The 115343-nt window shown below is 64.6% G+C and carries 97 protein-coding genes, 1 tRNA gene and 7 pseudogenes; 69 read left to right on the top strand and 36 right to left on the bottom strand.

The annotated features are described in order from the left end of the window. Positions 1-270: 270 nt before the first annotated feature. From Y900_RS27900 to Y900_RS27890, 3 genes are all read left to right on the top strand, one after another. Positions 271-1077, top strand: a complete 807-nt coding sequence (locus tag Y900_RS27900; protein WP_157838296.1) for a sensor domain-containing protein — start codon at positions 271-273, stop codon at positions 1075-1077. Between the two features lie 179 nt (positions 1078-1256). Next, positions 1257-2681: a neutral zinc metallopeptidase gene (locus Y900_RS27895; RefSeq protein ID WP_237752756.1), complete on the top strand. Its 1425-nt coding sequence runs from the start codon at positions 1257-1259 to the stop codon at positions 2679-2681. Further along, entirely contained in the window at positions 2678-3424 is a 747-nt protein-coding gene (locus Y900_RS27890; protein WP_081845402.1) for a sensor domain-containing protein, read from the top strand. The genes Y900_RS27895 and Y900_RS27890 overlap by 4 nt, the downstream gene beginning before the upstream one ends. A gap of 873 nt (positions 3425-4297) precedes the next feature. On the opposite strand, the gene Y900_RS33275 is transcribed toward Y900_RS27890, so the two are convergent. From Y900_RS33275 to Y900_RS27875, 3 genes are all read right to left on the bottom strand, one after another. Beyond that, positions 4298-4639 carry a hypothetical protein gene (locus Y900_RS33275; RefSeq protein WP_237752755.1) on the bottom strand — a complete coding sequence of 114 codons (342 nt, stop codon included), beginning with the start codon at positions 4637-4639 and terminating at the stop codon, positions 4298-4300. A 248-nt stretch (positions 4640-4887) separates the two neighbouring features. Beyond that, a complete protein-coding gene (locus Y900_RS27880; protein ID WP_036348610.1) occupies positions 4888-5859 on the bottom strand; it encodes a ParA family protein in 972 nt (323 codons plus the stop codon). 1470 nt (positions 5860-7329) lie between these two features. Next, positions 7330-7911, bottom strand: coding sequence for a hypothetical protein (locus Y900_RS27875; protein ID WP_036348608.1), 582 nt, complete (start codon positions 7909-7911; stop codon positions 7330-7332). A gap of 374 nt (positions 7912-8285) precedes the next feature. Here Y900_RS27875 and Y900_RS33270 point away from each other — a divergent pair, with 374 nt between their 5' ends. After that, positions 8286-8426 carry a hypothetical protein gene (locus Y900_RS33270; RefSeq protein WP_237752754.1) on the top strand — a complete coding sequence of 47 codons (141 nt, stop codon included), beginning with the start codon at positions 8286-8288 and terminating at the stop codon, positions 8424-8426. A 9-nt stretch (positions 8427-8435) separates the two neighbouring features. Here Y900_RS33270 and Y900_RS27865 read toward each other — a convergent pair whose 3' ends face one another. Beyond that, positions 8436-9908, bottom strand: a complete 1473-nt coding sequence (locus tag Y900_RS27865) for a hypothetical protein (RefSeq protein WP_237752753.1) — start codon at positions 9906-9908, stop codon at positions 8436-8438. Between the two features lie 1164 nt (positions 9909-11072). Between Y900_RS27865 and Y900_RS30595 the strand changes: the two genes are divergently transcribed. The 6 genes from Y900_RS30595 to Y900_RS27835 all read left to right on the top strand — a co-directional run bounded on the left by Y900_RS30595 (position 11073) and on the right by Y900_RS27835 (position 16255). Further along, positions 11073-11942: a DUF2637 domain-containing protein gene (locus Y900_RS30595; protein WP_051660522.1), complete on the top strand. Its 870-nt coding sequence runs from the start codon at positions 11073-11075 to the stop codon at positions 11940-11942. A gap of 79 nt (positions 11943-12021) precedes the next feature. Next, positions 12022-13554 carry a DUF4226 domain-containing protein gene (locus Y900_RS27855; protein ID WP_237752752.1) on the top strand — a complete coding sequence of 511 codons (1533 nt, stop codon included), beginning with the start codon at positions 12022-12024 and terminating at the stop codon, positions 13552-13554. Positions 13555-13567: 13 nt separating this feature from the next. Beyond that, entirely contained in the window at positions 13568-13873 is a 306-nt protein-coding gene (locus Y900_RS27850; protein WP_036348596.1) for a YbaB/EbfC family nucleoid-associated protein, read from the top strand. Positions 13874-13941: 68 nt separating this feature from the next. Next, positions 13942-14247 carry a type VII secretion target gene (locus Y900_RS27845; protein ID WP_036348593.1) on the top strand — a complete coding sequence of 102 codons (306 nt, stop codon included), beginning with the start codon at positions 13942-13944 and terminating at the stop codon, positions 14245-14247. Positions 14248-14261: 14 nt separating this feature from the next. After that, positions 14262-15893 carry a PPE domain-containing protein gene (locus Y900_RS30590; protein WP_081845401.1) on the top strand — a complete coding sequence of 544 codons (1632 nt, stop codon included), beginning with the start codon at positions 14262-14264 and terminating at the stop codon, positions 15891-15893. Further along, positions 15890-16255, top strand: coding sequence for a YbaB/EbfC family nucleoid-associated protein (locus Y900_RS27835; RefSeq protein ID WP_036348590.1), 366 nt, complete (start codon positions 15890-15892; stop codon positions 16253-16255). The genes Y900_RS30590 and Y900_RS27835 overlap by 4 nt, the downstream gene beginning before the upstream one ends. Before the next feature lie 165 nt (positions 16256-16420). Here Y900_RS27835 and Y900_RS27830 read toward each other — a convergent pair whose 3' ends face one another. Both Y900_RS27830 and Y900_RS27825 read right to left on the bottom strand, forming a co-directional pair. After that, positions 16421-16732 (bottom strand): hypothetical protein, encoded by a 312-nt coding sequence (locus tag Y900_RS27830; RefSeq protein ID WP_036348587.1) that lies wholly within the window; start codon positions 16730-16732, stop codon positions 16421-16423. Positions 16733-16801: 69 nt separating this feature from the next. After that, complete coding sequence (locus Y900_RS27825) at positions 16802-17251, bottom strand: WhiB family transcriptional regulator (protein ID WP_051660520.1); 450 nt, start codon at positions 17249-17251, stop codon at positions 16802-16804. Between the two features lie 395 nt (positions 17252-17646). Here Y900_RS27825 and Y900_RS27820 point away from each other — a divergent pair, with 395 nt between their 5' ends. Both Y900_RS27820 and Y900_RS27815 read left to right on the top strand, forming a co-directional pair. After that, positions 17647-18258, top strand: coding sequence for a helix-turn-helix domain-containing protein (locus Y900_RS27820; protein ID WP_036348584.1), 612 nt, complete (start codon positions 17647-17649; stop codon positions 18256-18258). A gap of 25 nt (positions 18259-18283) precedes the next feature. After that, positions 18284-18748, top strand: coding sequence for a hypothetical protein (locus tag Y900_RS27815; protein WP_036348581.1), 465 nt, complete (start codon positions 18284-18286; stop codon positions 18746-18748). Positions 18749-18752: 4 nt separating this feature from the next. Here the strand turns inward: Y900_RS27815 and Y900_RS30585 are convergent, their stop codons facing one another. Next, positions 18753-20099 carry a WXG100 family type VII secretion target gene (locus Y900_RS30585; protein ID WP_237752751.1) on the bottom strand — a complete coding sequence of 449 codons (1347 nt, stop codon included), beginning with the start codon at positions 20097-20099 and terminating at the stop codon, positions 18753-18755. Between the two features lie 332 nt (positions 20100-20431). Between Y900_RS30585 and Y900_RS27805 the strand changes: the two genes are divergently transcribed. From Y900_RS27805 to Y900_RS32825, 5 genes are all read left to right on the top strand, one after another. Then, on the top strand, positions 20432-21004 hold the full coding sequence (locus Y900_RS27805; protein WP_036348579.1) for a hypothetical protein: 573 nt from the start codon (positions 20432-20434) through the stop codon (positions 21002-21004). Positions 21005-21090: 86 nt separating this feature from the next. After that, positions 21091-21360, top strand: coding sequence for a hypothetical protein (locus Y900_RS27800; RefSeq protein ID WP_036348576.1), 270 nt, complete (start codon positions 21091-21093; stop codon positions 21358-21360). 195 nt (positions 21361-21555) lie between these two features. Next, a complete protein-coding gene (locus Y900_RS27795) occupies positions 21556-22008 on the top strand; it encodes a hypothetical protein (RefSeq protein ID WP_131536341.1) in 453 nt (150 codons plus the stop codon). A gap of 80 nt (positions 22009-22088) precedes the next feature. After that, a complete protein-coding gene (locus tag Y900_RS33265; protein WP_237752750.1) occupies positions 22089-24452 on the top strand; it encodes a hypothetical protein in 2364 nt (787 codons plus the stop codon). Positions 24453-24520: 68 nt separating this feature from the next. Beyond that, on the top strand, positions 24521-25576 hold the full coding sequence (locus tag Y900_RS32825) for a lysozyme family protein (RefSeq protein WP_192827620.1): 1056 nt from the start codon (positions 24521-24523) through the stop codon (positions 25574-25576). A 227-nt stretch (positions 25577-25803) separates the two neighbouring features. Here Y900_RS32825 and Y900_RS27775 read toward each other — a convergent pair whose 3' ends face one another. Next, the gene (locus tag Y900_RS27775; protein ID WP_131536339.1) at positions 25804-26433 is read right to left on the bottom strand and encodes a hypothetical protein; all 630 of its coding nucleotides are present in this window, start codon (positions 26431-26433) and stop codon (positions 25804-25806) included. Between the two features lie 80 nt (positions 26434-26513). Between Y900_RS27775 and Y900_RS27770 the strand changes: the two genes are divergently transcribed. The 9 genes and pseudogenes from Y900_RS27770 to Y900_RS31320 all read left to right on the top strand — a co-directional run bounded on the left by Y900_RS27770 (position 26514) and on the right by Y900_RS31320 (position 37648). Then, positions 26514-26930, top strand: coding sequence for a hypothetical protein (locus Y900_RS27770; RefSeq protein ID WP_131536337.1), 417 nt, complete (start codon positions 26514-26516; stop codon positions 26928-26930). A gap of 194 nt (positions 26931-27124) precedes the next feature. Further along, positions 27125-27802, top strand: coding sequence for a PIN domain-containing protein (locus tag Y900_RS33820; protein ID WP_202807794.1), 678 nt, complete (start codon positions 27125-27127; stop codon positions 27800-27802). Between the two features lie 72 nt (positions 27803-27874). Further along, positions 27875-29014: pseudogene (locus tag Y900_RS27755) on the top strand (IS3 family transposase). Positions 29015-29219: 205 nt separating this feature from the next. Beyond that, positions 29220-31178, top strand: a complete 1959-nt coding sequence (locus tag Y900_RS27750) for a hypothetical protein (protein WP_036348557.1) — start codon at positions 29220-29222, stop codon at positions 31176-31178. 84 nt (positions 31179-31262) lie between these two features. Continuing rightward, positions 31263-31400 carry a hypothetical protein gene (locus Y900_RS32575; protein WP_157838295.1) on the top strand — a complete coding sequence of 46 codons (138 nt, stop codon included), beginning with the start codon at positions 31263-31265 and terminating at the stop codon, positions 31398-31400. A 747-nt stretch (positions 31401-32147) separates the two neighbouring features. Further along, entirely contained in the window at positions 32148-35000 is a 2853-nt protein-coding gene (locus tag Y900_RS27735) for a P-loop NTPase family protein (protein ID WP_131536335.1), read from the top strand. A gap of 146 nt (positions 35001-35146) precedes the next feature. After that, entirely contained in the window at positions 35147-35290 is a 144-nt protein-coding gene (locus tag Y900_RS32570; RefSeq protein WP_157838294.1) for a hypothetical protein, read from the top strand. 121 nt (positions 35291-35411) lie between these two features. Then, complete coding sequence (locus Y900_RS27730) at positions 35412-36788, top strand: Mu transposase domain-containing protein (RefSeq protein ID WP_036348549.1); 1377 nt, start codon at positions 35412-35414, stop codon at positions 36786-36788. After that, positions 36785-37648, top strand: a complete 864-nt coding sequence (locus Y900_RS31320; RefSeq protein WP_081845399.1) for an ATP-binding protein — start codon at positions 36785-36787, stop codon at positions 37646-37648. The genes Y900_RS27730 and Y900_RS31320 overlap by 4 nt, the downstream gene beginning before the upstream one ends. 1546 nt (positions 37649-39194) lie before the next feature. Here Y900_RS31320 and Y900_RS27715 read toward each other — a convergent pair. Both Y900_RS27715 and Y900_RS27710 read right to left on the bottom strand, forming a co-directional pair. Beyond that, positions 39195-39509 carry a helix-turn-helix domain-containing protein gene (locus Y900_RS27715; RefSeq protein ID WP_011777793.1) on the bottom strand — a complete coding sequence of 105 codons (315 nt, stop codon included), beginning with the start codon at positions 39507-39509 and terminating at the stop codon, positions 39195-39197. Continuing rightward, complete coding sequence (locus Y900_RS27710) at positions 39506-40573, bottom strand: tyrosine-type recombinase/integrase (RefSeq protein WP_036348541.1); 1068 nt, start codon at positions 40571-40573, stop codon at positions 39506-39508. The genes Y900_RS27715 and Y900_RS27710 overlap by 4 nt, the downstream gene beginning before the upstream one ends. Positions 40574-40712: 139 nt before the next feature. Here Y900_RS27710 and Y900_RS31315 point away from each other — a divergent pair. Further along, a pseudogene (locus Y900_RS31315) lies at positions 40713-40886 on the top strand (ATP-binding protein); the annotation flags it as partial. Between the two features lie 49 nt (positions 40887-40935). Beyond that, the gene (locus Y900_RS27705) at positions 40936-42714 is read left to right on the top strand and encodes a hypothetical protein (protein WP_036348539.1); all 1779 of its coding nucleotides are present in this window, start codon (positions 40936-40938) and stop codon (positions 42712-42714) included. A gap of 24 nt (positions 42715-42738) precedes the next feature. Here Y900_RS27705 and Y900_RS27700 read toward each other — a convergent pair whose 3' ends face one another. Then, complete coding sequence (locus tag Y900_RS27700) at positions 42739-43434, bottom strand: hypothetical protein (RefSeq protein ID WP_036348537.1); 696 nt, start codon at positions 43432-43434, stop codon at positions 42739-42741. Between the two features lie 397 nt (positions 43435-43831). Here Y900_RS27700 and Y900_RS30575 point away from each other — a divergent pair, with 397 nt between their 5' ends. Next, entirely contained in the window at positions 43832-44470 is a 639-nt protein-coding gene (locus Y900_RS30575) for a DUF6308 family protein (RefSeq protein WP_051660518.1), read from the top strand. 175 nt (positions 44471-44645) lie between these two features. Continuing rightward, positions 44646-45662: a hypothetical protein gene (locus tag Y900_RS27690; RefSeq protein ID WP_131536333.1), complete on the top strand. Its 1017-nt coding sequence runs from the start codon at positions 44646-44648 to the stop codon at positions 45660-45662. A 408-nt stretch (positions 45663-46070) separates the two neighbouring features. Here the strand turns inward: Y900_RS27690 and Y900_RS27685 are convergent, their stop codons facing one another. The 3 genes from Y900_RS27685 to Y900_RS32820 all read right to left on the bottom strand — a co-directional run bounded on the left by Y900_RS27685 (position 46071) and on the right by Y900_RS32820 (position 49034). Continuing rightward, positions 46071-47459 (bottom strand): SMODS domain-containing nucleotidyltransferase, encoded by a 1389-nt coding sequence (locus tag Y900_RS27685; protein WP_051660517.1) that lies wholly within the window; start codon positions 47457-47459, stop codon positions 46071-46073. A gap of 3 nt (positions 47460-47462) precedes the next feature. Further along, positions 47463-48608, bottom strand: a complete 1146-nt coding sequence (locus Y900_RS27680) for an SAVED domain-containing protein (RefSeq protein ID WP_036348533.1) — start codon at positions 48606-48608, stop codon at positions 47463-47465. 264 nt (positions 48609-48872) lie between these two features. After that, positions 48873-49034: a hypothetical protein gene (locus tag Y900_RS32820; RefSeq protein WP_192827619.1), complete on the bottom strand. Its 162-nt coding sequence runs from the start codon at positions 49032-49034 to the stop codon at positions 48873-48875. 374 nt (positions 49035-49408) lie between these two features. Between Y900_RS32820 and Y900_RS27675 the strand changes: the two genes are divergently transcribed. From Y900_RS27675 to Y900_RS33255, 4 genes are all read left to right on the top strand, one after another. Then, entirely contained in the window at positions 49409-49939 is a 531-nt protein-coding gene (locus Y900_RS27675; RefSeq protein WP_036348531.1) for a sigma-70 family RNA polymerase sigma factor, read from the top strand. Continuing rightward, on the top strand, positions 49936-50610 hold the full coding sequence (locus Y900_RS27670) for a hypothetical protein (protein WP_036348528.1): 675 nt from the start codon (positions 49936-49938) through the stop codon (positions 50608-50610). Before Y900_RS27675 ends, Y900_RS27670 begins: the two co-directional genes overlap by 4 nt. Beyond that, positions 50600-51613, top strand: a complete 1014-nt coding sequence (locus tag Y900_RS33815) for an ImmA/IrrE family metallo-endopeptidase (protein ID WP_081845397.1) — start codon at positions 50600-50602, stop codon at positions 51611-51613. Before Y900_RS27670 ends, Y900_RS33815 begins: the two co-directional genes overlap by 11 nt. Positions 51614-51799: 186 nt before the next feature. After that, the gene (locus Y900_RS33255) at positions 51800-53722 is read left to right on the top strand and encodes a serine/threonine-protein kinase (RefSeq protein ID WP_051660515.1); all 1923 of its coding nucleotides are present in this window, start codon (positions 51800-51802) and stop codon (positions 53720-53722) included. A 785-nt stretch (positions 53723-54507) separates the two neighbouring features. On the opposite strand, the gene Y900_RS27660 is transcribed toward Y900_RS33255, so the two are convergent. Continuing rightward, positions 54508-55320, bottom strand: a complete 813-nt coding sequence (locus Y900_RS27660; RefSeq protein ID WP_036349018.1) for a MerR family transcriptional regulator — start codon at positions 55318-55320, stop codon at positions 54508-54510. 207 nt (positions 55321-55527) lie between these two features. Here Y900_RS27660 and Y900_RS27655 point away from each other — a divergent pair, with 207 nt between their 5' ends. From Y900_RS27655 to Y900_RS27640, 4 genes are all read left to right on the top strand, one after another. Then, positions 55528-56532 carry a serine/threonine protein phosphatase gene (locus tag Y900_RS27655; protein ID WP_036348526.1) on the top strand — a complete coding sequence of 335 codons (1005 nt, stop codon included), beginning with the start codon at positions 55528-55530 and terminating at the stop codon, positions 56530-56532. Positions 56533-56759: 227 nt separating this feature from the next. After that, complete coding sequence (mraY, locus tag Y900_RS27650) at positions 56760-57842, top strand: phospho-N-acetylmuramoyl-pentapeptide-transferase (protein ID WP_036348524.1); 1083 nt, start codon at positions 56760-56762, stop codon at positions 57840-57842. A gap of 144 nt (positions 57843-57986) precedes the next feature. After that, entirely contained in the window at positions 57987-58424 is a 438-nt protein-coding gene (locus Y900_RS31305) for an MFS transporter (RefSeq protein WP_237752748.1), read from the top strand. 17 nt (positions 58425-58441) lie between these two features. Continuing rightward, positions 58442-59667, top strand: a protein-coding gene (locus Y900_RS27640; protein WP_192827621.1) for an IS3 family transposase whose coding sequence is annotated in 2 segments (ribosomal slippage) — positions 58442-58673 and positions 58673-59667 — 1227 coding nt in all. Because the reading frame shifts where the segments join, the coding sequence is not laid out codon by codon here. Here the strand turns inward: Y900_RS27640 and Y900_RS31300 are convergent. Next, on the bottom strand, positions 59643-59927 hold the full coding sequence (locus Y900_RS31300) for a GrpB family protein (protein ID WP_081845396.1): 285 nt from the start codon (positions 59925-59927) through the stop codon (positions 59643-59645). The two genes, Y900_RS27640 and Y900_RS31300, sit on opposite strands and share 25 nt — an antisense overlap. A gap of 75 nt (positions 59928-60002) precedes the next feature. After that, positions 60003-60722: a type II toxin-antitoxin system VapC family toxin gene (locus Y900_RS31295; RefSeq protein ID WP_081845395.1), complete on the bottom strand. Its 720-nt coding sequence runs from the start codon at positions 60720-60722 to the stop codon at positions 60003-60005. Between the two features lie 219 nt (positions 60723-60941). Here Y900_RS31295 and Y900_RS27625 point away from each other — a divergent pair, with 219 nt between their 5' ends. The 3 genes from Y900_RS27625 (at position 60942) to Y900_RS32880 (ending at position 63189) form a co-directional block, all read left to right on the top strand. Next, a complete protein-coding gene (locus Y900_RS27625; protein ID WP_036348516.1) occupies positions 60942-61919 on the top strand; it encodes a prenyltransferase/squalene oxidase repeat-containing protein in 978 nt (325 codons plus the stop codon). A gap of 317 nt (positions 61920-62236) precedes the next feature. Beyond that, on the top strand, positions 62237-62638 hold the full coding sequence (locus Y900_RS27620) for a type II toxin-antitoxin system VapC family toxin (RefSeq protein WP_036348513.1): 402 nt from the start codon (positions 62237-62239) through the stop codon (positions 62636-62638). 305 nt (positions 62639-62943) lie between these two features. Further along, the gene (locus tag Y900_RS32880) at positions 62944-63189 is read left to right on the top strand and encodes a hypothetical protein (protein ID WP_202807793.1); all 246 of its coding nucleotides are present in this window, start codon (positions 62944-62946) and stop codon (positions 63187-63189) included. On the opposite strand, the pseudogene Y900_RS27610 reads toward Y900_RS32880, so the two are convergent. Together Y900_RS27610 and Y900_RS27605 are read right to left on the bottom strand one after the other, a co-directional pair. Beyond that, a pseudogene (locus Y900_RS27610) lies at positions 63186-64188 on the bottom strand (IS481 family transposase). The gene Y900_RS32880 and the pseudogene Y900_RS27610 sit on opposite strands and share 4 nt — an antisense overlap. A gap of 3 nt (positions 64189-64191) precedes the next feature. Continuing rightward, the gene (locus tag Y900_RS27605) at positions 64192-65694 is read right to left on the bottom strand and encodes a malate:quinone oxidoreductase (RefSeq protein ID WP_036348510.1); all 1503 of its coding nucleotides are present in this window, start codon (positions 65692-65694) and stop codon (positions 64192-64194) included. A 108-nt stretch (positions 65695-65802) separates the two neighbouring features. On the opposite strand from Y900_RS27605, the gene Y900_RS27600 reads away from it, so the two are divergent. Further along, positions 65803-66723, top strand: a complete 921-nt coding sequence (locus Y900_RS27600; protein ID WP_036348507.1) for a LysR family transcriptional regulator — start codon at positions 65803-65805, stop codon at positions 66721-66723. Positions 66724-66746: 23 nt separating this feature from the next. Here the strand turns inward: Y900_RS27600 and Y900_RS30560 are convergent, their stop codons facing one another. Together Y900_RS30560 and Y900_RS27590 are read right to left on the bottom strand one after the other, a co-directional pair. Then, on the bottom strand, positions 66747-67262 hold the full coding sequence (locus Y900_RS30560; RefSeq protein WP_157838293.1) for a GNAT family N-acetyltransferase: 516 nt from the start codon (positions 67260-67262) through the stop codon (positions 66747-66749). A gap of 265 nt (positions 67263-67527) precedes the next feature. Next, on the bottom strand, positions 67528-68391 hold the full coding sequence (locus Y900_RS27590) for a hypothetical protein (RefSeq protein ID WP_051660512.1): 864 nt from the start codon (positions 68389-68391) through the stop codon (positions 67528-67530). Positions 68392-68645: 254 nt separating this feature from the next. Between Y900_RS27590 and Y900_RS27585 the strand changes: the two genes are divergently transcribed. From Y900_RS27585 to Y900_RS27530, 12 genes and pseudogenes are all read left to right on the top strand, one after another. Next, on the top strand, positions 68646-69125 hold the full coding sequence (locus tag Y900_RS27585) for a hypothetical protein (RefSeq protein ID WP_036348504.1): 480 nt from the start codon (positions 68646-68648) through the stop codon (positions 69123-69125). Positions 69126-69193: 68 nt separating this feature from the next. Beyond that, positions 69194-70222 carry a C40 family peptidase gene (locus tag Y900_RS30555; protein WP_237752747.1) on the top strand — a complete coding sequence of 343 codons (1029 nt, stop codon included), beginning with the start codon at positions 69194-69196 and terminating at the stop codon, positions 70220-70222. Positions 70223-70461: 239 nt separating this feature from the next. Continuing rightward, positions 70462-72009 (top strand): type VII secretion protein EccB, encoded by a 1548-nt coding sequence (gene eccB, locus Y900_RS27575; RefSeq protein ID WP_036348501.1) that lies wholly within the window; start codon positions 70462-70464, stop codon positions 72007-72009. Beyond that, positions 72006-76214 (top strand): type VII secretion protein EccC, encoded by a 4209-nt coding sequence (locus Y900_RS27570; protein ID WP_036348498.1) that lies wholly within the window; start codon positions 72006-72008, stop codon positions 76212-76214. Before eccB ends, Y900_RS27570 begins: the two co-directional genes overlap by 4 nt. 79 nt (positions 76215-76293) lie before the next feature. Continuing rightward, positions 76294-76590 carry a PE family protein gene (locus Y900_RS27565; RefSeq protein ID WP_036348490.1) on the top strand — a complete coding sequence of 99 codons (297 nt, stop codon included), beginning with the start codon at positions 76294-76296 and terminating at the stop codon, positions 76588-76590. 19 nt (positions 76591-76609) lie between these two features. Beyond that, positions 76610-77794 carry a PPE family protein gene (locus Y900_RS33530; RefSeq protein WP_051660511.1) on the top strand — a complete coding sequence of 395 codons (1185 nt, stop codon included), beginning with the start codon at positions 76610-76612 and terminating at the stop codon, positions 77792-77794. 148 nt (positions 77795-77942) lie between these two features. Beyond that, positions 77943-78236, top strand: a complete 294-nt coding sequence (locus tag Y900_RS27555) for a WXG100 family type VII secretion target (RefSeq protein WP_036348487.1) — start codon at positions 77943-77945, stop codon at positions 78234-78236. A gap of 51 nt (positions 78237-78287) precedes the next feature. Continuing rightward, positions 78288-78575, top strand: a complete 288-nt coding sequence (locus tag Y900_RS27550) for a WXG100 family type VII secretion target (RefSeq protein WP_036348485.1) — start codon at positions 78288-78290, stop codon at positions 78573-78575. Between the two features lie 275 nt (positions 78576-78850). Beyond that, positions 78851-79714 (top strand): ESX secretion-associated protein EspG, encoded by an 864-nt coding sequence (locus Y900_RS27545; protein WP_157838292.1) that lies wholly within the window; start codon positions 78851-78853, stop codon positions 79712-79714. 115 nt (positions 79715-79829) lie between these two features. Continuing rightward, positions 79830-81353, top strand: a complete 1524-nt coding sequence (locus Y900_RS27540) for a MinD/ParA family ATP-binding protein (RefSeq protein WP_036348481.1) — start codon at positions 79830-79832, stop codon at positions 81351-81353. Beyond that, positions 81350-82942, top strand: coding sequence for a type VII secretion integral membrane protein EccD (gene eccD, locus Y900_RS27535; protein WP_036348479.1), 1593 nt, complete (start codon positions 81350-81352; stop codon positions 82940-82942). Before Y900_RS27540 ends, eccD begins: the two co-directional genes overlap by 4 nt. A gap of 50 nt (positions 82943-82992) precedes the next feature. Then, positions 82993-83313, top strand: a pseudogene (locus Y900_RS27530) (peptidase S8); the annotation flags it as partial. Between the two features lie 16 nt (positions 83314-83329). Here Y900_RS27530 and Y900_RS27525 read toward each other — a convergent pair. Further along, on the bottom strand, positions 83330-84130 hold the full coding sequence (locus Y900_RS27525; protein WP_081845393.1) for an IS3 family transposase: 801 nt from the start codon (positions 84128-84130) through the stop codon (positions 83330-83332). Positions 84131-84135: 5 nt separating this feature from the next. On the opposite strand from Y900_RS27525, the gene Y900_RS27520 reads away from it, so the two are divergent. Beyond that, positions 84136-85371: an IS256 family transposase gene (locus Y900_RS27520; protein ID WP_036341372.1), complete on the top strand. Its 1236-nt coding sequence runs from the start codon at positions 84136-84138 to the stop codon at positions 85369-85371. Between the two features lie 212 nt (positions 85372-85583). Here Y900_RS27520 and Y900_RS31920 read toward each other — a convergent pair. Beyond that, positions 85584-85993 (bottom strand): annotated as a pseudogene (locus Y900_RS31920) (transposase); the annotation flags it as partial. Positions 85994-86088: 95 nt separating this feature from the next. On the opposite strand from Y900_RS31920, the pseudogene mycP reads away from it, so the two are divergent. The 4 genes and pseudogenes from mycP to Y900_RS27490 all read left to right on the top strand — a co-directional run. Then, positions 86089-87453 (top strand): annotated as a pseudogene (gene mycP / locus Y900_RS27505) (type VII secretion-associated serine protease mycosin); the annotation flags it as partial. Continuing rightward, the gene (gene eccE, locus Y900_RS27500) at positions 87450-89045 is read left to right on the top strand and encodes a type VII secretion protein EccE (RefSeq protein WP_036348475.1); all 1596 of its coding nucleotides are present in this window, start codon (positions 87450-87452) and stop codon (positions 89043-89045) included. The pseudogene mycP and the gene eccE, both read left to right, overlap by 4 nt. 46 nt (positions 89046-89091) lie before the next feature. After that, a complete protein-coding gene (gene eccA / locus Y900_RS27495) occupies positions 89092-90933 on the top strand; it encodes a type VII secretion AAA-ATPase EccA (protein ID WP_036348473.1) in 1842 nt (613 codons plus the stop codon). A 126-nt stretch (positions 90934-91059) separates the two neighbouring features. Then, positions 91060-92016, top strand: a complete 957-nt coding sequence (locus Y900_RS27490) for a hypothetical protein (RefSeq protein ID WP_081845389.1) — start codon at positions 91060-91062, stop codon at positions 92014-92016. Positions 92017-92345: 329 nt separating this feature from the next. Here Y900_RS27490 and Y900_RS27485 read toward each other — a convergent pair whose 3' ends face one another. From Y900_RS27485 to Y900_RS32565, 6 genes are read right to left on the bottom strand one after another with little or no spacing between them, the layout of a single operon-like run. Further along, a complete protein-coding gene (locus tag Y900_RS27485; protein ID WP_051660510.1) occupies positions 92346-92630 on the bottom strand; it encodes a hypothetical protein in 285 nt (94 codons plus the stop codon). Continuing rightward, positions 92627-94696: a hypothetical protein gene (locus Y900_RS27480; RefSeq protein ID WP_036348467.1), complete on the bottom strand. Its 2070-nt coding sequence runs from the start codon at positions 94694-94696 to the stop codon at positions 92627-92629. Before Y900_RS27480 ends, Y900_RS27485 begins: the two co-directional genes overlap by 4 nt. After that, the gene (locus Y900_RS27475; protein ID WP_036348465.1) at positions 94696-97581 is read right to left on the bottom strand and encodes an ATP-binding protein; all 2886 of its coding nucleotides are present in this window, start codon (positions 97579-97581) and stop codon (positions 94696-94698) included. The genes Y900_RS27480 and Y900_RS27475 overlap by 1 nt, the downstream gene beginning before the upstream one ends. Positions 97582-97583: 2 nt before the next feature. Beyond that, positions 97584-97880, bottom strand: a complete 297-nt coding sequence (locus Y900_RS27470; RefSeq protein WP_036348463.1) for a hypothetical protein — start codon at positions 97878-97880, stop codon at positions 97584-97586. Positions 97881-97904: 24 nt separating this feature from the next. Then, positions 97905-98888, bottom strand: a complete 984-nt coding sequence (locus tag Y900_RS27465) for a conjugal transfer protein (RefSeq protein ID WP_157838291.1) — start codon at positions 98886-98888, stop codon at positions 97905-97907. 17 nt (positions 98889-98905) lie between these two features. Then, positions 98906-100222 carry a discoidin domain-containing protein gene (locus tag Y900_RS32565; RefSeq protein ID WP_157838290.1) on the bottom strand — a complete coding sequence of 439 codons (1317 nt, stop codon included), beginning with the start codon at positions 100220-100222 and terminating at the stop codon, positions 98906-98908. A gap of 252 nt (positions 100223-100474) precedes the next feature. On the opposite strand from Y900_RS32565, the gene Y900_RS30545 reads away from it, so the two are divergent. The 6 genes from Y900_RS30545 to Y900_RS27430 all read left to right on the top strand — a co-directional run bounded on the left by Y900_RS30545 (position 100475) and on the right by Y900_RS27430 (position 104735). Continuing rightward, positions 100475-100909, top strand: a complete 435-nt coding sequence (locus tag Y900_RS30545; RefSeq protein WP_051660508.1) for a helix-turn-helix domain-containing protein — start codon at positions 100475-100477, stop codon at positions 100907-100909. Then, positions 100893-101567: a hypothetical protein gene (locus Y900_RS27450; RefSeq protein WP_051660507.1), complete on the top strand. Its 675-nt coding sequence runs from the start codon at positions 100893-100895 to the stop codon at positions 101565-101567. Before Y900_RS30545 ends, Y900_RS27450 begins: the two co-directional genes overlap by 17 nt. Further along, entirely contained in the window at positions 101564-102991 is a 1428-nt protein-coding gene (locus tag Y900_RS27445) for a type IV secretory system conjugative DNA transfer family protein (RefSeq protein ID WP_036348459.1), read from the top strand. The genes Y900_RS27450 and Y900_RS27445 overlap by 4 nt, the downstream gene beginning before the upstream one ends. Further along, positions 102988-103746, top strand: a complete 759-nt coding sequence (locus Y900_RS27440) for a hypothetical protein (protein WP_036348457.1) — start codon at positions 102988-102990, stop codon at positions 103744-103746. Before Y900_RS27445 ends, Y900_RS27440 begins: the two co-directional genes overlap by 4 nt. A gap of 193 nt (positions 103747-103939) precedes the next feature. Continuing rightward, on the top strand, positions 103940-104341 hold the full coding sequence (locus Y900_RS27435; RefSeq protein WP_036348455.1) for a hypothetical protein: 402 nt from the start codon (positions 103940-103942) through the stop codon (positions 104339-104341). A gap of 106 nt (positions 104342-104447) precedes the next feature. Beyond that, positions 104448-104735, top strand: a complete 288-nt coding sequence (locus tag Y900_RS27430; protein WP_051660506.1) for a cupin domain-containing protein — start codon at positions 104448-104450, stop codon at positions 104733-104735. A gap of 368 nt (positions 104736-105103) precedes the next feature. Here Y900_RS27430 and Y900_RS27425 read toward each other — a convergent pair whose 3' ends face one another. After that, positions 105104-105442: a DUF3024 domain-containing protein gene (locus Y900_RS27425; protein ID WP_036348453.1), complete on the bottom strand. Its 339-nt coding sequence runs from the start codon at positions 105440-105442 to the stop codon at positions 105104-105106. A 6-nt stretch (positions 105443-105448) separates the two neighbouring features. Beyond that, on the bottom strand, positions 105449-106027 hold the full coding sequence (locus tag Y900_RS27420; RefSeq protein WP_036348452.1) for a hypothetical protein: 579 nt from the start codon (positions 106025-106027) through the stop codon (positions 105449-105451). Between the two features lie 139 nt (positions 106028-106166). Here Y900_RS27420 and Y900_RS32240 point away from each other — a divergent pair, with 139 nt between their 5' ends. Next, the gene (locus Y900_RS32240; protein ID WP_131536331.1) at positions 106167-106352 is read left to right on the top strand and encodes a hypothetical protein; all 186 of its coding nucleotides are present in this window, start codon (positions 106167-106169) and stop codon (positions 106350-106352) included. 285 nt (positions 106353-106637) lie between these two features. Here the strand turns inward: Y900_RS32240 and Y900_RS27410 are convergent, their stop codons facing one another. Then, positions 106638-107009 (bottom strand): ArsR/SmtB family transcription factor, encoded by a 372-nt coding sequence (locus Y900_RS27410; RefSeq protein WP_192827618.1) that lies wholly within the window; start codon positions 107007-107009, stop codon positions 106638-106640. A gap of 119 nt (positions 107010-107128) precedes the next feature. Between Y900_RS27410 and Y900_RS27405 the strand changes: the two genes are divergently transcribed. Further along, the gene (locus tag Y900_RS27405; protein WP_036348449.1) at positions 107129-107398 is read left to right on the top strand and encodes an SHOCT domain-containing protein; all 270 of its coding nucleotides are present in this window, start codon (positions 107129-107131) and stop codon (positions 107396-107398) included. A 5-nt stretch (positions 107399-107403) separates the two neighbouring features. After that, the gene (locus tag Y900_RS27400) at positions 107404-108186 is read left to right on the top strand and encodes a sulfocyanin-like copper-binding protein (protein WP_036348447.1); all 783 of its coding nucleotides are present in this window, start codon (positions 107404-107406) and stop codon (positions 108184-108186) included. Positions 108187-108998: 812 nt separating this feature from the next. On the opposite strand, the pseudogene istB reads toward Y900_RS27400, so the two are convergent. From istB to Y900_RS27380, 4 genes and pseudogenes are all read right to left on the bottom strand, one after another. After that, positions 108999-109683, bottom strand: a pseudogene (istB, locus tag Y900_RS27395) (IS21-like element helper ATPase IstB); the annotation flags it as partial. Positions 109684-110100: 417 nt separating this feature from the next. Beyond that, a tRNA-Cys gene (locus Y900_RS27390) sits at positions 110101-110171 on the bottom strand. A 366-nt stretch (positions 110172-110537) separates the two neighbouring features. Next, positions 110538-112274 carry an aminotransferase class V-fold PLP-dependent enzyme gene (locus tag Y900_RS27385; protein WP_036348444.1) on the bottom strand — a complete coding sequence of 579 codons (1737 nt, stop codon included), beginning with the start codon at positions 112272-112274 and terminating at the stop codon, positions 110538-110540. A 451-nt stretch (positions 112275-112725) separates the two neighbouring features. Next, complete coding sequence (locus Y900_RS27380; protein WP_081845426.1) at positions 112726-114762, bottom strand: heavy metal translocating P-type ATPase; 2037 nt, start codon at positions 114760-114762, stop codon at positions 112726-112728. 93 nt (positions 114763-114855) lie between these two features. On the opposite strand from Y900_RS27380, the gene Y900_RS27375 reads away from it, so the two are divergent. Beyond that, complete coding sequence (locus tag Y900_RS27375) at positions 114856-115218, top strand: ArsR/SmtB family transcription factor (protein WP_036348441.1); 363 nt, start codon at positions 114856-114858, stop codon at positions 115216-115218. The last annotated feature ends 125 nt before the right edge of the window (positions 115219-115343 follow it).

Genomic DNA, 115343 nt, shown 5'->3' with positions numbered 1-115343 from the left:
GCCACGCCACCGAAACTCGCCACTGCATCAGAAACAAGTATTGCATGCCGAGACGCGTGTGGACCTGCTGCAGGCGGAACTCACCAGGTGAGAATCTCGACGTCATAGGGCGCCACGCCCCACCGATTTGTCGGTGTCTTCCCAAGTCCGATGGCTATCCCGCGGCGGCGACCGCAGCCACGGCAAACGTCCATTAGCGGTCCGTAACGCCTGTACTGCTTTAACTTCAGGTATTGCACTCGGGTGGTTTGGACGCTTATGCTGCCCACCATGTCGCTTCATCTGAAACTAAAGCACTATCAGCGGCGTGGCGCGGGTACTCGCCGCGGGGGCCCTCGGGCGTTGACCGTGGTCGCGCTTACCGGCGTCGCTGTTGCGGTGACGGCCGCGGTTGGGGCTCCGGTGAGCCACGCGACCATCGTGGGGGGCGTGGCGGCCTTCACCGACGGATCGGGGACTCCCGCGGTCTCGTCCTCCCCGGTGGGGCCGTTCTCGTCGGCGGATCTGGCGGGTTCGCTTCTGTCGGCCGAGCAGGCCGCGGCTCTTACCGGTGCGACCGCTGCGATGCAGGTCCGCGGCCCGGCGGCCGGTTTCCTCAATACCGCCAAGGACATCAGCGATCAGCACTGCGCGAGCCCTTGGGGCCCGGGCGAGGCCGAGTCGTACACCGACAATGCCTATACCGGCCTGGCGGTCAGCACGGCCAGCGATTCTGTCGCGGGCTCTGAGCACACCATCACCCAAGCCGTGATCGGGTTCGCTGATGAGGGATCGTTGCGGCGCTACAAGAGCCGCATCGCCGGCCAGTGGCGCGACTGCGCCACCCGCACCATCACCTACTCGCCGCCCGACAACCCCAGCGCCACCCAGTTCTGGCAGCTGGGCACCGCTGACTCCAACCCTGAGCGAACCATGATGATCATGTCGCAGCACGTTTCCGGAGCTGACTGGGGCTGTGAGCGGGGCTTTGCCTCCACGACCAGCAACATCGCCATCGATGTCCTGGTGTGTGGGCATGACCCGAAGGGCCAAGCATCCCAGGCTATTCGGGTGATCACAGGTCAAGTGCCCGGATGAGACCCGACCCGCCGCAAGGCGGCACTGCCGACAACACCGTGCACCCGGCCAGGCCGAGGTGCCAGAATGGCCAGGACGCCAGCAACATTGCCGACGAAGGGATTCGACGCGTTGTGCGCACTCCAGCAAGCTCCGTCTGGGCGCGCAGGCGCGGCGGTTTGTGTGCTGCGGCGGCATTGGTGGTTGCACAGATCGCCTCAGGCTGTGCGGCCACGGTCCCGGGAATCCTGCTGTCCGGGCCGGACCAGCCGTTCCGGGTAGCAGGCCTGGTCGCCGAGGACGGGGCTTCCGGCGTGCGCGATAACGCACCAGCACCCTCGGGAGCTGTTCGGGGAAGCGATAACGGACCCGTCGACCGGTTGGCAGCTGTGAGCATCGACGACATCACCGAGTACTGGCGCCAGGCCTATCCGCACAGCCTGCACGGCACGTTCGCTCCGGTCGGCACCCTGGTGTCCTACGACTCGACCAACCCCTCCAGTCCGGTGCTGTGCGGTGAAACTACCTATGACGAGGTCAACGCGTTCTTTTGCCCCCGCGATGACCTCATTGCCTGGGATCGCGCGGTGATGGTGCCGGTCACCAAGCAGTATTTCGGTGAGACTGCGGTCGCTGGGTTGTTCGCACACGAGTACGGCCACGCGATCCAGGAGATGGCCGACCTCGTCGAGCGCGACACCCCTACCTTGGTTGCCGAACAGCAGGCCGACTGCTTCGCCGGCAGCTACCTGCGCTGGGTGGCCGAGGGCCGCTCATCGCGGTTCACGTTGAGTACCGGCGACGGTCTCAATCATGTCCTGGCCGGCGCGATCACCATCCGCGATCCGGTCATCACGCCGCGGAGGATGAAATTGCTCGAGGATGGCCATGGCACAGCGCTGGATCGGGTCAGCGCCGTCCAGAAGGGTTTCAGCGCGGGCCCTAGCGCGTGTGCCACGATCTCAATGGAAGAGATCACCCGCCGTCGCGGCGATCTACCGCTCGTTCTCCAGGCCGAGTCGACCGGGGCGCTGCAGTCCGGGCAGGTCGCCATCACTGAGGAGACGCTGAACACGTTGGTGGAGATCCTCGGCAAGATCTTCGCCCCCGAGCAGCCTCCCGCCCTGGCCGTCGACGCCTCCCGCGTCAGCTGCGCGTCCCACCCCACCCCCGACACCCCGGCGTGGTACTGCCCGTCGGCGAACACCGTCGTCGTCAATCTCGATGCGCTCCAGAAGATGGGAACACCTGCCGACGAGTCGAATCACGTTCTCCTCCAAGGCGACGACACCGCGTTGTCGGTGGTGACGTCTCGATACCTGCTGGCTCTGCAACGGGAGCGAGGTCTTCCCCTTGACTCTGCGACGACAGCGCTGCGAACGGCATGCCTGACGGGCTTCGCGCAACGCGCTATGGCCAAGCACGTCGACGTCGCGTCGGGAAAGCAACTCCAACTCACCGCGGGTGATCTTGACGAAGCTGTCGCTGGGCTGCTCAGCAACGGACTCGTCGCCAGCGATGTCAACAACGACACCGTGCCAGCCGGCTTCACCCGGATCGCGGCGTTCCGCTCCGGGCTGCTTAACTCAACCGCTGACAGCTGCTATCAAAGGTATCTGCCATGACCACATCCCCGCCTTTTCGGCGTTCCATCGCCGCAGCCGCGGGCGTTCTGTGCTCGGCTGCGCTCACCGTAACTGGATGCGCGACAACAGTTCCGGGAACGGCGAGCCTCAAGCAGCCGGTGTCCAAGCCGGCCGAACCGACCCACTCCCCCACTCCCCTGGTTACCGCCGCGGCGCTGCCCCAGCTGCTCATCGACTTACCGACCATGCAAGGCCTCATCGGCTCACCCGCGCTGGAGACCGGCGCTGTCGACACCAAGCTCAGCGAGCTCGACCCAGGCGACCAATACACCCCGCCGGAATGCCTTAGCTCCATGCTGTGGGGGCAGAGCAGCGTCTATGCGGGCCTGAACGCCACCGATGCCTACGGCCAAACCTATAAGGACCCCGGCCCCAAGGGGGCCCACGCTGTTGCCCAGATGATTGTGCTCTTCCCCGACCGCGCCGCCGCGGCCGCCGCCGCTCAACGCGTCACCGACCAGTGGAGAGCCTGTACTGGTCGGCAGGTGACGGAGACCCGCAGTGACGGATTGACGCCCCCGCACTGGACGATCGGCGACGTTGTGCAGACTGGCGCGGTGACCACGATGGTCCGCCGGCCTGACGACAGCAAGCGATGGGCGTGTGCGCGCTTCATGGCCGCCAAATCCAACGCACTGGTCGACGGGCTGATGTGCTCCTACGACATAGCCGATCGCCCCGTGCAGATTACCAACGCGATCCTGGCCAAGATCGCGGACTGAGCCGCCGCGGTGTCGCTGCCGTCGGGGGAAGTATCGCGAACGAGTTATGTTGCTTTCCTTGGTGGTTCACGATTCGGACGTCCTTAGCGATGTTGTCGCGTTGCCGTCGTAACCCATCCTCGTTGAGCGGTCCGCGTCGGCTTGGTCTGCGCTCTCCATATCGGAGTCATGTACCAGAATGGGCGATGACCAGGGAACATGTGCGCCAGGCTTTCGGCGTGGTCGCGGGCTGGCAGCGGGGTATCTTGCCTGGCTTGCCGTTGCTACTGGTGTTGCGGTGACGATGCCGGTTCATCTCTGGGTGACCGTTGCCGCCCATCCTGGTCACACTCGGGGTGGCGGCTCTCATTCTTGGTCGCCGCAGTTCTACGGGGCCGGCTGGTTACTTCTTCTGGTCTTCGCCGGTGCTGCCGGTCCTGGCCAGCAGCTACGTGCTGGCCTGCGTGGCGATCTGAGCAGACCCACCCACTCCCCCGCCTGGTTGGCGCCGGCCCGCGGGGGCGGCTCTGCCGTCGAGGGCGACAAATGTGCAGTTTGGTCCCGGCGGCGGGTCGTACACCGTTTCCGAGCAAGTCCGGCAGGTGAAAGACCTATGCGCTCCGAGGCCCTGGGCTGAGCACGTGGCGCACTGCTGGGTGCCCACCAAGACCCGGTACGGACCGCGAAGTGTATGTCCTTGTGGGCAGGCCAGCGGAGGCCCGGGCTCGACCCAACCTGTTCTCGTGCATCTCAAGGCCACCACGAGCTGAGTGTAGTCAGCGAGCCGCCAAACACTCCCCTGCTGCTCGTACCGCCCGCGACGGCAACCCGGACCTAGCCGAGCCCCTCGCAACACTTGGCCGGGGCCTAAGGCTGAATGTGCAGTGGCCGCCTTTAGGTGTCTTTCTTTCCGGGAAGGAAGGCGTTGAGGATCGGTGCAATCCACGTACTGCGCGTGGTGAATCCGAGCTCGCGCCCGAGGCTATCGAGCACATTTTCCTGCTCGGGAGTGGGGCTGAATCCGATCTGGACGCTGCCGCCGCCTAGGTACCGCACCGCCGAGGGGTCGGCGGGAAACAGCGAACCGCCGACCGGTGCAGTACTGACCTCCGATCTCTTGATGATGTCGGTCAGGTCTGCGTGCTTGGCGGTGATCGCTTCGAGGACGACCTGCAGGTTGGTCTTCTTCGCTTTATGCCGGTAGTCCTCGAAGCGTTGTTTGACGCCTTGGCTCACGTAGACCGCGGTCGTCGGCCGCGTGCGAGACCGGGTGCTCGACTGGCGCGGTGATCGAACCGTCCGGGGGGAGACTGGCGGCCGGGGGGCCTCTGCTGGATCAGCGACTCGGGCCTCCGAGAGGGGCTGGTCCGGGGCCGGAGCAGGGGTAGTTGCGAGGAGGCCACTGAGCCCGGAGCCACGGGGAGCGGGGCTGCCGAGGTCCGACAGATCTTCGGCGGGGATGTCCTGGTGCTTCAGCTTGCCGCTCACGGCCACACTCCTTGCTCGATCATTTCGGCGCGTCGCGCGCCGGCCCGGGTGAGGATTTCTTGCGCGAGTTTGGCGAAATCGCGGGCTACAGGTTTGGACGTACTGCTGACAACAGCAGTGCTCTTGGCGGTTCCGCTACGCAACTCCCAGTACTTGGGGTTGTTGGCGATCTCTTGTTCCAGTTCGTGGGCGACCCGACCGTATTTGGTCATGTCGTTGGCGACCGCTTCGGAGTGGCGGATGAACGCTGACATCATCACGTCGTTATCAGCGCCAAGGTCTCGCGCGATCTGATCGGTCATCTCCTTCCTGACCTTCGTTGCGGATGTGCCCGACGCGAATGCGAACACTCCGAGCAACATGAGGTACTCGTTGAACTCCCGCATTTTGCGGATCTCGCCGGCCAATTCCCGGAGGCCGAATTGCGACATCAGCTCCGTCTTCATCGGCACCACGATGAATCGAGCCGCGCACAGGGCCAGCTCCAGCAGTAGCGGATTTTCCGGTGGAGTGTCGATGATGATGAGTTGGTAGTTGTGTGCGATTCGCTGGAGGCTGTCCGCGAGTGACAGGAGAACGGACGGTGCCGACTCCTGCGACATCATGTCGCCGGCCACGGCGGCGCTAATGCGCCGTACGAACGGCCCACCGGGAATCACGTCAAGGTTGTCTCGCACTCCCTGGACAGGTCTGAGCGGTGTGCCGCCAGTGATGGCGCCGAAAAGGCCGCGCCCATGGTCGTCAAGCTCGGTGTTGGCGAACCCCAAAAGGTGGGCGATGTTCCCCTGCCCGTTGAGGTCAATGATCAGAGTCGGGGCCCCATCGGAGGCCACCAGGGCCCCGATATTCGCCGTCGTTGTGGTCTTTCCAACGCCGCCCTTACCGTTGGCGACCGCATATACGTGGCCTAGACGCGCCCAGTCGATCGTCGGCACCGGCGCGGCCCAGGCGGTTACGCTTTCGGTCATGAAAGCCCTCTGGCCTGTTCAATTACGGATGGCTGCCCACGTAACGCACCGTCCGGCGCGAGGGCTGCGGGCACACTGCGGTTCATGGTCAGCAGAGTCTAGCGACCCAGGTACGGCCCGCAAGTCGACGCCACGCCGTCCACGCAGTAGTGATCAAACCGTGACACACCACGTGGATGCCCGCAGCAGCCGTAACGCTGCTCGCAGTAGTGGTCCACACTCCTCCGTCCACAACGGCCGTCATGGTTGGATGCGTCGCGGTGGCGATCTTCACCAGAGCACCGACAGCTGCATGCTTCCCACCGCAACGCCTCACGCGATAAGCCCCGTTGCAGACCATCCCGAGTCACCGTCGACATGCCATGGATGGCGGGCCGTCGAAGTCGCCGTGGCCTACTGCATGGCCCACGGCCTGCATGAACACTCCCGGTCAGGTGTGATTACAGACTCGATAGCAGGCACAGCTGACCACCATATCCACTGCCTGACATGCCGCCCGAACCATTGCCTGCTAACACACCGTGTCTACCGCCATGGCTACGACCAGATATGGAGCCTGCATGTGCGCCAAGCAGACAACCTGAGTATCGGCCTGCTGCGATGCACCACATACCGCCAAGCATCACGCGTGATTCCGACTGTGATGCACAGTGGCTGAATCGATGGAGGTGGCCACTGCAGCATCGACTGTGAGGGCTATGGAGCGCGCCGCGTGTGGCACAAGGTGGGTGCCGGTGTAAGTCAATGCACTATCGGCCGATGAACACCATGCGTTGTGGTCCACGCGTGCCATTGCATGCCGACAGACCGTGGTCGCAGCAGTACATGACGCAGACAGGCGAGGGGGTCAGCCAATTCAGATGACCGCTGCGAGTGCTGGCCGTGCACGAGTGCGTCACAGAACCTCAGGCACCGCTATGCGACGTGCAACGGACCAAACCCGTCCACCAGCGTGGACGATTACTCGTGAGGCGATGCATCGCAGGACGTGGTCCATAGCGCTGCTCACAGCGTGTTAGTGACTGAGTGCATCACCGTTGAAGTAAACAGTGCGCGCCACTTGGAGCAGGACGCCATACAGCATGGTGACCCCGACTCGCAACTGAGCGTGTGGCTCTGCCTCAGTGCAGATTGATAATCAACCCCATCATTCGGCGGTGTATCTGGCTTCGCGCCTTTGCGCCCGCATATGTCTCACGGGGAGTGCGACCTGGCCTTTTGGCAAGAACGGTCGATGTGGCACAGGCTTGCATCGACTCAGAGGTGCCCACCGTGCTCCTGGGCTGATCCGACGCCTTCGCTGCGTCCGTTCCACGCACCAGAGCGGTTTCGCGCCTCTACGGGCCAGCTGGGCGGTTTTTCCACGTCACGCACATCGTTCCAGGGGTATCCCCGACTTAGGTTGGCGTCCGGGGCGGCGAGACAGCCCCCTTGACCGCCCCAAACCTGGGGGCCGGTGGGGCCCCCGACCTAATCGTTGGGCTGGGTCAGGGAGCTGGCGTCGTCGGGAGTGAGCAGTCGCCCGAGGATGTCTTGGTAATTATCGGCAGCTTTCGCGAAACCCGTCGCCGCGTCGCGATATTGGCCGGCCATCGACCAGTGTCGGTCGGTAAGCGCACGGTAGTCGTCGACTAGAGCAGCTGCGGCGTCGCTCGCGTGCTGGAACTCCTGTACGGCGCCGAGCAGGATTGCCTGGTTTGCCTGCAGAAGGCGGTTGGTTTCTTCTGTCGCGGCGGCGGTGGCCCGTGCCCGTGCTTCACCCTCGCGGGCGTGCGCTTCCGCGGCACGGGATTGTTCGAGCTCTCGGTGGAGTCCTACGATGGTGTCCAGGAGACTGCTCGCATCCTGAGACGCCGGCTGAGCAGCGGCCGATAGCAGTTGATCGGCGTAGACGTAGTAGGTCGGCCGTTTACCCTCGAGTGTTGAGCCGCCGTCGAGGTCACCGTTTTCAACCAGCCGTTTGACGGTCCGCCAGTCTTTTCCGAGCAGTTTGGCCGCTTGCGCCAGTGAGACGGTCGGCCGTCCCCGCTGCGGTGGGGGCGACGAGCTCACGCGGCTTCCCCCTCACCTGGCCCGATGCGTCTTGCGGGCCCTCACTATACCGCTGCCCGCCGACACGGATGAGTCCCTGAAATGCCATTTTGCCGGATTATCCAACATCAAATTTGGCGCTGGACACGCCGCCTCCGCTGCCTGCATGCAGATCCGGCTGAGGCTACAGTGTCAATGTCGGTTTATCCGACATACTGAGACAATTCAGTGCGGATCAGCCGCGACAGGATGCAGGCGAGGGGAGCGGACGTATGGCGGAAAATACGGCAAAGGTCACCACTGCGCGTCGGCGGCGACCCGACTGGCGCAGTCGGGAGGTCCGCGCGAAGGAGAAGATGGTGGCCCGTCGGGTCAGCGAGGCTGACCATAGGGCGTTGAGGCAGTTTGCAGACGAAACCGGCACGACGATAGCCGAGATGATCGCGCCCGCGATCGACGCCATCATCGCCCAGGCGCACACCTATTTCCAGGAAGCCGATCGGCAGGAGTTGGCGCCGCAAGCCCGAGCATCTTAAGCCTCACGGCTACGCGGCCAGGATTCGCCCGCCGAGCAGTTCGGCGATGAGTTCGATCGCGTCAAGCTCATCGCTTCCAGTCCCGTGATCTGGTGGGCCAGTGGCCATCACCGCCTCCAGCCAGGCCGAATGTTCGACGTCGTCCGCCGGCACGTTCGGTGTTTCCGACGTCCTGTCCGAGGGTTCTGCGTGCAGACCCACGGCGTGTTGGCGTTCCCGATCGTCGAGCCAGCTCCGCCAGGCGGCTCTTTCCTCCCGGTGCTTTGCCAGCCGTTCGTCACGTGTCTGGTGTAGATGGTGCCGGGCCGCGATGTCATCAAGTGACGCACTTCCAGGCCCCACGATTCCTCTGCCTGGCGTCGTGATCAGGCCCGCGATCTGGAGGTCGGCGATCATGCTGTCAGCGGTGGCCCGGGGAAGCGCTGCAGCCGCATACACGTCCGCTCGCGCGGTCAGGCCGTGGTGGACGACGAGTTCGTAGATCCGGCGAAGATGGTGGCCCAACACGGCCCAGGCATCGTGCACCGGTTCGACTCTGACCCGTTCTGCCCTGTTGTGTATCGGGGACACTATGTTCTGACTGGTCAGAGCGTATACGTCCGGTTCGGTTCCGACATGGTGCCGGACCAGCATGAGCGGCGATCCAGGTCGTTCCCTCAAGTCCGCCAGCACCCGCCAAATGCTGTCCTCGCTCAGCAGCCCTGCGGACAGCGATAACGTGCGGCCTCCGACGCCGACCAACCACGTACCTGAACGCTGCTCACCAGCCACCAGGGCATAGAACGCTACCGCTTGCAGCACACAATGCACGGTCCAGCGGTAGCGCTGTCCAGCGAATTCTCCATCCGCCCACGCGAGGGCGTTTGCTAGCCACGCCCGCAGCGGCTGCGGCCCCCGGTACCCCCTGTGCCCCCCCGGTGAGTACTTACTCTTGTGCCGCGGGGGAGAGGATTTTAGGACGTTGTCGATGAGCCAACTGGTGGCTTTGTTGACGTCTCGGGCCAGGGCGTCCTCGGCCCGATGTTGATACCGCCGGTAGGCAGTTCCAAGTCCGTGTTCCCACGGTCCCCCGGGTGCCATCATGGCCCGCAGGCTGGCCAGGCTGTGGCCGCGGGCTACGGCCTGTGTGACGACCGACATGCGGGCTTCGTGATTGGACTGCCACGTCGGCCGTGTGGCGGCGATGGCTGCATGGGTGGCGTAGGCGGCGACGTCGGGAGGCAGCGGGTCGCTTCGAAGGTAGGGGGCCGCGATGGTTTGGGTGTCGCCGGTGCCATGGAGATAGGCGCTGCGGTCGCCGGCTTGGCTGGGGGAGGCGGTGCGCGGAGCCTGATCGCGGGTCCTGAATACGCCCAGCAGCATGCAGAGTCGGGGGAGCAGGTCTGGCTCTGACCGCGTGGTCAAGGTTGCAACGGCGTCATCGAGGGTGCCGACGAGCTGCCGGTAGCCACCTTCGCGGCAGGGGCTTCCTGGTGGGGTCATGCACCCCGTCTCGGGGTTCGTGTTGGGTGTGATGTCGAGCGTGGGCAACCGGGCGGCTAACAAGCGGACTAGAGGCACAATTTCGTCATGTGACGCTGAGGTCCCAATAGCGAGTGGACACAGCAGGTGACCGCCCCCGCTGGTGGAACGGTCTGCGATCACCTCGCCACCACATTGGGTCAACCATGAGGTTGCAGCGGCCATGTCAGCGTCCACGGCAGCGCGTCCATGGCGCTTTGCGTCGAAGTCGAGCCAGAGCATGTGGGTGCGGCGGTGACTGTAGAGGTACACCGCGGCTGGGCGTGTAGGGAGCCGGTCGGTGCGCTTGGAGGTGTCGCTGAACTTCCCAGTCACGCTGCTGCACAGCCTCATCCGTGATCGGCCGGGAGCGGCGACCAGTGGCGCAAGGCGTTTCCACACCAATTGCGGTGACGGGGCGGTCGACGGTTTGGGCGCCTCGCCGTGGGCTGCCGCTGTCACGGTCGGCCTGCCCGAGCAGCTTGGCGGGCAATGCTTTTGGGGTGACGCCAGCCTTGTACGGGCGCAGGTTGCACTGCGCTATTGCGGCTCACAAGGGTGTCCCTTATCCTGGAGCCAGCTACTTTGCCTACGCAGGCGAGTTGCTGGCGCCAAAATCGGTCTCGGAGAATTCGGTTGTGGTGGTCGCTTGTGAACCGAAGTTGGCGCTTCGGTTCGGATCTGCGAAATCCCCGCTACGGCGGGGCTTTCGTCTTTCAGGGACCACTTGCTCCTGCCTGACGTAGCCACGCAGGGTATGTTGCAACGGGGTAAATGTGCCTCCTGGTTCTCGTGTTGCAGCCGAGTTTGTCATGAAGTGGTCGGATTAACCGACCAGACACGCCTGGTCACACCCAGATATTTGGCAACAGTGCCTCCAGCCGCAGCGCAATCAGGTTGTCATGATCTGCCGTGGCGACGCGCCGCCCCTAGAACTCAACCTTGGCGGCCGAACACAACCTCGCCGGGCGGGCTCAGACAGCACCCACCGGAATTCTTGGCGCGTCGCTATTGCGCCGCTCGGCGATGTTGGATGGAAATCAGCCCGCGCCCGCCGGCGACTCCACTAGAGGCATCGGCAGGCTTCGGCTCACTCACCCAATGCGACTTCTGTTACTGGGCGCACCTTCCTGAAAGCAGCGAGGCATGACCGCAGTGGACAACATGGCACCGTTCATCGACGGGGAACACCCTGGCCTCAACCCTGTGCCGAGCGACGTAATGGCCTGGCTTGAACCGGAGGTCGATGACAGCGCTCGCGGCGAGGTTCCTCCGCTCGTCCGGGTGAGTAGGGCAGTCGCAGTGGCCATCACCGCGGCTATCGCCATCTCCAGCTTCATCCTGTCCTTCGCCGCCTTGAGTGATTTGGCGCGCCGAACGGGCAGCTGGACGGGATGGCTTCCGTACTTGTGGCCCGGAATCGTCGATGGCGCAATTGTTTTGGCGACGATGGGCATCCTGGCCACCGCCGCGTACCCGGATCAGCGCAAGAACAGGCAGTTCTTCTGGGCCATGCTCGGCGGGGGAGCGCTGGTCAGCGTCGGCGGCAACGCCTTGCACGCCATCTTGCCGGCCACAGCGCCGCTGCCGACCGCGCTGGCGTTCGCCGTGGCATGTGTGCCACCGGCCGGGATTTTGGGGAGCACGCACGCGGTCCAAATATTGTGGCGCTTCAACCCTTCCCGTGAAATGGCCTCCTCACAGCCGCGTCGCACCGTTGAGGTGCCAGTGCCGGCCGATCATGACCGCGGCCAGCGGTGGCTGCAGTTGGCCCGTGAGATCCACACCCGCGGCCGGTTGACCAATCACTCCGAAACCACGCTGAGCCAGGCGCTGTGGCGGCTGTTCGAGGTGCGCCCGCAGATGTCGCTGCGTGCCATTGGGGAGGAGGTGGGCGTGGGTCACCACGATGTCATCGCCCGGATCCGCCAGACCGCCACTGAGGTGGTGCGGGAACGTCCTGAATTAGTTCCTATGCCCGTAGCTATCGAGGGTCAGCCGGGCTTAGCGTCATAGACAGCAGCGACGTGGTGAACAGAGAGGACGTCCGCTCGTGACCTTTGGCCTTCCGAGTCTTCCCAACATTGTGGAGGACGTGCTCGAACCGGCGGTCGTGAACGCGGTGAAAGTCGTGACCGCGGTGGGTCGCGTGTTCGGCGATGACGATCACCCGCCGTCACAAACTCCGTTGCAGCGCACCAACACTGCGCTCTACGGACCCGGCGGGCCACCGGCCGCACCCCCGCCGGCCCCGGCTCCGCCGGCTGACCAGGCGGGCGGATTGAACGATGGCGCGACCAATGCCGGCGATCAGTACAACAAGCATGTCGACGGCGCAGCCCTGACCGATGACAAGCTGGCTACGCTGCTCAAGCAGATTTTCGAGTCCAATCAGCAGGCGCGTGACAAGGTCACTGCGATCCTGGCCGACATCCAGGCCAAGTCCAAGCAGATCGCCCCGGAGATGGGTGACCCGGCCTCGGTGATGGCGTTCCAGAAGTACATGGATCAGAAGTTCGGTGAGATCCAAAAGTTGCTCAGTGATTCGCAGGTCGACGCAAAGACCCAGGCCGCGATCATGGATGCGCTGGGCCAGGAGTACCGGACCAATGGGCCGAAGTCCGGTGAGGGAGAAGACAAGGGGTCGGCTGGCGGTGAGGGCGGGTCCGGTGGCGACTCCTCGGGTGGTGGCGGGGGCGGGGATGCCGCTCCACCTGCTGATGCTGGGGCCGGAGCGGGTGCGCCTCCAGCAGACGCCGGGGCCGGCGCTGACCCGCTAACCGATCCGCTGGCGGGCATGGGCCCGATGGGTATGGGGGGCATGGGCATGGACCCGATGTCCTCGCTGGCCGGGCTCGGTTCGGCGTTGCCGGGCATGCTCGGCGGGCTGGGCGGCGGTGGGGGCTCTCCGCTGGATGCGTTGGGGCCCGCTCTGGGCGGTCTGGGCTCGACCCTTCCGGGGTTGGCCTCACAGTTTTCCGATAAGAACGGTCAGGACCCGGCCAGCACGGACGATAAGTTCTCCGACACCAAGGGTGACGGAAAAGCTGACAAACCTGAAGACGCCTTCAAAGACGACCAGGGAAAAACTGATGACCCACCGGCCGATAAGGGCACGCAGGACGCCAAGGGCCCCGCTGACCCGAACACGGTGCAGCCGGCGGCCAATACCCCGGCGGCGGCCGCACCGGCGGCGGCACCGGCGGCCGATCCGCAGCGCACCGTGTCTTTGCCCGATGGAACCTCGGTGACAGCCACCGACGCGCAGCGCGCGGGCGCAATGAAGGCCGTTCTCAACGGTTCATCGGTGAGCGCTGCCTATGGCGATCAGATCCCGCCGGCGGGCTCACCGGTGATGAATCCGGTCGACCGCAACAGTCTGCGACCCGGCGACTATGCCCAGTTCGAGGCCAAATCCGCGGTGATGTACATGGGCAATGGCAAAATCTGGCTAGATGGCCAGCTCAAACCCGTCTCGGCGCTGCCCAGCTCGTCGGACTTCTTAGGCTGGACCGGACCGCCGGCAGCTGGGGGCGGGACGCAGGTGACGGTGCCGGCGCCAGCAACCGGCACACCGGCATCAGCTTCGGTTACCACGGCGCCGCCGACCGGTAACCCCACGGCATAGGGGAGTCCGCAGGATGCAGTCAGAAGCCGAGACGCAGGAACGTACCTACGTCGAGACATCGCGCACCGGGGCGCTGCTGGTTGAGCTGGACGGCACCGGTGGTGTGGTGCGGGTGCAGCTCGAGCCGGAGGTCAACGCCACCTGGTCGGCAGACACCCTGTCGGAGCGTCTGATGCACCTGCACCGGCTGGCGCTGATGCGGGCCCGCTTCGCCCAGCGCCAACGTATGAACGAACTCGGCGCCGATATGCCACCGGACGACACCTATCCCAGTGAGTCCGAGATCGCCGCCTACCGCGCCCGATATGTGGATTTTTGAGGCCGCGCTAACCCCCGAGCACCGAGGTTACGCTGGGAAAACGACCCAATGACCGAAAGGACGAGACCATGGCCAACCAGTTGAGGGTGGATTTCGACGCCTGGGAGGACCACGCCTCCTGGTGGGATAACGAGAGCGCGGAGGCAGCTCGACGCATGGCCACCGACCCGGACACCCTCGAGTCCGCCCGGCATGCCTTCGGCAAGATCGGCTCATCGACGGTCGGGCAGGCCTACGCCGACGCCTTGGCCGCTCGTCACGACCTAGGACAGCGCCTGGCCGCCAACGCTCAGGCCGTGGCCAACCATATCCGCCGCAATCTGCAGACCTACGCCGATCAAGAGCACGAGAACCAGCAGACGCTGCGGACGTAGATCAAGGTTGCTTCATGGCCAGTAGCGCAAATCTCTTCATCGACCCCGACGGTGTGCGCGCCGCCGGGGCTGGCCTGTCGGGGGCCAGCTCCGAGGCGGCGGCACCAGCGCCGGCAGTTACGCCCTGCGCGGCAGACTCGACCTCGGTGAAGATCGCCTACGCGCTATCGGCGTCGATCAGTGAGCTGGTCAACGCCACCGTGGCGGTCAATCACAAAACCGCCCAGGCCAGCTCACTGATGACCAGCAGCGCCACCACCTACGAAGACCAGGAAAAGGCCAACGCCGCGACCCTTGCCGCCGGCTCCCGGGGCCGCGCTCCTTCCGTCCCAGTCGGTGCTACCCCATCCATCGCCGTTCCACCGCTCGTAGCGCCCCCGATACCGACACCGGGTGTGCAGCCAACGTCCGGCAAGGACATCGCCGCACTCATGCACGGCGGGCCGGGGCCCGAAGCTCTGGAGACCGCCGCGCAGGCGTTGAACGCTCATGCTTCTCAACTGGATTCGGCCGCACAGTCGGTGCGCTCGGCAAGATGGACCAGCGAGCAAAACTGGGACTCCGCGGCCGCCGACCAAGCCAGCACACACCTGGCCGCGCTGGAGTCGGCCTACACCCGCCACGCCGATCAATCGCGCACACTGTCACGCGATGCGACCGGGCAGGCCAACAACTTTCGACAGGCCCGCGCCAACATCCCCACCCCGCAACACTTCACCGAACTGGAGCAGCGTCTACGGGCGGCGGCAGCGGCCAACGCCAACAGTGGAGGCCGCTACACCGCCACGGTCACCAAGCTGCAGACCGACTTGGCTGCGGCCCACCAACAAGCGGTCAGCAGCTACAGCACCTACACCGCAGGTGGGCAACTGCAAGCCAAGCCCCTGGAGCCGAGCGTCGCAGCCACTACAGCAGCTGGGGTGCCGGGGCAGGGGCAACCAGGTGCGACGCCGGGGACCGAGGACGGGTCGCTGCCCGCTACCGGTGATGCTGCGGACGGCACGGGTCCGGCCGGCAACGCCTTGGGTGACCCCACCGGCGGCGGCGCGCAGCTGATGCAGACGCTGTTGCCGACGGTGCTCGGCGTGGTGGCCGGCGCGGCCGGCGGACTGCTCGGGGCGCTCAGTGGCGTTGCGGACAAAGTTCAGCAGACCGGTTCCCAGCTCGTCGGCGGCCTGGCCCAGGGGGGCGCCTCGGCGCTGCAAGGACTCGCTGGCGGCCAACCTGGTGGGTCTGACCCGTCGTTAGGGGAGGGCGGTGGTCCCGGCGATCCCGGGCTGGGCGATGGCGGCGGCGGTGGCTCCGAGCCTGGGGATACAGAGCCCGCGTCGGCCGGTGACGGGGGCCTTGCGGCCGCGCCGGCGTCAGCAGCTGCCGCGCCAGCAGTGGCCCCGGCGCCCACCGTGGGAACGGGCGCCCCGACAGTGAGCAGCACCGGCGGCAGTGCGGGGATGGGCGCACCGATGGGTGGCATGATGCCGCCGATGATGGGTGGGCCCGGCCGCGGCGGTGGGGGCAGCGAGGATGACAAGCGGCTCTATGACGAGAAGCGGCTGCGTCTGACGACCCCACCAAATGCCGAACCGGTCAAAGGCAGGGTTGAAGCGCGCGAATCCCGTTCTGAGAGAAGAGATAAGCAGACATGACGCTGACCGACGATCAGTACGTCGCCCAGGCCGAGGCCGCCCTGGCGCACATGCGCGCCCGCAACAAGGCATTCCTCGACGCCGCGGAGGGGATCAACATCCCGTGGCTGCACGATGACGTGCGAGCCCGCTTCGACAGCAACGGCGACCTCGTCGACCTCGACATCGCGCCCGAAGCGATGAGCACCTACACCAACGTCGAGCTCGAAGAACTCATCACCGCGGTGCTGCGTGAAACCCGCAAGCAGCTCACCGAGCACATGCACGGCTTGTTCGTGACCTACCTGGTTCCCACCGATCCCCGGTTCGACCCTGACATCACCGGTGAGCGCTACATCGCGCCGCCGCCACCGGATGCCTGACGACGCTCGTCCGCGCAAGCCGGTGCGGGATAGTCCAGCGGGCATGACGCACTCTACAACTGACATCCAGTTCGGGTGGCTCGGTGAAATAGCCTGATGCGTAACCCATTCGAGCCAGTGGCAAGCGTGCGAAGCGCGCGGGGCAGACCGTTGGGACCCGGGTCATCATCGCTGGCCTCGCAGGCCTGCAACGAGTTCGGCGCGGGCCTGGCGCTCGGCCTCCTCGGCGACCACACGCTTGCGTGCAGCTCGCGCGGCGATCTCGGCCGCCACCTGCTGGGCAGCGCGATGCGCTGGCTTGCCCAGTCGGCTCTGGGCCGCACACCGCGCGATGCGTGCGGCTTCCATCTCGGCGCGGAACGGCCGGCGCTCGTCCTCGTGATGGCGCAGGCGCGCCCGCTCCATCGCCAGCTCCAGCGCCGCGGGCCGGTGGTCGAGTGAGTTGTTGCGCGCAGGCCAGCCAATCGCCGAGCACACCTACCTCACCTTGCGGGGGAGGTGCTGGGCAGGCCGCGTCCGAGGAATCCCTCTCGGGCCTTTCCCGCGTCAGGCTGCGCTGCTGTGGACGTCGGCGCTGGTGCGGCGGCGGCGCACCGCCGAAGACGGCATGGCCGGGGCGGGCAGGCCGGGCAGCTCGATGTGGCGGCGACGCTCGAACTGCGCCAGCAGGTAGTCGTAGGCCGCGCCCAGAAGCTCGGGGTCGCTCTTGTCGCCGGGCAGGGATAGACCGCCCCACACGCCGTACTCCTCCCGTGCGGCGACGGCGTTGTAGCCGCATCGGCCGATGAACGGACAGTCCTGGCATGCCCGGACTGCCAAGACGCGGTCCTTGAACTGGGAGAACCACAGCTCCTGGCCGTTGCGGGTCCGGCTCGGCTCAACTGTCTGGCACGGTGTGGGTTCGCTGGTGTGGTAGAGCCGCACCCCGACCTGGCTGCCGCGATCCACCGAACGCGCCCCGGAAGATGCCTGCTCGATGGCGGTCTGATTGCTCATCTTCTGGGGTGTCCTCTCTTGCGCCGAAACCATGATTTTTCACGCTTACGGTTGCACCGTAGCAGGATTTTTCACGGTCCCCAACCCTTCCGACCGTGAAATCTCGGAAATTACACACTCCGACGTAACCCATACTTCGCCATATACGCATTTCAACGCCGATTCTCCGAAATCCCCACGCAGCCGCCAGGGCATGATTTTTCACAGTCAATGGCGTTGCCGTCCGCGCGGCATATAGGGGTAGGGGCGGCCCGCCCGCTAACGTTGAGCAGTGTCCGCGCTGCAGCTCCGCGCGGGCTGAATGTGCAGGTGAAGCCGCCGACTAGGCGATCTTTGCGTGATTTATCACGGTCTGTCGTGGCAGGAACAGGTTTTTTCACGCTCACTAGGGCAAAATGTTGCCCATCATGTCTTGGGATCAGCTCGCGGCGGCAGTCCGGGCGCGGCGCACGGAGTTGGGCCTGACACAGGTCGACGTGGCCACGGCCGGACGTGTCTCCGTGGACATGATCCGCAATATCGAGCATCGCCGCCGCACGCCCAAGCGAGTGAATCCGCGCACCGCTCGCGCGATCGAGGACGCCCTCGAATGGGAGCCCGGCAGCATCGAAGACACCCTGGCCGGCGGCGACCCGACACCCATCATTGAGAAGTCTCCCCGTGCCAAGAAGCCCGCAAGGGATACCACTGTAGGTGACCACCCTGCGCCCGAAACCCGCACTGACACAGACGATCCTCTGCCTCCTGCTCCGACACCAGCGGAAGCGGCACGGCTGGACACCGGAGATCGGTTCGCTCTGGCCCGTCAGATCCTGGCCCTGCGGTCAGCCCTGTCAGAACACCAACGCGCCATCAGCCCGGACGCTCGAGAAGCGTTAATGACAGAAATGGCCAACTCGGCACGGGAAGCCGAAGAAGCCATCGCGCGGATCATGCCCTGGCTCGGCGACGATGAACGCGGCGAGGCTATCGGTCTCCTCGTCAAACTCCGAGAACCGTTGGCCTAGAACATCACTGGAAGCAGCCGTACCGATGACGATTGCGTGCCATCCCGATGAAGTCGTTTTGGTGATCAACGAGCTGCACGAAGTCGCCGAGACCGTTCGGACCTACGGGGATCTGGGCCGACCCCCTGGTGGCGGGCGTCCGTCGCTGGGCGGCATGCCGATGCAGCTCTATCTGCTTGCCGCCGCCGTGGAGACCCAAATGCGCAGCCTCATCCACGCCGATCACGTGTGCGCCTCGCGACTGTTCCACCCGCCTGACGACCCGGCACGAAAGGTCATGCACTTCGACCTGACAACCGCCGACACCGTTGTCGTCAGCGCAGTCAGCACCGAAATCTGCGTCGCGGAGCTGGGCCACGCCCACCGCCGACTGACCGCGGCCACCACGCGGCTCCGCACCGCCCTGCAGTCGCCGGCCATGGCACCGGTACTCGAGAGCCTCGACAACGAGGCCGAACAATTGCGCCTCTTCGTCGCCGCGTTCGCCTAACCGATCACCGCGGGTGCGGGGGCAGCTGATACCACAGGCCCGGCGCGATCTGCTTGGTATCGAACGGCGCCAACTGTCCCTCGGGAACCTGGATCAGGCGGCGAACATCAATCGGAAACTCCGGCGGCTTATCCGGCACACCGGGAGCGTAGAAGGCGTGCGGCTCCGGTACCCAAGTGCCAGAGCCAGGGATGAGTTCCTGGTAACGGGACGGGCCCAGGGCACCCGGCGCGAGCTGAACAATATCCTTGAGGTCGACCGGCGATTCGGCCGGGCCAGAGGGGACGTCCGGGTACCACACACCGGAATGGGGGACCAGTTCATGATACCCGTACGGCCCAAGCTTTTTGGGGTCCTGCACGACCATCTTGCTCAGGTCAAGCCAGTACTTCTGCGGATCATCAGGCGCCGGCGACAGTGGCACGTCGAGCGCCTGGACCCCGCCGGCGCCCGGGCGGGGTGGGGGCTCCAGCGGCGCACCGACAAGCGAGGGATTACCGGCACTGCGCGCATAGTCGGCGTACTGCGCGGTCGCCTTGGCGTGCAAGCCACCCAGTTCGGTCTGCAGCGCAGACACCACCGGTGCATAGCGGCCCATGTTTGCCGGGTTGGCGTTGGCCTGCGCGGCCTGCTTAAGTCGCCGCTCGGTGTCCTCGAACTGCTCGGGCGTGGGCGTGTTGGCTCGCGCCCGAGCGAAGCTCTCGGCGTGGGTTTCCAGCGCGGTGGCGGTCGCGGTGGCATGTTCGCCGTGGCGCTCATACCACTGACTGAGTTCGGTAATCCGTTGGGAAGCTTGATCTCCGGCGCTTGACTGCCAGTCGGCGGAGATCGAGGTGCTACCGCTTTGGAGCCGGCGGGCAGCATCCTGCAACTGACCGGCATGGGTGCGCATTTGTTGTGCTGCGCTGAAGAGACCGGCGGGTCCCGGCCCTCCGTGAAGCAGCGTGGCGATGTCCTTGCCGTTGGTCGGAGGTGGCCCCAGTTGCGGGGCCGTGACGGCCGGAATGGTCGGTGCCGGGATGCTCGGCACCACACTCGGCGGTGCGGTGGCCGCCCCGGAGCCACCGCCGGTCGAGCCCAGACTTGCAGCGTTGAGCTGTTCCTGCTCCTCGTAGGTGTTCGCGCTGCTGGCCAGCATTGATCCTCGCGCTTGACTGATCGCCTGGGCGACCGTGCTGTACCCGCTGATGGCCGCGCACCGTGCCTGCAGCGTTTCGGCAACCGCTGCGGACACCGGGTCCGAGGCCGGCGGCGTCACGGTGACTCCCGTCGGCGAAGCCCCCGCCGACGCCGACGCGACTGCACCAGCCGTCTGGGTGACAGCAGCAGTATCGATATCCAGTTGTGCCACCGCGACCTCCTCCACTGACGTCATGGGCGCGCACGACTACGCCCCGTCCCAGCAACGTTAACGGCTCAGCGAAGGGCGTTGCACCGCCCAAATACGAGCATCTGCCGGCGAGCGCGGCAATCCATTGGGGTGGGAACCGACAGATGCCGATTCGAACTGTAGAGGCGTCGCTAGCTGTCGGACCGCTGCTCAATACTGAACACATGTGGTGGGACGAACAGCTCCGAAACGGCCCCGCAGGGTCAGGCGGTGACCTCTGCGTGCTGCCCACAACACCGTCACCTGCGCCGACACCGCACACGCCCCATGCACACACCGGACAACCGGGATCTGTGCCGTCCACGAGCGATCCGTGGCAGTGGTGGTGGAACCATGCGCGCAGGAGCGCAAGAGCCTTCCTTGCAGGTCAAGATCCGCCGGCGATCGCCATCTTCGGACCCGTCCTCGGCGATGAGGAGCAGGGCCTGCTCGAAGCCGATGTGACCCTGAGTTTCCTCTACGGATGCGATGGGACCTACGCGCGAAGCGACTACTTCGTCGTCGGCCGACCAGCGGTGATGGTGGGGGCGCTCGCGGTGAGCGCCGCCATCAACCGCCGCCGCAAGGTCGCCGCGCGCCGCGATGCCCAGCCCCGTTGGCGCGACCACCAGAACATCCACGTGTGGAGCACCACCGACCGTCTGATCTGGGACGGCGGCTCTGGACTGGAAAGCCTCTGGTACGGCGATGTCGCAGGTTTCTACCCGGAACTGGACAGCTGGACGCTGACGTTGGCCACCAACGCCGGACACCCACCGGTGCGGGTGCAAGGCCCCGCGGTCCCCCTGTTATCGCTGTGGACTGCCACGGCGGTGCTGGGGCAGCGGTGGTGGCAGGACCCGCGCCTAGCCACCCTGCTGCGCTGAATCCCGCCGATGACACCGCCGGAAGGCATTGGCGGTACTTTTCTCGGGCGCTGTATCTGGCCTGCTCCGCAGGTAGGATCGGCCTTATGCCCGCGAAAACACACATCGACACCCAGGCCACCGCGGCTGCCCTGGCCGCCGTGGCCGAGCATCGCATGACGGCCATCGCCGGGACAGACATCACGCTCCCGCAGGGCGAGTATGTGGGCGCAACGAACGCCGTCGCCGCGAGCCTCATCACCACCCGGCTGGCCGAGCTGGCCAGCCTGACGGTTGCCGGGGCGGCCGCCGCACAGTGCAGCGTTGCGACCTACGAAGCGACCGAACAAGCGAACGCAGCCACGCTGACAACGTAAGCGCGCTAAGGGAGGGCACACATGAGCACCGGCACATCAGCCTGGGCACCGCCGACAGGTGGCGTCCCGCCCCAGCCAACCCCGCCGCACAACGTCCCGCCCTACGGATGGACTCCGCCGCCAGGTGGCGGGGCACCCGTGCCGACCCAGCACGGCGGCACCCCACGTGCCCCTCGGATGTGGCTGTGGGCCCTGGTGACTGCCGTCCTCATGGTGATCGCCATCGCTGCAATAGCCGCCATCACTTACGCAATCGCACACTCTGCCGGCACATCAACAGCCGCAGCGCCCACGCCTTCCGAACCCACGTACACAGCGGCGCAGCAGGCCGCCGCCAAGCAAGCTGTGTGCTCAGCGTTTGACGTCTCGTCCAAAGGGATCGCAAGCCAGGGCGGCGCCAGGGTCGACGGTCAACCGAACATTCCCATGCTGTTACGGACGCTAAGTGGGACCGTTTCGATGCAGAACGCGCTCGTACCCGCGACTCCAGCAGATGTGGCCGAACCGGCACGACGAGTAGTCCAAACGAATCTCGACTTGATGAACGCTGCTCTTGGGCAGGCGAATATCAATGAGGTCAAGGCGGCGAACGATGCGTCGAACGGCGCCGTCGACGCCCTACTATCGGCGTGCGGATTGCCGCACTAATGCCAGCCGCAACCAATGCGAGCAGCGGCGTCGCGGACGGAGCTAGCAAAGAGGCTGGCCACGTCAAAACGGCTGCCGAGGTGGCCAACTCGGAGGCAGCCAAGCTGCTGAAAGGTTTCAATGCGGCAAAGCCGCCGGCCGATAACTACGTGCCAAGTCTGGGCGTGCCCGGCGGCCGCGATATTCACCTCCAGCCCGGAATGTTCACCGGCTACTTGGTCGGCCCAGGAGTGTGGCCGACCGAATCGGAATCCGAACTGGCCCAAACCGCAACCAAACTCAAGAAGCTATCCGAGCAGCATCAAGACGCGGCCTCGGCCGCGGAGCGCTCAAAGGACGAAGTGTTCTCACCAGGAGGCTGGTGGAGCGACGGCGCAGGCGCCGACGCCGCATACGAGCACTACGAGGCCGAAGAGAAGGCACACAAGGCGGTAGCAAGCGTTCTGGACGGCGTGAGCACAACCCAAAGCCAAATGAGTGACCTAATCAGGCTGGGGAAGCGCAACATTCGCGACGCCCATGACGCAGCACACCAGGAGATCGAGCAGTATCTCAATGCCCCCGGCGGCGTTCCCACAGCCAAGATCGCCGTTATCACCACCAAATACCGGACCCTGATCGAAGAGCACCGTACCGAGCTGCACGGGTGGATGACCGAGCAGACCACGATGCTGACGAACAAGTTTGGCATCCCCGAAGCACCACCAGGATCACCAAAGCAGAACGGCGAATCCGAGGACCAGGACAGCCACCACCGAGCCGATCCCAGTGACGGGCCTTCAACACAGCCCGCCGATTCCACGAATGTGCCAAAACCAGGCAGCGATGGATACCACAAGGGGGACATCACCGATTCTTCCAGCAGCCCGGACGCCGGTCAGGGCACTGGACTCCCGAATCCCCTAGCCACGGGCTATCAAAGGGTTTCTCCGACAGATGGGGCTGGTGCATCCAAACCGCCGTCCATGCCGTCGCCGCCCTCGATGGGGAGTGGTGGCGGTTCTGGGGGTGGGGGATCGTCGCCGCTGAGCAGTCTGGGTGGCGGAATGGGTGGTATGCAGGGCATGGCCGGAGGCGCCAAAGGTGTCAGCGGAATGTCCAGTCCCGCTTCGGGTTTGCAGGGGCCAGCCTCCAGCGCTAGCCCGTCGTCACTGGGCAGCGAATTCGGGCGCGGGATGGCGGCGGGCAACGCCGCGGCGGGCGGGATGCCGCCGCTGGCGTCATCGGCGCCGCCACAAACTCCTTCAGGACCTTTATCGGCGGCTCCGCTCGCGCAGGCGTCTGCGCCAGGTTCGGCGGCACCCACGGCTTCGACCGTTCCCGCTTCGGCCACACCTACCGGGGCGGCGGGCTCTGCCGGTGGCGGGATGGGCGGCATTCCAGCGGGAGGCCTGGGAGGGGCCGGTGGTTCCTCGGGTGCGGCGCCGCAGATGACCTCGTACGGGTCGGTGCTTCCTCCATCGGCGCCGGCCGCAGCTGCCGGCGCTGCCGGAGCTGCCGGTTCCGTACCGTCGGCTCCCGCTGCAGCTGCGGCGGGAGGCGCTGCTGCGGCGGGTGCGCCGGGTTTCTTGCCAGGCTTGCGTGAGGTCAACAACCAGCGAGTGGGTCGTGACGTGTCGATGACCGATCTTGAGTCGGCTCGCACGGTGGTGGCGGATCTCGCGGCGGCCTCGAGCGTGGCCTATCCGGGCCTGGAGTGGGCGGTGGCGGTAACGCGCGGCGCTTCCGGCTTCCCGGAGATGTGGGTGACCACCAACGAGGGTGCTGGCTATATTCCGCCGGGCGTCTACATTCGCCGGTCGATGCCGTTGGCAGCGCACTTCGATCCAGACTTCGATGTGCGCTGGTTGGGCTGGTTCAATCCGGCGGAGACCGTGTTGCGGGCAGTTCGGATGCGTGGTGACGCGGTGTCGGCGATTGCCACGACGTGGGCGCACGACTCCGACGAGGTTCGTTCCGCCACACCGGATGTCGCGATCGGTATCGCGCCTGCGGGAGCGCCTGGTGAAGCTGATGCGTCGAGGCTGACGCGGGATCGCTCGCACCGCTTGGAAACGATCGCTCCGGCGGTGTTCGTCGGGTTGCAGCGCGATGCAGACGAAGCTGAGCGCTACACGCGCCAGCTCACTCAGCAGGTGGTGTTTTCGGGGCCCGAGATGTCGACGGCCGCTACGTCGGTGGCGCGCGCGGTGATCGCGGGGCAGTGGCCCTCGGAGCGTGAGTGGGCCGAGCTGACCGCTCAGTACGAGAATGATCGGCTCATGGCGGGTGCTCAGCGCCCCGGCTTGATGGGTGTGGAGGAGCCACACCAATTGGTCGCGTATCAGCACGATTTCGCTCAGTGCCGCCGTTTGGAGACGCTGCTGTGCTGGCAGAGTGGTGACGTTGCCGACGTGGTGTATGCCGCGATCAGCGCGGGTGTGAGCGCGCCCGCGCTGGTCTGATGCGGCGGTTTTGAATCCTGTTTTTTGGGGCGTGGTTGTGGCCGGTGGTGTCGGTTTAGTTTGAGCGGGTGGGCGGCTCGGGTGTGGGCGCGTATATCGCGCAGGTTGACCGGGTGTTGGCCGCTGCCCAGGGCGTTTTCCCCGCGGCTGGCGGTCCGGGGTCGATCCAGAGCCAGGGCCCTGGTGTGCCGGCCGCCCCGCCGGATTCAGCCTTAAGTACCGGGGCCGGCAACGCCGGTGACGGATACAAACGCACCTGGGGCACCGTGACCGGCCTGGACGCCCAAACCAACGGCACCTCGGCTGCCGGGGCCGCCGAAGGCCAGAACGGTCGCGCCGGGGCCACCGGTGTGCGCCAAAGCGCGGCCAGCGCCGCGGCGGCGATCGCGCCGGCTACCGGTTCACCGGCCGGGGTGAAGACGCTGGTGACCAACATGGATGACCGCCTGGCCGCGATGCAACGTCAGCTCGACTCCACCAGGGCGCAAAATCAGCTGCTGGCCACCCGAATGCGCCAGATGGCGATGGCCTACCGCCAGGCCGGGCAGGCGTCCCAGGCGGGCATGTTCCGCGGGATGGGTGGTGGCGGCGGAATGCCGTCGATGGGCATGGGCGGCGGTAGCGGCGGACTCCCCGGCATGGGCATGTTCTCCAAACTGCCCGGCATGCTCAACGGCCAAAACTCACGGCGAGCCAGTCCATTGGGTGATTCCGTTGGGGGCAACTACCCCTCGTCGTTCAGCGGCCAAGGCGCTGAGAATGTGCGCGCGGCGATTCGGGCTGCCCTGGACCGCAAGGGGATTCACGATCCAGCCGCGCGGGCCCGCTGGGAAGCCGGCATGATGTTGGTCGCACAGCGCGAATCCAACTTTCGTGACGTCGTCAACACGCACGACTCGAATGCGCGGGCCGGAAACCCCTCCGGGGGACCGTTCCAGTTCATCGCCTCCACGTACCGGGCCTACCAGGACCCCGGCACGTCGTCGAACCACCGCGACACCTTCGGCCAAGCCTGCGCTTTCATCAACTACGCCACGCGAAAATACGACGTTTCTTGGGCCGCAACGGATCTCGCAGCGAAAATCCAACAAGCTGACCCACGCCGTTCCCCAAAGGGCTACTGAGCAACGTCAATTCGAATCGAGTGTAGGTTCCAAATCTCCATGGCGGATTCCAAAACAAGATGGCGGATTCTGGCGGATCCGCCATCGAGATTGGAAATTGCCTAGATCATCTAGATACCTATAAGTGGTCACGCGCTTCGAAACCGGTGGTACAGGGCTGCAGGCGATCCTGCCCCCTAGAACTCAGTACGCCAACGTCCAGGCCAGTGGCGGCTTCTGGGTCACAACTAGTGATCAGTGTTGGCCGGCGGGCGCACCGGTGCGGTGTCCGCGGTCGATAGTTCTCGGGTGACAGCTTGGACGTGGTCGAAGGCTTCCCGTGTCTCGTCGCCCAGACCCGATGTGACCACATCCACAGGATCGACACCATCCTGCACTGTCAACAGGTCCTTCGAACGGTGAACAAGCACGCGAAGATCAGCCAGAGCGGCGATCGCCTTGAGTTCGTTGGTAAATAATGCGGCCCGAATGACAAGCTGCTCAACGTGATTGAAGATCACCAGGGTGGCCTGTCGAGCTTCGATAAATTCAAGCCCCCGCTGCGGTTCGTCGAGATCAATCTGCTTCAACCTACTGGCAAGAGCCGCTCTCAGTTGAGCTTCTTCCAACGCCTTCTGCTCAACGACAATGCTCGCGACCTCATCGCGAAACTGATTGGCACGAGCGACCGAACGCTCCTCGCTGCGGGCGGTTCGCGCGGCGTCCAGGTCTCTCATTTGTCGGTCAGCGGCGGCGGCATTCGTCCGCCACATCACAACGAGCGAACCGGTGAACAACAGTGCCGTGCCCATTAGGCTCAAGACCGGAGCCAACCACGTCCACAGCGACGGTGCAGGAGCCGGGATCATGAGGATCACGGAAACCATCGTTCCAGTCCCGTGTCGCTATTCCTAACGATTCTGCGATCCTGTCGGAAGGTGGGAATACCATCGGCCGAATGGCAGGAATGAGTGCGACCAACCAGCGCAACACAGTGTCGGAAGGCATGGCGTTCGGATTGTGCTTGCTCGAGCGCTACGAGTTTCCTTTCCCGAAGATGAGGATCGACTTCGCATTCGAACACGCGTGGCGGAATTGGCCGGACCTCTACCGTAGCCAGTTTTCGCAAGTCAGTACCGATCTACGTAACGGACTCGGGGGATCTCTCGTGATGACCCGCGCGACTGAGAAGAAACAGACGTTCGCGTTCTTCTGGGATCGCGACTACCCGTCGACGATCTTTGCGCGTCAACAAGATTGGGATTCCGACGACCCTGATGACGTTGACTTCGCGCTCAAGGTGATTGGCGGTGATGTGCATCAGGCGGGCTGGGTCTCGCTGGCGAAGGACTTCCTCATGGACCTCGACCGCTGATGACGAATGACCTGCCCACCTACGTCGAGAATCTGTTGAGTGTGCTGGACGGCATTGCAGAGTCATACGGTGAAGTCGTCGCTGCCAGCGGAATCGACTACGTGAACCCAAATTGACACGACACCGACATCGTGTTTTTGGGCTGGGCCGATTGGGGGTGGGCGCCGAGCAACAACGACCTTGAATCGTCGAGGATGGGACTGCTCCGCCGACTGCGCGATTGGGTGCCATGCTTCCGACTCTTGTTTCCCCACCCCACACCAGAGGTGGCGAACCGACTAGACGAAGGCATCGGCCATTTGGAGCGTTGGCTCGTTCGCGATGGCCGCAGCGACCACGACATCCCGCCGACGGTAGAGGAAGCTCAGCAGAAGCTCGCCGTGACCTTCGCCGATTTGCGCGACCTGACAAAGCTCCTGCCGCGCAATGATTACCCGGTTCGTCTCGTGGTCGACACGAATGCGCTTCTCGACAACCCCGATGTTGCAGCGTACGTAGCCGATCTTGGGCGTAAGTACGTTGTGCATCTCCTGCCTGTTGTCCTGCGGGAAATCGATGACCTCAAGCGCGGCGGACGGACTGACATCGTGAGGGATGCCGCTAGGCGTGCAGATCGGAGACTGAAAGGGATCCGAACGAACGGCGACGTCCGCAGAGGAGTGCGTGTGGCGGGTGATGTGATCGCCAAGTTCGAGCATGTCGAACCACGGTCTCGGGATCTGCCGGAGTGGCTGGACATGACGGTTCCCGACGACAGATTTGTCGCTGCGACGCTCCTGCTGCAATCCGAGCACCCAGGTTCAGCGTTGTACGTGGGCACCAGCGATATCAACTTGCAAACGAAGCTGGCAGCGACGGGCCTCCTGAGGTGAGCCCGTCGTAGTGGTCCAGTCGTTGTGGGACTCTGTTGCCCGAGTGTTTGGGCAGGAAGAATCAACAACGACATGGCATCGAACAAGCGCCGGCGGCACACGCCGGATCAGATCATCCGCAAGCTCGCCGAGGGCAACAAGCTCCTCGCTTCGGGGCAGGAACTCAACGAGGTGTGCCGACACCTGCAGATCGCCGAATCGACGTGGCATCGCTGGATTGCCCAGTACGGCGGCATGAAGGACAACGAGGCGAAACGGCTCAAAGAGCTCGAGGCCGAGAACGCCCGGCTCAAGAAGCTGGTCGCCAACCAGGCCCTCGACATCGACATGCTCAAGGAGATCTCGGCGGGAAACTTCTGACCCCGAACCGCAAGCGCAGCGCCGTCACGGCGCTGCGCGACCGGTTCGGGGTGTCTGAACGCCGCGCCTGCACCGTCGTGGGCATCCACCGTTCCACGATGCGCCTGACGCCACCGCCGATCACCGATGAGGAGGCCGAGTTGCGGGCCTGGCTGCGGCCGGTTCTCCACGGAGCGGCCGCGCTGGGGGTGGCGACGGGCAGCCAAGATGGCCCGTCGAGCGGGCTGGCAGGTCAACAACAAGCGCATTCGCCGACTGTGGCGCGACGAGGGCCTGCGGGTTCCGCAGCGCCGCAAGAAGAAGCGTTTGACCGGTATCGGTGTCGCCGTGGGCGCGATGTCACCGATTCGTCCGAACGTGATCTGGGCGATGGACTTTCAATTCGATACGACCGCCGAGGGCCGCACCTTGAAGATGTTGAACGTGATCGACGAGTTCACCCGTGAAGCACTGGCGATCGAGGTTGACCGGGCCTTCGATGCCGACGGTGTGGTCGATGTGCTGGATCGCCTGGCCCTCGCTCACGGCGCGCCGCACTACGTGCGCTTCGACAACGGGCCTGAGTTCGTAGCGCACGCCGTGCACGATTGGTGCCGATTCAACGGCACCGGTTCACTTTTCATCGATCCTGGCTCGCCGTGGCAGAACGCTTGGATCGAGTCGTTTAACGGCCGGCTGCGTGATGAACTGCTCAACTCGTGGCGCTTCGACTCCCTGCTGGAAGCCCGTGTGATCATCGAAGACTGGCGCTGTGACTACAACGCCAACAGGCCCCACTCCGCCCACGGCGAACTCACCCCAGCCGAGTTCGCTCTACAGTGGACCACGACCCACCAACCCCAAGTCGCATAGCGACTGGACCATCAAACGGGTCCCCCTCACTCCCGTACGTTGAACCGCCAGACATCGCCTAGTCCGTCTCTTGGCAAATCGCTGTTCGGCCCTGAAGACCTGGGGATTGATCTCGTAGACAGCAAGCTCTTCAGTGCCATTTGTCTCTGTCTGGCGCTAGCGTTGCCGCGCGAAGGAATAGCGCGAATGATTTGGAGCGACTCACATGTTCGACCGACGGCATGAGAAGTGGGTTGAGGAGATTGCAGCGCACCTCGAACTTGCTGAACCGCTGACGGCGAGCGGGGCCGTCATGACTCTCCCCGCCGCGGTCGCGGACCTTTGGAACTGGGTCGGTGATCGCCGGCGGTACCGAGGCGTCCAACGTGACGACTGGCTCCAAGTCATTGAGGACTATCGCGAGAGCTTGAGGTTGACGGGCCCAAAGCTCAAGAGATTGGTCGAGTCAGATACCGCTGCCATTGAGTCACTTCTCTGTTCGTTGATGACATCGCGGTCGGACTCTATTGACGACGTTTCTCGTAGTGCTCTCGAGCGCCGACTGTCGACTCTCGAAGCCGCACTACGCACGCCGGAGGCAACGATCGCCGCTTGGCTCGACCTCATTTCGTCATCGCAGAATGACAGGCGCACTTTCGAGGAGATCTCTCAGCGCCGCGACATCCTGTGGGCGATCGCCCACCGCAGGGATCTCGACGTCGACAGGTTCGGCATTTTTCGCCGTCTGCGCGAAGTGCTAACCGACCGGGACGATGCGGTCCACAGAGAGCTCGCGAAAGCGCGCGGTGTCAAACACCAGTTCAGGTTTCCGCCGCGATCGGGGCCTACTGGGCTGGCGACGTGGGAGCGGCTGCAACTGTGCGAAAACGTTCTCAGGCGAGAGGCACCGCGCGGTGACTGTGTCGTTTGGCTCAGGCTCGCGCCAGCATCATTGCCACAGTGGGAGGTCAACCACGGGCCAGTAACCTTCTACCAGGCGTCATTCCTTGCTGGCTATATCGCATCTCCGCAAAAAGCCAAGTACATGAAGTTCCCGCCGTGGGAAGTGTTGCGCCCCAATGGTGACCCGCCGTACGTACCTGAAGGTGAAGTGGAGTGGGAAGACAATTCCGAGATGGTGTACGCACGGGTGGAATTGTCTGGAATACCGCCGCATGCGGCCGAGGCAAGGGCCAGAGCACTGGTCGAGGGTTTCACCGTCGTGAACCACGCCCCAAGGAGCACATGGAAGCTCCTGAATGGAGCGCTTATTTTCGTCGAAGGGAACCGGTACTCCCTCAACTCCTGGGGCGGAAAAGAAGACCTCCCTAAACCTTTCAGTCCCTACTACGATTGGATGGGCCGAGACATCGAGCGAATGTCCCGTGGCAATCGGACACTGGACGCACGTTCACTGGCTGATCTGCAAGATGCGATTGGCATGAGTGCAGCGTTGAAGTTGGCCGTCGAGGAGAGTCCTCAAGCAACGGTTTTAGCTGCAGTGAGGGCTATCGAGCACGTAAACGCCTGGACCACAGGCGGTGCAAAGGACTGGGACGAGTTCGCAGCGAGCCACTTCAAGAAGAGCCTTTCTCGCATCAGCTTTGTCCAGTTCATGAACTGGCTAACCAGATTCGGCATGGACAGCAGACCAGATTACGGACCAGGCGCGCCAGCTGACGCCGAACGTGAGTTGATCGAGATCCGATTGAAGGTGAAGGTCCACGTGTGGCCAGGGCAACTGATCGACGTTCGCGCGCTCGCTGACCATGTGAGCGACTTCAAACGGATCTATGCGCATCATTGGATATCACGCGGTCTCGGCGAGATCGAGGCGATGTTGGCCACCCCGGCGGCGTTGCACAGCGGTCTGGAGGAGCAAGGTCGGCGCTTTGATCGCCAACTAGGCAGGCTGAAACGACTGCGTAACTCAGCGATTCACGGCGGACCAGTTTCGGAAGTCGCTTGCCAATCGGTAGCGAACTTCGCCAGCACCCTCGGACACGTCTGCCTCAACGAAGCGATCCGAGCGGTATTGATGGGTAGCGAGATACCAACGCATATCAACGAATACCGACAAGATCACATCGAGCGATTCAGACGCGTCCTGGAAAGCGGCGATCTAGACGCGCTCTTCGTCCCGTCCGAGCTGGACCTCGATGACGACGAGCGGTCAACACGCTGAGTTCTCATCACACCTCAGCGCGCTTGCGAGTTCTAGATCGTCGGAGACGAGCAGAGCCGCGCCGCGACTACGCGAAACCTGCTCGTGGATCGCGAGGACCTTCCCTTCGTGGACCATGTAGCCCTCATGGGCATGGAAAACACCGGCTTCGCCATCGCCAACAACGACATACTGTGGATCGATCCCGTGGACTACCAAGAGCCAACTGAAAGCTGGCGTTGACGCCCTCGCGACAGCTGGAGTTAACGTCTCCGTCTACAACCTGCCGCTCTGCGTCCTGGATCCGACGATCCGCCCCTTCGCGGTGCAATCGATCTCAGATTGGAAGAACGCCTACGTGGCAGAGTGCGACGGATGCTCTGCCCGTCACCGCTGCGCGGGCTTCTTCTCAACCGGACGACCACAAATCAGTCGAGGGATAACGGCAATCTAGATCGCGGCGTCTGATCGACTGCCAAAAACGGCGGGCAGTAATCGCAAGGCTCTTGCCGCGGCAAAACAGCTGCCGCACTTGGTGGCATCGGACGCTTCCTCGAATACCAGCCTGACGGAGCAACGTCCGTCCCTGACCCGTCGTCGCGCAGTAGGTGAAACCGGTGGCGGCAGTGTTCGTTGATGTCACAATCGACCTGTGACATCGAGGAACATATCGAGGCGAGGCTGGATTACCATCCTGGTCCTGCTTTGCGTTGCCAGCGTGGGATTCGGGGTGTGGGCATTCGCCGGTGACCCGCCGGCGACGAGCGATGCACCCTTCCGCGCCACGATGGTGGGCATGGTGGTGGGCATCGTCGGGGTGGTGCTGGCTGCGGTATCACTAGTGGTCGCGCTGCGAAGCGCGCCTCCAGAACCAAAGTCGTCACCCGCAGGCCCGCCATCGAACATCACGCAAGTCGTAGACAACGGCAGCATTGGCACGATCGGCGGTACGCATTCGTGGGAGTTGCAGGATCCTAAGAGCGGTCCTCGGTGAGTTCATGGCGTCGACGGGTCCGCACCTCCAAGGCGGGTGGCCTACGAGACACCCCGGTCTCCCACAGCGACGAAGCCCCCCGGGCCGACACGCCCGGGTCCGGCGGCCTGCAAGTCAAACAGATCGTCCGGGGAGGCTATGCCACCTACGACGGCAACCACATTCATATCAGCAATCTAGTCGTCACCGCCGCGACACTGAGCGAGGCCGACGCGCGCACTTGCCATGACGCACTACTGCAATATCAGCTCGAAGAAATCCATCGCAGGCAGCAGTCCCGACTCGGAGCTAATCCGGAATACATTCGGCCCCAATACTTTTCCGCCTGGACGGCCTATACCGAAACGGAGAGCTGGAAACAGCGAGTAGTTCGCTTTCTTGATGAGATCGAATCCGCCTTGGCCTTGGGTCGACTGCCACGTTTCGTGGAGGAGTTCCAACAGTGGCGACGTTTACATGCGGACAACGCGACCACGAACGCGGGTGTGCTGACAGCGCTTTCCCTGTTGGATATCGCCGCGTTAGCCAGTATCTTCACTGAGCTAAGTCATCGCGGCAAGGACAGCGAGGCCACCTACTGGCACGCGTTCGCAGCGACGCAATGGATCGCCCGCCAGGTCAATAACCCAGAATTCGAACTCGCGCTATGCGTGGCGGGCCTTTTCGGCAGTGGCAAGTCCCGACTTCTCACCGAGATAGCCAACTACGAAACTGGTAAGGGCCACTTAGTGATCTGGGTCCGGCCCCAGACCCCCACCGACACAATCGTTACGGCCGTCGAACGCTATCTGGCCGAGGCGACCGGACACCGAGGTATCGGGCTCGGCGACCTGGATAAACTCCGTCGCACTGACAGTGGCGACGCCGCCCCGGTGACATTCCTCGTCGACGACCTGGACTCGTGGGCGCGCGTGACGCCCACTGTGCTGGACGAACTGCACCGCTTGGTGGATCACCTGTCGCGGTACGACGAAGTTCGGTGGGTGTTCGCGGCCGAGATGAACTGGCTCGACGTCGTCACCCCAGCGACGTCGACATGGAGAACCATCTCCTTTCGCCGAAATGCCGGCGTACCTGGCGGGGAGGTGTCCGCCCTAGAACGCGCCTCGGGCTGGATGGACCTGGATGCCGCGAATCGAGCGCAGGGCCTGGGATTGAAAATCCTGCAGAAGACAGGGTTGTCGCTGCCCGAACTGGAGGCTGCGGACAGGGACCGCACGGCGTTCTCGTTCGAGTTCACCCACCTGTACACACCATTGAACGCGGTCATGCGGCTAGCTGCATTCGATTCCCAAGTCGAGGCCGCGGGGTCGCTCACCGACGTCAACTCGGTCCATTATGTGGAGTCTTACTGGAAGTTCATCAAAGATGCGGTCGCACGCACGTTCAATACCCCACCCGTCGCGTTGGAAGCCTCCGTGCGTGGGATCGCCCAACACTATTGCGAGCAGCCGGCACACGACCTCCAGCTACCCGCAGCAGAGGGCGCTGATCACGCGATCGTTAAGCAACTCGCCACGACCGGTCTAATTCGCATCCTGACCCACGGCGACGAACTCATCGAAGAGCTTCACTACACACTCACGACCGACTTCCCCTCTCTATGGGGATACCGGGTATCACGCTTCCTGAGTTCCGCTGAGGACCTTGACGTCAGTCCGTGGTGGACGTTGACGACCGACGGCTCGTGGATCGCGGAGTCCACATGCCAGTTCGTGCTGTCCCATGCCGCGGCGATCGACGACCGTAACACCCGCCTGTGGCGAGATTGGGCGGCCGACAAAAATGCCCCGAAGGCACCGATGTTCCTTGCCGCGGTGGCGCTGCCTGAGTCAGACGAAGTGCGCATCGCGACGGCATGCATCAAACGGCGCGGCTTCAGCGTCGGGTCCAAGCGGGAACTGTTCGCCCTGCTGCGATTCCTGACCACTGCCAAAGACCCTCAGTGGACGGGTCCCGGTCGGCTACGAGTGATGGTCGATCTCCTGGCTGTAGCTGCCGAGTATCAGCTAGACCCTTACCTGGAATGGGCACTGGTCGATGTACTTGGTAACAACGACCTGATCAACAGCGCCAACTATCGAGAGACCTTGATTGTCTTGGACCGTGTGCCTGACGGTCATTGGGCATATACGGCCGCCGCCGCGTTGGCGCGCCGCGGTTCACTGTTCGAGACAGACAAGGAATGGGCAGCGGCCATCCTCGACTACTGCATCCAACGGTCCAACCCACATGCGCGCTCATCGAAGCTACGGGCCAGCAACGCACGGCGCGTACAGCAACCCCGCAACGGCGCCAAAAATCGACGCAAGCGCACCCCGGTCCGGTCGGCGCCGGCAAAGGTGCCACTGGAGTTGACCGAGAACAAGCCAGATTTCACCCAAAGCTTCCCCGGATATCTGACCTCTATGGTCGCCTCGATGCTGGTGGAGGGCAACGGTCATGTCGCCCTCCGAATGCTGGCTCAGATCGGTTGGTGGACGGCCGAGGAACATCACGTCGACTTGAAACTCGCGCAGTACATGCGACGCACTCTCACCACGGCCTACGGCTCGACTATTCACTACACCAACCGAGAAGACCTGATCGACGAATATGTCGCGGTCGTGCGCGACCTACTCGCGGGGCGGCTGCTGACAGGACGGCCCATGGCCGCCAACAACGCGTACTACCTGATCAAGCACTCGGAGCCGACCCGCGGCAAGCATGACGTCAGAGTCCGGCCCGTGTTCCACTCGCTCCTCGACAGGATCGGGGACGACCCCGAACTGATGCACCGATTGGGACCAGGCGCCGTGACACTGATCCGAGCAAACCTGGGCCGTGCTCCGGGCACCCGCACCCGATAGCTCGAAGCTCACAGGCACGCGGACAGCGCTACGGTGTACAGGGCGGCCTGCATATCGATGCATTTCCAGTCACTTGAGTGATCTAATCTGCGACGTTGGTTCGACATCCGAACGCTTACACCGCTAGCAGAGGGCATCGACCGAACATGGCTGAAGAAGCAGGCCCCGCGACATCCCAGTACGAGTTCGCCCCTGACATCATCGGCGCCCTTGCCCGGGCCATCGACAGCGCTGCTGCCGAACCCAACCAAACCCACCACGGATTGCCGCGCGCTGACGGCGCTCGCTGAAATTCCCTAGTTTCGCTCCTTGAAATTCCCTACCTGTGTGGCACCGCCAACGGGGGCGGGTCTCCCTTGAAGCTGATGGTCTCTGACCACGCATCGGCGATCAAAGGAGACCCGCTTTCTCATGCTGACATGGGAGGACGATGTGGAAGTACATGCCCTACGCAAACGCGGCTGGACGATCTCGGCGATCGCCAGACACACCCGCCGTGACCCCAAGACCATCCGGTCCTATCTGAACGGCACCACCACGCCCGGAGTGCGCAAACGCTCCGTGGTGGATCCGTTCGAGGTGTTCCTGGCCTACGTCACCGCACGGCTGATCGACGATCCGCATCTGTGGGTGCGGACGCTGTGCGACGAGCTCGAGGACCTTGGGTACGCGATGTCGTATCAGACGCTGACCCGTCAGGTCCGCGACCGCAAGCTGCGCCCGGTGTGCGAGGCGTGCCTGACCGCCACGGAACGACCGAACGCCGTCATCGAACACCCGCCGGGTGAAGAGACGCAATGGGATTGGTTGGATCTACCCAACCCGCCGGCGTCGTGGGGGTGGGGATCGATGGCGCACCTGTTCGTCGGCACCCTGGCGTGTTCGGGCAAGTGGCGCGGGGTGCTGGCACCGCAGATGACCCAACCCCGGGTCGTCGATGGCCTGGACCGAATCTGCCGAGGGCTGGGCGGGGTGAGCCGGGTGTGGCGCTTCGACCGGATGGCCACGGTGTGTCACCCGGAGTCCGGGACGGTGACGGCGAGCTTCGCCGGGGTGGCCAAGCACTACGGGGTGTCGGTGGCGATCTGCCCGCCCCGGCGCGGAAATCGCAAGGGTGCGGTGGAGAAGTCCAATCACACTGCCGCCCAACGGTGGTGGCGAACACTGCCCGACGACGTGACCGTCGAACAGGCCCAGGCCAGCCTCGATGAGTTCTGCCAGCGCCGCGCTGACACCCGGCTCCGTGCCACCGCCGACGGCAAGGCATCGGTGGCCGACCTTGCCGGCAGCGAGGGTTTGCATCCGATGCCGGCACGGGCGTATCCGGCGATCCTGACCACGCAGCGGGTGGTGTCACGCCAAGCGTTGATCTCCTACCGCGGCAACCGGTACTCGGTGCCACCGGAACTCGCGTCGGCGAGCGTGACGGTGACTCAGGTGCTCGGGACGGATGTCATCGACGTGGTGACTACCTCGGGGATCACCATCGCCCGGCACCGCCTCGCCCCTGACGGGACCGGGGCGATGGTCCGCGATCACGGTCACGTCTATGCACTCGAGCAGGCCGCGATGGCGGGTGCGAACACCGGGCGACCACACCGCCGCAAGGAACGCATCCCACCCGGACCCGAAGCCCTCGCTGCGGCCGCCGCACTACGCGGCCCGACCACTGCCAACAGCTCGACTAGTGAGACTCACTCCACCACAACACAATCCGATGCCACTGCAGTGCTCTATGACCTGTCGGTCTACGAACGCGCCGCCCGCGGAAGGAACACCCTGTCATGACCAACCCCACAACCAGCGGATCCACCGACCGTCTGCCCACCCCGAACACCGCCGAAGCAGCCAGCCTCTACCAACGTCTACGCGGGCATCTGGCCGTGCTCAGGCTCCACGATGCGGCCGAGGCGTTGCCGACGGTCCTGGACCAAGCCTCCGCCGAGGACCTGTCGATGACCGCCGCCCTGGACCGACTGCTCTCCATCGAAGTCGAGGCCACCGAAGCCCGCCGATTGGCCGGTCGGTTGCGGTTCGCGTGCCTGCCCACCCCGGCCTCGCTGGAGGACTTCGACTACGACGCCGCCGCCGGGGTTGATCGCAAGGTGATCGAAGAGCTGGCCACCTGCCGCTACCTCGAGACCGCGACCAACGTCCTGCTCATCGGCCCGCCCGGGGTCGGCAAGACGCATCTCTCGGTCGGGTTGGCCAGGGCAGCAGCCCATGCCGGGTATCGGACGTACTTCACCACCGCCGCTGACCTCGCCGCCCGGTGCCATCGTGCGGCGATCGAAGGGCGGTGGGCCACCACGATGCGGTTCTACGCCGGCCCAACGCTGCTGGTGATCGACGAACTGGGCTACCTGCCGCTCCCCGGCGAAGCAGCGGCAGCGTTGTTTCAGGTTGTCTCCCAACGGTATATGAAGACATCGATCGTGATGACCACCAACCGCGGCGTTGGAAAAGCGCACTTGTTCGCGCGAACCTGTGCGGAAGTGGCGTTGAAACGTGACATGTTTGCAGGTATCAGGGTTGGGCGAGGTGGTCGGGCAGTCGGCCCTCGTCGAGGTGATCGGCGAGATAGATCATCGCTCCTTCGGGTCTCATCCCGAAGGCTGCCGCGACGAGTTTCGGGTCGATCGTATTGACCAGATCGGCCAGCCGGGTACTGCGCAGCATCTTGGGTGGCAGGCCGCAGGGATCGAGCAGATGACTCATGTAGGCCTCCGACGCCGGTCGCCGGTCGGCTTTGGTACCGCGCGTGACGATCACGTGCGGGTTGTTGGTGCGCTGGGTGTCGCGGTGATCGAGGCTGCGTTGCAGCGCGTTCCAGCTGACCGGGTCCAGCGGCACCGGGTGGGGGCGCGTGCCGAGGCGGATCGAGCGGTCACTGGTGTCGATGTGGTCGACCTGCAGCAGGCGCAGCTCACGGCTGGAGACACCGTGCAATATGGCGAGGAGCCCGAAGAGGGCTTCGTGCGGATGCGCAGCGGGGTCGGCGCTCCAGCGGCGAAATAGGTCGCGCTGTTGCGTGATGGTGAGTGTGCGGCCACGAAATCCCCTGTGCCGCTTGGCTGACATGCCGTGTGTCGGGTCCACGAGCACCACGCGACGATTGCGTGCGAACCGGAAGAACTGGCCCAACACGGTCAGACGTCGCGCTCGGGTGTTGGGCAACTCGGCGAGGAACGCCTCGATATCCGTGACGTCCACGAGTGCCCAATCCTGCTTGCCCCGTTGCGCTTCGAGGAAGTGAGCCAGGTCTCGCACTATCGTCAACGCTGACTCGATGGTGCGGTCGGAGCGGGGGCGGGTGCCTGCACGCCGGGCCCGGTCGCGGTTGTGCAGCATGGATTCGGCGAAGGCCGCGACAGCGACGCGCATCGGACCCGGTGTGGCGTCGATCCGTTTCTGCCGTCGTCCGGCGGCCAGCCGCTGGTCCTGGTCGGTGGCCATCGCCAGGCCGTGCTCGGTGAAGAACGCTTCCAGAGCGCGAGCCAGTGATCCCATCGACCGGCCAGGTCGGCGGGACCGCTCGAGCACGCTCTGCGGGTGGTTGGGGTGTTCGTCTTCGAGGAGTCGAGCCAGCGTGGCGATCATCCTGCAAGCGCGAGCGGGGCAGTGACGGGCGGCCAGATACGCGACGAAATCGCCGAGCCAGCCTGGTGGTTCAGTGAGCGCAGCGGCCAGGGTCTCACCGCGCACGAACGGCCGGTCCGGGTGGCGCTGCCAACATCGCCCGCACATGCCGTGCGCGGCGTGGCGGCGCAGCTCACCGCAGGACACACAGATGCGGGGCGGATACTTTGGTGGGCGGGGCCGCGAGCACGGGCCGCACCACCCCGTCGACTCGCGCAGATAGCCGGGCTTTGCGCAGCGCGGGCATGTCGATTTCGCGGCGGCGAGCGTGGCCCGCTTCTGACATGGCCGGCATACCGTTTCACCGCGGAATTTGATCGGACCGCCGCATTCGCGGCAGCGGCGTGAGCACAGCATGCACCGGTCTGTCTCCGGCAGCACGATCCGGTCCCAGCCGCAGCCCGGGCATCGTGCCTTGGCGGCCTGCGCCCGCAACCGGCGGGTGCAGTGGCAGCAGTGCTCGCGGCCGATGTATCCCACCGGTGCGCCGCAGTCAACGCAGTCTCGTTGTCGTTTCCCCACCAGCCGCACCCCGTTCCGAAACGTTGGGTGGGCCTACATTGGCGGCATTGATCGGCCCCGCGCGGTGGCGGTCTTGGGCTGCGAGGCGACCGGGCGCGGTCGTGCGGCAGGCTGTTCGACTGGGGTGGTGTCGATCTCGAACAGGTCATCCGGGGTGCAGTCAAGCGCGGTGCACAAGGCGATCAGCGTCGAGACCTTGATCTGGCTTGGCTCCTTGGTGAACAGCGCTGACACCGACGCCGCCGACAACTCCAGACCCGCGCGCTCGGACAAAAGCCGCCGCAGTTCGGTGCCGGTCCATACCTCGCGCTGGGCCGCGGCCATCCGCAGCCGCCAACGAATCCTCATGCCGTCCCATCCTCTCCGCTCAGCTCGGCCAGCGTCGAGGTGACCGCGCGTCGGTAGGCGTCCTCGATGAACGTCGCCGACGGCCGCACGTACCGCATGGTCGAGCTCACCGTCCAGTGCCCCAAAAGCTGTTGAATCGCAACCAGATCCACACCACGCTCGTAGTTGTGGGTGGCGCAGGCCCGGCGCAGCGCGTGCGGGCTGAATCGCTCGGTCGCCGGTCGCCCCTCCAGCTCCATCAGATACCGCAGGCGGTTGCGGATCGTGCCCCGATGCAGTGCGCCACCGGACTCGTCGGCGAACAGCACCGGCGAGTTCGGGAACTTCGGCCGCACGTCGGCCAGGAACCACTGCAACAACATATCCAGACCGTCCAGCATCGGCACCCACCGCGGCCGGGGACCGGACATGTGGGCGGCCTTGCCGAACCGCACGTGCAACTTGCCGAACGGTCCACGATCGAAATGCACGTCCGGAATCTCCAGCAGCGCTGACTCTTCCGACCGCAGCCCAGCGTGATACAGGGTCCGAAACATCGCATAGTCCCGCGCGGCCGGCCCGTACTTGCGGGCGGTGGCAATCCGAGTCTTCAGGAACTCGAAGAATGCGCTCACCCGCTCCGGGGTCGGCGGCGCCGCGACTGCCGGCGAGTCGTCGCCCACGTGCCGGGACGCGTTGAACTCATCCACCGGGCACACCAGCCGCGCCCCGAACGCGGCCTCGATCTCGGCAGCCTTGCGGGTCTGCAGGAACCGATGGAACCCCTTGAAGATCTGCACGTACTCCCGCCGCGTCGACGCCGCCCGCCCCGCCATCGCCAGCTCACCGACCACCCGATCGATGTCCTCGCTGGTGACCTCCCACGCCGGACACCCCAGCGCCGTCAAGGTCCGCTCCAACAGCCCGATATCGTTGTCGATCGTCACCGGGCTGAATCCTCGGGCATGCCAGGACGCCACGAATGCATCGACGCATTCACGTTGAAACACAACAGGATCGGCGGCAACAGCCTCGACCGGTGCGGCGCCACCGGGAATCAGCCGCAGACCCTCCACTCCCCGCACACCTTCTTCCCGCCTAACCAGTTAAGGCAACACCTAACATATCGCGATCACGCCTTGACGATCGCTAAGACACGCAGAACAGCCGAAAGCCCAGCTAGCAGGAGAAATCAGCCACAACGAACATGTGCCAGCTCCAGTTTCATGGGGCGAAGTCCTCGGTGACAACACCGTCGCCGCCGCCATGCTCGACCGCCTCCTGCACCGCTCGGTCGTGCTCAACCTCGACGGTGACTCCTACCGCCTACGAGACCACAACGCCCGAGCCGAGAAACTCCGCCGAACGACCACCGGAACACGACAACCACTACAGTGATGGTCGCTCACAAGTGGGGAATTTCGGAGAGCACCACTAGGGAATTTCGATGAGCGCCGTCAGCGCCGCGCTCCAGAGGCTTGACGCCGGGCCATCGCCGGCACTGGAGGCGGTGGTGACGACGACTTTTCACCACGGGCTGGACATCAACGCCGATGACCCAACTGCAGTGACAGTGTCAGTGTTCGGCGCATCTGATGCTCCCGATGAATTGCCGAGCTATCCACCGCCGATCGCACGCGCGCCAGAGGATCAGGTGAAGCTGTGGAGAGCATTGTCTGACAACGTGACTCACGCGCTTGCGAAAAGCCTCCTGCACGATCTGCTCTACCTCCGGCGAGATGGAAATGTGGGCGCGCACGCGCGTGAGGCAATTACTTTGTATCTGGATGCAGCGCAGGATAACTCGGTGGATGAGACTACACGAACCTACAGCGCGTTGCGCGCCCTGACGCTGTGTCGGCAGACCAAGCAATCCACCGAGACGCCCCGTCTCCGGCAGGTACTCGAAGACCTGGCGGCCCCCGACCTGAGCAGCACTGTCCACAACAGGCCAGGCGCCACACTACCGATGGTCGCGGCCTTGGTGGAGACCGCACCCAGTGAAGCTGAGTCACCCGGATCTCAAAACGACGTACGTACCCTGCTCGAAGCAGCCCTGGCTGCTTACGGAACATCAGACCATATCGACTACATCGCACGCATTTTCACTGCCTCCGGTGCCGTGAGCGATCAACGCAAATTGCAAGTGCAACGCATACGAGCCGAGGTTCGCTTGGACCGAGCCCGCGCCGAAACTGATCCCGCGCTCAGACTGTTCAGGCTGGAAGAGGCTGCCAGCCTGGCGAAAGACCTTGGCTACACGGACCTTAGCGAGGCAGCAACGGTCGAACTCCAACAGGTAGACACCGAGTCCATCGAATGGAAGGTATTTACGTCCGAGCTGCAGTATCGACCCCAAGACGTCCTCGCATACGTCGGACAGTTCACCTATCACGGCGATTGGAAACGGGGACTGAAACATTGGCTGTCATCAAACGACGCACCCTCCGGGCAATACGACCGTAACGAGGCCCTGGCCCGCCAAACCCTCGCGAGTTCGCTTTTGTCACAGTTGATTCCACGTCGCCGAGTCGGCATCCATGGCATGCCCGAGCGCACCGGGTCGCAGGACAGCGCGTTGGATGACAAGATCCGCGAGATTGAATACAGACAAGCAGTCATGGCGGGTTCTCTGCTGTTGGCGGCCCTCAACTCTATCGGCGAACTCGCCGGTGGCACAGGCGAAGAGGAGCTCGCTGCGTTCTTGGTCGACGAATACCGATGCCATATGGCGAACGCGACGATCCTGGCGAAGGCGCTGTTGCTATTTTGGCGCGGCGAGTACCTCGTCGTTTCGCACTTCGTAACTCCGTACATCGAGGCAGGAGTGAGAACACTCCTTCTCACGCTCAACGAACCTATCTATCGGGTCGAAGTGGGGAAGACAAAAGGGCAATATGCCCAATTGGGTTCCATCTTGCCGCGCCTTAGCGACGAGGGCTTCGACAACGACTGGATACGGTATCTGCAAACTCTGCTGCTGGGCGAAGGGCAGAACCATCGCAACGACCTCGCTCACGGTTTCACCCGCCAGATGGATTCCGTTGTGGCGGTGCTGCTACTCCGGGCCAGCGCACTCTTTCTGGTGATGCCGCTTGAAGCTGCAACCGCAGCAGAGGTCGACCAGCTCAAAGCCAGGCCCACACCCCGCCCCGAGGCGCGACCCTTTTGGTGCCGTGTGACCGCGGCCTGGTCAGCGGCGGTCAGGGCATTTCACGGGCCATGACCGGGTGTCGGAATTTATTGTGCGTCAGCGTGATCGGCGTGACAGTTCGACGATCTGTCCGCTGATCGCCCAGCCTGTGCCGGTCGGTTCAGGTGTAGCAGTGAGGAGCTCACCAGCGGAACACCAGTCGTCGGCGGGATTCCACTGCACCGCGGGACCCCGTAGAAAGACCAGTCGGGGCACGGCACCCAGCACGGACCATCTGCGTTCGAGCAGGAGGGTCTCGATCTCCTTGGGAGCGGCGGGGAGGACTTTCGCGAGCCGTGCCGCGACTTCGCCCGATGTCGAATGGTCGGTGTGGGCTTGGAATGCGCTGACGACACCGTCGATGATTCCCTTAACCAGTTCGGCATTCGGGCCGGGTGAGTTTGCGCGCGGTGGTCGGATTTTCATGTTGACGGCGAAAGGCGTTCCCGCTACGAGAGTTGGTTCGGGCTGCCCGCCGCGACGGCGCGCGAGCGCTAGCCAGACCTGAGCCGGGACTTTCTCGCGGCGGAACTCGCCGAGGTCGGTCCAATCGAACGACGCCACCGTGCGGCCCTGCTGCCAGTCGATGTAGCCGCCTTCGTGGGGTACGAGCGCGTAGCGGTAACCGACTCGGTACGCCTCCCCGTTAGGTGCTGCAGGTGTCTTGAGTCCGTGTTCGAAGCGAATCCCGTGGCGGCCAGGCTGTTTGAACGAGTAGTGGAGGTTGCACAGTACGAGGTTCTCGATATCCATGCGCGGTGGTTTGTAACCGTAGAAGGCGGCGTGTAGGACTTCGTGGGAAGACGGGTGTAGCTCCGCGCATCGAGCCGTAATAGTTTTGCGCAGACGCTTTTGCCACTCAGGCTCGTTCTCGAAGTGGATGTAATCATCGGCCCAGGCCGTGACGACTGAGCTACCTGGCTCCGGTGGAGGTGCCAGGTAGCGGCCGTCGATGTCCTGTCTGGTGCCTTCCGATGCTGTGCCTGCCACCGACGTGAGTTTACGGAGCGGACGGGCAACAAATTCGCGCAGCTAGTCGTACCGCATCACTAGACTTCGGATTGGCCCAGTGGCCGCGACCTTGCGGGTGCCGGCGCGCGGCCCAGGGTTGCGGGTCGTATGGCGAACACACCGAGCCCGGAGGTTGCAGATGTCCAGCTTCAAAATTGATCTGACGCAGTGGTTCGACGAGAACTCTGAGCAAGTCGATCGCGATCTTCGGCGCTATTTCGACGCCGAGCCGGGCGATATGTTCACCGGGCGCTGGTTCGATCACTTCGCTGCGATCGGCGATCCGAATCGGTTTGAGGCCAGCGACATTGTGGCCGTCGAGGCGCTCAGTGTGGAGGTGCCCCCGGAGGCGGCGGCCAGGTTGCTGATCACCGACACCGAGCGTTTCAACGCCCTACTTCGCGCTATCCCACGTGAGATGGATTTGTGGTCGGTGGGCCGGTTGGATGTCAGCGTGGGAAGCGCGGCCGATGATCTGCACGCCGCCCTCAAACAGCTGCCTCAGGTTGGTGGTGTGACCGCTGGCAAGCTCATGGCTGCCAAACGACCTCGACTGATCCCCATCTTCGACGAGCGGGTCGATCGGATGCTGGCTCCACGCGATGAACTGTTCTGGGTGTCCATGCATGACCAGCTCAAAGACGACCAGCGGCGCAGCGTCATCGAGCGCGCATGCCGAAACGCTCCCGCGCACGTCGGACTGCTGCGCCGAATCGACGTTGCACTCTGGATGGCTGCCGCACCGAAACCGGGCAGGGCCACGCCCCGAAGCGAGTGAGCGGCGCCAAGCACCGACGACGAAGTATCTCGGCGTCACGTCGCAGGAATGGAGTCCTTCGATCGAGGAAACCTGGTGCCACCATCCTGATGCAAGTCTGAAAGGCCCCCGGTGAGCCTGACTGTGAGATGCAGTCGAAGTTCAAACCTCCAAACGTCGGAGGATGGTAAACGGGGTGAGGATCTTAGAAGGCTTCATCCAGTGTCCCGTCGCGGTCTTAATCGTCGTGGATGCGCTGCAGCAGCGTTACCCAGCACGCATAGCCGGACATCAGGTCGTCATCACCCTGCCGCCCATTGATATGAACGCCATGAATGTCGAGCGACCGCCGTTGGCAGAGCCGGAATGGCATTTCCGCGGGATCAGACTGCCTGCCAACGAAGTAGCGAGCGCCTCCTCCGACGGTCCGTTGTGGGGTGAGGTGACTCACCGCGCCGGCGACGGGGGAGTTCCGACGGCAGCGCAAGTAAAACGACTGCGGACCGTAGTCGAGGTCGACACCGATGATGCTGGCGTGCGCATGCTCGCTGAGGACATCGCGCGCGGTGCCCCCGTCTGGTGGCGGTCCGTTGCCGCCTGGATCGAGGTGCTCTACCAACAGGACTTGTCACGGCTCGGCCCTGCGTCACCAGGCTGGCACTTCAACGGAACAGCTTTCTGGACGCAGCTCGACGGCGACGGCGACAAGAATCAAGTGACCTTCGTGGCAGCTCAACCGGGTCGGTACGTCATGCTCCCGTATTCGCCTCTTACCGCCGACAAGCTGAGGCAGTGTATGAGATCAGCAGAAGACCACGGAATGCCCTCCGCAGCATGGCTATTCCTGCGCGATGCCCGCTCAATGTACCTGGGCTACGACCACAGGCGGGCCGCCATCGACGCAGGTACCGCGGCCGAGGTTGGTGTCACCCAGATGATCGCCACGCACCTAGCAAGAAAGGGCCTCGACGATGCGGAGGTGGACCAGAAACTCGAGCGCCGTACGCTCGGGCAGCTTTGCAGATATTGGCTGGATGAATGTGGCGGCACGCTCCCGGATCGTTACCGCGAGAGACTCGTCCACGTTCGCAACGATGCAATCCATACAAAGAGAAGCATCAGCCGTGCGCAGTCGGAAGACGCCATCGTCGTCGCCGCCGAGATCGTTGCCGCAGCAGATTCTCCAGATCTACGTCCTCCCGTCGCGGAGTAAGCGCCGAGACACGGGGTCGCAGCCTCGAACGTATTTCCCCTGTACGGCATGCAATCAAGATCTGGACAACCGTGTGGTTCTAGGATCCGCCATCGAAAATGGAATTAAGCGTCCGCCATAACCAGTGGAATTTCGGAAAGGCGCAGATAGGGGAGACGGCATCCGCCAACGTTGAGTGGAACCTACACGAGAAGACGAGATGTAGGTTCCACTCAAAGATGGCGGATTCCATTTCAAAATGGCGGACGATGGCGGATCCGCCATTTTCGAGTGGAAGTTGCGTAGCCTATCTAGCTATCGGGAATGATTTCCGACCGCACTCGCGCCAGACATAGTTGGTTGTTATCGGCGATTTGGCGGGATACCTGTTGTAGCGACACGGGCCAGCGCCATGTCCGGCGCGACTGCTTATTCGATTGTCACGGTGTGGTGGTCGCTTGCGACCACCATGTCATCTTTCACCACGTACGCCTCGACGTAGTGTGAACCGCGGTAGAGGGTCGATTCGTTGTGGACGTTGCGAGTCTTGTTGCCACCGATGCGGATCTGGCCGCGTAGGCCGCCGGGCACGCGGGCTGCCTCGGGTCCGTGGTTGCGAACCTTCCACAGCACTTCGTAGGGTTCGGGTGTATCGGTGCGCAGGTTGAACTGCAACTCCCGGCTCTTTGCAACGACTCGCCTCTTGCGCAGAAAGTTGTTGCGCGGCAAGTTGATAATGGTCGCTTCGATATTGGCGCTGTAACGCGGAGCGCTGACCGGGTACCGATCGTGGATGAATTCCTCGTCTGGTGCGATTTCGGCTGGCGGCAACACGGTGACGCGTGCGGCGAGCTCGCGGGTGACTTTGGCTGCCACGATGTCGTTGCGGGCGGCCTTTACCTCGTCGGCTGCAAATTCGGGCCCGAATAACTTCTGCCATGCGGTGAGGGCTGCGGCGTCGTCAACGCCTTGCAGGTCGTAGGCTTCGCGGGCCCATCGGGCATAGTCAGCGATCTTCGATTTGAAGTTGGCGATGATGGTGGGGTCGTCCCAGCGGTGGCTGAAACTGACACCGGGGCAGCTTGGGTCATCTAGCGGTGGGCTTCCAAGGTAGGCGTCCAACCAGGTGTGCAACGCCTCCAGGAGATGCACGAGGGCGGTGGGTGTGTCGGAGTATGCGGTTTGGGGGTCCCAGAACTGGACTCGCCCGCCGAGCATTACGGTCAGGATCACCGAGGGGCACGTGAACGTGTTCTTGAAGTCGCGTAGCCACTTCAGCAATCGGATGACCCGCCGCAGCTGGCCCCCGCTGATGTCGTCGCGTTCTTTCATCCAGTCTGCAAATCCAACCGGGTTGGTGTCTTCAAATACGTTGTCGCGGTAGAAGATGATGGCTTGATTGCCGTTCTCAAGGGTGATCGCCGGCACCACATCGACGTGGCAGTCGTTGGCGTAGGAGATGCGCACGCAGCGGTTCTTCCGCTTTAGCTTGTCCTTGTATTGGCTGGTGCGTTTGAACGCGGCTCGGACCTGTTGTAGGTACATCTTTGGGTTGTCGTTCCATTCCGGAACGTTCTCTAGGTGAAGCAGTATGTCGGCGTCAAATTCGTCGTATTCGGTGACTGGATCGATGATCGTCCGGTGGGCCCACGAACCTTGCGGTAGGTGCTCCTTGTACAGGCTGCCCATCTGCGCATCCTTCTTAAATGCGTTGGTAATTGCCGACACACGGGCATCGAGCTGGTCGAGGCGGTGCTGCTTGAGATTTACCGTGCTCTCTAAGAAGGCGGTGAAGTGGGCGTCGAAATCGGTGGGCACGGGCTATACCTCCAAGGCCCGGCGATAGCCTTCGCCGGTCCGGTCGTAAGTGATGATGGTCGGTCGCAAATTGGCGGACTTGAGGATGCTCCCGAAAGCGAGTGCACCTGCCAGCGGCAACGCTCCGAACACATGGAGGCTGCGCAGCTGTTTGTGTGTCGCTTCTAGATTGGTGAAGTAGGTGCGTACCGCAGCGGTGTAACGGGCCAGGACCGCCGGGTGAGAGAAGATGTCCTCGGCGGGCTGGCTGGTTGGTTGCAGCGTCCACATCGGCAAGTCGCGAAGATTATCGGGGAGGTCGCTCGGAGGTGTTGTTCCGGAGAGATTGGTGACGAGTACACCCGCTGTGGCGGAGGTCTCCCCGCCGATGAATGACACGCTGAAATCGGTTCCTGGGTCATCGATTTGGGGCCACATCCAGGAGTCGGTGGAGCGGTGACGTTGGTAGATGTCGAGCGGTACCCCGTCGTCGAGTTTGAACCCCAGGTAGATCAGCAGCGGCAGCCGGGCGATCGCGAAGACGCTCAGGTGCGAGATATCGCCGTTGACGATTCCCGGTCGTATCCGACCGTCGACTGCGCTGTCGATCACGGCGACTGCCTGGTCGTAGTACCCCGGGGCAAGTGGGTGCTCGCCCGGCAGTCTTTGCAGGTCGATCTCGACACCTTGACGGTCATAGGATTCCAAGAAGTTCGGAAATCGTTGCGCATTACGGATGACAGCTTCAGCGGCTGCAGCGCGCGGGAGCTGCATGACGTCGCCACGGATGTCACCGGCCATCCGGACAATCGCGGTGCGTTTGTCCTTCAGGAGGTCGGTTTGCGTTCGGATGTCGGCCTCGTGTTCACGCTTGCGCTGTCGAAGGAAGTCCACGTCAAGCAGACCTGCCACCTTCTGTTGGTCGATCTCGGTGTGGCAGCCCGAGCACGCCAGCATGATGTTGTCGACCTCATCCCGTTGCTCAACGGGCAGGGGATCAAGTCCGCGGGGCGATTTCGTCGACTCGACTGCGCCAACAATATGTGCCCCCTCCCCGAGGGGGACTTCCTTGCTGCTGAGGCCGCCCTCGAGAAGATACTTTTTACACAGGGTGCAGCGGCCTCCGGCTCGGACCCACAACGTGCGGCGGTCAAGTTCGGTGAGCGCCAACGTAATGTCTCCTCTGAAGTGGGCGGTTGCGCCGTGATTGCATCGGTACCTGTAACGGCCACCGATCGCGTGGCACCTAGGTGGGCCGGTACGGAATTCTGGTGGTATACAGCCTGATACGTTGCTGATCGAAACGCGTCATAGGTTGAGGCGTCGAGCGCACACGTAGATCAGTGGAACCGGCGGTGCTCTCGTGTACGCCAGACTGTCGAGTCTGCGGGTGGCGTGGCGGCGGCTGGAGGCCCCAGCCGCCGGCGAGAATCTCTACTTCTTCTTTTCGTTGCGCACGCCCTTGTGTTCGTGCGGGCTGCCGTCCAGGATTCGCCCGGTGGCCGTGTCCCGCTTGAACCAAGTCTGCCCGACCTTGAACTCGCTGCGGCCCTTGACCGCGCCGACGCGATAGTCGCGCCTGGTGTTCTTCGCCATGGTGCTCACCTCCTCCCTGAGGACTCTCGCGCCGGCTGTGTTGTCGCATGTCCTCATCTAGTAGTCGACACAGCCGACAGTGGAGTTAGTACGCGTCATCGCTGTGTCGTGTTCAGCTGCCGAAGACGAAGGTGAAGCTAGGAAACTGCACGTCACCGAGGTCAGCGTGAGTTCTGCCGGCATTGGATCGGCGGCCGGTTGCAGGTGCCCGCATATCCCCGGCATTGGTCGTTGTCGGCATTCCTAACTCGACGAGCATCTGTATCGACTACATGTTGTAAGCCCAAGATCGAGAACAAGCTGGCGTGCGTAGCGAAGGAGTTGGAGGTGGGAATGGCGCGCCACCGTGCTGATCGCCTATCGGTGGTGGCTGGATGATGCCCGGTCATCCAGACTGGGCGGCGTTGTATCAGAGGCATCGCGACGCGATGTACAGGGTCGCCGCTAAAGTGCTGCGTGAGGCCGGACTGGCTGACCAAGCCGGGGACGCCGTCCAAGCGGCCATGGTCTCATTGATGAAATCGCCCCCAGCGGATGTGATCAGCTGGGAAGCGGTGTTGATCAGGATCACCCAACGGCGCGCACTCGACATCCTTGACTCTGCGGTAGTCCGCCACGCGGGCCCGCCGCTGGCTGAGGAACACGACACCGCAGACCCTCGATATCACGTTGAGGACATCGACGACGCCATCGATCGGCAACGGCAGGCGCGCCAGGTGACGCAACACTTCCCGTTGCTCACCGACCAGCAAAGGTATGTGGCCTGGGAGTACGTTGCGCGTGATCGTCCAAGATCTGAGGTCGCGGCCGAATTGGGTGTCACACCGGCTCGCGTGAGCCAAATCAGCGCCGCAGCTATCCAAACATTGAGAGAAGCGATGGGTTTGACAGGAGGGAGCAGATGACCAACGAAGATCGTGACAGGATTCTGCAGGACTTCCTGGATTCCAGATCGCACAAGGACATTGAGTCCTTCACTGCCGACTGGCCTGAACCCAATCGCACTGAGATCGCTTCGCTAATAGACGTGGCAGAACTTCTGTGGGAGGCGGGCCACGAAGCTCCTCCCTTGGAGGCGGACCCAGTCGCCGCCATGCTCGGACTGATCCCGGATCCACGTCTTGGCTTGGATCCTCGCGCCATGTCTCGCGCGAGAAAGAACGCGAAGCTCAAGCCAAGCGACATCGCTGGCCGTTTGCAGACCCGAGGGTGGGACATCGCTGTGCGGGACGTTTTCCAATGGGAAAACCAGACAGACGCGAATGTGGCGCCAGCACTGATAAAGGCCATCTCCGAAGCCCTCGGCGTCTCGCCAGAGGAACTGACGATAGATCGAAGTTCGTCATCTGACACTCAAACACTTGCTTCGATCGTCCGGTCTGCTCGTTTTGAAGGCCTGGCACGGAGATGGGCGCGGCTTCAAGGTGTTTCGCATTCGTTGGCGTCGTCGGCACTGCAATCGCGGATGCTTGCAACTGTCCACCGTGGCGATCGCCCCGATCAAGATCAGATGTTGCAGTCACTCGATGCACTGATCACCGCGATGGAGGAACGAGATCCCAATCATGGATCTTGACCGCGCTACGAAACTTGCGCTTGATCAGTTAGAGGCGGGCACGCGCACCAGATTTGCCGCTGACCCTATCGACACCCTTTGCAACGCTTTGAATCTGAAGGTTCAAGCCGTAGAGCACCTCTCCCAACGACGAGACGACGGCGGCGCATGCGATGGAGTTTCGTATCTACAGGACGGTGTGATCCTCTACGCGCCGACACGTTGGAGCAAACGGCAGAACTTCACGTTGGCCCACGAACTCGCGCACTGGCTAGTCGAGCAACAGGACGAGCTCTATGACTGGCTAGCGGATCAATCAGAACCACAACGCATGCTCGAAACGTTGTGCGACAGAATCGCCCAGCGGCTCTTGCTCCCGGAAGCGCTGATTGATTCAGTCGTTGGCGCTGGACCTGTCCGCGCCTCGCATGTAATCGAGCTGTATAACCGAAGCGAAGCAAGTGGGCCCGTATGTGCTATCGCCCTGGCGAAGCGCTTAACCTGTTCCGGCTCAGTGGTTTTGATCGACAGAGCCTCAGGCAGCGTCGCTTACGCTAGCGTGATGCCTGACGTCGAGGAGGGCTGGCCGAGCGTCTTTCCATGGCCGGGGAATGCCGTGCCCACTGGCCACCCGTTCCTCAACATGCGGTCCGGAGACAGTTGGACTAGACTTAGCTACTGGAGTGCGCCGTGGGGCACCCAGCGTGAGTACTACGCGGACGCGGTTTGCGAGGGCACCCGTGTCATGGCGATTCTGGCCGACTTAGACTTGTGGAACTCCGAACAACTCCACATTGATGCACCCGGAGAATTCGACCGAAGGCCATCTGCCGAGATCGCCTGCTGTGGCCGAACCTTAACAGTTCGCGGCTATCCCTGCGATGACTGTGGCCAACAGTTCTGTCCTTCATGTAAGCGATGTAAATGCGATCGGCGCGCTGAACGCGAAGAGACTTGCACGGGCTGCTACTTGAAGTTCCAACGGCATCTGCTGGTCGGCGGCTTGTGTGAAGACTGCCGTTGAGCGGGCTGACGTCTGCATAAATGGAGAGCTGATCGGCACCTGGCAACGCCCGGCTGCCGCTGCGCTAGGACTCTTGATGCCTCGCGACGCAGGAGGGTACTCACTCGAGCACATTTTCCTGCAGATGACGGGGCTTGGCCCACGGGATCCGGTCCCGTGAGCGAACGCGCCTGCCACACTCACAGCGTGCAAATCACCGAGATCGCGGGGTACCGCGTCATCCGTCAGCTCGGTGCGGGCGGGATGGGGCAGGTGTTCCTCGTGCAGCACCCGCGCCTACCGCGGCAGGACGCGCTGAAGCTGCTCGACGCCGGGGTCTCCCGCAACGACGACTTCAAGGTGCGGTTCCAGCGCGAGGCGGACCTGCTCGCTCAGTTGAGCCACCCGAACATCGTCACGCTGCACGACCGCGGCGTGTTCGAGGGCCGGCTGTGGATCACGATGGAGTACATCGACGGCACGGACGCCTCGGAGTTGCTCAGAGTCGACGGTCCGCTGGACCCCGACCTTGCGGTCCAGCTGGTAGGTGCCGCGGCCGCGGCGTTGGACCACGCCTGGCGCAAGCAACGCGTCACGCACCGCGATGTGAAGCCCGCGAACATCTTGGTCGGGATCGACGAGACCGATGGGGCGCCGCAGATTGAGTCGGTGAAGCTCGCGGATTTCGGCATCGCCAAGGCCGCCGGTGAGTCCACCTCGTTGACGTCCACCGGGATGACCATCGGGACGATGCAGTACATCTCGCCGGAGGCGATCGAGGGCGAGGAGGTCGACAACCGGTCGGACATCTACTCCCTAGGCTGCACCGCGTTCCACCTGCTCACCGGGAAGCCGCCGTTCACGGGAACCTCGATCGCCTCGGCGATGTCCGCGCACCTAGCCAAGCCGGTGCCGTCCATCACCGCAGTCAACCCGCGTCTTCCGGACGGTATGGACGCGGTCTTCGAACGGGTGCTGGCAAAGCGCCCCGACGACCGATACCAGTCCTGTGCGGAGTTCGTCACCGCGCTGCAGGAGGCGGCTGGCGGCGAAGTCGCAGCGTTCGCGCCGACCATGGCAGCGGTCACGCAGCCGTCGAACGAGCCGACGCAGGTGCGGAAGGTCACAGCGAAGGCCTTGCCGCGACCGCAGTCAAAGTCTCGGACGGTGCCTATCGCCGCGGCGGTGGTGGCGACGGTCGCAGTCGCTGCGACGGCGGTCGGCATCTACGTCACCCGTGGCGGGAGCGATGAAGCCGCGGCGCCGGCGGCCAAAACGGCGGAGATTTCGACAGCAACCGTGCCCCCGGTGAGCGCGCCGCCGTCATCGGCGCAGGCCGCGCCGCTGCCCGACAACCCATCACCAAACGCAGGCTGCCCAGGTACCGCCACCGCTCACCACGACCTCGAGCATCCGTATCTGGGCCGGATGCGGGTTTTCGTCATCCCCCAGACACCGTCGTACGGCGCCGCTGTCGGTGACGGCGCCTGCATCTCTGCTGTGACCGCTGCCGGATTGGTTCTCATGCCGATTCCCGTCAAGTTCGGCTACGGATTCGAGTTTGCCGAGCCAGCGACCGATAGCACCGGCAATCTCTTCATTCGTTACCACGGCGGCGGAGCTCACGACCCTGCAATGGTTCTGGTGTTGGTCCCGACCGCACAGGGGTTCAGGACAATCGGTGAGGACATGCTCGACACCGAGCTGATCGGTCCCGGCGTCGACGGACGATACGTGCTTCGCGAACACCAGAACGACTGCACACCCTCGTGCGCCAACGGGACATGGACCGACAAGGACTTGCATTGGGGCGGAAGCGGTTACGTCGGGGAGGACAAGCCGGCGACGCCCGCGGTCACTTCGACCGCGGTGACGACGACCACCGCGGCTCCGCTCCTGTACGAAGGCAAGCCATGCACCCCAGCTGAGTCCGGCGATGTATCACCAGATGGCACGTTGTACTGCAGCATGGAGACGGGTTCGTGGAGAGACAAGACCCACCAGAGTCGGCCGGCGGTCCAGGTCGGGTCGGCGTGCAGCGAGCCCGGGGCGCGCGCCCGTGTCGTGCAGACCGACGGGATCGCCACTTGCAAGGCAGACCTGAACGGCGACCTGGCGTGGGGCTGGTGAGCGCCCCGGCTTGCCTGACGTCGGCGTGTACACCGAACCGCCGGGCTGACGACCTACTCCGCTAAGCCCAAACCCATCTCGGCCCGCGGCAGGATTGCGGCCTTCCTGGCGTCGGTGCTCGCACCCCCCCGGTTGCTCGGGATCAAGATCTGGACGACCGTGTGGTTCTAGGATCCGCCATCGAAAATGGAATTTAGCGTCGGCCATCTTGAGCGGAATTTTGGAAACGCACTGCTAGAGACGACGGCATCCGCCAAGTGAAACTGGAACCTACACGAGACGAGAGAGCCTCACCGATATCCGCGCGGAAGGTGCCAACGAGGAAGCCCGCGCAGGTCGCGACGTTCATGCCCGCGACGCGATGCCATCGGGGCCCGGTAGCACTAGCCGCCATCGCTCTCTCAGCATCCGCAATTGAACCCCCAATGAATGTGGGTATCGCGCTACGAGCGAAACATCGACGGAGAGCTGGACGGCCAAGACTGACCTGCGCAATGAACTTAGTGCCGCAGATGCAGACTTCGCAGCGGGCAACACCATCAGCGGCGAGGAGCTGCGGCGCCGCTACGGACTGCCGTGATCGGCCCCCTCGCAACGCTCACAGCGCCCGCCGTCGAGATTGGACATTGCCTAGGCCGTTTAGCTATCAGGAGGTGACGCCAAGATCCGAGACGCGCGGTGTGAGATATGAGACACCGCGGCCTGGGATTACGGCCTGGGGAGCGGGGCCCAGAGCGATGTCTCGATTCTCTAGATCCGAGACGGATCGTCAGTGCAAGTCGCGTTCAGGTGGCCGCGAGTTCGAGTTGCACTTCAACGAGCCAGTCCGAGTGGTCGGTGTCGTTGGTTTCCAGGTAGAGCTCGCGCCACCGACCCCTTTGAACGCTCAGTGCGTGGTCGTCGCCTTCGGCCCAGCGCGCGATGGCTTGGTGAGCCTCGTTCATGTCCGCAACGGCCCCGCGTCGCACAACCGACGCGACTGAGACTCCCGGAAGCTCGACGACATCGAGGCCCGGCACGTTCGCGGCCGGTGCGAGGAAACCTGCGTGCAGGCGCAGTGTGTGCTCGTCATCATCTCGCCAGGAGATGGGCGAGGCACGGTCCGCGGAGGCGTCGTCCATCAGCGCAATGACGCGTTCGAAGAGTGCCTCGACATCGAGCTCGTTGGCGTCAGCTTCCTCGCCAACAAACTGGTGCAGCGCGAGAACCCGTTGCGGGGCAATGGTCTTCAGCTCGACATCGGTGATGGTCATCGTCGTCTCGCTTTCGATCAACCGCAACCGTGCACGGACCCGGTCGAGGGTCTGTCCATCTCGAAGTAATTGCGTCTCTAGGTCGGCCGCACGCATGCGCAGCATTCCTCTGAGCTCGGCTGCGTCGACACCGTCGGCGAGAAGCGTCCTGACCTGCTCTAGCGGGAAACCAAGATGCTTGAGCGCAACCAGCCGGTTGAGCCGTGAGATCTGACTGGCGTCATAGAGGCGTCGTCCAGTGCTGGGATTGACTTCGGCGGGCACCAGCAGTCCGATGTGGTCGTAGTGGCGCAGCATGCGAACACTGACCCCGCCCAACTGCGCGAACGCACCAATCGAATACATGAAGACCACGATCGCGCATGACACCGTGTCATGTGCAAGCCCTCCCGGGGTGACCCTGCTACCTCGATTGGTCCAGGACTGACCGGCTTAAGCAACTGAAGCCCCGTCGTGTGGGACAGGACCTGATCGACCTCGAATCTCTACAAACGAGACACACGCAGTGGCCTGCAGTGACTCTGCCATTCCGGTCGGTGACACACTCATGCGATGACAGCTGCCAGAGCTGCCCTTCACCGAAGAGTCTCGGCGTTACTGGAGTCCCGCAGCGATGATGAGCTGGCGGCGCTGGTGGGAACCGGTCGAGTCATAAACGTGGGTGTCGGCGGCGGCTCGGAACTCATCGACGTCGACAGCGTGCCGGTGTTCACCAAGCGGATCCCACTGACCAACCGGGAGATCGCCAACTCGGGTTCCACAGCGAACCTCTTCGACCTGCCGATGTTCTGCCAATACGGTATCGGCGGACCAGGATTCAACGCCTGGCGAGAGCTCGCCGCAAACCTTAGCGTCACTGACGCCGTCCTGGCCGGTGAGACGCAATCGTTCCCGATCCTCTACCACTGGCGGGTACTACCTGGCCGGTCGCCGGTCGCCGCCGAACACGCAGACATCGACGCCGCCGTCACCTCCCAAGGCGGCTCTCCGGCCGTGCGAACCCGTCTCGAAGCGCTGGCCACCGCCACGTGCAGCCTTGTGCTGTTCTGCGAATACATCCCACACCCGATAGAGGACTGGCTGCGAACAAACCCGACTGACAAGGCTGTCGCAGTCGAGCGGCAGCTTTTCGAGATCGTGACGTTCCTGCGGGATCGGGAGTTGCTGCACATGGACGGGCATTTCGGCAACATCCGCACCGACATGGAGCGGATCTATCTCAGCGATTTCGGGCTGGCCATCTCGCCGCTATTCGACCTGTCACCCGCTGAGCGCGACTTCACTGCACGGCACGTCGCGCATGACGCCGGCTACGCCGCCATGCGACTCGTCAACTGGATAGTGACCGACGTTTGCGGAGTGCCCAAAGGCAGCCCAGCCGTCCACAACGAGTATGTACGCCAGTGCGCCGCTGGACACGTGCCGGATGACGTGCCGCCGCCGATCGCCGCGATCGTGACGCGGCACGCATCCACCGCCGCGACGATGAACGCCTTCTACGGCAGACTGTTCCACGGCGACGTCCACGCCGTGTACCCGCTCTATGAGGGAGATTGAGCCAGCGCCCCGCGGGTGATCGCCGACGTCGGTAGAGCCGGTCTCCGTCCTAGTCGCCTGAGAGGACAGGATCTGATCGCTCTCGGTTCCCTAGGAGCGAGACGCAATTGTCGGCGCTGTGGGGTGGCTTCGTTGGTGCTAAGCGATACTGGCTCGGTGGGGGTGGGGGTTTCGATGCCGTGCGACTGTGACCAGTCGATTCGCGCACCCGAGAACTGCATCGATTGATGAGATCGATACTTATAGCCGCTGGTGTAGCGTTCGCGGTCGCCTGTCTGTTCACGCCTGTCTTGATACGAGTGTTCTCCCGACTCGGGTTAGGCCAGCCGATACGTGACGAAGCCCCGGAAAGTCACCAACGCAAGCGGGGAACGCCGACAATGGGCGGCCTGGCGATCCTCACAGCGATCTGGGCCAGCTACCTCACCACCACTCTGTTTGCCGAGCTCATGCTCGGAGGTGAAGGCCCGACCGCATCAGGACTACTGGTGCTCGGATTGGCCACCGCGCTAGGTGCTGTCGGTTTCACCGACGACTTTCTCAAGTTGCGGCGCGCCCGCAATCTCGGCTTGAACAAGAGAGCCAAGAGCGCTGGCCAACTCATCGCGGCCATTCTTTTCGGCGTTCTCGCGCTGCACTTCCGCAACGCCAACGGTCTCACTCCTGGTAGCGCTGAGCTGTCGTACGTCCGCGACATCGCCGCGGTCACACTGCCGCCCGTGCTGTTCGTGCTGCTCTGCATCGTGGTCGTCTCTGCCTGGTCGAATGCTGTCAACCTGACTGATGGTCTCGACGGGCTTGCCGCGGGCGCCATGGCAATGGTGGCCGCCGCGTACGTCCTGATCACTTTCTGGCAGTTCCGAAACCAATGCGCTGTCGCCCCCACGCCCGGGTGCTATTACGTCCGGGATCCACTCGACCTGGCTCTTGTAGCCGCTGCGACCGCCGGCGCTTGCATTGGCTTTCTATGGTGGAACGCCGCACCCGCCAAAATCATCATGGGTGACACCGGTTCCCTGGCGTTGGGCGGCATCGTCGCCGGGCTGTCGGTGACCAGCCGCACCGAGACCCTGGCCATCATCCTGGGCGCACTGTTCGTCGCTGAAGTGGCCTCGGTCGTCATCCAAGTGATCTCGTTCCGGACTACCGGCCGACGGGTGTTCCGAAACTCTCCGCTGCACCACCACTTCGAACTGATGGACTGGCCGGAAACCACGTTGACGATTCGGTTCTGGCTGATCGCCGCCATCTCCTGCGGGCTCGGGGTCGCGCTCTTCTACAGCGAATGGCTGACTGCCGCCGGCATCTAAGCCCAACCCGTCATCAGGCGGTACACCGGCACTTCATGCGAGACAGGACATGAGACGTTCCATATTCTCTACAAATGAGACAGGCAGGTGGGCCGTGGCCGTTGGTTGTCTCGATCAGTTGAGCGGGCATGAGAGAGTGAGTTAATGGGGGACGCTCCTGCCTCAGCCCCCCGTTCGTCGTTTCTTCGCTACTGGGCGGCTGCTGCGATCAGTTCGTTCGGATCAGCGGTGACGGCTGTAGCGATGCCCGTCCTGGTGGTTCAGTTACTCGGCGCAACACCGTTGGAGGTCGGCGTCGTCAACGCCGCCCAGTTCGTGCCCTACGCAGTGCTCGGGCTCCTCGCCGGGGCGTACACCGATAGGTGGCGTCGTAAACCAGTGCTGGTGTCGGCCAGCGTCGGGCGAGCACTGTGTCTGGGCGCAGTTCCTGCTCTGTGGCTTGTTGGGGAACTGCAGATCTGGATGTTGGTGATTGCGCTGTTGTCGTTCGGTGATCCGCCCCGGTGTGTCCGGAGAGTTCTTCTTTTGGGAAGGATGGGCACGTGGGAGCGAAGTCATCGAGGCGGTATCCGGAGGAGCTGAAGCAGCGAGCTGTGCAGATGGTGGTGGATCTGCGTGGCGATTCGACGTCGGAGTGGGAGGCGATGGGTCGAGTCGCTGATCTGCTGGGTGTCGGTACTGCTGAGACGGTGCGTAAGTGGGTTCGCCAGGCCGAGATCGACGGTGGTGTGCGGGCAGGGCAGACCAGTGAGGAATCCGAAGTCCTGCGCAAGCTGCGTCGGGAGAACGCCGAACTCAAGCGGGCCAACGCGATCTTGAAGGCGGCGTCAGCTTTCTTCGCGGCCGAACTGGACCGGCCCTCTCAGTAGTCGTGGAGTTCATCAGCGCCCACCAGGGACACCGGGTGGGCGCTGATGGTCTCAAGTGGGGTGTCGAGTCGATGTGCGCCGTGCTGGATGAGTACGGCGTCACGATCGCCCCGTCGACGTATTACGCGCATCGGGCCCGTGGTGGCCCGTCGAAAGCCGATCTGGCTGATGCGCAGATTATTGACGCTATCTGGCGGCTGCGGCGATCTTCGGCACTGTTCAAGGTTCTCGGTGCCCGGAAGACATGGATTGTGTTGCGCACCAATGGACTCGATGTTTCTCGGTGCGTGGTGGAGCGGGTCATGCGGGAAATGGGTTGGCGTGGTGCATGCAAGCGGCGGCGGGTGCGCACCACAGTCGCTGACCCGGCAGCGACTCGGGCTCCGGATCGGGTCCGGCGGTGTTTCGTCGCCGGTGCACCAGACCGGTTGTGGGTCGCCGATTTCACGTATTGCCGCACCCGTGCCGGCTGGGCCTATACGGCGTTCGTCACTGATGTTTATGCCCGCAAGATCGTGGGCTGGAAAGTGGCCACCGAGATGACTCAGAAGCTGGTCACCGATGCGATCAATCACGCTATCGATACCAGGAAGCGTTCCGGTGCAACGACTTTGGCTGATCTTGTTCATCATTCGGATGCGGGTTCGCAATATACCGCGGTGGCGTTCACCGAGCACCTGGCCCTCGAAGGCATACTGCCGTCAATCGGCACCGTCGGGGATAGTTTCGATAATGCTCTGGCCGAATCGGTGAACAGCAGCTACAAGACTGAACTCATCGACCATCAACCGCTCTATCCCGGCGCTACCGAACTGTCCCTGGCAACGGCCGAATGGGTCGCTTTCTACAACCGTCAGCGACCCAATGGCTATTGCCAGGACCTGACACCGGACCGGGCCGAAGCGCTCTACTACCATCGCCTCCAGCACCCTCAAACCGAGGAGGCACTCAAGTAACAGAGCCTCCGAACACACCGGGGCGGATCAGCATCGGCGAGATCGGCTACGGGCGCTTGGAGGTCGATGATTGGCTTGGCTGGCAGATTGGGGATCGAGGTGGACCCGACGTGCGCGATGCGGCCGATCAGCCAGGGTGTGAGCATCGTTTCGAGGTAATCGCGTTCCTGCTCACCACGGACAGCCCAGCTCGGATCTGCACCGACGAGATCAACAGGTTCTGTGGCCCAGGGCGGCGGGGCCTCAGCGTCGGCCGGCATGCCAAGTTTCCCTCCAACTGCGGTTTAGGGGGCTGACTGTCAATCGCACACAAGAAGCACGGAGTCACCCCTGGTCTAGGACCGCAAGATGTCGGCGGGGGAGGCGATCTTGACGAAAGCCCGTGCGGCCAAGGCGAGGTCGTCGTCGGCGGTGACCAGCGCATCGGCTTGCAGTTGAGTGAGTGCGATGTACTGGGCCTGGTGGACGTCGGGCCAGTTCAGCTTGATGGCTAGCTGCCATGCGTTGTCTTCCAGGGATCGGTCGCCAAGGAACCGGATGCCCAGCCCACGGACATCGTGGAGGATCTTTCGGGCCGTCCGATCGTCGATCTCCCCGCGGCGCACCGAGTCGTACACCAGGGCGAGGACTTGCGAGCGCAGTAGCGTGGGAGCAGTCAGGCTGTGCTCCGGCGGGATGGCCGCGCCGTCAGTAGCGAGGTCGATAGCCACCCGTGCATCGATGACGAACGTAGTCATGGCCGTACCCTCGCACTGACCACTGACGTCCTGCCTACCGACGTGCAGTCCTACCCGCACGTCATCGCCATCGTCGATGCCTTCGGGGCGGCGGAGCGCCACTTTCAGTGGCACCAGATACACGCCGTCCTTCGGGATCAGCGACGTCGTCACCTCCGTGGCACCGATGCGCACCTGCGCCGGAATGACTCCCCAGCCGTAGGTCAGCTCACCGTGGTGAGCGTGCAGGAAGTCATTGACGTGGGTAGGTGTAGCGACGAAGAAGTACGGTGCAGGGCCACGCCACTGGAACACCTCGGCCTCGAACTCCCAGTCCACGGCCTCAGGCTAAGGCGGTACGGGCGCTGGCGCACCCAAGACGGCGGTCACCACGCCCGACCAAGAAAGCGAACGGACCGGCCATCGGCATTCATGTTGACCAACGCCGCACCAACGATTGAGTGCCACCGGTCATGGAACGCATCGACGCCCACGGTGCCGCCGAGACCCCCGGGAGGAGACCGAACGCGTCGTATGTGTCCCCTAAGATCCGCTGCCATGACCCCCGAGGCCCCCATTGAGTGGTTGTTGGACTCCGATCCGGCGCTGCGTTGGCAGGTCGAGCGCGACGTCGTGCACGAACCTCGAGAAGTCTGGGAGGCAACACGTGCACGTGTCGCCACCGAAGGATGGGGCAAGCGACTTCTCGCCCAACAAGATACGGACGGACAGTGGGCGGGTGGCGCGTTCTTCCCGGCCGATTACGACTTCGACGGCCCTGAGGCAGAGGGCGAAGGGATGCCGTGGACGGCAACGACGTGGACGCTCAATTCGCTGCGGGAGTGGGGCCTAGATCCTGACGTCCTGCGCGAGCGTCGTACCGCCGAGTTGCTCGCTGAGAACAGCCGATGGGAATACGAGGACCTGCCCTATTGGAGCGGCGAGGTCGACTGCTGCATCAACGCCTGGACCATCGCCAACGGTGGTTGGCTCGGCGCCGACGTCACCGGACTCGTCGAATGGTTTGTCGAGCATCGACTGCCCGACGGCGGCTGGAACTGCGAGTGGGTCGAGGGCTCCACACGCTCGTCGTTCCATTCAACACTGAACTCGTTGAAGGGCCTACTCGCCTACGACGCTATCACCGGTGGCAGCGACGCCACCCGTGACGCACGGCACGCGGGTTCAGAATATTTGTTGCAGCGCCATCTCTGGCGTCGCCGCTCGACCGGTGAACAAGTCGGGCCGTGGGTCAACCACTTCGCCTACCCCTTCCGCTGGACGTACAGCGCGCTCAACGCCGCGGATCACTTCCGCCAGGCCGCGCTACTCGATGGCGTGCAACCCGACCTTCGCATAAGCGACGCCATCGAAATGATACGGGCCGCAAGGCAATCCGATGGCACCTGGCTTCAGGCTGGGCGCCAGCCTGGACGAGTGTGGTTCGAGATAGATGCACCTGCAGGTGAGCCATCGAAGTGGCTGACCCTGATCGGGACGAGAGTGCTCGCCTGGTGGGACTCCGCCCATGGGTGATCGTGACAGTTGAACCCGCCGCTTGATCGATGGGTCGGCCATCGACCCACCACGCTCGCGGCAAGGTAGGTCCAGAACGCTGATCCCGGAAACGGTTTGCCGCAGACCCAAGATATCCACCCTGAAGGTGACAGCACCATCAACGTGATGACGACTCCGCCGACAGGTGGTGTTGCTCAATCCGACTGTCAACCAGTCAGTCTGACCTGAGACAGGATCTGAGTCGTCCAACTTCTCTAGAAACGAGCCGTCCTGCTGATATCGGCCTGGACCGTCAGGGATGTGCCACCACCTATGGCTTGTGCGACGGTACGGTCATGACAATTTTCGTTGTTGACGCTCCGGTGGCCATCAACCTCGCCACCATCGGAGCGACCATTCCATCCGAGCACAGCCTGACGGCTCCCACGCTGCTGCGCTCGCAGGTGCTTGCCCTCGTGTACGAATCGGTTCACCGCGGTGATCTCGATGAACGGGCCGGACGCAAGGTTCTCGATGGTATTCGTGGGCTCCGCATCCGACTCCTCGGTGACCGATCGCTGCAGGACCACGCATGGCGAGTAGCCGCCAAGTTGAATTGGTCGGATACCTACCGAGCCGAATACATCGCACTGACCCAGCTCCAGGCGGACGCACTGGCAACCGCAGACACTGAACTCGCAGCAGCGGCGCGCGGGTTCGTCGAAACCGCGCTCCCGGCTGACATCCTGCGCCTATAGAATCGCCGTTATCGCGCGGCAAGGTGGGCTGATGTGGGCTTGATAGATTGCCGTAGTGGTCGGTCGCCCGCTGTTATTCCTCGACGTGGACGGCACCCTGCTATACAACGATGGATGCGCGGAATTCGATGCGTCGCAAATTGATTGGCAAGAATGGCAGAGTCACCGCAACCCGCGGTTGGTCGGGATGGACCGCACCCTTGGCCGACGTCTCCTAGCTTGGTTGCGAGCTGGTCTGGGCCACGGCCTGGATGCACGACGCCAACGAAGTGATCGCCCCGCTACTTGGACTTCCACCGTTACCCGTGGCTGATCTGCCCGAAGCGCCATTGGAGGATCCGGTCGACACCCTGCACTGGAAGACGGCGGCACTGATCGCCACTGCCGCTGGCCGCCGCTTCGTCTGGGTCGACGACGAAATCTCCGACATCGACCGTGCATGGGTCAACACACATCACGCAGGGCCTGCTCTGCTTCATCGCGTCGATCCCAGGTCAGGATTGACCGAAGCGGATCTTGCACAGATCGGCGACTGGCTCTCTGGTCGTTAGGTGTAGGAGGCCATGACGTTGGTGACGCCGGTTCCTAGTTTCGATGCTGGTGGTTGGTTTCCGGCTGTTGTGTGTGGCCGGTGGTAGTTGTAGTGAATGTGCCAGATGCCGATGGCATTGGCGCGTTGCTCCTCTGACGTCCAGGTGCGGGCGTAGAGGAATTCTTCGGCGAGGATTCGGTTGTAGCGCTCTGCTTTTCCGTTGTGGCGTGGTGCGTACGGGGTGACTCGCTGATGTCGCGCGCCGTGGAGAGCTTTCGCGAAATCGGCCGCCCGATAGCAAGCGCCGTTGTCGGTGACCAGGCGGGTGATGCGATCGATACCGTGGGCGGAGAAGAACACTCTGGCTCGATTCACGAAACCGATTGCAGTGATTGCCTTTTCGTCGGGCAGTGCTCCGGTGTAGGCCAGCCGTGAGTATCCGTCGACTGCGGAGTGGAGGTAGACGTAGCCTGCGCGGGCACCCTTGGTCTTGGCGCGTTCGACTGCTTTGGCTTCGGGGCTGCCTTTGCGGTGGGCTCGCCATCCGCCGCCCTCGGGAATGCGACCGACCTTTTTGACGTCCACGTGGACCATGTGGCCGGGTCGGTGGGCGGTGATCGTGCGCGTTGCGCGGTTGGACTCGCCACTCGGGTCAATGAACTTGCGGTGGTCCAATCCAAGGTGGTGTAAGTGGCGCGTCACGGTGCGTCGGCTGATCGTCACACCGTCGCCGCGGAGTTCGAATGCGATCCGCGAAGCTGGCCATTTGCGTTCTCGGCGCAACCGTTCGATCTAGCCAATCACATTGGCGTCGGTGGCGGTGGGCTGACCGTGTGGGCTCGAGGAGCGGTCGTGGAGTCCGAGGTCGCCGAACTCGCGGTAGCGCCGCACCCACTTGGTGGCGCATGCCCGCGAGATGCCCATCTCGTGCGGCGACGTGTGCGATGGGGCGGTGCTCGCATCGTGCGACGAGTCGACGACGGCCTTCCACGCTCAGTGGCGCATTGGCGTGCGTCACCGATCAGCCCTCATTGATGTTCAGGTGCAGAGCAGGGGTGGTCGTCCGGTCCGACTCGTCTACTGCTGTTGTGTCCCAGCGGCTGATGGCGAGGGCAGGTATCGCCGTAGTCATTTCTGCGTTCCACGAGGTGCGCCAGTCGTGGGGAAAGCAGCGTTGCAGGAAGTCGATCATGATCGGCACGGCAGTCGATGCACCAGGGGATGCGCCGAGGAGACCGGCGATGGATCCGTCGGCGCTGACGACGAGTTCAGTGCCCTGCTGGATAACCCCGATACGGCGGCGGTCGGGGGTGATCAGTTGCGCGCGTTGTCCTGCCGCGAAGAGTTCCCACTGTTTTGGGTCGGCGCGGGGGTAGTAGCGCCGAAGGTGAGCGAACCTCCTTCGCGGCTGGGCGGCTAGCTGAGTGAGCAGGTATGTGATCAGCGTCAGGTTCTGCAGGACCGCCGCTGCGATCACGTGCACGTTGTGCCAGCGAATGGTGGTGAAGAAGTCAGTCCACCGGCCGTATTTGAGAAGTTTGGTGCTGAACGTTGCATACGGTCCGAACATCAGGTGTGGCGTGCCGTTGACGACTCGTCTATCGAGGTGCGGCACCGACATCGGTGGCGCCCCCATCTCAGCTTGGCCGTAGACCTTGGTGTCGTGCTGGTTCACCACGACCGGATCGGAACATCGCAGGAACGTCGCACCGACGGGCAGGACAGCGTATCCGCGGACCTCGGGAAGATGTGCACGCTGTAGCAGCCGCAGTGCGTGCCCGCCGGCACCGACGAACACCCGCAGTCCGCGCACCGTGAAGTCACCTGTCTGGTTGCGGCCCCGCACAACCCACGATCCGTCACTGTCTTGGTGCAGCGCTTGCACCTCATGACCCAAGCGGACCTGCCCACCACCCCGCGAGGTGATGATGCGGGTTAACCCCTTGGTGAGAGCACCGAAGTCGACATCGGTGCCACCAGGATGGCGAGTGGCCGCGACGACCTCGCCCGGATCGCGGCCCTTCATGACCAGCGGCGCCCATTGCCCAATCGTCGTGGGGTCAGCACTGAACTCCATGCCGGAAAACAACGGATCGCAGGTGAGGGTCTCGAAGCGGCGACGCAGATAGGAGACGTCGTGATCGCCGAACACCACGTCCATGTGGCCGGCGGTGTGCACGAATGTCTCCGGGTCGAGCACCCCCCCAGCCGCGAGATGAGACCACCATTGACGGCTCATCTGAAATTGCGCTGCGATAGCCGAAGGTTTGGCGCCGTCGGTGGGGTCGGGCATGTAGTTGAGCTCGCAGAAGCCGCTATGTCCGGTGCCGGCGTTGTTCCACGGGTCGCTGCTCTCGGTGGCAAGCGCGTCGGCGCGCTCCAGCATCACGATCCGCCAGCCGGGTTCGAGTACTGCGAGCATCGATCCCAATGTCGCGGACATGATCCCGCCGCCGATCAACACGACATCAGCGACCTCCTCGACGCTGGCGTTGCCTTCAGCGATTTGGGGGTATGGAGCCATGTGACACCAACTTTCGTCCAATCAATGGTTTCGGGCCGTGGTGATGTCCACGATTCGCCAAGCACATCCGTTCCGTCCAATGAATGATTGGAGCGATATCATCCGATTATGGATCAATGGAGTGTGCAGCTTGCGCCACAACTACGGGCATTGGCCGCGCTCGCCATCCACGACGGCCACATGACGCAAGCGGCAGCCAGCCTCGACATTCCGCAGTCATCGATGAGCCGGCGTATCAACGCCCTGCAGGCCACACTGCGCGTTCCCCTCCTGATTCACGACGGCCGAACGGTTCGACTCACACCCGAGGCGCAACGTCTAGCGTTACGGGCCCGTGGTCCACTCGACGAGCTGGACCAGATCCTCGCCGAGATCACCGGCGACGCAGACCCCGATCACGGCACCGTGCGCTTCGGCTTCCCGCTGACCATGGGATCCGGACACATCCCCGACCTACTCGCATCTTTCCGACACCAGCACCCAGGAATTCGGGTTCAACTCAAACAGGCCCACGGATCCGAACTCGAAGCGGACCTACTCGCCGGCGACCTGGACCTGGCCGTTGTCATCCCCGCACCCGAGCGCCTCCACCACACCACCATCGGCACCCAACAAATCTATGTCGTCCTACCGGAGGGCCACCACCTCGCGGCCGCAGGTGAACTGCAACTCGACGCTCTCGAAGGCGAAACGTTCATCGCCAACCCGCCCAGCTACAACCTGCGCCAACTCACCGAAACCTGGTGCCGCGAGGCCGGATACGACCCAGACATTGCTATCGAAGTCACCGAGTTCGCAACCATCCGCGAACTCATCAGCCGAAACCTCGGCATCGCACTGCTACCCCACGACGACCGCACACCCACCGGTATCACTGAGATCCCACTCGCCGGACCGCACTACACACGCACAATCGCACTGGCATGGGGCACCACCATCCTGTCAGCACCAACCCGCCGCCTCAACGACTACCTGCTAAGTCACCGCGAGCCGACCGCCGCAACCAACATCATGACCCGCAACAGTTAGGGCTTTCCACAAAGTCGGCCCTGCTATGCAGGCGTCGACTCAGAACCCGTTGCGGCACTTGATCGTAAGTCTTTAATCAGAGCGAGTCCTAGCGGACCATTGCCTTGCCCGTCACCGCGAAACCCTTTGCGTTCATAGAGGCGCTTGGCGGGGTTGCGCACGTGAACGTTGGTGCACATCGCGTCGTGGTCTTCCGCGAGGGCAGCGAAGAGCGCGTCAAGCAGCAGCCCGCCTACACCGGCACCCCGTCGCCCTGGCGCAACGGCAATGCACAGCTCGGGCAACGGCACGCCACCACCAGCGTCACACCGCAACGGTGGACTGCCGTAATAGGTCCACACCGCACCGAGCGGTCTGCCGCTGTGATCTTCGGCGATGATCGGCACCACCCCAGCAGGCGGGAGCATCTCCGATACGTCGTCGTCGTCGGGGTCGGGAAGAGGCCGATCCTCAATGACGCAGGCGTGCCGCGCCATCTCGATGATGAACGAGTCATCATCAGCTGTCGCCGCACGAAGGACGATGCGTGCAGGTGTCATCGACGGATTCTCGCAGACACCCGGTGCTGCCCACATCTTGCTTTCCTATGCGCGCCAGCCCAGAAGCGAGACAGAAACTGAGCCGTCCAAGTTCCTTAGATCTGAGACGTTCTGATCGAGCCCGCCGCGTCGCTGAAAACGACACCGCCGGAGCGTACTTCATCGAATCAGCAGGACGAGCCGCGATCGAGACGGCTCTCGACGTCCGCCGCCTGTAACGCGCGGAGGCGGTCCATCAGACATGATGCCGGCGATCCGGCCCGGTCTACCGCTGGATCCGGCGAAGCATGTTGGCGAGGAGGATTACAGCGTCTGCAGCGATGCCGGCCTCGAACCTAGACACTGTGGCGCGGCGATGCTTAACCGCTTGGGCCAGTTCAATGGTTGCTCGCGCAAGCTTGCGTAGTTCCGCATTCTCCGCTCCCGCGAGTTCGACCTCGACGTAGCGTTCGAGCCTGACTTTCGTACTCGCGACGGGCGGCTCAGGGTCGTCACCGCGCTGGTGCTTCGAATGGTCATAAACGGTGGCCGACAGCGCTTCCAGGATTGCCACGCAGTCATTTCCCACGTTGGAGTAGTCCTGCTGCGTTGAAGCCGATTCGAAGTGGCGGCGCAGCTCAGAGATCTCCTCGTCGACGCGCGGCCAGCCGGTGACTTTACGGGGTGAGATGGCAGCGGCGAGGGTGGATGTTATTGAGCCTGCTTCGCGCTCGTCGAGCATTTTGTGAAGCGGCTCGAAGTACTTGTCCAGGATGTCACGCCGGGCCTGCCAACCGCCGGGTCCGCTTGCGCCCTCGGAGCGCCAGTGTTTGTAGAAAGTGTTGAAGTCTCTGAAGGGTGGATCGAATGTAGTGATGCCTAAGCGGGTCAACACAGCCTTGAGCGCGCGGACCACCAACACCGACTCGTCCTGGGTGATGTCGGCGCCTCCGGTGCCGTGGCCCTCGAACTCTTCGTGAGCGAAGCGGGCCAGGGCCACCGCCACTTCGATGTCGGTGCGGTCTGCAACCGGACCCTGCGTGAGGGATTTGAGCAGCTGCTCATTAAGGACCCGCTCAGTGCCCTCCTCGCCGCCCCACGGGTCAGTACCAGGAACCGTGCGCTCCGTCCAGAAATCCCACGACTTCATGTCCGTTAGCGTATTCGCGCTGGACAGCCGATTACGGCGGCGCACGAGGGACGAACGCCTTAGAAGCGTATGGGCGCGCAGAGGTTCTCAGCGCCAAGCAGCTCGGCGGACCGCCGTCCTGAGTGGAATTCGGAAAGACACAGGCAGCGGCGACGTCATCCGCCGCGGGAAACTGGAACCTACAAGCTCAATTAGATTGACTAATTACCTTATGGGCGAGCCCAGTTAAATGCGCAGGCTCTATCCTGGCTGGTATGGATTTCGCCGCGCAAAGCTACGTAGCGCAGGTGGACCGCATTCTTGCTGCCGCCGTGTCGCTGTTCCCTGCGGAGAGTCACAGCGGCGAGCTGCAGCGCAGTGCGGCGCCATCGGGCGGGGATCTTCCTGATGGGGACAGCGGCCTTGCGTCGGCGGCCGGGGAGGCGGCAGGTCGCTATCGCAGCGATGATGCCCGCGCGGTGGCGTTGAGTGATGCTCTGCATAGCTCGGTAGCGGAAGCGGTCGCGCACGCCCAGGAGGCGAACCAGTCGGCCAAGGCGATCTCGCAGACGGCGGCGACCGGTGCGCGAGCGGTGTTGGCTGAGGGGACCGACCCGCACAACCTTGTTCTGTTGGTGTCGCAGATGGACGAGCGGCTCGCGGCGATGCAGGAGCACATCGAGCAGACCCGGCAGCGGTTGCAGGCCTCGGCGCAGAGGATTACCGCGCACGGGGCGGACATGTCCCAGGCCTGATGCGGCTGTTCTGAATCCTGTTTTTTGGGGCGTGGTTGTGGCCGGTGGTGTCGGTTTAGTTTGAGCGGGTGGGCGGCTCGGGTGTGGGCGCGTATATCGCGCAGGTTGACCGGGTGTTGGCCGCTGCCCAGGGCGTTTTCCCCGCGGCTGGCGGTCCGGGGTCGATCCAGAGCCAGGGCCCTGGTGTGCCGGCCGCCCCGCCGGATTCAGCCTTAAGTACCGGGGCCGGCAACGCCGGTGACGGATACAAACGCACCTGGGGCACCGTGACCGGCCTGGACGCCCAAACCAACGGCACCTCGGCTGCCGGGGCCGCCGAAGGCCAGAACGGTCGCGCCGGGGCCACCGGTGTGCGCCAAAGCGCGGCCAGCGCCGCGGCGGCGATCGCGCCGGCTACCGGTTCACCGGCCGGGGTGAAGACGCTGGTGACCAACATGGATGACCGCCTGGCCGCGATGCAACGTCAGCTCGACTCCACCAGGGCGCAAAATCAGCTGCTGGCCACCCGAATGCGCCAGATGGCGATGGCCTACCGCCAGGCCGGGCAGGCGTCCCAGGCGGGCATGTTCCGCGGGATGGGTGGTGGCGGCGGAATGCCGTCGATGGGCATGGGCGGCGGTAGCGGCGGACTCCCCGGCATGGGCATGTTCTCCAAACTGCCCGGCATGCTCAACGGCCAAAACTCACGCAACGCCACCGACCAGCTCACTTCTGACCTCTTCGGCCGAGACGGCAACGGCAGTGACCGCGCCAACCGGGCGGTCGCCTTCGCGAAGTCCAAACTGGGTGCGCCGTATGTGTGGGGCGCGACGGGACCTAATGCGTTCGACTGCTCGGGGCTGACTCAGTGGGCCTACGGCAAGGCCGGAGTGAGCCTCCCGCGCACCACGTACGACCTGGTACATACGGGCACGCCCGTGAGCCGCGCGAACATCCGTGCGGGTGATTTGATCTTGTGCAACTGGCAGAATGGGCGACCCGAACACGTCGTGATGGCAGTGTCGCCCAACATGGTCGTGGAGGCTCCTAACCGCCATGAGCGGGTAAAGCTATCGAGCCTTCCTTCCGGCCACCTGGAGATTCGGCGTGTTGCATAGCTGTGCTAAGCAATATTTATGGCCCTCTTTGCCCTACATGTCACCGGACGTCTGGCGTGTGGCCTGGCGGTGGGACGGCCGATATTCGCGCACAGCAGCGGCCCTCCAAGCAGGCAATATAGGGAGTTGAAACTGTGCGGCTTTGGGCGGCGCGGCGGCATGGGGAGCTGGCTTATGTTGAATCGGTGACCGAAGTTGACCGAACTGCTGTACATCGCGGGAATCCGGGGGCGGAGTAAATGGCAGGTGAACGAGGCAGCGCCGCGGAGGACAAAGAGGTCGCGCGCCGGCGGCTGGGCCGAGGCCTGGGCTACGCAACGCGTGTCCAGGTCACCGCACACCAGTTCATGGCGCGGCGCGCCGCCCTGGGGATGACACGCCGCCAGGTGCGCATGGAAGCAGAGCCGGGCCGGCGGGAATGGATGGCCGTCCTGGCCGGGATGTCGATCGTCGTCGTGATCTGTGTAGGCGCACTGTTCTGGTCGTTCATCCGGCCAGCAGGCTCGGTGGGGGATTCGAAAATCGTCGCCGATCAGGACGGCGGGGCGCTTTACGTCAATGTCGGCAACGTGCTGTACCCGGCCCTGAATCTGTCCTCGGCGCGCTTGATCGCCGGGCAGGCCACCAATCCCGTTCGGGTGCGCCGCAGCGAGATTGACTCCCGCCCTCGCGGCGTGATGGTGGGCATCCCGGGGGCGCCGAACGTCATGAACGCGACCGCACCGGCGGGATCGTCCTGGCTGGTCTGCGACGCGGTGACCAAAGCGTTCGGCGCGGGGGCACCGGAGCCGGTCACCGTGACAGTGATCGATGGCAGGCCTGATCTCTCGGACCGCCGCAAGGTGCTCGACAAGTCCGATGGCGTCTTGCTGCGCTTCGGCACCGATGTGTGGTTGATCCGCGATGGCCGCCGATCGCTGGTGGACGCCGGCCAGCGGCCGGTGCTGCTGGCGCTGGGAGTCACCGCCGAGGACCTGGCGGCGGCCCGGCCGATGAGCCAGGCCTTGCTCAACGCCATTCCGGTGGCCCCGCCGCTGACCGTGCCGGTGATCCCGGGACTAGGCAATCCTGCTCCGTTCCCTGGCGCTCCGGGTCCGGTCGGCACTGTCGTATCGACACCCCAGGTCGAGGGGAACACGACGTACTCGGTAGTACTGCAGTCGGGGATGCAGACCATTTCCCCGATCGTGGCGCAGATCCTGCAGAACGCCGGCGGCAATCCAACAGGCGCAGTTCCGGTGATCGCCGGGTCGGTGTTGTCGCAGCTGCCGTCGGTCACCATCATTGACACCTCGATCTACCCGGACGAGCCACTGAAAGTGGTGGATACGCAAGCCAATCCGGCGACCTGCTGGTGGTGGGAGAAAGGTGCGGGGGAGAACCGCACCACCACGTCGGTGGTGTCGGGTGCGACCATTCCGCTGCCAGCCGACCGCGGCGGCGACATCGTCAAACTGGTGCCCTCGGAGAAGACCGGCGGCCAGGTCGCCGATCAGATCTTTTTCGGGCCGGATTACGAGAACTACGTGGTGAGCACCGGCAATGGACCCACGGCGTCGACGAAGGAGTCCGCGTGGTGGCTCTCAGAGTCAGGAGTGCGGTTCGGCGTGCAACGGGACCAAGAGACGCTGACTGCGCTGGGCTTGAACACTGAGCCCAAACCGGCGCCGTGGTCGGTACTGCGTTTGTTCGTTGCCGGCCCGACGCTGTCGAAGGCCGATGCCTTGGTGCGTCACAACACGCTGCCGCTAGATCGCAACCCTGGAGCATTGGAGCAACCCCAGTGAAGCAAGGATTCGTCCGCCCCAAGCCCACACCGCCGCCTGGCAGCGACCTCAAGCCGCAACCGATCAAGCTGCTGACCCCGCTGAAAGTTCCCCCGCCAGAGGGTAAGTCGCCGTGGCTCATCGTGGTGGGCATCCTGGTCATCGGCCTGGTCGGCGGTATGGTGGCCGTCTCGTTCGCCTCGGGTGCCCGCACGTTCAACGGTGTGGGTGCGATCTTCCCGGTGTTCAGCATTCTCGGTATCGGCGCCATGCTGTTCGGCGGACGGTTCAGCGGCGGCAATCAGCAGATGAGCCGCGGCAAACTCGATGCGCTGCGAGCCAGATTCCTGCTGGTCCTGGATGAGATGCGGGACCGGGTCTCTGATGCCGCCGACAAGCTCGACGGGAATTACCGCTGGTATCACCCGCCAGCGGACACGCTCATCGCCCAGGCCGGCGGACCCCGGATGTGGGAACGCAACCCTAACGGCAAAGACACCTGGTTCGGGGTCGCCCGGGTGGGCGTGGGCATGACCTCGCTGACCGAGGGCGGGGCGATCACGTTCAGCGAGCCCGATGACATGCCCACCGAGGTCGAACTCGAACCGGCGACCGGCAAGGCCCTGCAGGAATTCGTGCGCTATCAGAGCGTGGCCTACGGAACCCCGGCATTGATTTCGCTGCTGGTGGAGCCGGGCTACCGGATCACCGGCGAGCGTGAGGCCACACTGGGGCTGATGCGGGCCATCCTCGCCCAGCTGGCGTTCTTCCACGGCCCGGATCATCTCCAGCTGGTCGTCGTGACCGACGACGTCTCGGAATGGGAGTGGGTCAAGTGGTTGCCCCACAACGGGAATCCGCGCCAGATCGACGGCGCTGGACCGGCGCGCATGGTCTACACCTCGGTAAGCGAGTTCGCGGACAGTCAGTTCACTGACGCCGTGCGACGCGCGGGTGCCTTCGTTCCCCGCCACGCAGGTAGCCGCGACGCCGTAGCCCCGATGCCGCACACCGTGGTGATCAGTGACATCGCCTCGGGCAGCTGGTATTCGGTCATGACATCGACGGGGGTACAGGGCTGGACCTTCTTCGACATCCGCGGTGGGGTGCCCGCCTGCCAGGATGAGCGCGGCACCCGCACGCTGCGGCTCAAAGAGGACGGTGTCATCGACGCCGTGCCGCGCGACGGGAACTGGGCGCCCGACGCTCAGGATGGGTTTCAGTTCTTCGCGATCACAGATCAGCTTGAGCGCTTCGAAGCTGAGCAGCTGGCCCAGCAGATCGCGCGTTCGCGCATCGCCGAACCGTACGAAGACATCGGCGATGATCTGAGCGATTTCAAACGCCCGCGCGACATCCTGTCCTATTACGGCATCAATGACCCCGCCGCCATCGACTTCGACGCGCTGTGGGGTCCCCACCGCGATATCAACGCCCCGGAAAACCTACGCGTCCCCTTCGGCGTGCGCGCCGACAACGGCGAGCTGGTGTTCGTCGACATGAAAGACATGAACCAGGGCGGAGATGGTCCCCACGGGGTCATGTCTGGCACAACGGGATCCGGTAAAACCACCGCAATCCGAACGGTCATTCTGGCGCTGATCGTGGGTCACCCGCCGGAGAACCTGCAGATGATTCTGGCGGACTGCAAGGGCGGCGCGGGTGTGAAGCCCTTCGAGGGCACCCCCCACGTGCCGCACATCATCACCGACTTGGAAGACGACCAGGTGCTGATGGACCGGTTCATCACTGCCATGTGGGGCGAGATCGCACGCCGCAAGCAGGTCTGCAACTCAGTGGGCGCCGACGATGCCTACGAGTACAACCAGATTCGCGACGAGCGCGCGGCCCGCGGTGAATACCTGGAGCCGCTGCCACGGCTGCTGGTGGTGCTCGACGAGTTCAAGGAAGCCTTCCGGATCAAACCGGATCTGCCCGAAGTGCTCGACCAGATCGGCCGCCAGGGCCGATCCCTGTGGGTGCATCAGCTGCTGGCCAGCCAGGACATCGACGCGCGAGCGGAAAAACTGCTGGAGAACGTCGGCTATCGGCTGGTCCTGCGGCAGAACACCTCAGCCAGTGCCTCGGCGGCCGGCGTCCCGCAAGCGGTGAACCTGCCCCGAGAGGTCGGTGTGGGGTACATGCGCACCGGCTCGGCCGACGAACTGACCCGATTCCGGGCCGAGTCACTGTGGCGGGACTATCGCCGCCCGGGCGCGGACAACGACGACGTTATCGAGGCCACGTCATCGTCAGAGAAATACCTTGAGCCGCAACTGTTCACGACTTCGTGGGTACCTCTGCCCGAGCATCTGAGCGAGCACACTCCGGTGGAAATCAGCGTCGCGCCCGATTCCGTGGAGGATCAGGACGACGAGGACGCTGCGCTGCGCAAGCCGAAGGTCGGCCCGGTCATTCTCGATCAGCTGCGCAGCTACAACTTCAAGCCCCAGGTGCTCTGGCAGCCGCCCCTGGACGTACCGCACACGATCGACCAGATCGTCAACATGCATCTCGGTCGGCGATGGGACGAGAACTATGCGGCCACACCGGATTTGGTTTTCCCGATCGGCATCGTCGACCGCCCCTACAAGCAGGACCAGCACCCGCTGCTGGTCAACACCACCAGCGACGGCGCCAACCAGCTCGTCGTGGGTGTGCGCTCGGCGGGCAAGACCACCACACTGCAGACCCTGATCTGCGCTGCGGCGATGACACATTCCCCCGAGCAGGTGCAGTTCTACTGCCTGGCGCTGTCGTCGCGGGCGTTGGATACCGTCGCCGGTCTACCTCATGTCGGCGGGGTGGCGGGCGCTTTGGATGAGGACGGTATTCGCCGCACCATCTCCGAGATGCTCGAGCTGCTGGAGCGCCGGCAACGCAGCTTCCCCGCATGCGGGATCAGCTCGATGCAGGACCTGCGCGACCGCAAGTTCCGCGGTGTCCCCGGCGCGGTTCCCGATGATCCGTTCGGCGATGTGTATCTGGTGGTAGACAACTACGCTGCGCTGACCGCCGAAGCCTCGACGATCCGCAACAAGGACCTTCTGTCGGCCCAGATTCAGAAGCTCGTCGGCGAGGGCAGCAGCTTCGGTATCCACGTGATCATCTCTGTGGGTCGTGACATCGACCTACCGCCGCGCATGCGCGGCGCGTGGCCCCAGCGCGTGGAACTCAAGCTGCAGGGCCCTGAGGACGCCAAGCTCTTGCGCGGCAAGCTCACCGACGCGGTTCCTTCGGGTAAGCCGGGCCGCGGGATGGTCGCCCAGAACTACGTACGTCTGGGCGCCGAAGAGGAAGGCCTACACACCCTGATCGCGCGGCCGGCGTTGCGCGGCACCCCGGACACGGAGTTCCGGTCCGACAGTGTGGTCGAGGCGGTGCGCCGGGCGGCGGACAAGTACCGCCCCGCCCCTCGCGTGCGCCAGTTGCCCATGAACGTAACGCTGGCCGAGCTGCACACGCGGGCACAGCGCGAACAGCACGCGGGCATGGCATGGGCGATCAACGAGCGCGACGAGCTGGTCGGCCTGGAGAAGGATTCACCCTTCCTGATCATTACCGGCCGCGAGGACTGTGGACGGACCAATGCGCTCTCGGCGATCATGCGTGAAATCGCGCGCGTCTACGCGCCGGGGGCCAGCGCCGCGGTGCCGGATCCGCGCGACACACGGCCCCCCGCGCAGGTGTGGCTGGTCAACCCGCGCCGTGAACTGCTGCGCATACTGGGCAAGGACTACCTGGAACGCTTCACCTACCGCAACGATGAGATCGGGCCCTGGGCGACGCAGCTCAACGGCATCCTGACCGCCCGGCTGCCCGAATCAGGACTCGACGTGGACGCGAGTTTGGAGCGGCGGTGGTCGGGTCCGGAAATCTTCTTGATCATCGACGACGCCGATCGGCTGCCGTTCGGTTTTGACGCCCCGCTACGCGACCTGGTGCCCAGCGCCAACGCCGCCGCCGACGTCGGCCTGCGCATCATCTACGCCCGCCGCTTCGGCGGATGGGCCGGATCAGACCGCGCCGATCCGCTGCTGGGCGCCATGAAGCAGGCCAACGCACCCCTGCTGGTGATGGATTCTGACGGCGAAGAAGGCTTTGTGCGCGGCCGGTGGAAGGGCCACCCCATGCCGGTTGGCCGTGGATTCCTGATGAGTACCGGCGAATCGGGACTTTACGTTCAAGTTGGCCATGACACTTCGCCGGAGGCTGGAGCGAATTGATTTTGGCGCACCGCACCCACCCAAAACTCCCGTTACACTCATATTGGAAATTCGACGCGACACAAGGGGGTCACGTTCCATGTTCGTCACCACTGAACCGTTAGAAATGGGTAGTACGGCCGGCACGTTGACGGCCCTGAACTCGGCCTTTACCAGTGGGAACGCTGCGGCCGCCGCGCCCACGACGGCCGTGGCGCCTGGGCAGGCCAATGAGACGGCACTGCTGCTGTCGGCCGCGTTCGGCACCCACGGCTCGCTGTATCAGGCGATGGCGGGTATGGCCTCAGCCTGGCATGCGATGTTTGCCGGAGCGTTGGGTACATCCGGCGCCAGCTACGCAGCCACCGAGGCGTTCAACGCCGTGGCGGCGATGTAACTTACCTACACCCACAGCCATGGTTGAGTACGGAGCGCTGCCGCCGGAGATCAACTCCGCGCGTGCCTACGCCGGACCCCAGTCAGCGCCGCTGACCGCGGCGGCAGGTGCATGGCAGTCGTTGGCAGCCAACCTGGCCAGTAACGCCGCCGCGTTGAATTCGGCCATCATGGCGCTGCTCGCTGGCGGCTGGCAGGGCCCGTCCTCGACAATGATGGCCGCCGGCGGTGCGGAGAATGTTCGCTGGCTCTTTCAGGCAGCGACCCAAGCCCAGGAAACCGCACTCGCGGCCGCGCAAGCCGCTCTGGCGATCGGGGCCGCGCATGCGGGCTCGGTGCCCCCGCCGGTGATCGAGACCAACCGGAATCTGCTCCAAACCCTCATCGCCACCAACTTCATGGGCGTCAACGCTGGCCCCATTGCCGCCTGTGTCGCCGCGTACGACGAGATGTGGAGCCAGGACGCGTCGACGATGTACGGGTTCAGTGCCGACGCTGCCGGCATCACCGGATCGCTCGTCCCGTTCATGGCTCCCGCGCCCACGGTCAATCCTGGCGGCTTCGCCAGCCAGGCCGCCGCTGTCGCGCAGGCGGGCGGGACGGCGGCCGGGCAGGCGGGCCAGAATGCGGCATCGGCGGGGCAGTCGACGGCCAGCATGGGCGGCGGGGACGCCAGCTCCATCATGGCGATGGCACCCCAGTTCATGAGCGCTGTTCCGCAGGCGTTGCAGGGCCTGGCGTCGCCATTGATGGGCGGCGGGGGCAACCCGCTGCAGAGCTTGGGCGGCTTCCAGTCGCTGCTGTCTCCGTTCATGAGCATGATGAATCCTTCGATGGGCGGTATGGGTGGCACCGGTGCGCTGACCTCGGCGGCTTCCACTCTGGGGCCTGCTGGCGGGCTCGGTGGCGGCGGCTTTGGTGGCGGCGGGATGGGAGCCCTCTCGGCCGGGTTGGGCGGCGCCCGCAGCATGGGTGGATTGTCGGTGCCGGCGACGTGGGCGGCGAGCGCTCAATCGGGCGGCGCGGGTGCCGCACCGATCTCGGCGACCGGCGCAGCCAGTGGCGCTGCCGCACCGTCTGCCGCGAGCGGAGGCGTGGGAGCAGGGGGAGCGGCGCCCATGGCGGCTATGCAGGGCAAAGACAACTCTTCGGGCAATGGCCCGTCCTATGGCGCGCCCGTGCGCGTCCTTCCCACACCGCGCTGAGCCGGCGGCCGGGCGGATACCGAAGGGGGTCGGGAACTCAATTCACGAAAAGATTTTTGGCGCATTGCTATACAGCGCGCCGTCAGGACACGATTACAGAGTCCAAGCAAATGGCCAGCATTTACACCGACAACCCAGGAGCAAATAGATGTCCAATTTCATGACCGACCCGGCCGCGATGCGCGACTATTCCGGCCGTTTCGCTAATCACGCCTCCAACATCACCTCCGACGCCCAGAAGGCCTACGCCTCGTCCACGGGCATCGCGGGCGCCGGCTGGGACGGTGACGCCAACACGACGTCGCTGGGCACCGTGGAGGAGATGATGCGCGCGTTCCGCAACATCGAGAACCAGATGCACTTCGTCAGCGACAATCTGCGCACCTCGGCTGACACTTACGAGCAGCAGGAACACGCCAACGCCGCCGCGCTGAAGTCCTGACCCATCCCCGACAACCACTGACATCCCTTCTCAGACAAGGACGTTCACACCATGCCCATCTCTTATCACTACTCAGACGTCGAAGGCCACGGCAAACTGCTGCAGGCCCAGGCGGGCTCACTGGAAGCCGAGCACCAGGCGATCCTCAACGACCTCAACGCTTGCGCCGACTTCTGGGGCGGCACCGGTAGCACCGGCTTCCAGGAGTTCGTCAACGAGCTCAACCGCAACTTCCGGGTGATCTTCGAGCAGCTCCATGAGCACGGCGGCAAGGTCGGGACCGTCGCGGGCAACACCGCCCACACCGACAGCGGTGTCGGCAACACCTGGTCGCTCTGAGCGACCCCAGCAAGGGGGTGCGCCGCCGCCACGCACAAGCGCAGCGGACGCACTGCCCCACGACACCTCACGGCGGCTAGCTTCTACCGAGCGCCAACCGCCTGAGTATGCGGCGGCACCCTCACCCGAGGGTGCCGCCGCATTCGATTTCGTCAACGACGACATAGCAGCCGTACAACGGCAGACCACCCAACGTAAAGGACACGCGCACAATGTTTCCCGCCCACAGTGCCGAACCCGTCGCCGATGTGACAGTCAACTCGCACGGTATGTGGATGCTGCAAGCCATGCTCGATATCGCCACGGTGGCACCGGAACTCAGCACGGTGCCGTATGGGGCGCCACGGGAGAGCACGTGGATCTCCGGAGACCCGCGCATCGAACAACTTCAAGAGGCGGGCGTGGTAGGCCACGACGGACACGTGATTCCCGCCGTGGCCGCGCGCATGCGGGCACTGGCAGCCCCCGATGTCGAGGTGGCCATTCTCATTGCGCGGGGCGCACTTTCGTGGAAGGGACGCATTGACGTCACCGATCCGGGGACGTGGCGGCGCGACATTCCGGAGAACCAGCTGCAGATCGTGCTCGCCCGCCGCGACGGCCGGTGGGTCTCGGCAGCTCGCGCCGGTGACGACATCACCATCGACGATGTCGACTTCGACGGTAACTCGGCGGTCTGGCTTCGCGACATCATTGTCGATCAGCTCAACGCGCTGCATCCGGTCGAGCCCTCGCGCATCGAGCCGATGAACCTTCCCTACGAGGACACTCTCAGTGCAGCCGCCGCGCGGGCGGCCGCAACGGAAGACCCGCAGCGCGACCTTCCGCTGCGCTCACTCGGTGTTCCGCCGGCGGCGCTGGCCGAGCTCGGGGCGCTACTGGATGAGCCGGTCGTCGAGGCAGTCGTATACGCGCGTGCCCACACCGATGCCCGCCGGGACACCAGCGTCACAGCGCTCAACATCCGCGACACCGACAGCGGACGGGTCGCGCTGTACCAGATGCTGGCGCCGCGCGGCTCCACTCAGGACTGGATGGTGATAGCGCCCGGGTCGCCCAGCCAAATCCTGCAAGGCATTCGAACCGTGCTGAGCAGCGTGAATGTCCGCGACTGGGAAAACCATCAACGATTCGCGTAATGCCTGCGCCCATCAGCAACGGATGTACCGAACTTTCTCGCTTGGGCGTAGTTAACCGGTATTTGGCGGCCCTACGATTGCATCATCACTTTCATCAAGCCATTGGGGTGGTTATATGAGCATGGACCCGGAATTCGCCGCGCGGTACCTGAACGAGCAGGACCCCGACGAAAGCCCGCCTGTTCGGGGTCTGGACCGGGAGGCCGACATCGGCGCTGAACCGCAGGTCCCCGAGGTGCCGTCGTTACCTGAACCCGAAGCCCCGCCCTATCAGGCGATGCCGGACAACTGGGCAGAAACCACACAAGTTGTGGCCTCGCCCTTGGTGCCACCGCCCCCCGCGCCGCGACCCGACGAGCAGCGCCGCCCGGGTGCACCTTCGCGCCCGGCCGAGGGCGCAGGGGAGTACCGCGAGCCCGCTCCGCGTCACCGCGACACCACCGGCGACTACACCGGTGACCGGCGGCACCAGGCGCCTGCGACGCCGCCCCGCGGTTTCGCCGACGCGGGCTCCGCCGATGCCGGGCAGGCCCTCTCGGGGCCGTTCGTCGATTACTCCCGCGGCCCGGCCGCGGCGCACCGCCCACCGTCACAGCCCTTTCCCGCCCGGCCTTCGCAGGCACCGTTAGCGGCCAACAATGGCGTAGCGCGCGAGTCAGCGCCGCTGTGGGATGCCAGCGGCTCCAGCTTCGCCGACGCATCCAACGCTCCGGCGCTGCGGGCCGAGGACGTCGTGTCCGCGCGGAAGTTGCCGCCCGAAATGGGGTGGCGCAAGGCTGTGTACCTCGGGTCGGCCAAGACGATCAATCTCGGTGCTGGGCCGGCCGAGCAGCAGCTGCGCGAGCAGATCGACCTCATCAAAACCAACATTCCGGGCAACTACCTGATCGGCGTGGTGTCTATCCGCGGGGGAGTGGGCAAGACCCGCACCACCGCTGGGGTGGGAACTGCCTACGCCATCCACCGCAAGAATGAACCCGTGCTGGCGATCGACGCCAACCCCACATACGGCGCGCTGGGCCGCCTCATCGATCCGACGGCCACCGCCTCAATTCGAGAGTTCCTGGCGGACAACAACCTTCACAGCTACCCGATGGCCCGGCACTACACCGGCAAAAACAAGCCCGGCCTGGAGGTCCTGGGGGCCAACCAGAACGTAGCCAATCCGTTTGACCTCTCACCGGAGGCCTTCGGGGCAGTGCTGCGCCGGGTACGCCGCTTCTATCAACTGGCGCTGGTCGACTGCGGCCCGGAGATCGAGCACCCCGTCATGCAGACGGTGCTATCCCAGGTCGATTCGCTGATCATCGTGGGCACCATGAATTTCGACGGCGCGGCCGCAGCGGAAACCACCATCAAATGGCTGGCCGCCCGTAGCGAGTACCAGGCCCTGCTGCGCCGCTCGGCGCTCGTCCTCAACGACGTGTACAACTGCGCCGACAAGGATTTCATGGCCAAGGTGCGCGAAACGATCGGCCAGCGCGTCGGCGGCGTCACCTCGATCCCGTGGGACAAGCACCTGCGCGATAGCCCCCAGCTGGACTGGGATGCGCTGCGCCGCGACACCCAGTACGCCTACCTGGGTGTGGCCGCGTGGATGGCGCAAGGCTTCCGTAGCGGACGGACGGCACTGCGGTGACCTCGGTTCGTGATGCCCCGGTAGCCGCTGGAGCGGGGGAAGAATCCGAGCAGCTGCGCCAGGTGCTGGTCGCGGTCATGATCAACGACATATCGATCGGCGTGCGCCTCGACGCCGCCGCCGCGATCGGTATTCAGACACCAGCTCTGGTCGACGTGCTCAACAGCCGCCTGAGCGAGATCGGCAAGCCCCGACTGTCGGTCCGCCCGAACGATGCGGTGCCGGGACGCGGACGGTGGGCGCTGTGCTGGGTCGACGGGACACCGTTGAAGCCCAAGCGCTCGCTCAGTGAACAGGGCGTCCTCGACGGTGCCACCCTGTGGCTGCGTTTCATCGACGACGCCGAAACGCGGATTCCGGTGATCGAGCACGTCACCAGCGCCATCCCCGCCGAACTGCGCAAGCACTGGCCGTCAGTAACACCGCCGTGGGCAGCCCGGGTGGGCGTGGTCCTGGTCGCCATCGCCATGTTGCTGGTCACCGCGCTGCTGCTGCGCTGGCGCTACGGCCACGACGACGCGATCGCCAGCGCAGCCGCCAGCGTCTGCGCTCTGGTGCTGATCGTCGCTGCCTCCGTCACCGGCATCCGCTCCTCACGCACTCGGCGGGCGGCCGGCGATGTTCGCACCGTCGAGCCTGAACGAGCAGAGGTTCTGCGCGCCGAACTGTTTGTCGCTGACACTTTCCTGCTGCTGACGGCCGCCACGACCGCGGTCGCGGCCGCGCTGGCCATTCCTGGTCCGCTCGGTGCCGTCCATGCGGGAGTGGGTGCCGCGGTCACCCTGGCCGCAGCGGGGCTGATCATTCGATTCACCGGCCGCCATATCGCCCTGTGCACCGCGGTGGTCGTCATCAGCATGGCCGCCTTGGCCGCCGGGGTGGCGCGGATGCTGCTGGTCACCTCAGCGGTGACTCTGCTGGGCATTGTGCTGCTGGTGTCCCTGGTGTGCATCAAGCTGGCGCCGGGCTTTGCGCGCATGCTGGCCAACCTCCGGCTGCCGGTCTTCCCGTCTGCTAGCGGGCGATGGATCTTCGAGACTCGCCCTGATCTGCCCAATGCCGTGGTGGTGCCCAGCGGCGACACCCCCACGCTCGAAGGCCCCGAGTCGGTCCGCAACGTGATCATCTCCGTTGACCGAGCCCACAGCCTTCTGACCGGCCTGCTGGCCGGCTTCTCGGGCCTGATGGTGATCAGCGCGACCGCACTGTGCGATCCGCGCACCGACCAACGATGGCTGCCCGTGGTGGTCGCTGCGACCAGCGCGGGGGCGATCCTGCTGCACGCCCGCTCCTACACCGACAGGCGTCAATCGACCCTGCTGGCTGTCGCGTCGGTCGCCATCGGGCTGGCCGTGCCCCTGCGCTACGCAGTCGGGCTGTGGTCACCGGCGGCCCTGCTGATCGGGTGCGCCACCATGCTGGTGCTCACCGCCGCCGGCCTAGCGCTGGCGTCGATCGTCCCGACGCACGTCTACAGCCCGATGTTCAAACAGATCGTGGAATGGGTGGGCTACCTGCTGCTCATCGCCCCCTTCCCTCTGACGTTCTGGCTGATGGGCGTGTTCACGGCAATCCGGTACCGCTCATGAACACCGGTGCTGCCGTACGCAGCGCGACGTGCCTGCTCGGCGTGACCCTGATGGCGTTGGCACCAGCGCTGGCGACCGCGCCCACCGCGGTCGCCGTCGCCCCGCCCACCATCGATCCCGCAGCCGTTCCACCGGACGGACCGCCCACCCCGCCAGAACCGATGAAGCAGGGGGCCTACTGCCCGCGCGTGGGCACACTCCCGGGCACCGACTACCGGGTGCAGCCCCGCTATCTGGACATGATGAATCTCTCCGAAGCGTGGCAATTCGGCCGCGGCGCGGGCGTCACCGTGGCGGTCATCGACACCGGGGTCAATCCCCACCCGCGCCTACCCAACCTCATTCCAGGCGGCGACTTGATCCGCCCCGGTGTGTTCGGAGGCTCTGTTACTTGAGTGCCTCCTCGGTTTGAGGGTGCTGGAGGCGATGGTAGTAGAGCGCTTCGGCCCGGTCCGGTGTCAGGTCCTGGCAATAGCCATTGGGTCGCTGACGGTTGTAGAAAGCGACCCATTCGGCCGTTGCCAGGGACAGTTCGGTAGCGCCGGGATAGAGCGGTTGATGGTCGATGAGTTCAGTCTTGTAGCTGCTGTTCACCGATTCGGCCAGAGCATTATCGAAACTATCCCCGACGGTGCCGATTGACGGCAGTATGCCTTCGAGGGCCAGGTGCTCGGTGAACGCCACCGCGGTATATTGCGAACCCGCATCCGAATGATGAACAAGATCAGCCAAAGTCGTTGCACCGGAACGCTTCCTGGTATCGATAGCGTGATTGATCGCATCGGTGACCAGCTTCTGAGTCATCTCGGTGGCCACTTTCCAGCCCACGATCTTGCGGGCATAAACATCAGTGACGAACGCCGTATAGGCCCAGCCGGCACGGGTGCGGCAATACGTGAAATCGGCGACCCACAACCGGTCTGGTGCACCGGCGACGAAACACCGCCGGACCCGATCCGGAGCCCGAGTCGCTGCCGGGTCAGCGACTGTGGTGCGCACCCGCCGCCGCTTGCATGCACCACGCCAACCCATTTCCCGCATGACCCGCTCCACCACGGTTGCGTCCAGCAGAGTGGTGTACGAGTCGGACCTGATTAGCGGTACCGGCGTGTCGTAGCCGAGTGATTGAAGGTCATCGCGTGATTCTTCGAGGGACCGTCCAAAGTCACTCGAGCAAAGAAGGAACACACGCGATGACCACTGTCCACGATATCGACCTGCAGCAGGTCCTGACCGAGCGACTCACCGCCGCTCATCCCGACGTGCTGCGCGAGCTGCTGTCGATGTTCATCCACACCCTGATGGGTGCCGAGGCCGACGCACTGTGCGGCGCCGGCTACGGCGAGCGCAGCGGGGAGCGAACCAACCACCGCAACGGCTACCGCCACCGTGACTTCGACACGCGGGCAGGCACATTGGACATCGCCATCCCGAAACTGCGGCAGGGCTCCTACTTCCCCGATTGGCTGCTGGAACGACGCAAACGCGCCGAGCGGGCCCTGACCACGGTGGTGGCCACCTGCTACCTGCTGGGCGTCTCGACGCGGCGGATGGACAAACTGGTCGGCACGCTGGGCATCTCCGGGCTGTCGAAATCGCAGGTCTCGGTGATGGCCAAGGAACTCGACACCGCCGTGGAGGCGTTCCGCACGCGGCCACTCGATGCCGGGCCGTACACGTTCGTCGCGGCCGATGCCCTGGTCCTCAAGGTCCGCGAGGGCGGTCGCGTGGTCAACGTGCATGCGCTGATCGCGACCGGTGTGAACGCCGAGGGTTACCGCGAGATCCTCGGCATCGACGTCACCACGGCCGAGGACGGGGCGGGCTGGTTGGCGTTCTGGCGATCGCTGACCGCCCGCGGCCTATCCGGGGTCAAACTGGTCACCTCCGACGCGCACGCGGGGCTGGTGGCCGCGATCGGCGCCACCGTGCCTGGCGCGGCCTGGCAGCGCTGCCGTACGCACTACGCCACCAACCTGATGGCCATCACCCCGAAGTCGTCGTGGCCGTGGGTGCGCACGCTACTGCATTCGGTGTATGACCAGCCGGACGCTGATTCCGTTGCTGCGCAATATGATCGGATCATCGACGCGCTCGCCGACAAGCTCCCCAAGGTCGCCGAGCACTTGGAGAATGCTCGCGCGGACCTGCTGGCGTTCACCGCGTTCCCCAAGCAGATCTGGCGCCAAATCTGGTCCAACAACCCCCAGGAACGGCTGAACAAGGAGATCCGCCGTCGCACCGACGTCGTCGGCATCTTCCCCGACCGGGGCGCCCTGATCCGCCTCGTCGGTGCCGTCCTGGCCGAACAGCACGACGAATGGGCCGAATCCCGGCGCTACCTCGGCCTGGACGTCCTCAGCAAATCACAAGCCGTCCAGAACTCACCGACAGAACAGGAGGCCACCACAGAGGCGCTCACCGCCTGAACCATCAACTCGAAGAATCACCCGACGACGTCGTACACCACGTCCCTGGACTTGACCTCCACCACGCACCGAGAAACATCGAGTCCATTGGTGCGCAACACAATCCATGTCTTCCGGGCACCGAGAACCTTGAACAGTGCCGAAGATCGCCGCAGCCGCCAGATAGCGTCAATAATCTGCGCATCAGCCAGATCGGCTTTCGACGGGCCACCACGGGCCCGATGCGCGTAATACGTCGACGGGGCGATCGTGACGCCGTACTCATCCAGCACGGCGCACATCGACTCGACACCCCACTTGAGACCATCAGCGCCCACCCGGTGTCCCTGGTGGGCGCTGATGAACTCCACGACTACTGAGAGGGCCGGTCCAGTTCGGCCGCGAAGAAAGCTGACGCCGCCTTCAAGATCGCGTTGGCCCGCTTGAGTTCGGCGTTCTCCCGACGCAGCTTGCGCAGGACTTCGGATTCCTCACTGGTCTGCCCTGCCCGCACACCACCGTCGATCTCGGCCTGGCGAACCCACTTACGCACCGTCTCAGCAGTACCGACACCCAGCAGATCAGCGACTCGACCCATCGCCTCCCACTCCGACGTCGAATCGCCACGCAGATCCACCACCATCTGCACAGCTCGCTGCTTCAGCTCCTCCGGATACCGCCTCGATGACTTCGCTCCCACGTGCCCATCCTTCCCAAAAGAAGAACTCTCCGGACACACCGGGGCGGATCAACTACGTCTCTGACGGTGACGGCCTGCAGGACTGCGACGCACACGGCACCATCGTGGCGTCAATCATCGCGGCCCAGCCCGCGGACGGGAAGACGCGCCTTCCCCCGCCGCGCCAAACGCGGCGTCCCGACACCGTTCCCACATCGGAAGCCCCACCACCACCGCCACCGACACAGACACAGACACAGACACAGACACAGACACAGACGGTGATCATTCAGGCCCCGCCGCCACCACCACCGCCACCACCACCGGACGCGCCGCCGGCGGCCTGGCACAGCGACGGCGGGGCGCTGCGCGTGCAGCCGGTCGACTTTCCGGGGCCGATGCCGGCCGATGATCCGCCCCCGCCCCCGCCCCCGCCACCAGCGCCCGTGATTCCCCCTCCGGACGCCTACACCGGCATCGCCCCGGACGCGCAGATCATCTCCATCCGGCAATCCTCGCAGGCGTTCAGCCCGGAAAACTCGTTCGGTAACGAGGATCCGGAGACCCGACGTAAGGCCGGGGACATCGAGTCGATGGCGCGGGCCATCGTCCACGCCGCCAACATGGGCGCGAAGGTCATCAACATCTCTGAGGTGTCCTGCATGAGCGCACTCGACGTGGTCGATCAGAAAGCACTCGGCGCAGCGATCCGCTACGCAGCCGTCGACAAGGATGCGGTGATCGTCGCGGCCGCGGGCAACACCAGCAACAAGGATTGCAAGCAAAACCCGATCTATAACCCGTTGAGCCCGAACGATCCTCGCGACTGGGCTGGCGTGACTACGGTGGTCACCCCCGCCTGGTTTTCCGACTATGTGCTGACGGTGGGGGCGGTGGATGCTGACGGTAATCCGCTGACCGACCTGAGCATGGCTGGCCCGTGGGTGTCGATCGCCGCACCAGGGACCAACATCGAAAGTCTGTCGGCCCGCGACGACGGCCTGATGAACGCTGTCGAGGGCAAGGAAGGTAACGACACTAAGCTGATTAACCCTGGGGGAACATCGTTTTCGGCTGCGATCGTCTCTGGGGTGGCCGCCCTGGTGCGCCAGAAGTACCCGACGCTAACCTCCCACCAGATCATCAACCGCCTCATCCGCACCGCGCGCCCACCGGCCCGTGGGGTGGACAACCAGATCGGGTACGGCATCGTCGATCCGGTTGCCGCGCTGACCTACAACCTGCCCGACGGAGATCCGCGCCCGCCTGAGCGCATTGCTGATCCGCTGGTGTTGCCGCCGCCTCATCCAGGACGGGACATGTCCCCGGTATGGATCGCGCTCGGCACGATCGGCGCCGTGGCGCTGCTGGCGGTCGCCGCGGTCGGTGTGGCGGCCATCGTCCGCAACAGGAGGATGCAGTGAAATCGACCTCCCCGATCGGACTGCGGCTCACCTGGTGGCGGGTGATCGTCGCGTTCGCGGCGACCGTCGCGCTGCTGGCCGCCGGCACACACCTGTGGCACGGGCCGGTCGCCCTGGCCGTGCCGATCACAATCGCGGTACTGCTCGACGCGGCCCTGCTGATCACCTGGCGTCAGGCAACTCTGGCGGCGCTGGCGGGGGGGCGGGTGCTGCGGCGGAGCGCGGCCGCCACCGTCGAGGCGCCGGTGTGCCCGTACCGGCTGCGCTGGACCACCGATGAATTGGCGATCCGCGGCGATGACTTCGAGGCGTTGGCGGTGGTCGCCGTGGACGGCCCCTCGCACACTCCCTCGGTACTTGATCAGCACCGGGTGCAGTCCGGGGTCCTGCTTCCTGTCGATGTGGTGGCCAGGGCGGTGCAGCAGTTCGATGTGCAGCTGGCCGGGATCGACATCCACAGCGTCGGTCGGCGCCGGGCCGCACCGGATCATCACCATTACGCGGCCACCTACTCGGGGATCATCGCCGACTACGGAGCGGTCGGGCAGCGCAGTACCTGGTGTGTGTTGCGGATGCGCAGCCGCGACAATGCCGGGGCTATCGCCGCCCGCGACTCGGTGGCAGCGACGCTGGCCGCCTGCGCGCGGCGGCTGGCTGTCGAGCTCGGCGCACACGGGTGCCCGTCGCGGCTGGTGGATCCCGCCGAGCTGGCCGAGCTGGACGCGGCGATCGCGGGCCCGCTGGCCGGTGGCGCCCAGGCGCAGTGGTCGGCTCTCGTGCACCCCGCCGGTGCGGTGACCAACTACTGGGTGTCACCGCAGGACATCACCTCGGCGACGTTGGATCGGCTATGGGCACCGGATACCGACGCCACCATGACCAGCATTCAGCTGCGACCCCGGCCGGGCGGGTCGGTCTCGGTGGGCATGCTGGTGCGCTACGCCACGGCGGGCCCGCTCAAAGAGCCCCCGCTGCGGGGGCTCAACCCGCTGTCGGGGCAACAGGAGCAGGCGCTGCGTGCCACCCTGCTGGAGCCCGCACTGCCAGCGCTGCAACTGCCGCACCGCGAGCTGGGGGCCAGGGAGAACCTGCGCGCACCAATGGCCGCCACCGGGATTCTGATCGGCACGACCGCCAAGCACCATCCGATGCTGGTTCCCCTAGGCGATGCGCGCCCGGGTCGGCGTGCCTCGGTGACCGTCGCCGGGGAACTTGCGCTGCTGTTTCAGATCGCCCGGCGCGCAGCCGCCACCGGTTACCGGGTGGCTGTCGTGTCGGGCCGCCCGGAACGCTGGCGCAGCGCGCTCGCTCCCGGCCTGCGAGTAGTCCGCGCGGTGCCTGACGAGCTGCCCGATGGCGGCCGAGACATGATGGTCGTCTATGACCACACCGGAACGACAGGCAACCACCCCACCGCCGCCGTCACCGTGCGCGCCGTGAACCCGGGAACGGCCAGTGTCGCCGATGTACACCTGGAGCAGGACTCCAACAACACCGCGGTCATCCGCACGGCCGAATTCCGGTACCGGTTACACATCGACGTGAAGTCCGAACGCAACGACATCGCCGCCGCAGCCCGGCGCGTGGCGTGATCGGGCGAGCTGACACCACAACATATTTCGAGAGGGATTACCGGCGATGACCACCACGCAAGCCAGCGACCCCGCCCGCGCCGCGATGACCCGGGGCCTACTCGCCTCAGGCATCAACGTCGATGGCGTCATGGCCGGCCACAACCCAACCGTGGCCGCCGACATGTTCAAAAAGGCCACCCAACTCGACGCAGGCATCTGCGATGCCTGGCTGGCCCGCATCGTCGCCGGCGATGACAACCTGGAAGTCGTGCAGGCCGCCTGGGATGCCCGCGAATCCTATGGCAGGGAAATCCAACGTCTTAGCCTGCGCGGCACTGCCTTTCGGCCCATGGTCTCCGATGGAGTGTTCCTCAAGCTGGAGATCACCTCCCGCGATGCGTTGCGCGCCGCTCTCGCGGTCGCGCTGATCCGGGAGAAGCGCTACGCCCAAGCTCACGCGCTGCTGTCGGAAGCCGACCCCGCCGACCCGTTCGACGCCGACTCCCACCTCTACGCGCGCGGCCTACTGCACTTCCAGACCAAACGCTGGCCCGGTGTGCTGGCCACCTTCTCCACCGACCGGGTGTGGCGGCTACCGATCTACGGTGCGGCGGCCTCGGCAATGGCCGCGACCGCGCTGGCCTCACTCGGTGTCTTCGAAGACGCCTTCCGTCGCGCGCAGAAAGCCGTCGACAGCGACCTGCTGCCGGCCGCGGCGACTATTGCCCTCTACACCCAAGCCATGTGCCTGCGTCACCTCGACAAGGCCGACGACGCCAATCAGCTTCTGCGGCGCGCCTATTCGCGTGACGCCCAGTTCGCGCCGGCCCGTGAAGCGCTCGACGACCAGACCATCCGCCTGCTGCTCACCAGCCCCGAGGCCATCGAATCACGCACCGACCCGTGGGACCCCGACAGCGCACCCTCGAAGGAAGCCGCTGAGGCGGCCAAGCACTCAGCGGTCGCCAGCAAGCTGCTCGCCGAGGGGGACGCCGAACTGAACGCCATGCTCGGCATGGAGGCCGCCAAACGCGAAGTGAAGCGGATTCGTTCGACCACCAAGGTCAATCAACTGCGCACCAAAGCCGGGCTGCCGGTGCCGGTCAGCTCCCGGCACACTCTGCTACTCGGTCCGCCGGGAACCGGCAAGACGACCGTCGCGCGCTCACTCACCAAGCAGCTCTGCGGGCTCGGCGTGCTGCGCCGACCGACCGTGGTGGAGACGCGCCGCTCCAAGCTGCTCGGCCGGCACATGGGCGATGCCGAGAAGAACACTGAGGCCACCGTGGAAGGCGCGATGGGCGGGGCGTTGTTCATCGACGAGATGCACAACCTCTACGAGACCGGCTATTCCGGCGGTGACGCCTACGGCACAGCCATTTTGGAGACCCTGCTGCCGTACCTGGAGAACGACCGCGCCGAGCTGGTGGTGTTCGGGGCGGGCTATCCGAATGCGATGGACCGAATGCTCACCGCCAATCAAGGTCTGCGCCGCCGCTTTCCGACCGTGATCCGGTTCGAGTCCTACACCCCCGATGAACTGTGGCAGCTCACCGAGCTGATGGCCTCCGAGTACAAAGACGTTCTGGCCGAGGGGGTGGAAGCGACGCTACGGCCCGTGTTCGAACGGTTTTACGTGCAGGAGAACAGATCTCCCGACGGTGATGTCATCCGCGGAACCGACTGGCTCGGCAACGCCGGCTTCGTCCGCAACATCATCGAAAAGGCGCGCGATCACCGCAACAACCGTCTGGACACCGAGGACCTCGACGCGCTCCTGGCGCAAGACGACCTGTTAACCGAGGCGCAGCTGCTGCCTTTCCAACAGCTCATCGCCGAAGACGTCGCCGAAGGTGTGGCGGCGGCGGTCTCGGATGCCGAATCAGACAGGAACCCACTGCCATGACGGCAGCGCGGACACAAGCGGGCACGGCACGGCTGTGAAGCCGGGCGGGTCTGGCTAGTGGCGCGTGGCAAGACGCCGTGGGCGGCGACAAGTGTGCCGACCATCCGGCGACAGTGGTGTGAGGCGATGGATCAGACGGTGCGCGCTCGCGTCGCACAGATGCAGGAAGCCCGCGCTCAACTCGCCGCAGCAGATGCGCCCCGCGGCTCGGCGCGGCGAGTACGCCAAGCGATCGATCGCGTGAGCGCGGCAGTGTCGGAGATGGGTGACGACGCTGCAGCACTTCATGAGGCCGCGATGTATTGGGTCTCTCGCGACATGGTCGGGGTGGTTCACGATGCCGCGGCAGGCCTGCCGGAATGGACGCCGGCCGCAGCGGTACCCGCGTCCACCGGTCTGCTGTGTTGGGCCCGCCCCATCGGCGACGTTCCGTATGGGCCGGGAGCCGAAAGTGGGGGTGGGCATTCGGTGCCCTGGGACGCGCTGTTTTGGCGCACCCGCTCAGACGGGCTGATGCAGCTCGTTCCCGCGAGCCGTCTGGCGCACGATTCCGGGTTGGAAACTCCACTCGAGATGTGGTCACCGGTGTATCCGGCCCATTCAATCCTGTTGAATCCCAACCATCCACGCACGCAGGAAGTCGAGGGGGACCCGGCCGCTCAGCCGTTCGTCAGCATCGTCGGGGCGGCGTGGCTACTGATGAGCCAGGCCAACGTGTCCACGCTTCGCTCGATCGACTCCGGGGCGGCCCCCGGCACTGAGGACAAGTCCGCCGATCGCGACACCGACCCGAGTGCCGGTGAACCCGGCCCGGTATCTGACCCCCGTCGCCCACAGCCGCCGTCGACGGTAACTCTGGTCGAGTTGCGTCCCCGCACAGCGTCCGGAGACAAGGCTAGCCGAGGCAGTCGTTCACGCACTGATGCGCGAACGCACCGATGGCCAGTCGCGCCGTTTTGGCGCCAGCAGGCCTGCGGCCCGGGCTGGTCGCAGCGCAAACCTGTCTACGTCGTCGAGCATGAACGGGGGCCCCGTGACGCCCCGTTACTGCCTAAAGATCGTGTTCACGTCCTGAGGCGGTAGCGCCTGTCGACTGACGGCAAGGGCGGCACGCCCGCGGTCAGCTGTTACAGGTCGAAGAGAGCCAGCTGAACTGGCTTACGTCGTCCCAGCGTCGTCTTCGCGCGTGTCTCTTTATGCGCGATTGCCTCGATCGCGGCGCTGAGGTAGCGATTTTCGGTGGGAACTTGACTGGGCTCGTAACTGTCGGCGGATTGCATGACGAAGCAGCGCCGGCAGCATTTTGGTGTGGGGTTCGCAGAGGAACGTCTCGGCGGGGATGTCGGTGCCGCAGTTGGCGGCACCGCACGTGTGCTGTTCGGCTGCTGCAACTGTCAGCCCGTGCGGGCTATTCATGACTGCCTCCACGCGGCCGTCATGGCAGTGGGTTTGGCAATCATGGCGTCGGCGTCCTCGAAGTACCGTCTGGCGTAGTCCCGCTCGAGCGGTGTGCTCTTAGGCTCCAGGAGGACCTCGCCTGCACTGTCGCGGGCCGAGAGGGCATACTGCCGGCGGTGGTGCTCGTCGTCAGCCCGCACGGCGGTGTGTAGGTCGGTGCGGGCACACGCGAGGGCGGGGTTTGTCGACAGGGCTGCAGCGTGCACGATCGCCCGGTGGTGGGCACGGCTCTCGGTCATGACCGGTCCCGTCCTGGGACGGGCTGCGGGGCCTCCTGCGGCGGCATCGGCCGTGTCGGGCGTGCCGTCGTCCCGGCCGGATCACCGGCTGCGGGACCGGAGGCGGGCTTAGCCGGCGAAGGCAGTCCTGACTGACGAGCGGCCGGAAGTGCCGGTGCTGGTGCGGGTTCAGCGCCCCGTTCGCGGCTCCGGCTGCCGTTGGGTGGCTGTGCGGGGGCCGACGACTGTCGGTGGCCAGCTCTGATCTTGGAGGCTGCGCCGACCGCGATCGCAGCGGGGATGGCGACTTCGGGGGCCAGGACTGCCGCGCCGGCCTCTGCGGCACCGGCAGCTCCGGACGCGCTCGTTGCCGCGCCGGCACCGGCCCGTGAGGCCGACGTCGCGGCGGCCGAGCTGCCGGGCTGACCAATGGCGGTGGTGGGGGGCGAGGTTGGTGCTCCTGGTGTGCACCCGGCGGACCCGACTCGTGTTCTCCCGGCCGGCGGACGGCCGGGCACGGCGGGCTGGGTGATTGTTGTGCTGGATGTGGAGGTGTCTTCGGCTCCGGGTGAGCGCGAAAACCGTTGGCGCGCCTTGTCTGCCAGGTCGCGACCCTGGGTCAGTTTGTCTTGTGCGCGTTGGTATCCGCTGTTGCCGAGGTGGATTGCTTGCCGGACGGTTTGGACGAGGTCCTGGCGGGTGTGGTCGTGCAGGATCTCGCGTTTGAGGTACCAGAACACGCCGGTGGCCACCACCGACCACAGCGCGACCAGGACGAGCATGGCGACGGGGCTGGTCATGCCGACCTGGGAGGCTAGGCCTCCGGGGGCGACGGTTTTGAGGATCAGCAGGGCGGACACGCAGGTGTAGAGCACGTAGACGAACACCAGGAAGGCGTGGCGGAAGAACTGTTCGAGGCGGCGCCGGGCACGCCGGCGCGGGGCACCGTGGATCATGGCCGGGCCCACGGCGAAGATGGCCATGACCGCGTTGAGCAGCGCGGCACCGCACACCATGATGTAGCTGTAGGTGACGTAGGTGACGAACACCGCGAAAACCAGCCCCAGCAAGCAGAATCCGATGCCGAGGGCGAAGACACTGCCGTCGATGCTCTGGGCGTAATGCAGCGCCTGGGGGGCGCCGCAGGAGGACATGGCGTGGGCGGGGGCGTCGCGCACCCCGCTCATGATGGCGGTCGACCAGGCGTTGCCGCAGCTGCCGATGGAGTCGACGGTGGTGCCGAAATTCCAGATCTGCAGCGGCGCGCGCAGTAAGGCGTCGGCCAGCACGCTGGTGAGGTGACTGAGCTGGCCGGTGGCACCGCCACCGGCGATGGGTCCGTTGTTGGTGGCCGCCTGGGCGACACTGAATCCCAGGGTGCGGGCCTGATTGATCAGTCCGTCGTTACCAGTGAGTTCGCCCAGGGGGTCGCGGGTGAGCCACAGGCCGAGCATGCCGATGGCGAAGGCGGACAGGATGATGGCTGCTCCGTGGCCGCGGCGCCCGTGCCAGAGGATGTGGAAGGCACCGACGCCGATGCCCAGGGCCAGGCAGATCGGGAAGACGTGCAGCTCGACGAGCAGCTGCCGCAGCGCCTCCAGGATCGGTTTGAACCAGATGGCCAGCCAGGACATCCAGGTGCTCGACATGGCGAATTTGAGCAACCACAGCACCGCGGCGATGAGGAAGATGTAGCAGGACGCCTGGGCTTGGACCCAGCTGGCGACGGTTTCGTGGGTGAGACCGGTGGTCAGCGCGTGAGCGCCCCACTTCACCCAGGAGCCGGGGTCGACCACGCTGACGTCGGGGCCACCTTCGGTGAGCGCTTCCATGGTGTCGACGGTGGACAGGAAGTACGCGCCGATCGGCACGCCGTAGCTGTCGGTGATACCGGTCCAGTTCAGCGCGGCGGCCATGGTCGCGGCGGTGGCCCGGGGGGCGGTGATCAGCGCCCACAGTGCCAGGGTGTGAGTCGCCAGGACGAAGATCAGGACGCGCCGCAGCCGAGGGTGCAGGGCAAGCTCATAGCCGAGGCGCTCGGCGGCGATGTCGCGCAGCGGACGCGCGGACAGGACTGCGGTGGTCATCAGGCGGCCCCTTGGTCAGGTGTGGTGTCGAAGGCGCGGTGCAGGGCGTCGTCGGGTTCACGTGCCACCTGGATCGCACCGAGGCGGCGGAATTCGTCGACGAAGAAGGCGCGCCCTTCGAGGTCTCCGCGCCCCTGCACGCTAGCGCGGCCGGTGCCGTCAAGGTCGTCGTCGAAGGCGGTGGGATCGCGCATCTGGTTGGTGGCCGCCTTGGCGAGGAAGAAATCATGGAACTCGGGGTACTCGTCGAGCGGCAGCCCGACGCTGGACCCGACGGCGCGGGCAATGCCTTCCTTTTCGAAAGGCACGATGATCTGCTGAGTGATGAATTCGTCGCCCATCAGCGCCAGGTCCTTGATCGGGTTTTGGGTGATGATGAGCATCCCGGTGTAGTGCTTGCGGGCACGGCGGCTGATGAGATGAGCGTCGCGGGCTCCGGTCCGCGAGTTGAGCAGCGGGCCTGCTTCTTCGAGGACCAGAAGCCCAAAGCGCTTGGTGTTGTTGAAGAAACTGACACGTGCGAGGCGCACCAGCATGCCGTAGATGGCGATGGAGGCACGCTGGCGGTCACTGAGGGCGGCGTACAGGTGCGGGTTGGCCATCTCTTCGGCGTCGGGAAGGTCGAGGCTGCCGGTCTGCCAGATCGTGACGTCGAGTGCGGCGAGGTCGGGAATGGGCAGGGTGTCGTCGAAGATGGCACGGGTGAATTCATAGGTGGCCCAGGAATCCAGAGCCAGCAGGACGGGGCGCAGGTCCTCAGCCAGTTGCCCAACTTGCGTTGAGCGGGTGTCAGCTTCCCCAGCGGGGGCTTGGATATCGCGGATGTAGCGCATGAGCGCCGCGGTGCTCGTGATCCCAAGAGCGCGGCGCGCGGCCGGGGTGAGCAGGGTGCGCAGGCGTCCGACCGCGACGCTGCGCACGTCGAGTCCCAACATGGGGATCATGTAGTCCAGCCAGTAGGACCCGGCGACCCGTTCGGGGAAGATGCGCAGGGCGTCACAGCCGAAGTCACCGCCGGCCATGTCGATGACCGCTTTGTTGGGGACGTCGGCCAATGCTGTTGCCCATTCGCCGTATTCGTCGGGTTCAACGATGAAAGCTTGGGCGCCGCGCTGCAGTTCAGCTTTGACGATGCGCTTGGCCGTGTAGGACTTTCCGTAGCCGGGTGCCCCGGCGCAGATGAGGCACGGGTTGTGGTTGCGGCGCGCCGTGCCGGGCAGGTCCAGGAGCACGGCGCTGTTGTTGGCGTTGCTCTTGTTGAAGCCCAGCAGCATGCCGGTGGCGTTGCCCAGCTGGGAGGAGATCAGCGGGACGAAGCGTGACCACTTGCTAGCGGTGGTGGCATGACTGAACTGGTCGGCGCCGCTCTTATGTTGGGGGACACCGGGGTTGAACACTGACCACAGGCGGGTGTGGACGCCACGGTAGTGGCGGATGACGATTTGGCCGGACTGGGTCATTTCCTCGCGAAGCCGTTTGATGCTGTGGTCGAGGGTGCGAGCATCGGCGGCGCCGACGTGCACAAAAAACCCCGACGACAGGGGTTGTTCGTCGATGTTGGCCGACAGGAGACGGTTGTACTCGGCGATCTTGCGTTCGGTGGCGTGCAGCTCGATGTAGCCGTTGCGGACGTCGCCGCGGTGGTCGTACTGGTCATCGATGTTGCCGCGGGCCCGGTCGTTGCGCCGGAACTCCAGCTCACGCGGACGGGCGGTGAGATTGATCGCGAAATCGAACACGGCACCGGTGTCCAGATCGTCGACAGCAGAGAGGAATTCCGAACCGGGGAACACGATCCCGCCTTCCGGTGCGTCGACCACAGGCAGGATCGCCTGGTAGCTGTCCGCGACGGCGAGCCCACCGTCTGCGGGCGAGACGCGCATGTACTTCTTCCAGGACGGCAGGGCATTGAAGATGCTGGGCCGGCGCGGGCGGTTGTGTTGATCGCCTTCGTCGAACGCCGCGGCGGGGAGTTGGTCGGCGGCGATGCTCGTGGTGTAGCGCCGCCGCGGCAGAGGTTCTGTGTAGGTGCCTAGCCACGTGTTGTGCTGCCAGAACCACGCGGACATGGCCGGGGTCACCGGCATCGGCGCGAACTCCGGGGGAAGCGAGTTGGCGATGTCGAACGCCAGCTCGGCGTAGGCGCGCAAGGAGGAATCGGACTCCTTGTCCCGGCCGGCGAACCAGTCTTTCAGCTTGGTGGCCGACCCGACCACGTTGTGACCGGCGCGGCCGGCGTCGACGGGCACCATCAGCCAGTACAGCCGCGTCTTGGGAGCCTGCTCGGCGAGCTGCTCGGCGACCTGGGCGCAGCTGGCCAGCCAGTCGCTGCGATCGCGATAGCCGTGCACCATGGCGCGCAGCAGCTGGCGTTGGTCCTGGGCGACACCGAGACCGTAAAGCCAACTGTCGGCAGGCAGTTCGCGCCCGAGCAGCATGTGCAAGTCGGCGACACCGGTCTTTCGCCGGATCGACTGCAGGTGATAGGGCAGCCCAGAGAGCAAGAATCCGGCGTACACCGAGCCGTCGGCGCCGAACCACAGATTGTCGACCAGTTGGGGGCGGGACAGGATGGCGGTGTCGGTGCTGGTCTGCACGGTGGGCCGGACCGCTGCCCGCAGAGCCTTGAGGCGAAAGGCGAGGCTGGGCCGGGTGCGGGGGACGAGGGCGCCGAGTCCGGTGAGAGCGGCGGTGACCAGGGCCCCGGCGATCAGGATGGCCAGCGCGTGCCCGGAGGACAGGTTGAGCACGGCGAGCAGGATGGTGGTGACCGCTCCCACGACGGCGGGAACGGCCACCCAGATCCGCAGCGGCTTGTCGAACAGGACGTTGGTGTACACGGGGGTGTCGTGGACACCGGTGAACAGTTGGGCGGTGTCGGTCATGGTCAGCCGAACTGTCCGGAAGTGACGCCGGTGTGCCGGTCGACGGTCTGCTTGGTGGAGACGTAGATGGCGTAGGCGCTGCCGATGACGACGGCGCAGATGATGCCGGCGGCAACCCAGCCGATCGCTGAGCCGATGCGACCACCACCGAAGGCGGCCAGGCCCCGCGCGCCGCCGGCGATGAGGAACAGGATGGCCAGGATGGCCACGCCCATGGTGTAGAGGCCTTGGCTGCCTTGGACGAGGTCGGCGATCGCCAGGATGCGGGTGTCGGCGGTGGCCTCGGTGATTGCGGTCATGATGGATTCCTTTTCTGCGGTGGGTTATCGGGCGGGTTGGCCGGGGCTAGGTGCCACGGGAGTCAGTTGTGCGTCCCCGTTGAGCAGGGGGCCGGGATCGATGCGGGTGATCGTCCAGCTGCCCGAGCGCAGCGTCAGGGTCAGCGGGTATTGCTCGGTCTGCGGCGCGTATCGGTTGGTCAGCTCGTTGACGGTGGCCAGCACCTGGACGGTGGTGCCGTCGGGGGGCTGCTGCCCGGCGTCGACCATGCGGGTGGCCACAAGTGCGGTCATCAGTGCCCGCTGACTGGTGTTGACGGCGGTGATGCCCGAGTCGGTGCTGACGTAGCGTTCCAGCCCACCGACCGGGGTGAGGTAGCTGTTGAGGAAGCCGGTCACGGTGTCGGAGACGGGATTTCCGGTGGGGCGGTTGCGGCCCTTGTCGTCGGGTGCACCGACGGGCAGGGAGGCCGAGTAGTTCAGCGGCAGGGTGGCGCCGCTGCCGGTGTCGTTGATGGTGGCCAGTAGTCCAGAGGCGCGCAGGCCGTAGCTGCTGATGAGCACGTTGATTTGGCGCAGTGTGGTTTCGGGGGTGGCGCTGGTGTAGGCGCGTTGGTTGACCCGCACGACGACTTGCCATTGTTCGACGCCGTCGTAGGCGGCGGTCCGCACGATCTTGGCGATGGTCGTGGAGTCGACGACGACCGGTGGGGTGGTGGGTAGGGAGCGCAGGTCGTCGGGTGCCCAGCAGGTGTTCAGCGCTGAGCGTTGCGCTTCGGTGACGGTGAGCAGCAGGCGTACGCAGTTGACCGCGTATCCGCCGATGTAGTCGGTGCGGTTGACCGCCGCGCGGGCCGGGCCGTCGATGTCGATCGGTTCGTCGGTGAGCCAGCCCCAGATGGTGTTGATTGCGACGATGGTGCATGCGGCAAAAGCGATGACAGCGAGGACGTTTCGGACTGCTGAGCCGCCGCTGTCGAGGCGGCGGCGCCAGGTGTTGGTCAGCAGCGCGGGTGTGGACGAGGACATGGTGTCGTGGGCCTTTCTCACAGTGGGGGGTGGCCGTGGATCGTGATCGAGGAGATCGCGACGGTGTTGTCGACCGGATCGGAGCCGGTTTCGGGGGTGCCGAAGTTGGGGTCTTGACTCGGCGCGGTGCTGGGCTCGCCGCCGAGTGGGGCGCCGAGGATGCCGGGCAGGATGCCGCCGCCGTTGGACGGGTCCGCCCCCGGCGTGGGGGTGCCCGCGACGGGGCTGTCGGCCGGGGGGCGCGACGTCTGCAGGATCACCATTTGGATTTGGGAGGCCAGCACGCCTTGGTCGGGGCCGTTGGACGGCATCGCCTGCGGAACAGGACCGTGGGCGTTCTTGGTGTCCTGGGTGACCACGGTGCGGTCGGCGCCGTTGATGAGAATCCATTGCACACGGGTGACCACGCGGTGTTGCATCCACTGATCGGCGCCGCTGGCGTCGGTGCCAACCCACCCTGGGGTGAGTTCGATGGCGGTGACCTTCATCGGCTTCCCGAGATCGAGGGTCATGACCTGGCCGTCGGAGTCGCGCATGCACACCCACGCCCTCGTGGGATCGTCGCTGGCCACGTTCTGCGCCGAACCGGAGCCGGCCTGCGGGCAGGGTGAGGACGCCTGGAACGGAATCAGCACGTCTTGAGACGGGTCGTTGATCGGTGCCGCCGCCGGTGGTGGCGGCGGAGCGGGCACGGCGCTGACGGAGGATGCCGGTGCGGCCGAGGGACTCGGCTCGATTGAGCTTGATTGCATGCCGACCATCGCGGCTGCCACGCCGATCGTGACCACGCCGACGGCGCCGAGGAAGCCGATTACCACCGGCTTGCTGAATCGCGGTGGGGTCGAGGGCGTTTCGTCGTCTCCGTCGCCTGGTTCCTCGCCGCCGAAGGGGGTTAGGTCGGCGGTCGGGTGCCCATCGGCGTCGATGGGTCCGTAATCACCGCCGTACTCGGGATCGTCGTCGCAGCCGCCGCCGGGGTAGGCGGCGTCGGGGCCGTAACCGTCACCGTGCGCGTAGTCCATCTCCGGTTCATCGCGGTCGTACTGCTCATCTTCTGGGGTCGCGTGGTCGCCACGGTCGCTGGTCGACCACGCAGGCTCACCCGGTTCGCCGAACTCGGCGCGGTCGGGTTCAGAGTCAGCCCAGGGCGCTACCGCGGTACGGGGTGCCGCCGGCATCTCGGAGTCCGGCTCACGGTCGGCTTCTGGGTGTTCATCGACCTCGAACGGCTCGAAAGCCTCCTCGTCGGCGGGCGCCGGTGCGTATTCGGCTTCGTCGATGTGGGCCAGGAAGTGCTCGGTGCTGCTGTAGCGGCCCGCGGGGCTGGTCGTCACGACACCACCGCCGCGCAGCCGGGCCGCACCGCGCACAGCGCAACAGCGCTGCGCGTGTAGCAAACATGACGGTGTGTGGGCCACCAACCGGCGGACATCGGGGTCGTCATCGTGGCGGACGCGGCGGTTCGCCTCGCCGAATTGCTGATCATGGGGACTCCTTTGCGGTACTGATTCTGAGCGTAAGGGCGTCAAATACTCGTTCTCTAGGTCCATAGCTAAAAGGTTTCGGTGATTGTTAGCGTCAGCGTTGTGAGTGCAATACCGACCGATGGACCCGAGCGCCTGCTGTTTTTTCTCACGCAGCGTTTGGCGCAGCTGCGCTGGTCCCGTGAAGAGCTGGCCGCCCAGGGTGGCCCGTCACCGTCCACGGTGTACAAGACGCTGGCCGGGGGCCGGCGACCGACCGAGCGCACCTTGGCGCGCCTGGAGTTGGCGCTGGGTTGGCAGGCCGGGTCGGCGCACCGCGCCTTAGAGGGTGGCGCCCCGTCGATCTCGATAACGCAGGAGGTCGCGACCATCGCCGCGCGGATCGACCGAGAGTTAGCGCGCGGTGAATCACTGGGTGTCACGCGCACGGCGAAAGAGTTGCGCGAGTTTCTTTTGGGCGTCGCTCAAGGGCTGGAGCGCTTCTATGCTGGAGCGGAGCACACCGGTGCGGAGGTCTTCGATGTCAGCGCCGGTTGATCGTTTTGACGAGGTCCGCCGCAGGTGGATCGCGCTGCATCAGCACACGTTCATATTTCAAAAACGGCGGGCTGAACTTCTAGCCCAACAAATTCGCATCCGCGCGGAAATATTGACCGGTGCGCGGGTTGATCCTGCCGACGATAACGTTATTCATCCGCTGTGGATGCGGCCTAATAAGACGCCGTATGCGGCGTTGGATTTCGCCATTGCTGTGGTCGCCGCGGTGCTAGCGCCGATCGGCTGGCCCGCCGGCCGCGCGGTCTATAAGGGCTTCATACAGCTAATCCCACACACCCTGCGGTCCTACCCGATTGCGGCCTTCATGTGGGCGGCGGTGGTTACCGGACTGCCCATGGTCTTGTTGTACTACCCGGACACCACGCTCGCTCAGACGGTGCTGCTGCCGTGGGTGCTCGGCCAGTTACCGGCCACCGCGCTTGCGGCAGGTGTCTACGGGATTCTCGAAGGCTGGCTCGCTGTGGACGGGTCACGCGACTGGTGGCCGATGCGGCCGCCGGCGGCCACCGAAAGCGTCGACTTCGGCCTGCAGCCCGACGATCTGACCGCACCCGGGATCTTCGGCATTTACCCCACCCCCGATGTCGGCGAACGGACCCCGATCGCGCGGGAACACAACGAGAGGAAGAACCGATGACCTACAAGCCGCCACCCACCCCGTTCTGCGGTTTCGTGCGCGAGCCGGCCACCGGCCAACGCAAGGTCGCCGAATCCGGGCCGATGGTGCTGGTCTCCGCCCCCACCGGCACCGGCAAGACCCGCAGCGTGCTCGCCCCGGCGGCCGTCTTGTGGGGTGGCCCGGCCGTGGTTGTCAGTTCCAAAGACGACCTGTTTCAGCTTGTGGCACAACGTCGTTACGGACCGTCCGCGCTGATCGACCTGCGACCGGACTATGACGCCACCTATCCCGGCGTGACGTCGATGTCGTTTGACCCCACCAAGATGATCACCACCCCTGATCAGGCGGTGACAGCGGCCAACACGATGATGCAGATGTCGGCCGTCGGCATGGGCTCGGGTGCCGATTCTGTCTCTGATGCCGGTATCTGGGAGTCCAACACCGAGGGTCCGCTGGCGGCGATGCTGTTCGCGGCATCTCTCAATGGCCAGGGAATGGACTGGGTTCTGCTCGCTGTCGACAACATGGAGTGGGAAGACGAGAAACTGCCCGTCGAGCCTGGTTGGCAGATGGCAGCTGTTGCGGTGCAGGAGTTTCCGCTGTTCTACAACGCGCTACGCCGCACCCTGAACATGGATCCCAAACAGCGCGACAGTATCGCTCTGACGATGCGCAAAGCGGTCATGCCGTGGATGCGACTGTCACTCCGCGGCAATCAGCCCGACGCGTTCAGCGCGGATTTCCTCGACGATCCTGACGCGACGCTGTACGTGCTGTCTTCCCCGGAGGGTGCAATCGCCGGGGCCGCAGTCACCCTGCTGGAGAACCTGGTGAAGCTGTGGCGCGCCAAGACCGCACGCAAGGAAATGATGCATCGATTACTCGTCGTCATCGACGAGGCTGCCAACGTCGCCCCGATGCCGGCCCTGCGGCGGCACGTAGGAGAGGGCCGCGGCCTCGGTGTGAATCTCCTTCTGGCGGTGCAGGCATCGAGTCAGTTCGACACCGTCTACGGCAGCGCCTATGCCAACGAACTGCGTGACATCTTTCCGGCTGCGCTGATCTTGTTCGGTGCTCCAGAAATGGAGATGCTGCGCCGCGCTGAGGAGTGGAGCTTGCAGACCACCCGTCGCACGGAGTCCTTCGATCAGGCAACAGGGTCCAAAACACTGTCGTCGCATACCGATAGCACCCTCGATTACCGAAGGCTGCTGCCCGCCAACAAGGACAAGGGACGCCTGCTCGTCAGAGGAACGCCGGGGGTCGAAACTGAACTTCTCGACTGGTCGGAATTCATTCCCCTGTACGACGCAGAAGTCCAGAAGCTCATCGCCGCCCGCTACGGTCGCGGCCGCGCAAGCACCGCGGGGCGACAGTCAGTGTGGGAGCGCCTGGCGGTGCGTCACCAGAAAGCGATGGAGTCGACTCGGAGGAGCCGATGACCTCCCCGGCGCTGCTGAGCACCCAACCGGACACGAAACACGCCCTTGGCATCAGGCCGGCTGCAACGCCGACGCTGCAGGCGCGGGTTCTCGACGAGCTCGCCCGCCAGACCGGCCCGTCGACGACGACGGAGCTGCGGGCTGCTCTTGACCGGCCCGGCTGTCAACCCGTCGTTATCGAGCGCGTCTACGCCGTGCTGGTCGCACTGGAACGCAAAGGACTGGTGTATCGGCGCGCCAAATCCGTGGGCACCCGGCCGGTGTGGGAGCTGGGCCCACCACCGGCAGCCATCGACACAACGAGGTCAGACACCATGCACTGCACCCCCGCACCGCCGCGCGCCGCCGCGGCCCTGACCGCTCCGACACTCGAGGATCGCATCGCCCGGATCGAAACTCCGGCGCAGGCACGCGACGTGGCCGAGGTCCTCCTGGACCCCTGGGAAAGCGGCGCCTGGCAGCGCTGGAAGCCGCTGGCGAGCGCACCACTGGCAGGCTGGCTCTACACCGCACGCCGAGCTGATGTCAGTAGCCGGGTGGACTGGATTATCAGGGCCCTGGCTCACCGGGAGCGATGGGCGCGCGCCGCTCGCGACATCACGCACGACGAGCAGCTGCATGAGAGTCTGCGCTCGGTATCCCGGCTGGACGATCGCCAGTTCGCCGATGTCGGCTGGATGCTGGTGTTGGCCCTGTTTCCTTGGTCGTCCTGCACGGGCGCAACCGTTCCTACGCCCACGGCCGGTGACTGGTGAAGCCCCGGCGTGGCCCGTGGCTCAGTGGGCTCCTCGTCGCGATGGCTGTCCTGGTTTGGATGGTCGGGCAGGTAATCGGCGGGGTGTTCGCCATGACCACCGACATGCTTTCGTCGTTCCCTTCCGGGCCTGGGCCCGGCGCCGGGTCAGCGTCCTCACAGTTTGCACCGTAGACGAAAGGGCTCACCCCGCCATGATCGAAATCCACACGGCCACAGAAGCCCTCACTGCCGCGCAGCGGCTGCTCGACGCCCAGACCGGCGCCGGTGGTGCCGACTTCTGGCAGTCCTATTCGGTCTCTCCACTGGCCGCGATTCTGCTGACAACAGCGCACGACAACGCCGAGTTCGCCGACCTTGTCGCTGTCCGCGAGGTGCTGGCCGTATCCCCATCGCAGCCAGACGGTCTGCCCCAGGGGTGGGTGTCCATTGCGCAGCGGTGCCCCGACCCGCTCCTGAGCAGCACTCTGCACAGAGCGGCTGGATTGGAGCCCACGACAGCGCGATTCCTTCTGCATAAGCGCCCTGGCAGCGCTCGCACGCTCATGACTTTCCGGCGCAACACGGCCCCCTTGCGCCGCCCAACGACACGGTGAGACATCTCATGGCCCGAGCAAGTCGAGTTCGTGGACCTGAGTGGCGGAGCGTCGGGTGGGCCGAGAGTAGCTGGCCTGGCATCTCGCGCTCGCATTCGCCGCGTGGATTCGACGAACAACGAAGGAGAACAGAAATCATGATCCAGCTCAGACGAAGCACGTTCTGCGTCAAACGTTGATCGCGCTCATGGCGGGTCAGACGCTCGACGAGCACGAGAATCCCGGCGAAGCGACCCTCCAAGTTCTGCACGGACGCGTCCGGCTCACCGCTGGCAGCGACGCCTGGGAAGGATCGCCCGGCGATCTGATCATCGTGCCCGGTTCACGCCATGCACTCGAAGCCATCGAGACATCCACGGTCTTGCTGACAGTGGCGAAACTTCCTGCACCATAGGCGATATCGGCGACGGATCAAGACTGACGCCGTTGCGGCACCGCCAACTTTCGCGGTGGTCGCAAACACTAGGTTGCGTACTGCGACCATGGCTGGGCGGTGAAACCCAACACTGAGACAACCGGCCGCAATCCGCAAAAGGACAACTTCAATGCGAAAAATGACAACTTCATTGAGACCGGACAGATGCTCTGGATTGAAGTATGCTGCAGTGCGACATACTAACTGCGCACTGGATATCGACGGTATCAAGACGGGTCGTATTTCTGCCGGAAATGGTTCCTGGCAATGTCAACCTGAAATGGCCCCGGCATGACGCGGTCGGATTTGGCCCCAGGTGGTGGGCTCGGAATGTGCGAGGGTGGCTGTTAGCCCCAGAAGATGCCGGTGGGGTCTTTGTCGATCTCGGTGAGCAGGTCCTGGACGTGGGTCGAGGGGTCGAGTAGGTCGTAGCGGTGGAATCGCTGGTTGCGGTCACGCCAGTAGAGGGTCCAGATTTTGGTGGTGGCGGTGTAGCGCAGGCGGGCGATCGGGAAGCTGATCCAGTCCGGGCCGAGGTCTTCACGCCAGGGCGGGCGGTGCTCGGTGATGGTCAAATGCCTGGTGGCAATGTCGCATTCAACGCGTACTTCGTGGCGCGCCTCGTCGAGAACTCTTGCGGCGCACCATCGTTGCACGCGTGCGACATCAAGGTCAGGCAGTGTCATCACTGGTCACCAGCGGGGTTGGCCGGTGGCGGCGGCGAGGTGGTCGTAGGCAGAGTCGAGTTGTCGTTGGCGGCGCCGGTTGGGCTCATGGTTGGCTTCGGCGGCCAGCGCATCGATCAGTTCGTCGAGTTCGGTGTCGGTCAGCGCGAGGTGCAGCGATTCGTCGTAGGCGCGAATCGCGAAAACTGCTCTCTGGCAGTCCTTGTCGAGGAACGGAAGGGAGCGCAGGACCGCTGCGGTGGCGGCGTCGACCACGATGTCGCGTACCGGTTCGGTGGCGCTCAACTGCTGGCGACGCAGGTCGTAGATCGATGCGGCCCAGTTGCTGATGGTGCCGTGATCCCCGCAGTGACTGCAGCACCAGTCGATGGGCTGCTCTGGTTGGGCGCACGCCACCGTGATGCGGCCCAGGCAGGCGCGGTTGGCGGGTCGGCGGCGGCACGGCAGAGCGGTTTCCCACCGGATGTGGGCATCCCCGGCGCTGGCCGCGGCCACGATAGCGCTCAGGTGCTCGGCGAGCTTGCGTGCCGGCCCCGGAGTCTCGGGACCCACGTCGAGGAAGTGGTGCAGATCGGCGACCAACATGACTTGGTCACTGTAGCTGCCGCGTGGTGCTACGGCCTGTTTCAGGAACGGGGGTGCTCGGTCGCGGCGCTGGTGCGCCGTTTGCGGGCGTGGGTCACCCCCGCCGAGCGTTCTTCGCGTTCGCTGCCGGGAAGAAACGGTGTGGCGCTATCAAATTAGGCTAGTTCGGGCCGGCGTCGAGGTGATCGAGTCGTACCGTTTTCTGTGGTGCCCGATCGCGAACCGCATCGCCGAACTGCCCATCCCGCGCGACAAGCAACTCCGGCGCGGCATCCAAGAGACCTTGAACCGAATCAAAACTGAAGCCGAACAGGCTTCCGATTAGCTCAGATCCGGCGGGCTGTCCCGGGTATGTGACTCTTTGGCGGATCGAGCGCTGACACGCTGAACACGAATCGGCCGACTCCATCGATGCGAAAACCGCTGTCCTCGAATGCTTTTCCGGTGTCGCGCCCCATATGGCAGCCGCCGGAGATCGTCGGCCACACGGTCGCAGCGGCTGTCCGCTGCAGCGCCTTCCGAAGCGAATGAGCTGAGGCAACGTGCTCGTTGAAGCGAAGTTCGCCACCGGGTCGGACAACGCGGTCGGTGGGTGCACCGCCGCTGTTTGTCACGTTGTTCCGGGTGGATGGCTGTCTACGCCGTATGTCGGGCAGACGGCCACTGCCTGACCGGTCGCATCCAACACGGCCTGGGCAGAGGCGAGCACATCGATCAGTGCGGGTTGGGTCAGCCGAAACAGCGAGGCGCGCCCCACCGGCTCGGAGTCCACCAGCCCGCAGTCCCGCAGGCAGGCAAGGTGTTTGGACACGGTGGACTGCGCCAGCCCCACCGCCTGCACCAGTTCGACGACACGCGCTGGCCCGGCCGCCAGTCGGCGCACAATCGCCAGCCGGGTTGGGTCCCCGAGAGAACGAAACAATGCCGCCGCCGGTGCCAGCTCGACTCGCTGCAATTCTCCCGACCCGGTCGTCATCTCCATTCGGCAATGTTATAGCGGTTCGGTAGGGGAAAGGACCATCGGCCCTACTCCCCGCCGCAGCACCCGCGCATGCTGACCTCACGAATGCTCAGGTCAGTGCTGGTGTTTGGGAGGCAGCGATGTGTGGATACGGATATGGCTGGGGTAACGGCTGGGGCGGGGGCGGCATCCTGATGACGGTCTTGATGTTCGTGCTGCTGGTCGCGGTGATCGTGGCGATCATCTTCGCCGTCCGCCATCTGTCGGGTAGCGCCAGCCCCCACCACCGAGGCGGTCCGGGCCCCGAAGGGATGCGCGCCGAAGATCGGCTGGCCGACCGCTTCGCCCGAGGTGAGGTCGACGAAGACGAATTTCGGCAGCGCATGACGCTGCTGCGGGAACACCGCTGACAGCGATGAGTTCCCATCGGGGATCGCGTGACTTGGCTATCGCGCTCGGCGCGGTGGTGGTCGCAATCGCATGCGCCGTGGCATTGAGCGTCGGACTAGCTATCCGCCATAGCCGCGTCGCCGCCAACGCGCCGTACCCGACTGGCCCAGGAATGATGGGACCCGGACAATGGGGCCCCGGGCAGTGGGGACCGGGAATGATGGGACCCGGAATGATGGGGCCTGGGCGGTCTGCGGCTGCCCCATCGTGCGCGGCACCGGCGCTGCCGGGCACCGTTGTCGACGTCACCCTCACCGATATGCGCGGCATGATGGGACCCCGCGGCATGATGGGCCCCGGGATGATGGGGCCGGGTTGGAACGGCCAGTATGGCCCCGGGCAAAACGGCTACCGAGGCCCCGGGATGGGGATGGGAATGATGGGGATGATGCGCATCCTCATCTATCCGGCCACCGTCCCGCCGGGGCAGGTGTCGTTCCGAGTGACCAATGCCGGTGTGCTGAACCACGAATTGGTGATCTTGCCTCTCGCGAAGGGCCAGTATCCCGGCCAGAGGGCCATCGGTCCGGACGGCAAGGTCGATGAGGCCGGCAGCCTTGGCGAAGCCTCACGGACATGCGGTGCTGACCGTGGTGACGACAATCCGAGCAACACCGGCATTGCCGCTGGGGCAAGTGGCTGGACCACGGTCACCCTCACACCCGGACGCTACGAGTTGATCTGCAACATCACCGGTCACTACTGGACCGGAATGTATGCCGAACTCGACGTCAGCCCACCCAAGTAGCCGCTCATGAAGGTGGCAGGCAAGATTAGAAGGGGTGAAAAACTATGTTCACCGCCAAACACTTGACGACCACCAGTCTGGCAATGCTTGCGCTGGGCAGTTCAGTGATTCTTGCCGGGCCCAGCGGCGGCACCACCGCCAATGCCCAACCAGCAGGTGCGCCTGCCTCCATCTCTGCATATCCCTATTCGGCACAGGGCCCAAACCCGTTGGACCCCCCGGGTTGTTGGGGAGCAGACGGCATTTGGTATCCCGACTGCTGGGGACCCGGGCAGTGGGGGCCCGGAATGATGGGACCCGGGCAGTGGGGGCCCGGAATGATGGGACCCGGGCAGTGGGGACCGGGAATGATGGGACCTGGACAAGGGGGACCCGGCATGATGGGCCCAGGACCCTGGGACTACTGATGCTCGCGCTCTGACGGCCTTGAGGTGAGTCGTATTTCGCATCAGCCGTCACCTTCTCGTAGGCGCCGCCTGTCGGCGTGCAGGCGCCGAATGAATCCTGTGCTGCCCTTCACGTTCCGAGTTGCTCATCACGTTCTGAACGGTGTTTGGTCTGCAGAACTGCAGCTCAAGTTCGCCACATCCGAAAGGGCGGTCGGGGCTGGATCCTGCGACTATTGGATTTCCAGAAGGCGCTGCCTGCCGACACCTGTGTCTTCGTGAAAGTACTTGCAGTGTAATGTAATTGGCTGTCTCAAAACCTGGTATCAACCGGCCCCGATCCCGTTTGATCCAGAACATTGTCAATGGCCAAGTAGAAGTCCTCGCTGGTGGCCGGATAAAAGTCCCCACCCCGTGTGGTGATTCCTAGGTTGGTGGTGGCTGCTCCTTCCGGTGTTGGGCGTCCTTCATGCGGTGTGACTGGCCGTCGGTGATGACGACGGTGGCGTGGTGCAGGAGCCGGTCGAGGATGCTGACTGCGGTGGTCTGCTCGGGCAGGAATCGGCCCCATTCTTGGAACGGCCAGTGCGATCCGATGGCCAGGGACCGGCGTTCGTAGGCGCCGGCGACGAGCCGGAACAGCAGTTGTGTTGCGGTGTCGTCGAGCGGGGCGAAGCCGAGTTCGTCGAGGATGATCAGGTCGACGCGGAGCAGGGATTCGATGATCTTGCCGACGGTGTTGTCGGCAAGGCCGCGGTAGAGGGTTTCCACGAGGTCGGCGGCGGTGAAGTAGCGGACCTTGTGCCCGGCATGGATCGCGGCGACTCCCAGGCCGATCAGGGTGTGGGACTTGCCGGTTCCAGCGGTCCGATGATCGCGAGATTCTGTTGTGCGCGTATCCATTCCAGACTGGATAGGTTAGCGAACACCTTCGGCTGAATCGAGGATCCGGCCACGTCGAACGACTCCAAGGTCTTGGTCACGGGGAACCCGGCCGCCTTGAGCCGGTTGACGACGTTGGAGGCATCCCGGGCCGCCAACTCGGTTTCCCCAGGGTCCGCAACACTTCCTCGGGCGTCCAACGTTGGGTCTTGGCGGTGAGCAGGACCTCTACGCTGGCACCGGCTGAACACCAGCGACCGTTGCTGCCCACCTCACATCACGTGGCCCAGGTCCATCGCAAGCCAGTCCACGGCTATCGCGATCGCACCGCGGATCTGCCGCGTCACCGCACACATCACAGAAAGCGTTGTCCCTATTGCGCCTCGGCGATCATCAGCATCCGCACCTGACAGGACGCTCGCACCATCGGCACGGTTCCCCCGACCAGCCCAGCCGCGGCAACGACGGGCGCCTCGCGACGGAGAATCAGAACCCACCCACCGGCAGAAGCAGGAGCTCGAGTTCTGCGCTCACTTCAAGGTCGGACAGCACACCGATGACACGTAACAAGGTGCAGGAAACCCGGGTCGCTTCAGTTGTGGACAGGCGAGTTGAGAGGGTGCTGCCATACGGGCGTTACGCAGGGAGGTGGGGACGGGATTCGAACCCGCATAGACGGCTTTGCAGGCCGCTGCCTCGCCATTCGGCCACCCCACCCTGGCCCGTAGGAGTGCACCATACACGCGACAGGAGCTCGGCCGACGCGCCCGGGCGTTGAACCGCCGTGGTGAGTCCGGGAGACCCAACGGCGACTCCGGATCGGCTGAGATCCGGCTTTCATGGCAGGTGGGATCCGACGCCGGATTCGGTATAGATAACTGGCGGGTGCTCCAGTTTTCGGCGCGTCGATTTGGCCTGCGGGGAAGAGGGCTCTCCGCACCCACACAGGATGGGTAAGGCGCAGCGCTCACCGCACCAGGTGCAGGCAGATGAAGGGAGGGTGGCTGAAACCGTTGGAAGCCGGTGGAATCGGCCTGCGTCCGAACCAGACTGCGTCACCAACGGCGCCGCCGCTACTGGTGGCTACACAGGGTTGGGGGTCAGGCAATGCGGGGGTAGCGGGAACCAACGCAGCGCTTCGAAGTGCGCGGGCAGACCGGTATCGCCGTCGGGGACTTCGTCGGGGAGGGCGTCCATCAGGGCGCGGGCATCGCGCAGGTGATCGGCCAAGGCATCCTCGCCGAGGGTCTCGCAGTCCGTCGGGCAGTGCAGGGTGCCGGCCTCGTCGTAGACGAGGTCGGCGAGTCGAAGGGGAGGCTGAGCGGGGCCGCTACGGTGGTGCCACAGGCCGGTGTCCGGGTGGAAAATGTAGTCGGGGAGGAGACGGTGGCCATACTGGCCGAGCAATTCCACGGCGTCGATCAAGTAATCCCGCACGGTCTCGGAGATGAAGTAGTTGAAGTTGATCCGCGTCCAGCCGGGTTTGATTCCCTCACAACCCAATTCGATTACGTCGCGGTAGGCGCGGGAATGCTCCGCGTCGATGCTCAGGAGCCGATGCCCGTAAGGCCCGGCACAGGAGCATCCGCCGCGGGCTTGAATGCCGAACAAGTCATTGAGCAGGGATACAACGAAGTTGTGGTGTAGGTAGCGCTGCCCGCCCGACCGGATCCGGAACGACACGATGGAAAGTCGTTGAGAATCAGGATGGCCAAGAATTTCGATATTCGGGTCGGCCTGCCAGCGCTCCAGGGCTCGCCACCACAGTCGCTGTTCGCGTTGCTCGATGAGATCAGTGCCCACGGCATCTTTGAGCGCGAAAACCAGCCCCGCGCGAATCGACTCGATGATGGCTGGGGTGCCCCCTTCCTCGCGGGCGATCGGGTCATCAAGGTAGCGATGCTCGGTCGCATCCACGAACGCGACCGTTCCGCCTCCCGGCGCGGTGGGTACGGCATTGCGCACCAGCTCACGGCGGACCACCAGGACCCCGGGAGTCTGCGGCCCACCGACGAACTTATGCGGCGAGAGGAAGATGGCATCCTTGTGATCACCACGTCCGAAGGCGCTGTCCCGCATCCGAATCGGGACGTAGGGCCCGGCAGCGGCGTAGTCCCAGAAGGACAATGCGCCGTGCTTGTGCAGCAGGGTGGCGATCCGGTCGGTGTCTGATAACACGCCGGTGACATTGGAGGCGGCTGAGAAGCTGCCGATGCGTAGTGGACGGTCCGCGAAGTGGATGAGCCGCTGCTCCAGTTGTTCCAGATCGATGTGACCGTCGGCATCCTCGTCGATCACCACCAGGTCGGCGATGGACTCTCGCCACGGCAACTCGTTGGAGTGGTGTTCGTAGGGGCCGATGAAGACCACCGGTCGCTCCCGGTCGGGGATCTGTTCGACCCATCGGTAGCGCTTGGCCAGCCCGCACGGAACGCGCAGTTCGAGAATGTCGACCAACTTGTTGACCGCTGCCGTTGCCCCGGACCCACAGAAGATCACCAGATCGTTGTCGGTGCCGCCGACTGCGTCATGGATGATCTGGCGCGCATCCTGCCGAAGCAGTGAGGTCTGCAGTCCGGTGCCGGAGCTTTCGGTGTGGGTGTTGGCGTAGCGCGGCAAGACGTGCTCGCGGATGAAGTCCTCGAGGAAATCCAACGATCGCCCCGAAGCTGTGTAATCGGCGTAGGTGATGCGCCGCCGACCGTAGGGTCCGCCGAGGACAGCGCCGTCACCGATGACTCCCCGCCGGACCCGCTCAAGCAGGGGCGAGGTGGGTAATGGCCGCGCCGGGACGCCCCCACTTCCAATCGCCGTGGCCATGTAGACACTCCCTCCTATGGCAACGAAGAAGGACCCCGCCACCGTCAGTGTTATCTCGGGTCGTGAGTTACACCAGGGTCATTGGTCCCCCGGAGACGGGCGCGGAGGGAGCGCCACGCCGGTACAGGCTCTTGGACCGATCGGCTAAGGTGCCGCTTCGGGGTCGGGATGCTCTCTGACGATTCTGGGCTGCAATTGGCACGAATGGACAAAATCGATCCGAGTGCGCAAACCGAGCCGAGGCCGTGGGCTCCCGCAGCGCTAAGTTAAGCCCTCTCGGGCGCGTTTTCGATGTCGGTGCCGCTGAGGTTGCCGAAAATCTCCTTGTCCTGAATCTTCAACCCCGCTCCCGGGGCGGGTTGCCGACCGGTAGTCACCCAAGACCTCGTCGAGCACACCGAAGGCGTCCACGCCACCCCTCCCACCTCGGACGTTCACCAACTGCGTTTCGTCAAGTGTCTTGGCCCCAGTGATCGTCATGGATTTCGACCCCACTGAGCGCCTCACCCGGCTTGCGTGATGCCTGTTCGGCTTCGGCTTGGCGCGGGGTTTGAGTCCAGGCGCGTTGGGCGAGGAGGCGCATTCCGTTGAGTCCGACGATGACGGTGGATCCTTCGTGTCCGGCGACGCCGAGTGGGAGGGGCAGGTGTCCTAGGAGATCCCACAGCACGAGCCCGGTGATGAAGGTGGCGGCGATGATCAGGTTGGCGATGACGATGCGGCGGGCGCGGCGCGATAGGGCGATCACGGCGGGGAGAGTCCCCAGGTCGTCGCGCACGACGACGGCGTCGGCGGTCTCGAGTGCGAGGTCGGATCCGGCGAGGCCCATCGCGACGCCGGTGTGCGCGGCGGCCAGGGCAGGCGCATCGTTGACGCCGTCTCCGACGAGCAGCACACGCCGTCCGCGGTGTTCGAGGTCGCGGACGGCGCAGACCTTGTCTTCGGGAAGCAGCCCGGCGCTCACGTCGGTGATTCCGACTTCGGTGGCGAGTGTTGTTGCGGCGCGGGGATTGTCGCCGGTTAGCAGCACCGGCGTGGTGCCGGTGAGCGTGCTCAGCTCGGCGACGGTAAGGGCGGCTCCGGGGCGGAGCTGGTCAGCCAGTGCCAGCATGCCGGCAGCGACGCCGTCGACGAGGACGATCACTACAGTCTTGCCGGCGACTTCCCACGCAGCGACCTGCGCAGGGGCATCAACGCCGTGCAACAGATACTTCGGGCTGCCGACCTCGATAATGTGGCCGTCGATAACGGCACGGACTCCGCGCCCGGGCGTGGAATCGAACTCCTCGACCATCGGTAGGGTTAGGCGGCGGTCGGTGGCGGCGGCCACGATCGCCTGAGCCAGTGGGTGTTCACTGGGGTGTTCGGCGGCCGCGGCCCAGGTGAGAATCGTCTCGGTGTCATGGCGCGATTCGTCGAGCGCCCGGATATCGGTCAGGTGGGGAGCGCCCTGGGTGAGGGTACCGGTCTTGTCGAACGCGACCGCGGTGACCGAGCCAAGTTGTTCCATCACGACGGCGGATTTGACCAGGACGCCGTTGCGGCCAGCGGTGGCCATCGCCGCCAGCAGTGGTGGCATCGTCGCTAGGACGACTGCGCACGGGGACGCCACGATCATGAATGTCATCGCCCGCAAGAGCGCCGGCTGCAGCGCCGCGCCGAGCGCGAACGGAATGACGAAAACCGCCAGGGTGGCGGCCACCACCCCGATCGAGTAGTACCGCTCGACCTTCTCGATGAACAACTGCACCTTGGCTTTAGTGGCCGAGGCTTCCTGCACCATCGCCACGATGCGCGCCACCACGGTATCGGCGGCGGCGCGGTCGACCCGGACCCGCAGCGCCCCAGTGCCGTTCAGCGTGCCGGCGAACACCTCGTCGCCGGGATGTTTGAGGACGGGGAGCGGTTCACCGGTGATCGAGGCTTGATCGACATCGCTGATACCGGAGGTGACTTGGCCGTCGGCGCCGATCCGCTCACCGGGACGCACCACGATCATGTCGCCGACCGACAGAGTGGCCGCGTCCACGACGGTCTCCTCGCCGGATTCACCGATGACCGTGGCCCGCTCGGGAGCCAGATCGAGCAGGCTGCGCACCGAGTCGGCGGTGCGTTGCGTCAAAAACGCTTCCAGCGCACCGGAGGTGGCGAAGATGACGATCAACAATCCGCCGTCGAGGACCTGGCCGATCGCGGCCGCACCGATCGCGGCCACGATCATCAACAGATCAACATCGAGCGTCCTCTGCCGCAGCGCCCGCAGCCCGGCCAGCGCGGGTTCCCAGCCGCCGGTGAGATAGCAGGCCAGAAACAGCGCCCACCACATCCAGTTCGGCGCTCCGCCGAACTGGGCGGCCAATCCCAGCGCGAACAGCGCCGTGGCCACCGTCGCCCACCGGACCTCGGGCAGCGCGAACGGATGCGTCCGGACCGTCCGCCCCTTATCAGGGGTGGCGGTGCGGGAGCGGTCCAGGACCGGGGACGACATCTTGAACTCCAAACCAGACGAGACAGGCGGACACGCACACGATACAGGAATCCATGAAGAGGTCTTCATGTGATCATTAGGTATGATGCTGTCATGGGTCACGGTGTCGCGGGCAGGACCACCCCGCCCGCGCAGCTCGACGCCGAGTCCGCGGCGTCGGTTGCAGCGACGCTGCAGGCGCTGGCGACGCCGAGCCGGCTACGGATCCTGACCCGGCTTCGCCACGGTGCGTGTTCGGTCGGAGACCTCTCGGCGGCCGTGGAGATGGAACAGTCTGCGGTCTCCCACCAGCTGCGCCTGCTGCGCGCAATGGGGTTGGTGACCGGAGTCCGCAGCGGGCGCAGCGTGATTTACGCGCTCTATGACAATCACGTCGCGATGCTTCTCGATGAGGCGGTCTACCACATCGAACACCTCGGAATGAGCATCCCCGACGAACCCTCAGCCACAGCCTGAAGGCAGTGTCGTTCAGGTGGAGGTCCGGGTTGGGCCGTGGGCGAGCCGACAGGATTCGGTGCAGCTTCGATGAGGGCGAGAGCCTCGCGCCTTTCACCGACCTGCTTTACCGAAGGTGAATACCC

Origin of the sequence: Mycolicibacterium aromaticivorans JS19b1 = JCM 16368 (genome assembly GCF_000559085.1) — a bacterium.
Classification (GTDB): domain Bacteria; phylum Actinomycetota; class Actinomycetes; order Mycobacteriales; family Mycobacteriaceae; genus Mycobacterium; species Mycobacterium aromaticivorans.
Note: the sequence above shows the minus strand (reverse complement) of the source record. Positions and strands in the feature narration are given on the sequence as shown.

Coding starts and splice junctions, on each gene's coding strand:
- Y900_RS27590 (WP_051660512.1), bottom strand. CDS start 68,391: ATGAAGTCGTGGGATTTCTGGACGGAGCGCACGGTTCCTGGTACTGAC.
- Y900_RS33815 (WP_081845397.1), top strand. CDS start 50,600: ATGGATCTTGACCGCGCTACGAAACTTGCGCTTGATCAGTTAGAGGCG.
- Y900_RS27405 (WP_036348449.1), top strand. CDS start 107,129: ATGTGTGGATACGGATATGGCTGGGGTAACGGCTGGGGCGGGGGCGGC.
- Y900_RS27880 (WP_036348610.1), bottom strand. CDS start 5,859: ATGACCGAAAGCGTAACCGCCTGGGCCGCGCCGGTGCCGACGATCGAC.
- Y900_RS27490 (WP_081845389.1), top strand. CDS start 91,060: ATGGATCAGACGGTGCGCGCTCGCGTCGCACAGATGCAGGAAGCCCGC.
- Y900_RS27410 (WP_192827618.1), bottom strand. CDS start 107,009: ATGGAGATGACGACCGGGTCGGGAGAATTGCAGCGAGTCGAGCTGGCA.
- Y900_RS31300 (WP_081845396.1), bottom strand. CDS start 59,927: ATGCCGGCCGACGCTGAGGCCCCGCCGCCCTGGGCCACAGAACCTGTT.
- Y900_RS27700 (WP_036348537.1), bottom strand. CDS start 43,434: ATGGATATCGAGAACCTCGTACTGTGCAACCTCCACTACTCGTTCAAA.
- eccB (WP_036348501.1), top strand. CDS start 70,462: ATGGCAGGTGAACGAGGCAGCGCCGCGGAGGACAAAGAGGTCGCGCGC.
- Y900_RS27470 (WP_036348463.1), bottom strand. CDS start 97,880: ATGACCGCAATCACCGAGGCCACCGCCGACACCCGCATCCTGGCGATC.
- Y900_RS27400 (WP_036348447.1), top strand. CDS start 107,404: ATGAGTTCCCATCGGGGATCGCGTGACTTGGCTATCGCGCTCGGCGCG.
- Y900_RS31320 (WP_081845399.1), top strand. CDS start 36,785: ATGACCAACCCCACAACCAGCGGATCCACCGACCGTCTGCCCACCCCG.
- Y900_RS27620 (WP_036348513.1), top strand. CDS start 62,237: ATGACAATTTTCGTTGTTGACGCTCCGGTGGCCATCAACCTCGCCACC.
- Y900_RS27865 (WP_237752753.1), bottom strand. CDS start 9,908: ATGACCCCACCAGGAAGCCCCTGCCGCGAAGGTGGCTACCGGCAGCTC.
- Y900_RS27890 (WP_081845402.1), top strand. CDS start 2,678: ATGACCACATCCCCGCCTTTTCGGCGTTCCATCGCCGCAGCCGCGGGC.
- Y900_RS27730 (WP_036348549.1), top strand. CDS start 35,412: ATGCTGACATGGGAGGACGATGTGGAAGTACATGCCCTACGCAAACGC.
- Y900_RS33820 (WP_202807794.1), top strand. CDS start 27,125: ATGGGACTGCTCCGCCGACTGCGCGATTGGGTGCCATGCTTCCGACTC.
- Y900_RS27705 (WP_036348539.1), top strand. CDS start 40,936: ATGAGCGCCGTCAGCGCCGCGCTCCAGAGGCTTGACGCCGGGCCATCG.
- Y900_RS27475 (WP_036348465.1), bottom strand. CDS start 97,581: ATGACCGACACCGCCCAACTGTTCACCGGTGTCCACGACACCCCCGTG.
- Y900_RS27815 (WP_036348581.1), top strand. CDS start 18,284: ATGACGATTGCGTGCCATCCCGATGAAGTCGTTTTGGTGATCAACGAG.
- Y900_RS27770 (WP_131536337.1), top strand. CDS start 26,514: ATGGCAGGAATGAGTGCGACCAACCAGCGCAACACAGTGTCGGAAGGC.
- Y900_RS27485 (WP_051660510.1), bottom strand. CDS start 92,630: ATGACCGAGAGCCGTGCCCACCACCGGGCGATCGTGCACGCTGCAGCC.
- Y900_RS27375 (WP_036348441.1), top strand. CDS start 114,856: ATGGGTCACGGTGTCGCGGGCAGGACCACCCCGCCCGCGCAGCTCGAC.
- Y900_RS27625 (WP_036348516.1), top strand. CDS start 60,942: ATGACCCCCGAGGCCCCCATTGAGTGGTTGTTGGACTCCGATCCGGCG.
- Y900_RS27900 (WP_157838296.1), top strand. CDS start 271: ATGTCGCTTCATCTGAAACTAAAGCACTATCAGCGGCGTGGCGCGGGT.
- Y900_RS27600 (WP_036348507.1), top strand. CDS start 65,803: ATGGATCAATGGAGTGTGCAGCTTGCGCCACAACTACGGGCATTGGCC.
- Y900_RS27750 (WP_036348557.1), top strand. CDS start 29,220: ATGTTCGACCGACGGCATGAGAAGTGGGTTGAGGAGATTGCAGCGCAC.
- Y900_RS27445 (WP_036348459.1), top strand. CDS start 101,564: ATGACCTACAAGCCGCCACCCACCCCGTTCTGCGGTTTCGTGCGCGAG.
- Y900_RS27450 (WP_051660507.1), top strand. CDS start 100,893: ATGTCAGCGCCGGTTGATCGTTTTGACGAGGTCCGCCGCAGGTGGATC.
- Y900_RS27465 (WP_157838291.1), bottom strand. CDS start 98,888: ATGTCCTCGTCCACACCCGCGCTGCTGACCAACACCTGGCGCCGCCGC.
- eccA (WP_036348473.1), top strand. CDS start 89,092: ATGACCACCACGCAAGCCAGCGACCCCGCCCGCGCCGCGATGACCCGG.
- Y900_RS27660 (WP_036349018.1), bottom strand. CDS start 55,320: ATGTATTCGATTGGTGCGTTCGCGCAGTTGGGCGGGGTCAGTGTTCGC.
- Y900_RS27820 (WP_036348584.1), top strand. CDS start 17,647: ATGTTGCCCATCATGTCTTGGGATCAGCTCGCGGCGGCAGTCCGGGCG.
- Y900_RS27425 (WP_036348453.1), bottom strand. CDS start 105,442: ATGACACTGCCTGACCTTGATGTCGCACGCGTGCAACGATGGTGCGCC.
- Y900_RS33530 (WP_051660511.1), top strand. CDS start 76,610: ATGGTTGAGTACGGAGCGCTGCCGCCGGAGATCAACTCCGCGCGTGCC.
- Y900_RS30575 (WP_051660518.1), top strand. CDS start 43,832: ATGTCCAGCTTCAAAATTGATCTGACGCAGTGGTTCGACGAGAACTCT.
- Y900_RS27480 (WP_036348467.1), bottom strand. CDS start 94,696: ATGACCACCGCAGTCCTGTCCGCGCGTCCGCTGCGCGACATCGCCGCC.
- Y900_RS27420 (WP_036348452.1), bottom strand. CDS start 106,027: ATGTTGGTCGCCGATCTGCACCACTTCCTCGACGTGGGTCCCGAGACT.
- Y900_RS27435 (WP_036348455.1), top strand. CDS start 103,940: ATGATCGAAATCCACACGGCCACAGAAGCCCTCACTGCCGCGCAGCGG.
- Y900_RS27545 (WP_157838292.1), top strand. CDS start 78,851: ATGCTGCAAGCCATGCTCGATATCGCCACGGTGGCACCGGAACTCAGC.
- Y900_RS27675 (WP_036348531.1), top strand. CDS start 49,409: ATGATGCCCGGTCATCCAGACTGGGCGGCGTTGTATCAGAGGCATCGC.
- Y900_RS32570 (WP_157838294.1), top strand. CDS start 35,147: ATGGCTGAAGAAGCAGGCCCCGCGACATCCCAGTACGAGTTCGCCCCT.
- Y900_RS30590 (WP_081845401.1), top strand. CDS start 14,262: ATGGCCAGTAGCGCAAATCTCTTCATCGACCCCGACGGTGTGCGCGCC.
- Y900_RS27585 (WP_036348504.1), top strand. CDS start 68,646: ATGGATTTCGCCGCGCAAAGCTACGTAGCGCAGGTGGACCGCATTCTT.
- Y900_RS27380 (WP_081845426.1), bottom strand. CDS start 114,762: ATGTCGTCCCCGGTCCTGGACCGCTCCCGCACCGCCACCCCTGATAAG.
- Y900_RS27385 (WP_036348444.1), bottom strand. CDS start 112,274: ATGGCCACGGCGATTGGAAGTGGGGGCGTCCCGGCGCGGCCATTACCC.
- Y900_RS27825 (WP_051660520.1), bottom strand. CDS start 17,251: ATGAGCAATCAGACCGCCATCGAGCAGGCATCTTCCGGGGCGCGTTCG.
- Y900_RS30595 (WP_051660522.1), top strand. CDS start 11,073: ATGACCGCAGTGGACAACATGGCACCGTTCATCGACGGGGAACACCCT.
- Y900_RS31305 (WP_237752748.1), top strand. CDS start 57,987: ATGGGGGACGCTCCTGCCTCAGCCCCCCGTTCGTCGTTTCTTCGCTAC.
- mraY (WP_036348524.1), top strand. CDS start 56,760: ATGAGATCGATACTTATAGCCGCTGGTGTAGCGTTCGCGGTCGCCTGT.
- Y900_RS27555 (WP_036348487.1), top strand. CDS start 77,943: ATGTCCAATTTCATGACCGACCCGGCCGCGATGCGCGACTATTCCGGC.
- Y900_RS27845 (WP_036348593.1), top strand. CDS start 13,942: ATGGCCAACCAGTTGAGGGTGGATTTCGACGCCTGGGAGGACCACGCC.
- Y900_RS27605 (WP_036348510.1), bottom strand. CDS start 65,694: ATGGCTCCATACCCCCAAATCGCTGAAGGCAACGCCAGCGTCGAGGAG.
- Y900_RS27835 (WP_036348590.1), top strand. CDS start 15,890: ATGACGCTGACCGACGATCAGTACGTCGCCCAGGCCGAGGCCGCCCTG.
- Y900_RS27520 (WP_036341372.1), top strand. CDS start 84,136: ATGACCACTGTCCACGATATCGACCTGCAGCAGGTCCTGACCGAGCGA.
- Y900_RS27655 (WP_036348526.1), top strand. CDS start 55,528: ATGACAGCTGCCAGAGCTGCCCTTCACCGAAGAGTCTCGGCGTTACTG.
- Y900_RS27800 (WP_036348576.1), top strand. CDS start 21,091: ATGCCCGCGAAAACACACATCGACACCCAGGCCACCGCGGCTGCCCTG.
- Y900_RS27550 (WP_036348485.1), top strand. CDS start 78,288: ATGCCCATCTCTTATCACTACTCAGACGTCGAAGGCCACGGCAAACTG.
- Y900_RS30560 (WP_157838293.1), bottom strand. CDS start 67,262: ATGACACCTGCACGCATCGTCCTTCGTGCGGCGACAGCTGATGATGAC.
- Y900_RS32820 (WP_192827619.1), bottom strand. CDS start 49,034: ATGGCGAAGAACACCAGGCGCGACTATCGCGTCGGCGCGGTCAAGGGC.
- Y900_RS27850 (WP_036348596.1), top strand. CDS start 13,568: ATGCAGTCAGAAGCCGAGACGCAGGAACGTACCTACGTCGAGACATCG.
- Y900_RS27565 (WP_036348490.1), top strand. CDS start 76,294: ATGTTCGTCACCACTGAACCGTTAGAAATGGGTAGTACGGCCGGCACG.
- Y900_RS27540 (WP_036348481.1), top strand. CDS start 79,830: ATGAGCATGGACCCGGAATTCGCCGCGCGGTACCTGAACGAGCAGGAC.
- Y900_RS27715 (WP_011777793.1), bottom strand. CDS start 39,509: ATGAGGATTCGTTGGCGGCTGCGGATGGCCGCGGCCCAGCGCGAGGTA.
- Y900_RS27440 (WP_036348457.1), top strand. CDS start 102,988: ATGACCTCCCCGGCGCTGCTGAGCACCCAACCGGACACGAAACACGCC.
- Y900_RS27670 (WP_036348528.1), top strand. CDS start 49,936: ATGACCAACGAAGATCGTGACAGGATTCTGCAGGACTTCCTGGATTCC.